General features: G+C 64.8%; 96 protein-coding genes, 7 tRNA genes, 1 other RNA gene, 4 pseudogenes and 1 riboswitch. Of the genes and pseudogenes, 29 read left to right on the top strand and 79 right to left on the bottom strand.

Features of this window, described 5'->3' with window-relative positions; translation table 11 throughout:
• The 6 genes from DAD99_RS17305 to DAD99_RS17280 form a co-directional block, all read right to left on the bottom strand.
• Positions 1–422 (bottom strand): helix-turn-helix domain-containing protein (locus tag DAD99_RS17305; RefSeq protein WP_193341748.1); only part of this gene is annotated, 422 nt, incomplete at its 3' end.
• Between the two features lie 132 nt (positions 423–554).
• The gene (gene nrdF / locus DAD99_RS17300) at positions 555–1529 is read right to left on the bottom strand and encodes a class 1b ribonucleoside-diphosphate reductase subunit beta (RefSeq protein ID WP_024368367.1); all 975 of its coding nucleotides are present in this window, start codon (positions 1527–1529) and stop codon (positions 555–557) included.
• Positions 1530–1620: 91 nt separating this feature from the next.
• Positions 1621–3741, bottom strand: coding sequence for a class 1b ribonucleoside-diphosphate reductase subunit alpha (gene nrdE, locus DAD99_RS17295; protein WP_193342498.1), 2121 nt, complete (start codon positions 3739–3741; stop codon positions 1621–1623).
• A 65-nt stretch (positions 3742–3806) separates the two neighbouring features.
• Positions 3807–4280 carry a class Ib ribonucleoside-diphosphate reductase assembly flavoprotein NrdI gene (gene nrdI / locus DAD99_RS17290; protein ID WP_375372265.1) on the bottom strand — a complete coding sequence of 158 codons (474 nt, stop codon included), beginning with the start codon at positions 4278–4280 and terminating at the stop codon, positions 3807–3809.
• Between the two features lie 56 nt (positions 4281–4336).
• Complete coding sequence (gene nrdH, locus DAD99_RS17285) at positions 4337–4582, bottom strand: glutaredoxin-like protein NrdH (protein ID WP_009356333.1); 246 nt, start codon at positions 4580–4582, stop codon at positions 4337–4339.
• A gap of 359 nt (positions 4583–4941) precedes the next feature.
• Positions 4942–6726, bottom strand: coding sequence for a long-chain-fatty-acid--CoA ligase (locus DAD99_RS17280; protein ID WP_375372266.1), 1785 nt, complete (start codon positions 6724–6726; stop codon positions 4942–4944).
• Positions 6727–6866: 140 nt separating this feature from the next.
• On the opposite strand from DAD99_RS17280, the gene DAD99_RS17275 reads away from it, so the two are divergent.
• Positions 6867–8336, top strand: coding sequence for an HNH endonuclease signature motif containing protein (locus tag DAD99_RS17275; RefSeq protein WP_193342494.1), 1470 nt, complete (start codon positions 6867–6869; stop codon positions 8334–8336).
• A gap of 25 nt (positions 8337–8361) precedes the next feature.
• On the opposite strand, the gene DAD99_RS17270 is transcribed toward DAD99_RS17275, so the two are convergent.
• From DAD99_RS17270 to DAD99_RS17260, 3 genes are read right to left on the bottom strand one after another with little or no spacing between them, the layout of a single operon-like run.
• Positions 8362–9735 (bottom strand): class I SAM-dependent methyltransferase, encoded by a 1374-nt coding sequence (locus DAD99_RS17270; RefSeq protein WP_193342493.1) that lies wholly within the window; start codon positions 9733–9735, stop codon positions 8362–8364.
• On the bottom strand, positions 9732–10463 hold the full coding sequence (locus DAD99_RS17265) for a DUF1365 domain-containing protein (protein WP_193342492.1): 732 nt from the start codon (positions 10461–10463) through the stop codon (positions 9732–9734). The genes DAD99_RS17270 and DAD99_RS17265 overlap by 4 nt, the downstream gene beginning before the upstream one ends.
• Positions 10460–11836 (bottom strand): NAD(P)/FAD-dependent oxidoreductase, encoded by a 1377-nt coding sequence (locus DAD99_RS17260; protein ID WP_193342491.1) that lies wholly within the window; start codon positions 11834–11836, stop codon positions 10460–10462. The genes DAD99_RS17265 and DAD99_RS17260 overlap by 4 nt, the downstream gene beginning before the upstream one ends.
• Positions 11837–12023: 187 nt before the next feature.
• Here DAD99_RS17260 and DAD99_RS17255 point away from each other — a divergent pair, with 187 nt between their 5' ends.
• The 3 genes from DAD99_RS17255 (at position 12024) to DAD99_RS17245 (ending at position 15492) form a co-directional block, all read left to right on the top strand.
• Positions 12024–12938, top strand: coding sequence for a LysR family transcriptional regulator (locus DAD99_RS17255; protein WP_193342490.1), 915 nt, complete (start codon positions 12024–12026; stop codon positions 12936–12938).
• A gap of 89 nt (positions 12939–13027) precedes the next feature.
• Positions 13028–14923, top strand: coding sequence for a BCCT family transporter (locus DAD99_RS17250; RefSeq protein ID WP_193342489.1), 1896 nt, complete (start codon positions 13028–13030; stop codon positions 14921–14923).
• A gap of 62 nt (positions 14924–14985) precedes the next feature.
• The gene (locus DAD99_RS17245) at positions 14986–15492 is read left to right on the top strand and encodes a DUF2004 domain-containing protein (RefSeq protein ID WP_193342488.1); all 507 of its coding nucleotides are present in this window, start codon (positions 14986–14988) and stop codon (positions 15490–15492) included.
• A 131-nt stretch (positions 15493–15623) separates the two neighbouring features.
• On the opposite strand, the gene metE is transcribed toward DAD99_RS17245, so the two are convergent.
• From metE to DAD99_RS17210, 8 genes and pseudogenes are all read right to left on the bottom strand, one after another.
• Positions 15624–17957, bottom strand: a complete 2334-nt coding sequence (metE, locus tag DAD99_RS17240) for a 5-methyltetrahydropteroyltriglutamate--homocysteine S-methyltransferase (protein WP_193342487.1) — start codon at positions 17955–17957, stop codon at positions 15624–15626.
• A gap of 56 nt (positions 17958–18013) precedes the next feature.
• Entirely contained in the window at positions 18014–18979 is a 966-nt protein-coding gene (locus DAD99_RS17235; protein WP_185260742.1) for a methylenetetrahydrofolate reductase, read from the bottom strand.
• Between the two features lie 375 nt (positions 18980–19354).
• The gene (locus DAD99_RS17230; protein WP_227008164.1) at positions 19355–20188 is read right to left on the bottom strand and encodes a tetratricopeptide repeat protein; all 834 of its coding nucleotides are present in this window, start codon (positions 20186–20188) and stop codon (positions 19355–19357) included.
• Positions 20185–20364, bottom strand: a complete 180-nt coding sequence (locus DAD99_RS21840; protein WP_227008163.1) for a hypothetical protein — start codon at positions 20362–20364, stop codon at positions 20185–20187. Before DAD99_RS21840 ends, DAD99_RS17230 begins: the two co-directional genes overlap by 4 nt.
• Positions 20348–21211, bottom strand: a complete 864-nt coding sequence (locus DAD99_RS17225; protein ID WP_227008162.1) for a vWA domain-containing protein — start codon at positions 21209–21211, stop codon at positions 20348–20350. The genes DAD99_RS21840 and DAD99_RS17225 overlap by 17 nt, the downstream gene beginning before the upstream one ends.
• Positions 21208–22221, bottom strand: coding sequence for a VWA domain-containing protein (locus tag DAD99_RS17220; protein WP_193342486.1), 1014 nt, complete (start codon positions 22219–22221; stop codon positions 21208–21210). The genes DAD99_RS17225 and DAD99_RS17220 overlap by 4 nt, the downstream gene beginning before the upstream one ends.
• 27 nt (positions 22222–22248) lie before the next feature.
• Positions 22249–22554: pseudogene (locus tag DAD99_RS17215) on the bottom strand (DUF58 domain-containing protein); the annotation flags it as partial.
• A gap of 7 nt (positions 22555–22561) precedes the next feature.
• Complete coding sequence (locus DAD99_RS17210) at positions 22562–23569, bottom strand: MoxR family ATPase (RefSeq protein WP_193342485.1); 1008 nt, start codon at positions 23567–23569, stop codon at positions 22562–22564.
• A 154-nt stretch (positions 23570–23723) separates the two neighbouring features.
• On the opposite strand from DAD99_RS17210, the gene DAD99_RS17205 reads away from it, so the two are divergent.
• Positions 23724–23927, top strand: coding sequence for a hypothetical protein (locus tag DAD99_RS17205; RefSeq protein WP_193342484.1), 204 nt, complete (start codon positions 23724–23726; stop codon positions 23925–23927).
• A gap of 30 nt (positions 23928–23957) precedes the next feature.
• Here the strand turns inward: DAD99_RS17205 and DAD99_RS17200 are convergent, their stop codons facing one another.
• From DAD99_RS17200 to DAD99_RS17170, 7 genes and pseudogenes are all read right to left on the bottom strand, one after another.
• Entirely contained in the window at positions 23958–24842 is an 885-nt protein-coding gene (locus DAD99_RS17200; RefSeq protein WP_193342483.1) for a carbohydrate ABC transporter permease, read from the bottom strand.
• Positions 24839–25756, bottom strand: a complete 918-nt coding sequence (locus DAD99_RS17195; protein WP_193342482.1) for a carbohydrate ABC transporter permease — start codon at positions 25754–25756, stop codon at positions 24839–24841. The genes DAD99_RS17200 and DAD99_RS17195 overlap by 4 nt, the downstream gene beginning before the upstream one ends.
• A 3-nt stretch (positions 25757–25759) precedes the next feature.
• Complete coding sequence (locus DAD99_RS17190; RefSeq protein ID WP_193342496.1) at positions 25760–27109, bottom strand: extracellular solute-binding protein; 1350 nt, start codon at positions 27107–27109, stop codon at positions 25760–25762.
• Between the two features lie 119 nt (positions 27110–27228).
• Complete coding sequence (locus DAD99_RS17185) at positions 27229–28431, bottom strand: ROK family transcriptional regulator (protein ID WP_193342481.1); 1203 nt, start codon at positions 28429–28431, stop codon at positions 27229–27231.
• 180 nt (positions 28432–28611) lie between these two features.
• Positions 28612–29772 (bottom strand): methyltransferase, encoded by a 1161-nt coding sequence (locus DAD99_RS17180; protein ID WP_309233351.1) that lies wholly within the window; start codon positions 29770–29772, stop codon positions 28612–28614.
• A gap of 17 nt (positions 29773–29789) precedes the next feature.
• A pseudogene (locus DAD99_RS17175) lies at positions 29790–29984 on the bottom strand (pyridine nucleotide-disulfide oxidoreductase); the annotation flags it as partial.
• A 15-nt stretch (positions 29985–29999) separates the two neighbouring features.
• Positions 30000–30353: a zinc ribbon domain-containing protein YjdM gene (locus DAD99_RS17170; RefSeq protein ID WP_193342479.1), complete on the bottom strand. Its 354-nt coding sequence runs from the start codon at positions 30351–30353 to the stop codon at positions 30000–30002.
• An 84-nt stretch (positions 30354–30437) separates the two neighbouring features.
• On the opposite strand from DAD99_RS17170, the gene DAD99_RS17165 reads away from it, so the two are divergent.
• Positions 30438–31754 carry a cyclopropane-fatty-acyl-phospholipid synthase family protein gene (locus tag DAD99_RS17165; RefSeq protein ID WP_193342478.1) on the top strand — a complete coding sequence of 439 codons (1317 nt, stop codon included), beginning with the start codon at positions 30438–30440 and terminating at the stop codon, positions 31752–31754.
• A 98-nt stretch (positions 31755–31852) separates the two neighbouring features.
• On the opposite strand, the gene DAD99_RS17160 is transcribed toward DAD99_RS17165, so the two are convergent.
• The 13 genes from DAD99_RS17160 to DAD99_RS17100 form a co-directional block, all read right to left on the bottom strand.
• Positions 31853–31928 (bottom strand) — tRNA-Ala (locus DAD99_RS17160).
• 144 nt (positions 31929–32072) lie between these two features.
• Positions 32073–32145 (bottom strand) — tRNA-Ala (locus DAD99_RS17155).
• A gap of 100 nt (positions 32146–32245) precedes the next feature.
• Entirely contained in the window at positions 32246–32647 is a 402-nt protein-coding gene (rsfS, locus tag DAD99_RS17150) for a ribosome silencing factor (protein ID WP_193342477.1), read from the bottom strand.
• A gap of 47 nt (positions 32648–32694) precedes the next feature.
• Positions 32695–33993 carry a hypothetical protein gene (locus DAD99_RS17145; RefSeq protein WP_193342476.1) on the bottom strand — a complete coding sequence of 433 codons (1299 nt, stop codon included), beginning with the start codon at positions 33991–33993 and terminating at the stop codon, positions 32695–32697.
• A gap of 7 nt (positions 33994–34000) precedes the next feature.
• Entirely contained in the window at positions 34001–34630 is a 630-nt protein-coding gene (gene nadD, locus DAD99_RS17140) for a nicotinate-nucleotide adenylyltransferase (protein WP_227008177.1), read from the bottom strand.
• A 40-nt stretch (positions 34631–34670) separates the two neighbouring features.
• Positions 34671–34901, bottom strand: coding sequence for a hypothetical protein (locus DAD99_RS17135; RefSeq protein WP_193342474.1), 231 nt, complete (start codon positions 34899–34901; stop codon positions 34671–34673).
• A gap of 75 nt (positions 34902–34976) precedes the next feature.
• Positions 34977–36329, bottom strand: a complete 1353-nt coding sequence (locus tag DAD99_RS17130; protein ID WP_193342473.1) for a glutamate-5-semialdehyde dehydrogenase — start codon at positions 36327–36329, stop codon at positions 34977–34979.
• Positions 36330–36355: 26 nt separating this feature from the next.
• Positions 36356–37504, bottom strand: coding sequence for a glutamate 5-kinase (proB, locus tag DAD99_RS17125; protein ID WP_193342472.1), 1149 nt, complete (start codon positions 37502–37504; stop codon positions 36356–36358).
• A 10-nt stretch (positions 37505–37514) separates the two neighbouring features.
• Entirely contained in the window at positions 37515–39104 is a 1590-nt protein-coding gene (gene obgE, locus DAD99_RS17120; RefSeq protein ID WP_185260762.1) for a GTPase ObgE, read from the bottom strand.
• 115 nt (positions 39105–39219) lie between these two features.
• Positions 39220–39483, bottom strand: a complete 264-nt coding sequence (gene rpmA / locus DAD99_RS17115) for a 50S ribosomal protein L27 (protein WP_056340543.1) — start codon at positions 39481–39483, stop codon at positions 39220–39222.
• A 61-nt stretch (positions 39484–39544) separates the two neighbouring features.
• Complete coding sequence (rplU, locus tag DAD99_RS17110; protein WP_018773353.1) at positions 39545–39853, bottom strand: 50S ribosomal protein L21; 309 nt, start codon at positions 39851–39853, stop codon at positions 39545–39547.
• Between the two features lie 272 nt (positions 39854–40125).
• Positions 40126–41724, bottom strand: a complete 1599-nt coding sequence (gene thiD, locus DAD99_RS17105) for a bifunctional hydroxymethylpyrimidine kinase/phosphomethylpyrimidine kinase (protein ID WP_193342471.1) — start codon at positions 41722–41724, stop codon at positions 40126–40128.
• A riboswitch (TPP riboswitch) is annotated at positions 41707–41804 on the bottom strand. Its footprint overlaps the gene before it by 18 nt.
• Before the next feature lie 101 nt (positions 41805–41905).
• Positions 41906–45220, bottom strand: a complete 3315-nt coding sequence (locus tag DAD99_RS17100) for an Rne/Rng family ribonuclease (RefSeq protein ID WP_193342470.1) — start codon at positions 45218–45220, stop codon at positions 41906–41908.
• 454 nt (positions 45221–45674) lie between these two features.
• On the opposite strand from DAD99_RS17100, the gene DAD99_RS17095 reads away from it, so the two are divergent.
• Positions 45675–46349 carry a vitamin K epoxide reductase family protein gene (locus DAD99_RS17095; RefSeq protein ID WP_193342469.1) on the top strand — a complete coding sequence of 225 codons (675 nt, stop codon included), beginning with the start codon at positions 45675–45677 and terminating at the stop codon, positions 46347–46349.
• Positions 46350–46436: 87 nt separating this feature from the next.
• Here the strand turns inward: DAD99_RS17095 and ndk are convergent, their stop codons facing one another.
• From ndk to ileS, 4 genes are read right to left on the bottom strand one after another with little or no spacing between them, the layout of a single operon-like run.
• Complete coding sequence (gene ndk / locus DAD99_RS17090) at positions 46437–46856, bottom strand: nucleoside-diphosphate kinase (protein WP_193342468.1); 420 nt, start codon at positions 46854–46856, stop codon at positions 46437–46439.
• 39 nt (positions 46857–46895) lie between these two features.
• Complete coding sequence (locus tag DAD99_RS17085; RefSeq protein ID WP_193342467.1) at positions 46896–47342, bottom strand: DUF4233 domain-containing protein; 447 nt, start codon at positions 47340–47342, stop codon at positions 46896–46898.
• Between the two features lie 2 nt (positions 47343–47344).
• Positions 47345–48703, bottom strand: coding sequence for a folylpolyglutamate synthase/dihydrofolate synthase family protein (locus DAD99_RS17080; RefSeq protein WP_185260767.1), 1359 nt, complete (start codon positions 48701–48703; stop codon positions 47345–47347).
• Positions 48704–48706: 3 nt separating this feature from the next.
• Positions 48707–52057 carry an isoleucine--tRNA ligase gene (ileS, locus tag DAD99_RS17075; RefSeq protein ID WP_193342466.1) on the bottom strand — a complete coding sequence of 1117 codons (3351 nt, stop codon included), beginning with the start codon at positions 52055–52057 and terminating at the stop codon, positions 48707–48709.
• A gap of 585 nt (positions 52058–52642) precedes the next feature.
• Here ileS and DAD99_RS17070 point away from each other — a divergent pair.
• On the top strand, positions 52643–53653 hold the full coding sequence (locus DAD99_RS17070) for an endonuclease/exonuclease/phosphatase family protein (RefSeq protein WP_193342465.1): 1011 nt from the start codon (positions 52643–52645) through the stop codon (positions 53651–53653).
• Here DAD99_RS17070 and DAD99_RS17065 read toward each other — a convergent pair.
• The gene (locus DAD99_RS17065) at positions 53650–54462 is read right to left on the bottom strand and encodes an SDR family oxidoreductase (RefSeq protein ID WP_193342464.1); all 813 of its coding nucleotides are present in this window, start codon (positions 54460–54462) and stop codon (positions 53650–53652) included. The two genes, DAD99_RS17070 and DAD99_RS17065, sit on opposite strands and share 4 nt — an antisense overlap.
• Positions 54463–54647: 185 nt before the next feature.
• Here DAD99_RS17065 and valS point away from each other — a divergent pair, with 185 nt between their 5' ends.
• Positions 54648–57266 (top strand): valine--tRNA ligase, encoded by a 2619-nt coding sequence (valS, locus tag DAD99_RS17060; protein ID WP_193342463.1) that lies wholly within the window; start codon positions 54648–54650, stop codon positions 57264–57266.
• Between the two features lie 359 nt (positions 57267–57625).
• On the opposite strand, the gene DAD99_RS17055 is transcribed toward valS, so the two are convergent.
• The 6 genes from DAD99_RS17055 to DAD99_RS17030 all read right to left on the bottom strand — a co-directional run bounded on the left by DAD99_RS17055 (position 57626) and on the right by DAD99_RS17030 (position 62865).
• Positions 57626–58240, bottom strand: coding sequence for a DsbA family protein (locus tag DAD99_RS17055; protein ID WP_193342462.1), 615 nt, complete (start codon positions 58238–58240; stop codon positions 57626–57628).
• A gap of 69 nt (positions 58241–58309) precedes the next feature.
• The gene (clpX, locus tag DAD99_RS17050; protein WP_193342461.1) at positions 58310–59590 is read right to left on the bottom strand and encodes an ATP-dependent Clp protease ATP-binding subunit ClpX; all 1281 of its coding nucleotides are present in this window, start codon (positions 59588–59590) and stop codon (positions 58310–58312) included.
• Positions 59591–59769: 179 nt separating this feature from the next.
• Entirely contained in the window at positions 59770–60429 is a 660-nt protein-coding gene (locus DAD99_RS17045; protein ID WP_185260774.1) for an ATP-dependent Clp protease proteolytic subunit, read from the bottom strand.
• 36 nt (positions 60430–60465) lie between these two features.
• Positions 60466–61089 carry an ATP-dependent Clp protease proteolytic subunit gene (locus DAD99_RS17040; protein ID WP_185260775.1) on the bottom strand — a complete coding sequence of 208 codons (624 nt, stop codon included), beginning with the start codon at positions 61087–61089 and terminating at the stop codon, positions 60466–60468.
• 224 nt (positions 61090–61313) lie between these two features.
• Positions 61314–62705: a trigger factor gene (tig, locus tag DAD99_RS17035; RefSeq protein WP_185260776.1), complete on the bottom strand. Its 1392-nt coding sequence runs from the start codon at positions 62703–62705 to the stop codon at positions 61314–61316.
• An 85-nt stretch (positions 62706–62790) separates the two neighbouring features.
• Positions 62791–62865 (bottom strand) — tRNA-Pro (locus tag DAD99_RS17030).
• A gap of 148 nt (positions 62866–63013) precedes the next feature.
• Between DAD99_RS17030 and DAD99_RS17025 the strand changes: the two genes are divergently transcribed.
• Positions 63014–63084: transfer RNA gene (locus DAD99_RS17025), tRNA-Gly, on the top strand.
• A gap of 80 nt (positions 63085–63164) precedes the next feature.
• Here the strand turns inward: DAD99_RS17025 and DAD99_RS17020 are convergent.
• From DAD99_RS17020 to DAD99_RS17010, 3 genes are all read right to left on the bottom strand, one after another.
• Positions 63165–64100 carry an Fpg/Nei family DNA glycosylase gene (locus tag DAD99_RS17020; protein ID WP_193342460.1) on the bottom strand — a complete coding sequence of 312 codons (936 nt, stop codon included), beginning with the start codon at positions 64098–64100 and terminating at the stop codon, positions 63165–63167.
• Entirely contained in the window at positions 64100–64594 is a 495-nt protein-coding gene (locus DAD99_RS17015; protein WP_193342459.1) for a ribose-5-phosphate isomerase, read from the bottom strand. Before DAD99_RS17015 ends, DAD99_RS17020 begins: the two co-directional genes overlap by 1 nt.
• 90 nt (positions 64595–64684) lie before the next feature.
• Complete coding sequence (locus DAD99_RS17010; protein WP_193342458.1) at positions 64685–65689, bottom strand: hypothetical protein; 1005 nt, start codon at positions 65687–65689, stop codon at positions 64685–64687.
• Positions 65690–65799: 110 nt separating this feature from the next.
• On the opposite strand from DAD99_RS17010, the gene pepN reads away from it, so the two are divergent.
• Together pepN and DAD99_RS17000 are read left to right on the top strand one after the other, a co-directional pair.
• Positions 65800–68367 carry an aminopeptidase N gene (pepN, locus tag DAD99_RS17005; RefSeq protein WP_193342457.1) on the top strand — a complete coding sequence of 856 codons (2568 nt, stop codon included), beginning with the start codon at positions 65800–65802 and terminating at the stop codon, positions 68365–68367.
• 9 nt (positions 68368–68376) lie between these two features.
• Entirely contained in the window at positions 68377–68850 is a 474-nt protein-coding gene (locus DAD99_RS17000; RefSeq protein ID WP_193342456.1) for an OsmC family protein, read from the top strand.
• Between the two features lie 12 nt (positions 68851–68862).
• On the opposite strand, the pseudogene DAD99_RS21835 reads toward DAD99_RS17000, so the two are convergent.
• Positions 68863–69018 (bottom strand): annotated as a pseudogene (locus DAD99_RS21835) (epimerase); the annotation flags it as partial.
• Positions 69019–69141: 123 nt separating this feature from the next.
• Between DAD99_RS21835 and DAD99_RS16995 the strand changes: the two are divergent.
• Positions 69142–69834 (top strand): mechanosensitive ion channel family protein, encoded by a 693-nt coding sequence (locus tag DAD99_RS16995; RefSeq protein WP_185260782.1) that lies wholly within the window; start codon positions 69142–69144, stop codon positions 69832–69834.
• A gap of 4 nt (positions 69835–69838) precedes the next feature.
• Positions 69839–70291, top strand: coding sequence for a globin (locus DAD99_RS16990; protein ID WP_304632550.1), 453 nt, complete (start codon positions 69839–69841; stop codon positions 70289–70291).
• A 60-nt stretch (positions 70292–70351) separates the two neighbouring features.
• On the opposite strand, the gene DAD99_RS16985 is transcribed toward DAD99_RS16990, so the two are convergent.
• A complete protein-coding gene (locus DAD99_RS16985; protein ID WP_185260783.1) occupies positions 70352–71008 on the bottom strand; it encodes a hypothetical protein in 657 nt (218 codons plus the stop codon).
• Positions 71009–71072: 64 nt separating this feature from the next.
• On the opposite strand from DAD99_RS16985, the gene DAD99_RS16980 reads away from it, so the two are divergent.
• A complete protein-coding gene (locus DAD99_RS16980) occupies positions 71073–72053 on the top strand; it encodes an acyl-CoA thioesterase II (RefSeq protein WP_185260784.1) in 981 nt (326 codons plus the stop codon).
• A gap of 122 nt (positions 72054–72175) precedes the next feature.
• Here DAD99_RS16980 and ettA read toward each other — a convergent pair whose 3' ends face one another.
• The 3 genes from ettA to DAD99_RS16965 form a co-directional block, all read right to left on the bottom strand.
• A complete protein-coding gene (gene ettA, locus DAD99_RS16975) occupies positions 72176–73858 on the bottom strand; it encodes an energy-dependent translational throttle protein EttA (RefSeq protein ID WP_185260785.1) in 1683 nt (560 codons plus the stop codon).
• A 46-nt stretch (positions 73859–73904) separates the two neighbouring features.
• Entirely contained in the window at positions 73905–74474 is a 570-nt protein-coding gene (locus tag DAD99_RS21830; RefSeq protein WP_227008161.1) for a DUF6993 domain-containing protein, read from the bottom strand.
• Positions 74475–74582: 108 nt separating this feature from the next.
• Positions 74583–75164: a single-stranded DNA-binding protein gene (locus DAD99_RS16965; RefSeq protein ID WP_193342455.1), complete on the bottom strand. Its 582-nt coding sequence runs from the start codon at positions 75162–75164 to the stop codon at positions 74583–74585.
• Positions 75165–75378: 214 nt separating this feature from the next.
• On the opposite strand from DAD99_RS16965, the gene DAD99_RS16960 reads away from it, so the two are divergent.
• A tRNA-Arg gene (locus DAD99_RS16960) sits at positions 75379–75451 on the top strand.
• Positions 75452–75560: 109 nt separating this feature from the next.
• Here the strand turns inward: DAD99_RS16960 and DAD99_RS16955 are convergent.
• From DAD99_RS16955 to DAD99_RS16945, 3 genes are read right to left on the bottom strand one after another with little or no spacing between them, the layout of a single operon-like run.
• A complete protein-coding gene (locus DAD99_RS16955; RefSeq protein ID WP_185260787.1) occupies positions 75561–76400 on the bottom strand; it encodes a sugar phosphate isomerase/epimerase in 840 nt (279 codons plus the stop codon).
• Positions 76397–77611, bottom strand: a complete 1215-nt coding sequence (locus DAD99_RS16950) for a dihydrodipicolinate synthase family protein (protein ID WP_193342454.1) — start codon at positions 77609–77611, stop codon at positions 76397–76399. Before DAD99_RS16950 ends, DAD99_RS16955 begins: the two co-directional genes overlap by 4 nt.
• Positions 77608–78780 (bottom strand): Gfo/Idh/MocA family protein, encoded by a 1173-nt coding sequence (locus DAD99_RS16945; protein WP_185260789.1) that lies wholly within the window; start codon positions 78778–78780, stop codon positions 77608–77610. Before DAD99_RS16945 ends, DAD99_RS16950 begins: the two co-directional genes overlap by 4 nt.
• 177 nt (positions 78781–78957) lie before the next feature.
• Here DAD99_RS16945 and DAD99_RS16940 point away from each other — a divergent pair, with 177 nt between their 5' ends.
• Positions 78958–80043: a LacI family DNA-binding transcriptional regulator gene (locus tag DAD99_RS16940; protein WP_193342453.1), complete on the top strand. Its 1086-nt coding sequence runs from the start codon at positions 78958–78960 to the stop codon at positions 80041–80043.
• Positions 80044–80060: 17 nt separating this feature from the next.
• The gene (locus tag DAD99_RS16935) at positions 80061–80783 is read left to right on the top strand and encodes an alpha/beta hydrolase (protein ID WP_375372263.1); all 723 of its coding nucleotides are present in this window, start codon (positions 80061–80063) and stop codon (positions 80781–80783) included.
• A gap of 24 nt (positions 80784–80807) precedes the next feature.
• Here DAD99_RS16935 and map read toward each other — a convergent pair whose 3' ends face one another.
• Entirely contained in the window at positions 80808–81575 is a 768-nt protein-coding gene (map, locus tag DAD99_RS16930; protein WP_193342451.1) for a type I methionyl aminopeptidase, read from the bottom strand.
• A gap of 126 nt (positions 81576–81701) precedes the next feature.
• On the opposite strand from map, the gene DAD99_RS16925 reads away from it, so the two are divergent.
• Positions 81702–82343, top strand: a complete 642-nt coding sequence (locus DAD99_RS16925; protein ID WP_309233344.1) for a DNA alkylation repair protein — start codon at positions 81702–81704, stop codon at positions 82341–82343.
• Positions 82344–82358: 15 nt separating this feature from the next.
• Here the strand turns inward: DAD99_RS16925 and mptB are convergent, their stop codons facing one another.
• Positions 82359–83915, bottom strand: a complete 1557-nt coding sequence (gene mptB / locus DAD99_RS16920; RefSeq protein WP_185260793.1) for a polyprenol phosphomannose-dependent alpha 1,6 mannosyltransferase MptB — start codon at positions 83913–83915, stop codon at positions 82359–82361.
• 163 nt (positions 83916–84078) lie between these two features.
• Here mptB and orn point away from each other — a divergent pair, with 163 nt between their 5' ends.
• The 3 genes from orn (at position 84079) to def (ending at position 85597) form a co-directional block, all read left to right on the top strand.
• Complete coding sequence (gene orn / locus DAD99_RS16915) at positions 84079–84708, top strand: oligoribonuclease (protein ID WP_185260794.1); 630 nt, start codon at positions 84079–84081, stop codon at positions 84706–84708.
• Positions 84709–84835: 127 nt separating this feature from the next.
• Positions 84836–84908: transfer RNA gene (locus tag DAD99_RS16910), tRNA-His, on the top strand.
• Positions 84909–85024: 116 nt separating this feature from the next.
• On the top strand, positions 85025–85597 hold the full coding sequence (gene def / locus DAD99_RS16905; protein ID WP_185260795.1) for a peptide deformylase: 573 nt from the start codon (positions 85025–85027) through the stop codon (positions 85595–85597).
• Positions 85598–85606: 9 nt separating this feature from the next.
• On the opposite strand, the gene DAD99_RS16900 is transcribed toward def, so the two are convergent.
• The 4 genes from DAD99_RS16900 to rnpB all read right to left on the bottom strand — a co-directional run bounded on the left by DAD99_RS16900 (position 85607) and on the right by rnpB (position 88945).
• Positions 85607–86404 carry an HNH endonuclease family protein gene (locus DAD99_RS16900; protein WP_193342450.1) on the bottom strand — a complete coding sequence of 266 codons (798 nt, stop codon included), beginning with the start codon at positions 86402–86404 and terminating at the stop codon, positions 85607–85609.
• A 125-nt stretch (positions 86405–86529) separates the two neighbouring features.
• The gene (locus DAD99_RS16895; protein ID WP_193342449.1) at positions 86530–86733 is read right to left on the bottom strand and encodes a hypothetical protein; all 204 of its coding nucleotides are present in this window, start codon (positions 86731–86733) and stop codon (positions 86530–86532) included.
• A gap of 78 nt (positions 86734–86811) precedes the next feature.
• On the bottom strand, positions 86812–88290 hold the full coding sequence (locus DAD99_RS16890) for a glyceraldehyde-3-phosphate dehydrogenase (RefSeq protein ID WP_193342448.1): 1479 nt from the start codon (positions 88288–88290) through the stop codon (positions 86812–86814).
• A 268-nt stretch (positions 88291–88558) separates the two neighbouring features.
• An RNA gene (gene rnpB, locus DAD99_RS16885) (RNase P RNA component class A) lies at positions 88559–88945 on the bottom strand.
• A 57-nt stretch (positions 88946–89002) separates the two neighbouring features.
• Here rnpB and DAD99_RS16880 point away from each other — a divergent pair.
• Positions 89003–89809 carry a YaaA family protein gene (locus DAD99_RS16880; RefSeq protein ID WP_193342447.1) on the top strand — a complete coding sequence of 269 codons (807 nt, stop codon included), beginning with the start codon at positions 89003–89005 and terminating at the stop codon, positions 89807–89809.
• Positions 89810–89827: 18 nt separating this feature from the next.
• On the opposite strand, the gene DAD99_RS16875 is transcribed toward DAD99_RS16880, so the two are convergent.
• Positions 89828–90583, bottom strand: coding sequence for a zinc ribbon domain-containing protein (locus DAD99_RS16875; RefSeq protein WP_185260800.1), 756 nt, complete (start codon positions 90581–90583; stop codon positions 89828–89830).
• A 122-nt stretch (positions 90584–90705) separates the two neighbouring features.
• A complete protein-coding gene (locus DAD99_RS16870; RefSeq protein WP_185260801.1) occupies positions 90706–91629 on the bottom strand; it encodes a Nif3-like dinuclear metal center hexameric protein in 924 nt (307 codons plus the stop codon).
• A 99-nt stretch (positions 91630–91728) separates the two neighbouring features.
• Here DAD99_RS16870 and msrA point away from each other — a divergent pair, with 99 nt between their 5' ends.
• From msrA to epsC, 3 genes are all read left to right on the top strand, one after another.
• The gene (gene msrA, locus DAD99_RS16865) at positions 91729–92253 is read left to right on the top strand and encodes a peptide-methionine (S)-S-oxide reductase MsrA (protein ID WP_185260802.1); all 525 of its coding nucleotides are present in this window, start codon (positions 91729–91731) and stop codon (positions 92251–92253) included.
• 65 nt (positions 92254–92318) lie between these two features.
• A complete protein-coding gene (gene cysK, locus DAD99_RS16860; protein ID WP_185263766.1) occupies positions 92319–93254 on the top strand; it encodes a cysteine synthase A in 936 nt (311 codons plus the stop codon).
• A gap of 39 nt (positions 93255–93293) precedes the next feature.
• Positions 93294–93878, top strand: coding sequence for a serine O-acetyltransferase EpsC (gene epsC, locus DAD99_RS16855; RefSeq protein WP_185260803.1), 585 nt, complete (start codon positions 93294–93296; stop codon positions 93876–93878).
• 15 nt (positions 93879–93893) lie between these two features.
• Here the strand turns inward: epsC and DAD99_RS16850 are convergent, their stop codons facing one another.
• A complete protein-coding gene (locus tag DAD99_RS16850) occupies positions 93894–94727 on the bottom strand; it encodes an oxidoreductase (protein WP_185260804.1) in 834 nt (277 codons plus the stop codon).
• A 121-nt stretch (positions 94728–94848) separates the two neighbouring features.
• A complete protein-coding gene (gndA, locus tag DAD99_RS16845) occupies positions 94849–96285 on the bottom strand; it encodes an NADP-dependent phosphogluconate dehydrogenase (RefSeq protein ID WP_193342446.1) in 1437 nt (478 codons plus the stop codon).
• Positions 96286–96457: 172 nt separating this feature from the next.
• On the opposite strand from gndA, the gene DAD99_RS16840 reads away from it, so the two are divergent.
• Positions 96458–97186, top strand: a complete 729-nt coding sequence (locus DAD99_RS16840; RefSeq protein ID WP_056340687.1) for a FadR/GntR family transcriptional regulator — start codon at positions 96458–96460, stop codon at positions 97184–97186.
• Positions 97187–97230: 44 nt separating this feature from the next.
• Here the strand turns inward: DAD99_RS16840 and DAD99_RS16835 are convergent, their stop codons facing one another.
• Genes DAD99_RS16835 through DAD99_RS16825 form a run of 3 tightly spaced genes read right to left on the bottom strand, consistent with a single transcriptional unit; the run spans position 97231 to position 100030 of the window.
• Positions 97231–98319 (bottom strand): L-idonate 5-dehydrogenase, encoded by a 1089-nt coding sequence (locus DAD99_RS16835; RefSeq protein WP_193342445.1) that lies wholly within the window; start codon positions 98317–98319, stop codon positions 97231–97233.
• Positions 98319–99089, bottom strand: coding sequence for an SDR family oxidoreductase (locus tag DAD99_RS16830; RefSeq protein ID WP_193342444.1), 771 nt, complete (start codon positions 99087–99089; stop codon positions 98319–98321). The genes DAD99_RS16835 and DAD99_RS16830 overlap by 1 nt, the downstream gene beginning before the upstream one ends.
• Entirely contained in the window at positions 99086–100030 is a 945-nt protein-coding gene (locus DAD99_RS16825) for an NAD(P)-dependent oxidoreductase (protein ID WP_193342443.1), read from the bottom strand. Before DAD99_RS16825 ends, DAD99_RS16830 begins: the two co-directional genes overlap by 4 nt.
• Positions 100031–100103: 73 nt before the next feature.
• Here DAD99_RS16825 and DAD99_RS16820 point away from each other — a divergent pair, with 73 nt between their 5' ends.
• Positions 100104–101168, top strand: coding sequence for a D-2-hydroxyacid dehydrogenase (locus DAD99_RS16820; RefSeq protein ID WP_193342442.1), 1065 nt, complete (start codon positions 100104–100106; stop codon positions 101166–101168).
• Between the two features lie 214 nt (positions 101169–101382).
• On the opposite strand, the gene DAD99_RS16815 is transcribed toward DAD99_RS16820, so the two are convergent.
• The 7 genes from DAD99_RS16815 to DAD99_RS16785 all read right to left on the bottom strand — a co-directional run bounded on the left by DAD99_RS16815 (position 101383) and on the right by DAD99_RS16785 (position 106453).
• The gene (locus tag DAD99_RS16815) at positions 101383–102699 is read right to left on the bottom strand and encodes an MFS transporter (RefSeq protein ID WP_193342495.1); all 1317 of its coding nucleotides are present in this window, start codon (positions 102697–102699) and stop codon (positions 101383–101385) included.
• A 212-nt stretch (positions 102700–102911) separates the two neighbouring features.
• Positions 102912–103709 (bottom strand): IclR family transcriptional regulator, encoded by a 798-nt coding sequence (locus DAD99_RS16810; protein ID WP_193342441.1) that lies wholly within the window; start codon positions 103707–103709, stop codon positions 102912–102914.
• A 266-nt stretch (positions 103710–103975) separates the two neighbouring features.
• The gene (locus tag DAD99_RS16805; protein WP_185260812.1) at positions 103976–104266 is read right to left on the bottom strand and encodes a hypothetical protein; all 291 of its coding nucleotides are present in this window, start codon (positions 104264–104266) and stop codon (positions 103976–103978) included.
• 173 nt (positions 104267–104439) lie between these two features.
• Positions 104440–104515: transfer RNA gene (locus DAD99_RS16800), tRNA-Val, on the bottom strand.
• Between the two features lie 94 nt (positions 104516–104609).
• Positions 104610–105536 (bottom strand): NAD-dependent protein deacetylase, encoded by a 927-nt coding sequence (locus DAD99_RS16795; protein ID WP_193342440.1) that lies wholly within the window; start codon positions 105534–105536, stop codon positions 104610–104612.
• Between the two features lie 6 nt (positions 105537–105542).
• On the bottom strand, positions 105543–106037 hold the full coding sequence (locus tag DAD99_RS16790; RefSeq protein ID WP_193342439.1) for a peroxiredoxin: 495 nt from the start codon (positions 106035–106037) through the stop codon (positions 105543–105545).
• Positions 106034–106453: a DUF3052 domain-containing protein gene (locus tag DAD99_RS16785; RefSeq protein ID WP_193342438.1), complete on the bottom strand. Its 420-nt coding sequence runs from the start codon at positions 106451–106453 to the stop codon at positions 106034–106036. The genes DAD99_RS16790 and DAD99_RS16785 overlap by 4 nt, the downstream gene beginning before the upstream one ends.
• Before the next feature lie 398 nt (positions 106454–106851).
• Between DAD99_RS16785 and DAD99_RS16780 the strand changes: the two are divergent.
• Positions 106852–107689 (top strand): annotated as a pseudogene (locus DAD99_RS16780) (pyruvate dehydrogenase (acetyl-transferring), homodimeric type); the annotation flags it as partial.

The raw sequence follows: 107689 nt of genomic DNA, 5'->3' as shown, positions 1-107689 counted from the left end.
GGCTTGAGCTCGAACGCCTTCCAGATCCGCCCGATCGTTGACTTCGACAGTCCCGAGCGCTCGGCCATCTTCGCCCGTGACCAGTGCGTGGCGTTCTTCGGCGTCGATTCCAGCGTCGCAACCACGACATCCTCGACCTGATCACTGGTGATGCTGGCAGGTCGGCCGGGCCTGGGATCATCGACCAGCCCGTCCAGCCGGCGCTCCAGGAAGCGGCGCCGCCACTTCGCCACGGTATGCGCTTCGACTCCGCACCGGGCGCCCACCTCCACGTTGCTCAGGCCTTCGGCGCTGCCCAGCACGATCCTCGAGCGCGTGGCCAGCGACTGGGACGACTTAGCCCTCCGCGCCCACCGGGACAGCGTCTCCCGCTCTTCATCCGACAGTTCCAGAGGGGCCTTCGGCCGTCCAACGTTCGCCATACGCAATTCTACAATTACGAAGCGAATTTCAGGCGCAGGACACTAGCTTCCGATCTCACAGCAGCTCACAAACTCACCGAGGACCAACTAGGTTGTCCAAAGGACCAAATACGTTGTCCATCTACACTACTACTAAAAGTCCCAGTCGTCATCCTCAGTGTTGACGGCCTTGCCGATGACGTACGACGAACCGGACCCAGAGAAGAAGTCGTGGTTTTCGTCAGCATTCGGTGACAGGGCCGAGAGGATGGCCGGGTTCACGTCGGTGACGGAAGCCGGGAACATGGCCTCGTAGCCCAGGTTCATCAGTGCTTTGTTGGCGTTGTAGTGCAGGAACTTCTTGACGTCCTCGGCCAGGCCAACGGAATCGTAGAGGTCGTGGGTGTACTGGACTTCGTTCTCGTACAGCTCGAAGAGGAGCTCGAAAGTGTAGTCCTTGATCTCCTGCTTGCGCTCCTCGGAGAGACCTTCAAGGCCCTTCTGGAACTTGTAGCCGATGTAGTAGCCGTGCACGGCCTCGTCGCGGATGATCAGGCGGATCAGGTCAGCCGTGTTCGTCAGCTTGGCCCGTGAGGACCAGTACATCGGCAGGTAGAAGCCCGAGTAGAACAGGAAGGACTCCAGCAGCGTGGAGGCCACCTTGCGCTTCAGGGGATCGTCGCCCTGGTAGTAGTCCATGACGATCTGGGCCTTCTTCTGAAGGTTCACGTTCTCCGTGGACCAGCGGAATGCCTCGTCGATCTCCTTGGTGGAGGCCAGCGTGGAGAAGATCGAAGAGTAGCTCTTGGCGTGCACGGACTCCATGAACGCAATGTTCGTGTAGACGGCTTCCTCGTGCGGGGTGATCGCGTCCGGAATCAAAGAAACTGCGCCGACGGTGCCCTGGATCGTGTCCAGCAGGGTCAGGCCGGTGAACACGCGCATGGTGAGCTGCTGCTCGTCCGGAGTCAGCGTGGCCCACGACTGCACGTCGTTGGAGAGCGGGATCTTCTCGGGCAGCCAGAAGTTATTGACCAGACGGTTCCAGACGTCTACGTCCTTATCGTCCTGGATGCGGTTCCAGTTGATCGCTTCGACGTGGCTAAGCAGCTTGACCTTCTCGGTCATGTCATCCCCTAAAAGTTGGGTTGTTCTTTGAAGTTAAGCGTACGACGGCGGGCGGGCGCCCGCCGTCGTACAGTCAAGATTTAGTTGAAGATTAAAGCATGCAGCTGACGCAATTGTCCACCTCGGTTCCCTCCAGCGCGAGCTGGCGGAGACGGATGTAGTAGATGGTCTTGATGCCCTTCTTCCAGGCGTAGATCTGGGCCCGGTTGATGTCGCGCGTGGTGGCCGTGTCCTTGAAGAACAGCGTCAGGGACAGACCCTGGTCCACGTGCTGGGTGGCGGCGGCGTAGGTGTCGATGACCTTCTCGTAGCCGAGCTCGTACGCGTCCTGGTAGTACTCCAGGTTGTCGTTCGTCAGGTACGGCGCCGGGTAGTACACGCGGCCCAGCTTGCCTTCCTTGCGGATCTCAATCTTGGACGCCACCGGGTGGATCGAGGAGGTGGAGTTGTTGATGTAGGAGATCGAGCCCGTCGGCGGCACGGCCTGCAGGTTCTGGTTGTAGATGCCGTGCTCCATGACCGAAGCCTTCAGCGCGCGCCAGTCATCCTGGGTGGGGATGTGGATGTTCTTGAACAGCTCCGCAACCTTCTCGGTCTGCGGCACCCATTCCTGGTCCGTGTACTTGTCGAAGAACTCGCCCGAGGCGTACTTGGACTTCTCAAAGCCGCCGAAGGTCTGCCCGGTCTGGATGGACAGCAGGTTCGAGGCGCGGACCGCGTGGTACACCACCGAGTAGAAGTAGATGTTGGTGAAGTCCAGGCCCTCTTCGGAACCGTAGTGGACCCGCTCGCGGGCCAGGTAGCCGTGCAGGTTCATCTGGCCCAGGCCGATGGCGTGGGACTGGTCGTTACCGCGGGCGATGGACGGCACCGAGGTGATGTTGGACATGTCCGAGACTGCCGAGAGGGACCGGATGGCCGTCTCGATGGTCAGGCCGAAGTCCGGGCTGTCCATGGCTTTGGCGATGTTCAGCGAACCCAGGTTGCAGGAGATATCCTTGCCGGTCTGGTCGTAGGACAGGTCATCGTGGTACGTGGTGGGCTGGGAAACCTGGAGGATCTCCGAGCACAGGTTGGACATGATGATCTTGCCGTCGATCGGGTTTTCCCGGTTCACGGTGTCCTCGAACATGATGTACGGGTAGCCGGATTCGAACTGGATCTCGGCGAGGGTCTGGAAAAACTCGCGCGCCTTGATCTTGGTCTTCTTGATCCGGGAATCGTCCACCATCTCGTAGTACTTCTCGGTGACCGAGACGTCGGAGAACGGCATGCCGTAGACCCGTTCGACGTCGTACGGGGAGAACAGGTACATGTCCTCGTCCTTCTTGGCCAGCTCGAACGTGATGTCCGGGATGACAACGCCCAGCGAGAGGGTCTTGATGCGGATCTTCTCGTCCGCGTTCTCGCGCTTGGTGTCCAGGAAGCGGTAGATGTCCGGGTGGTGCGCGTGCAGGTACACGGCGCCGGCACCCTGGCGGGCACCCAGCTGGTTGGCGTAGGAGAAACTGTCCTCGAGGAGCTTCATCACTGGGATAACGCCGGAGGACTGGTTCTCGATCTGCTTGATCGGGGCGCCGACTTCGCGGATGTTGGTCAGCGCGAACGCCACACCGCCGCCGCGCTTGGACAGCTGCAGCGCCGAGTTGATGGACCGGCCGATCGACTCCATGTTGTCTTCGATGCGGAGCAGGAAGCAGGAGACCAGCTCGCCACGCTGGCGCTTGCCGGCGTTCAGGAAGGTGGGGGTAGCCGGCTGGAAGCGGCCTTCGATGATCTCGTCCACCATCTGCAGGGCGAGCTTCTCGTCACCGCGGGCCAGGTGCAGGGCCACCATGCAGACGCGGTCCTCGTAGCGCTCCAGGAATCGATTGCCGTCGAACGTCTTCAGCGTGTAGGACGTGTAGAACTTGAACGCGCCCAGGAAGGTTTCGAAGCGGAACTTCTTCTTGTACGCGCGGTTGTAGAGCTCGCGGATGAAGTTCATCGTGTACTGGTCAAGGGTTTCGCGCTCGTAGTACTGGTTCTTCACCAGGTAGTCGAGCTTCTCTTCCAGGTCATGGAAAAAGACGGTGTTGTTGTTCACGTGCTGGAGGAAGTACTGGTGCGCAGCCTCGCGGTCGGCCTCGAACTGGATCTCTCCGTGGGGGCCGTACAGGTTCAGCATGGCGTTGAGCTCGTGATAGCCCAGCCCCTTATAGGCGGCCGGCATCTCGGGCTTTTCGACGGCGGCACTCCGCTTTTCGGCAGCGGCGGTGCCCTGGCCTTCGGCCCTGGTTACTTCTGTGTCTGCGACAGTCGTGTCCAAAACGTGTCCAATCCATTGTGTACGCGGGCTACGTCTTCTGGCGTGCCCATAAGTTCAAATCTGTAAAGCCGGGGGACGTTGCATTTGGCGGCAATGATGTCCGCGGCCATGCAGTAGTTGTCCCCGAAGTTTGTGTTGCCTGCACCGATAACCCCACGGATCAGTTGCCTGTTCTGCGGGTCATTCAGAAAGCGGATCACCTGCTTGGGCACGGAGCCCTCTCCCCCGGTGCCCCCGTAGGTCGGCACTACCAGCACGTACGGCCGGGTGGCGAGAAGGGGTGCATCCTTTGCATGGAGCGGGATCCGTGCCAGCTCACGTCCGAGCTTCGCGACAAAGCGGCTGGTGTTCTCGGAGGTGGAGGAAAAGTAGATGAGCTGGCTCTGTGTGGTGTCGGGCGGCAACGGGGCCACCTGGGCCCTGGCTACTGCCAGTGCTGACACGGGAGTCACCTCATGTGTGCGAATTTAAGTTGCCGGCTGGCGAAAAGTGCAGGGCCTTAGGCCACGGAGGAAACAGCAGACAGTGCCAGTTCCTCGATCTTGTCCGGGCGGAAGCCTGACCAGTGGTCCTGGTCCGTGACTACGACAGGTGCCTGCATGTAGCCCAGCGCCTTCAGGCGCTCGAGGGCATCGGCGTCCTGGGAGATGTCAACGCTCTGGTAAGTTATGCCCTTTTTGTCCAGCGCGCGGTAGGTTGCGTTGCACTGTACACACGCAGGTTTGGTGTAAACCGTAACGGTCATTGTCCCTGTCCCCTTTATCGAAATCTTCGCTCGTCTTAGTCCTGCCCAAGCTGTACGTCGATACTACATGTAGTGCAGACGGCTCTTCGGAACCCCAAGATGATGTATTACAAGTATGTCATTTAATGCACTTTTAATCCACAGGCAAGCGCTTGCAAAATGTCCGGAATCCCGCCATTTTTGCGGACGAAATCCACACCCTGTGGAGTACTTAGCCACAATTAACCCCCAGCGTGTCGCATACGGGGCGGCGTGTCGCGCCCTGTGGCCGAGGGCGCGGAATGAGTCCCGGACCACTACATGTAGTGGCCCTCCGGCTAGAGAATGAGAGCAACGGCATACGGATGCTGTAGCTCTTTTCAACCCATCGCTGCGAGGCTGTCCCGGATCTCCCGGCGCAGGACTTTGCCGATGAGCGAACGCGGGAGGGAATCGAGCACCACCACCCGGCGGGGCACCTTGTAGGCAGTCAGCTGTTCCCGGGCATAGGCCAGGAGAGCGGCAGGATCGATGGTTGTCCCCGGGGTGGGGACCACTGCGGCTACCACGTCCTCGCCCCCGCCGGGCCGGGGCAACCCCACCACGGAGACTTCCGAAATGCCCGGGAAGGTGGCCATGACGTCCTCCACCTCACTGGGTGAAACGTTGAAGCCGCCGGTGATGATCAGTTCCTTGATCCTGTCCCGGATGGTGACGAAGTAGTCATCATCTACCGAAACGATGTCGCCGGTGCGGAACCAGCCGCCGTCGAGCAGTGAATCTTCGGTCTCCTCCGGCCGGTTCCAGTAGCCGGAAAACACCTGCGGGCCGCGGATCAGGAGTTCGCCCTCCTCCCCCGGGGCCCGGTCCAGGGCCACGTTCTTCGGATCCACCACCCGGATGTCTGTCAGCGGAAACGGCACACCCACGGTGCCGGGCTTCCTGCTCGGTCCGAAGGGGTTCCCAATGGCGATAGGGGAAGTTTCGGTCAGCCCGTAGCCTTCGATAAGGTAGCCACCCGTCGCTTTCTCCCAGGTCTCCACCGTCTCAGTGGGCAGGTTCATGGCTCCGGAGATGGAGAAGCGGATGCTTTCCAGTCCTATGCCGCGTTGCGCCGCCGCGGCCGCAATGCGGTCATAGATCGGCGGTACGGCAGGCAAAAACGTGGCGGGAGACTTCTTCAGCGCCTTCAACACGAGGTCAACGTCGAACTTGGGGAACAGAACCAGCTTCGCGCCGATGCTGAGGGCGAACGTCATGCACAGGGTGAGGCCATAAGCGTGGAACATCGGCAGCACCGCATAGACGGTCTCCTTACCCTCCTTCAGCCCGGGCACCCACGCACGGCCCTGCGCGGCATTGGCCTGCAGATTGGCGTGGGTGAGCATGGCGCCCTTAGGCAAGCCGGTGGTGCCGGACGTGTACTGGAGGACGGCAAAGTCCTGGGCACCGGGACGCGGATGTTTCTTCTTGAGCTCCCCAGCTTCGAGGAGCTGCCTCCATGGCAGCACCGGGCGCGGGCCGGGCGCGGGCCGGCCCTTGGGCTCGTCCTTGCCGACGGTGAGGGCAGCACGGGCCTTGCGGGCGGCAGGTACCGGAAGCCGCAGCGCCAGGCGCTGCGGCAGCGGCATCGCAGAGATGAGCTCCACCGAGACAATAGTGCGGAGCCCGACGTCGGCCGGCAGTTGGCGGACCCGCTCCACAGCCTTGTCCCAAACGATCGCGACGGCGGACTCATGGTCCTCGAACAGGTGCCGCAGTTCGCGGTCCGTGTAGAGCGGGTTGTGTTCGACCACCACGGCTCCGAGGCGCAGCACGGCATGGAAGGCGACCACGTGCTGCGGGCAGTTCGGCATCACGAGGGCCACCCTGTCGCCGGATTTGACACCCAGTTTCTTCAGGCCCGCGGCGGCCCGGTTGATCAGTCTTCCGAGCTCACGGTAGGTAGTGCCGGCGCCGAAAAACTCCAAAGCGGTCTTGGACCCGTAGCGGCGCACGGACGTGTCCATGAGGTCCACCAGCGAACCCTTCGGCAGCACCAGGTCCGCCGGGACACCTGGCCCGTAGGAGCTCGTCCACGGGCGCTCACTCCATGGCCGCCCGGTCCGCGCAGCTGCGCCCTGCCCCGTATCGCCGTCGGGAGCCTGCCGCGTGGTCTTCTTCATCATCAGTCCTTGCCGCCGGAATTTGCCGAGTGTGCGCGCTGACCTGCACGCCGCAAGAATCCTACCGGTGCGCAGACGGATGAGCGGGCCTTTAGTTGCGGTCTCGCTTGAATGTCAGACCCCCTCGTCATGATGGATACATGAGGAACCAGGCAGTGGCAAAGGCATATGCGGACATCACCGCGGCCGTTGCCATGCTCACCGGTGTCGTGAACGAACACGGTTCCGGTGGACTTTCAGCGGAGGGCGATCCGTTGCGTGGATTGTCCGAGGATTGCCTCGATATTCTGATCGGGGCTGCGGCAGTGGATGCACAGATGGCGGGCGTGAAGGCCGGGGCTGCCGTGAAGTACGCAGATATTGCCCGGGCGGTGGCTCCTCCGGATGCTTCGGTCCAGGCGCAGGAAATGGCAGTCACGGCGGAGGTTGGGTGTGCCCTGACTATCGGTGACCGGGCGGCCGGTTCGTTCCTGGGGGTCTCCCACGCCCTGACCAATACATTGCCGTTAACCATGGCCGCCCTGCAGTCCGGAACCATCTCCTGGCAGCACGCCCGGGTCATGGCCGACGAAGCCGCCACCCTTGACCAGGCCGGTGCCGCCGCGCTGGAGGCCCACTTCCTGGACCCGGACGCGCCGGGCTCGGCCAGTGGGTGTCCCGCCGGCGAAATGCCGGCATCCCGGTTCCGACACAAGGCCCGTACCTGGCGCGAACGCCACCACGCCGAGAGCATCGAGAAGCGCCACGCGAAAGGTGTCCTCGACCGTCGCGTCGAGTACGCACCGGACCATGACGGGATGGCCTGGCTCTCGGCTTACCTCCCCGCGGACCAGGCGGCCGCAATCTGGAACCGGACCACCGCCATCGCACGCGGTTTGCAGGGCCCCGACGAGCCCCGCACCCTCACCCAACTCCGCGCCGACGCCCTCGCCACCGCCCTCCTTGGCAACGGAAACCAGGGCAGCAACGGGAGCGCGGAAGGAAGTGACCCCGGGCAGGTTCCGCCGCCGCGGGCCGAAGTCCTGGTGACGGTCCCGGTGTTCTCCCTGCTCGGCGCCACCGATGAGCCAGCGATGCTGGACGGCTACGGCCCCATCCCGGCATCGATGGCCCGGGATCTCGTGGCGAACGGTGCCGGCTCGTTCCACCGGGTCCTGATTGACCCCCGGGACGGGGCTCCGCTGGAGATCGGGCGGTCCAGTTACCGGCTGAGCAAGGCCATGCAGCAGTGGTTGCGACTGCGGGACGGCAAGTGTCCCTTCCCGGGCTGCAGCAACAACTCACTGGACACCGAGGCCGACCATATCCTCGCCTGGGCCAAGGGCGGCACCACCGGGGTCTCCAATCTGGGACAGCCATGCCCCAAACACCACAAACTCGGGCACAACGGAGGCTGGCAACCCACACCAGCCACCAAAACCGAACCACCAGGCTGGATTACCCCCTCGGGCAGGCGCTATGCAAGCGAACATCAAGACTGGGAACCACCTCACTGGCCCAACCAACTCAAACCCCACGAAGCTCTCCCGGACGGCTACCCGGACCTTGTCCACACCGGACTTTCGCTAGGCGAAGAGGGATTGGAGAGGCTCTTCCACGCCCGGGCTTAATACCGGCCGACCGGCGGGACCGTTGCTACAGCTGCGCCTCCCGGCGGTCCAGGACAATCTGCTGCACGTCCAGGTAGCCGGACTGGAAACCTGCCCGTGAGTAGCAGAGGTAGAACAGCCACATCCGCTGGAACACTGCGTCAAAGCCGAGCCCACCGACTTCCGCCGAGCGCGCGAGGAACTGCTCCTCCCAGAGGCGGAGGGTCGCGGCGTAATGATCGCCCAGGCCCATCCGCTCCCGAACCCGCAATGTGGTGTGCTGCTGGGTCACGCTTTCGATGGCCCGCACGGACGGCAGGAAGCCGCCGGGGAAGATGTACTTGTGCACCCAGGTGTAGGCGTTGCGCGTGGCCAGCATGCGGCCGTGCGGCATGGTGATGGCCTGGATGGCCACCTTCCCACCCGGGGCCAGTACGCGGTCGATGGTCTGGAAGTAAATGGGCCAGTACTCATAACCAACGGCCTCGATCATCTCCACTGAGACAATGGCGTCAAACTCGCCTTCCACGGCCCGGTAGTCCTGCAGCGCCACGGTCACCCGGTCTGCGTAGCCGGCGGCGGCAATGCGTTCCTGCGCCAGCGCCCGCTGTTCACTGGAGAGCGTCACACTGTAGACGGTGGCACCGCGGGCTGCTGCCCTGAGGGCCAATTCACCCCAGCCGGTGCCGATCTCCAGCAGCCGCGTGCCCGATCCGACGCCGGCTTTGTCCAGCAGCCTGTCGATCTTGGCCTGTTGGGCCTCCGCCAATGCGTCCCACGGGACCGAATCCAGTGCACCGTCACTCAGCGGGAAAAGCGCCGAGGAGTAGCTCATGGTGGTGTCCAGGAAGTTGGAGAAGAGCTCGTTGGAGAGGTCGTAGTGCCGCGAGATGTTGCTGCGGGTGTTGTGTTCTTCATTGCGTTCCTGCCGCGGCGTCCGCGGCAGGTACAGCGTCCGCAGCGCCTGCAGCGGTGCGGGGATCAGCGTGTCCACGGACGCGGCGAACACCTCCAGCACTCCGGCCAGGTCTGATGCCTCCCAGTCCCCCGCCATAAACGACTCGCCGAGCCCGATCAGGCCGTTGTCCCCGATCCGCAGATTGAATGCTGCCGGCCTGACCATGGTCATCACCGGCGCGTCCGGGCCGCCGGTGCCCAGCACTGAACCGTCCGGGTAGGCAACGCGCAGAGGCAGCCGTCGTACGGCCGCCTTGAACAGCAGGCCGGCGGCTTTGCCCGCCACCAGCGCTTTAGTTCCCGACGGCGCGTGGGCAACACCGGGCCATACGTCAGGATCAATGGTGTCCGGCGACGCCGGTACCCCGCCAGCAGTCTGCCCTGTCACCAGGTGGCGTACGGCTGGCTTCGCGGCGGAAACCTCCGCAGTCGCGGCTGTTCCGTTTTCATCGGTCATGGTCATTGGACTGCCTCCTGTGAGGGGTGATGTGGTTTCTTGATGACTGGCAGGCGTCGCGCCCAGAGTTTGATGCCCTGAATACGGATCAGCGCCGATACCAGCAGCGGCGCGGCCGGGACTGCAACGGCCGCTGCCAGGATGTTCCTGACGGTGGCCGGGCGCCGGTCCCCGTCCATGGTCGCGGCGAACGGCCGCTGCCCCTCCCGCTCCAGGACGATGGAGACGGACAGCCGCTGCTCCGGCGCGGGCAGCTTCATCCTGTACCGCCCGTCAACGTCATTGAACGGTGAAACGTAGAAGGCCTTGGGCACGCTGGCCCGGCCGGAAGGATCCGTTTCCAGGAGGTAGCAGTGGCGTTCGCCGTAGGTGTTGTGGACCTCGGCGATGACGCACTGCAGCTCCCCGGACATCCGATAGCACCAGAAGAGCGTGAGCGGGTTGAAGACGTGCCCGAAGACCCTGGCACTGGTCAGCATCCGGATGGCCCCGCCGTCGGGCTCCATCCCCCGGGTCCGCAGGTATCGTTCCACGTTGCTGCGGATGGTGGCCCCGGGATCGCCCAGGTGGTCGGCGGCCCGGAAGACAGCCAGCGGCCGCATGAACCGGGGCAGAACGGGGAGCCGGTCCACGTCCACAAACCAGCTGTAGCTCCGGTACGTGAACGCGTTCTTCAGCGGACTCTGGCGCACGTGGGAAATGGACGTGCGGTAGATGGCTGCGGTTGAGCTCATGCTCCCTCCGAGGCAGAAAGCAGCTCAGGCTTGTGCGCCTTCATCCTGGGCGTATCCCAGGTGCGCCCCAGGCTCGCTGCGGCACGGACACCGGCCAGGGCGCCATCTTCATGGAAGCCCCAGCCCAAGTAGGCGCCGGCGTAGGCGATGCGGTCATCGCTAAGAGCCGCAATACGCTGCTGTGCCCGTAGTGATTCGGGCGTGTACTGGGGGTGTTCGTAGACCAAATGTTCCAGCACCCGGTCCTCCGCGATGAGCTCGGACTCCCCCAGGCTCACCAGGTACGGCTGGCCATCCGCCGGCCGCAGGCGCTGCAGCCGGGTGAGATCGTAGCTGACCAGCACCTTGTCCGGACGGGCTTCGCAGTCCGGGAGCCGGTAGTTCCAGGACGCCCTGGCATTGTCCGCGGCGGGCAGGACGGCCGGGTCCCGGTGGAAAACGGTGTTGTTGACGGAGTACGGCATCTGCCCGAGGGCCTCCTTTTCGGCCGGCGTGGCGTCCGCGAGGAAGCCCAGGGCCTGGGCCGGGTGCGTGGCAATGACCACTGCCTCGAAATCTTCAAGTCCCTGCTCGGTGGTCAGTTCCACGCCGAGCGCGTGGCGCCGGATGCCGGTGACAGGACTGTTAAGCCGGATATCCGGCAACGTGGCGGCCAGCTTCTCCACGTACTGCCCCGAACCGCCGGTAACCGTCCGCCACTGCGGCGAACCCTTGACGCCCAGCATGCCGTGGTGTCCCAGGAAGGTGAAAAGGTACCGCGCCGGGTAGGACAGCGCTGTGGTGGGATCGCACGACCAGACCGCACTGACCACCGGCGTCATGAAATGCGAGATGAAGTACTTGCTGAAGCGTTCCTTTGCCAGGAATTCACCGAGGGTGGGCTCCGCGCCGCCCGCACCAGGACCGGCGTCGGACGTTGGGGCCGCCTCAATCAGCGCCCGGGCCCTGCGGTAGAAGCGCATGACCTCCAGCAGCATCAGCAGGTAGCGCCCGCGCAGGAGACTGGACGGGCGCGCGATGATCCCGCGGCCGCCCCCACGGGCCCCGGCGTACTCCAGACCGCAGCCGTCACAGCGGACGGACATGCTCATTTCCGAGTCCTGCGTCTCTACGCCCAGCTCCGCGAACAGCCGCAGCAGGGTGGGATAGGTCCGCTCGTTGTGGACGATGAAGCCGGTATCGATGCCGAGGGTGGATCCATCCGGCTGCGGAACGTTATGGGTGTGGGCGTGGCCGCCCAGCCTGCTGTCCGCCTCAAAGAGGGTGACGTTGTCGTGACGGTTCAGGACATACGCGGACGTCAGGCCCGCCACTCCACTGCCCACAACGGCAATGCGCCGTCCCTGCGGCTTGAAGGTCGAGTTCCCTGCCAAAAACACTGTTCTGCTCCCCTGCTCGGACTTCGTGGTGCACTTGCTCGGTGCAAACTCTCTAGGGGCAGTTCGACGCCGTGGGGCCGGTGGATGACTGAGTTTGAAGTTATTCTTTGTGCCAGAATAAAGCGGGCCTTCCAGAACCGGTACCACACGGTGCTCAGGCGGCCCCGACCGAAGGACTGCCTTGGTAAATCCCGTTCATCTGAAGACTCTCCTCGAAGTTACCCGGCTGGGCTCGTTTGCGGCCGCAGCGGCACGCCTGGGATACACGGCGTCTGCGGTGTCGCAACAGATGTCCGCCCTGGAACGCGAGACGGGTGTGGTCCTGTTCCAGCGTTCGGCCCGCAGCGTGGTCCCCACCGAAGCCGCGGTGGTGATGACCCGGCACGCCGCGAAGGTCCTGACGGACATCGAAGCCCTGATGGCGGCAGCCTCGAAGACACACAGCAGCTCCAGCCAGGAGCTGCGGCTGGGAATCTTTCCCAGCCTGGCCACCTACGTCCTCCCCCGCATCTTGAAGAATCCGGCGTGGAAAGACCTGGGCATCGACCTCAAGGTGTCCGTGGCCGAGCCGGCCCAGACCATCCAGGGACTGCGCACCGGCGGGGAGCTGGATGTGGCGTTGGTCTTCCAGGTGGGCCAGTCGGGGCTCGCCTGGCCGCACACTATCAACCGGCAGTGGATCGGCGACGACAACTTCCGCGTGGTGCTGCCCGCGGCCTGGGGGTTCCGCACGGACGCCAAGGTAGCGGCGGACCATTTGTCCGAACTGCCCTGGATCATGCACCACCCCGGGAGCCCCGATGCCGTGGTGATCGAACGGCTCTTTGCCGGCTGCAACCTGTATCCGCGCGTGGCGGCCCACAGCGACGATTTCCATGCCAGCCTCGAAATGGCGGCCGCCGGACTGGGCGCCGCACTGGTGCCCGAGCTCGCATTGCGGCACCGGCCGGCCGGCGTTGTGGTGCTGGACGTTCCCGAAATCCGGCTGGCCCGGAACGTGTTTGCCCTGCTCATCAACGAGAAGAAGACCGCCCGGGTGCAGCTGTTTGTGGACCTGCTCGCCGATACCATGAACCAGGCCCCTGCCCGAGGTTAGTGTCCCGGTTATCGGTTCCAGCCGGCCCGCAGCCAGGCAACTGAAGCTTCAGGTCGGCGCAGGATGACCCCGGGGGTTAGCCTAGAAGGATGTCTGAAACCCCAAAACCACGAATAGTTGAGCGCTGGGTCTTCTGGCCCGCCGCAGTGCTGGTGACCGTTTTCGCGTCATTTGCGCTGTTGGCTCCAAAGGCCGCGGAGGCGATGTTCAGCACCATCCAGTCGAACATCGTTAACTCCTTCAACTGGTACTACGTCCTCATCACCAGCTTCTTCGTTGTCTTCAGCCTGTTCCTGGGCTTCAGCCGCTTTGGTGATATCAAGCTCGGGCACGACGACGACGAACCTGAATTCTCGCTGATGGCGTGGTTCGCATTGCTGTTCGCCGCCGGCATGGGAATCGGCCTGGTGTTCTACGGTGTCACCGAGCCGCTGAGCCACTACGCGAATCCTCGCCCCGGCGTGAGCGGGACGCCGTCGGAGCTTGCGCAGCAGGCCCTCAGCCAGACGTTCCTGCACTGGGGTGTGCATGCCTGGTCCATCTATGTGGTGATCGGCCTCGCCCTGGCCTACGCCATCCACCGGCGTAAGCGCCCGGTCTCGATCCGCTGGGCCCTTGAGCCGCTCCTGGGTAAACGCGTCCAGGGCGCCTGGGGCAACGTCATTGACGTCGTCGCATTGGTCGGCACCCTCTTCGGTGTGGCGACCTCGCTGGGCCTCGGGGTGCTGCAGATCAGTGCCGGGCTGGAAAGCATCAACCTGATACCGGCGACCCGCGGGTCAGAAATCGTTATTATCATCATCATTTCCTTCTTTGTGCTGCTCTCTGTCCTCTCCGGACTGACCAAGGGCATGAAGTGGCTTTCCAGCATCAACCTTGTGCTGGCCGGCCTGCTGGTCGTCTACCTGTTGTTCTTCGGTCCGTCGACGTTCCTGCTGCGCGAATTTGTGCAGTCGATCGGCGCCTACGTCCAGAACTTCGCGGCCCTGTCCTTTAACGTCAACGCCTTCTCCGGCGAAGCCGGTGCCTCCTGGCAGGCCTCCTGGACCTCCTTCTACTGGGGCTGGTGGATCTCGTGGGCCCCCTTCGTTGGAATCTTCATTGCCCGTATTTCGCGGGGCCGGACCGTCCGCCAGTTCGTGGCCGGCGTCATCCTGGTACCAACCGTCATCGGTATGCTCTGGTTCAGCGTCCTCGGCGGCACGGCCCTTGCCGTTGAGTTAAGCGGCAGCGGAACCCTGATCGGCGCCGACGGCAGCGTTAGTGCTTCCAGCGCCCTGTTCAGCATGCTCTCCTACGTTCCGGGTACCCCGGTCCTGACTGTCGGCGTTATCCTGCTGATCGCCATTTTCTTCATCACGTCCTCAGACTCAGGCGCGCTCGTGATGGGCATGATCGCCACTGGCGGGCAGGTGAATCCCAAGAAGCGTATCCGTACCTTTTTTGTCCTCATCACGGCAGTCCTGGCCATCTCGCTGCTGATCTCCGGAGGCCTCGTGGCGCTCCAGACGGCGGCGATCATCATTGCCCTGCCGTTCAGTGTGGTTATGCTGCTGATCTGCTGGTCCACCTACATCGCCTTCAGCCGGGAACGCCGGGCCTACGAGCGTGCACGCCGTGCGCAACTTGTGGACCACATCGGTGACTTCTACGGCCTGGAGGTTGAAGAGCTCGCCGAGCACGGCATCCTTGGCAACAGCCCGCGCTGGATGCAGATGCTGCGCCGCCGCAACGCACCCACCGGGGCCGCAGTGCCTGAGGAGATCCTGCCGAGCCCCGAACCCTCCACCGCAGCGGTGGATACCATCATGGCGGCGGAACCGGAACCGCGGCACGCCTCGGAGCATGCACTGCAGGTCGAGAACGCCGAGCCTGACGGCGTCCTGATCTCGGACGTTGACAACGTAGTGGATCACGATCCGTCGGCGATCCGCGATGTCAAGGACGTCCCGAACCGGGGCGACCAGGAACCTTCCCGCTGGTAGGCCAGGGTTGAAAGACCGGGTCAACGCTGGAATGGACTGCAAGAGAGGACTATGTTGAAGATATGAACAGGGTAGCGAGCCGGCACTTTGGCGAATTCGAACTCAACCACGGCCGGGATCACAACGTCGCCGCCAAGCACGAACTCGGCGGCCATACGCTGGAACTCGACCTCAACATCAACGCGCACGACCATTTTGACGAAGCGGCCATGCACAAAGTGGACTACCGGTTGCGGTTCCTTCCCGAACTTGTGGACGAGGTCCGGCAGATGATCGCCGACGAGCTGGAGCAGGAAGGCACCAGCCCGCAGGAATACCTTCACTTCCACTGCAGCGCGCTGAAGGACGAACACCTGCAGAAAGTCTTTGGCGTTGAAGAGCGCAGCCAGCTCACCAATGATGTGTTCCTCAAGGCCCTCAAGCTCGGCCACGTGGGCATCTTCCCCGGCCAGCCGGAGCGCTACTTTGTCATGGACTTCACCTTGGGCGCCCACTTCACGGACGAGGTGCTGGTGGTAGCCGCTGACGAAGACGGCGTGGTGGACGACGAAATCCTCTGGGAGTCCTGAACACCCTTAACGCACGACGGCGGCCGGTCACTTTTTGCTGACCGGCCGCCCGTTCGCTCGCTTCTCAAGGGCCAGCGCGGCAGGCCGCACTAGCCCTTGAGCCTCTGCGAGCTCTCTTAGTGAGACCGTTGTTACTTGGCGGACTGCAACAGGCTGGCGCGGACCGTCTTGGTGGCCTTGACCAGGTTGCGCAGGGACTCTTCGGTCTCGGCGTAGCCGCGGGTCTTCAGGCCGCAGTCCGGGTTGACCCAGAGCTGGCGGGACGGGACGTGCTTGACGGCGGTCGCCAGGAGCTCGGTGACCTCTGCTTCGCCTGGAACACGCGGCGAGTGGATGTCGTAGACGCCCGGACCAACGCCGCGGCCGAAGCCGTGGGACTCGAGGTCGTGGACAACCTCCATGCGGGACCGTGCCGCTTCGATGGAGGTGACGTCTGCATCGAGGCCGTCGATGGCGTCGATGATCACGCCGAACTCCGAGTAGCAGAGGTGGGTGTGGATCTGCGTGGCGTCAGCGGCACCGGCGGTGGCCAGGCGGAAGGAATCCACTGACCACTTCAGGTAGGCGGCGTGATCGGCCTTGCGCAGCGGCAGGAGTTCGCGAAGAGCGGGCTCATCCACCTGGATGACCTTGATGCCGGCAGCCTCGAGGTCCGCGATTTCGTCGCGCAAGGCCAGGCCAACCTGGTTGGCGGTCTCGCCGAGGGGCTGGTCATCGCGCACGAAAGACCAGGCCAGGATGGTGACCGGACCCGTGAGCATGCCCTTCATGGGCTTGCTGGTCAGCGACTGGGCGTACTCGGCCCAGGCCACCGTGATGGGGGCGCTGCGGGTGACGTCGCCCCAGAGGATGGACGGACGTGTGCAGCGTGAGCCGTAGGACTGGACCCAGCCGTGGACCGTCACATCGAAGCCTTCGAGGTTCTCGGCGAAGTACTGGACCATGTCATTGCGCTCGGGCTCGCCGTGCACCAGGACGTCGTAGCCAAGCTCTTCCTGCAGCTCAACGACGCGCTTGATCTCGTCCTTCATGAGCTGCCCGTACTGCTCGTTGGTGAGGTCGCCCTTGTTGTTACGGGCACGCGCCGAACGGATCTCGGACGTTTGCGGGAAGGAGCCGATGGTGGTGGTGGGCAGCGGCGGGAGGTGCAGGGCCTCTTCCTGGGCGGTTTCGCGGACCGTGTAAGCGGAGCGGCTGAAGTCCGCTGCGGTCAGTGCCTCGATGCGGGCCCGGACCTCGTCGCGGCGGACACCTTCGGCGATGGCGCGGGCCGCGATGACAGCGGACGCCTCGTCGATGGCTGCCTGTGCGGAGGCCGGGTCGGCCAGGTAGGACGCGAGCGTCTTAACCTCTACGGCCTTCTGGTCGGCAAACGCGAGCCAGCTGCGCAGCTCTTCGGAGAGCTGGCCCTCTTCGGCGACGTCGTGCGGGACGTGCTGGGTGGAAGTGGAGGTGCTGACAGTGATACGGCCGGCGGCAGCCGTCAGTTCATCCAGCTTGGCGGCAGCGACTGCGAGGTCGTTGCGCCAGATGTTGTGGCCGTCCACGACGCCGGCAACCAGGGTCTTGTTGCCAACACCGGCCAGCGCAGCTGCGGACGGGACTGCACCCTTGAAGACGTCAATGTGCAGCGCGTCGATGTTCGTGGCCGCAAGTGTGCCCAGCTGGCCGTCGAGGGCACCGTAAGGGGTGGAGACGAGGATCTGGGGGCGCTTGGCTGACGCGGAGAGAACCTCGTAGGTGCGGGCAACGGCTGCTTCGATTTCTGCGGCCGGGGTGTCCTGGTCAACCACCAGTGCGGGCTCGTCCAGCTGAATCCAGCTGGCGCCTGCGGCGGCGAGCTTCCCGAGCAGCTGCACGTAAACCGGCAGGACGTCCTCGAGGCGGGACAGCGGAGCGAAGCCGGCGGGGGCCTCGTCCGAAGCCTTGGAAAGCAGCAGGTACGTGACCGGGCCGACGATGTACGGGCGGGTCTCGATGCCGTTGGCCAAGGCGAACTCGAATTCCTCAACAATGCGGTTGGAGGCCAGGGTGAATTCGGTCTCCGGGCCGATCTCCGGAACGAGGTAGTGATAGTTCGTGTCGAACCACTTGGTCATTTCCAGTGGCTGCTGGTCTTTGGTGCCACGGGCCAGGGTGAAGTAGCCGTCGATGTCGAGCTGGCCTTCGGCGTTGAGGAGCTTGCCGAAGCGGGCCGGGACAGCGCCGAGGTGGGCGGTGGCGTCCAGGACCTGGTCGTAGTAGGAGAAGGTGCCCGGAACGGCGGCGGCTTCGGTGAGGCCCAGTTCCTGCAGGCGCTTGGCGATGGTCAGCTGGATGCCCTTGGCGGCAGCGTCCAGTGCAGCGGCGTCGATTTTGCCGGCCCAGTAGGCTTCGATGGCCTTCTTGAGCTCGCGGCGGCGGCCGATGCGCGGGTAGCCGAGGAGTGACGCGGCCGGAAACGGGGTGGCAGTCTGTTCAGTCATGGGAGATTCCTTGAGTGTCAGTGGAAACTGTGAATGGTCTGGCGGATGTTGGAAGGTCAGCTGGCGAGCTGGCGCCGGAGGGTGGCGCTGCGACGGCCAACTGAACGGGACTGGCGCGGGAGTGCCAGTTTGTCCAGCACCTCCAACGCGCTCTGATGTTCGTTGAACGTGTAGATGTGGATACCGGGCGCGCCGGCCTCGAGGGCCGCGTTGGCCAGGTCCACCGTGGCCCGGACACCGATCCGGAGGCGTTCGGAATCAGTGTCCGCGGCTGCCAGCCGGGCCAGGAGTTCCGGGTCCGGCTCAACACCTGTCAGTTCCCCGAGCCGTGTGACCCGGCGCAGGCTGGTGAACGGCATAACGCCCGGGATGATGGGGATGGTAACCCCTGCCCGCCGTGCGCGGCTGATGAGGTTCGCGTACTGCTCGGTGTGGAAGAAGACCTGGGTGATGGCAAAGTCGGCGCCGGAGCGCTGCTTGGCGAGCAGCACCTCGACGTCGTGGGCTTCACTGGGTGATTCCGGGTGCCGGGTGGGGTAGGCGGCGACGCCCACGGCGATCTTGCCTGCACACAGCAGGGCCGACCGACGCTGTTCAACCCGCCGGATGAGTTCGATCAGGTCCTGCGCATACCGCAGAGAACCTGCGGCAAGCGGCGCACCGTCCTTGGGCTGGTCGCCCCGGAGGGCCAGGATGCCCCGGACCCCTGTGTCCAGGAGGTCGCCGATGATTTCGGCCAGTTCCTCCGGCGTGTTGCCAACGCAGGTGAGGTGGGCCAGCGGTCGGAGCGTGGTTTCCAGCAGGAGCCGGTTGATGAGTTCGACCGCGGTGTCCCGGTTCGAGCCACTGGCACCATACGTGACGGAGACGTAGTCCGGTTCGGTGGTTTCCAGTTCCCGGATGGTGGTCCAGAGCGACTCGGCCGCAGCCGGCGAGCGGGGCGGGAACAGCTCGTACGAGAGCGCCACGGGAGCGGTCTCGGAGAGATTCGGATGCGTTTCGATAAGGCTTGGCGGTGACATTTGCGTCCTTGGCTTTGGGCCATTGCCGGATACCGGTCAGCAATTGTGACGGTGGTGCCGGGAATGAATTTGAGTTTGGGAACACGAAAAACTCCACAGGGACGCAGCCGCGACTGTTACGCCTGTAATGAAGTTGTCCGTGAGCAAATGTCAGGCCCACATGGGGGCACCCACACCCTCCACAATCGGAGGATCGCTGACACGTTACCTCGGTAACTTGTATAGAACTCTAGGAGCCGGCGGGTCTCCCTTCAAGTCGGCCGCCGAATTAAGACGCAGTTTTACGGCGTATTTCGTTCTGGCGCAGAATTTTGTTCGCTGGTTTGGTCAGAGAATTCACCGGGGCATACTGCGGAGCCCGGCTGCTTTGGCCTGCTACCAGGGCCGGCCGACGCCCGGTCCGAAGTCATCGTCCCGGAGGTACTCGTCCCGCTCCTGCCCGGAGTTCCGCTCGCTTTGGGCTTTCTTGGCACTGTCCCGGAGCTGCTCAAGCTGGCTCTGCTGGCCCGGATCCGCGGGAACCTCGTCCTGCCCAGGCTGTTCCGACGGTTGCGGACTGGCCTTATCGGCCGCCGCTGCATCGGCCTTTTGCTGCAGCCGTTCCGCCGCCTGATGCAGCTTCTCCCCTGCGCCGTTCTCCGGGCCGGCTTCCTTGCCCGCTTCTCCGGCAGTTTCGAAGCAACCCTCCGGCGCAGCCTCCACCACGGCAACACCTTCGGCGAAGAGCCGGGCCGCCGCCGTCGGATCTCCCGCTTTGGCCTGGGCGTCACCGAGGCGTTCGATGGTAAGCGCCAGGTTGACCCGGACGACGCACTCGTCGGCCGTGCCCGCCAGGGACAGTGCCTCCTCGAAGCGTTGGCGGGCGGCAGCGAAGTCGCCCGCGAGGAACAGCCCATCACCCTCGGTGAACGGCGCCTTGTGCAGTTCAACGAAGTTGACGATCCGCAGTCCGGCCGCCGCTTCCGCCACGGCGCCGGCGTCTCCGGCCGCGAAAGACCGGGCAGCAGTGTCGGCGAGAATGCCCACACTGATCACTTTGGCCGACAGGCAGAGGACCAGGAGCGCGGGCAGTGCCGACCACCACAACAGCCGACGGCGGCGCTCCAGCCGGTCCCGGGATTTCACCGGAGCTGCCCGTCTTGGCGATGCGGGCTCGCGTGCGAGCGACGTCGGTAAGGGCCGTGCCGGTGTGGGCGCTGGACGCATCATGTTCGGACTCCCTGTACCGGCCGGAGCTGCCGCCACTGGCTCAGCACCAGAAAACTCTCTCGGAGGGCCAGCAGGAACGCGCCGGCGTCCAGGAGCCAGTGCAGCTCAGTCCGGCCGGCAACGTCACCATCCGCCGCTGCCCGTGCGAGGTCCCCGGGATCAGCGGCCTGCATCATCGGCGCCACCGGATCTCCGGCCGAACGGTGGACGTAGGGAATCCCCAGCTGACCGGAGATCCCCTGCAGCCGGATCTCGTCGATGACCGACAACGCATCCCCGCCCATTCCGGACGACCGGTCCTGGATGTAGCCGGCAGCCACGTCCTGCCCCGGACCCTGCCCCGTGTTTTCCTTCATCCGCCCACCCCCCCGCCGTGCCATAGCCGAGCACCGCACCGCCGTCCACCAGGCCGCCGCCGACCTGAAGAGGTTCCGGTGCCTGGGCGCTGGTCTGTTCACCGTCGCCCAGGTAGTAGATCAGCCGTGGCCGTTCGGGATGGCTGTCGCGGGCGGCGCGCAGCCGTTCCGCCAGCAAGGTTCCGGCAGCCGTGACGCTGCTGCCTTTGGAGAATGCGGTGACCTGGGGCTCCAGGACGGACACGCTGGTGTCCAGGGCGGTGGTATCGGTAGTCAGGGGCATCCGGACCACGGCGTTGCTGTCGAAGGTCAGGAGCGAAAAGCGGGCTCCGGCCAGTTCACTTGCGATGGCCATGATGTCCTGCCGCATCCCTTCCAGCCGGGGTGAACCGTCGCCGTAGTCTTCGGCTGCGATGCTGCTGCTGGTGTCCACCACAAAGAAGACGTTGACGTCCGCCGTCGCGGCTTGGGAACTTCCACCGGGAACACCCGGCCGGAGCGCCGCCGAAAGGAGCAGCAGCACCAGGGTGCCCCTGAACAGCCAGTCGCGGCGTGTACCGGCAGAGCGCGCCCGCGAAGCCTGGACCAGTCGCCAGACCAGAAACAGCACGGTCGCGGCGATGAGCGGGGCCATAACCCACCAGGGCAGGATCGGTTGCAGTGTCATGGCCGCAACCTCCACGATGCGCCGGCCAGCACCAGGCCGGACAGGACCGCCAGGGTGAGCGGCAGCTCGGGCCGGTCCGAGACCACTGCCTGGGGTGCGCCTTTCATGGCAGTGGCTTCGGTTTCCTGCACGGACCGGACGATGTCCGCCACGGCTTCCTGGCTGTCCAGCCGGTAGTACGCTCCGCCGCTGGTTTCTGCCACCGCGCGCAGCCTGGCTCCGGGCTGGCCTGGGCCGGGTCCATAGTCGAAGTCGCCGGGGTTCAGGGCATACACGGGCACGACGCGCTTCTTGGCCAGGGCGGCCGCCTGCTCGAGAGTGAAGATGGGATCGCCGGACAGGTAATTGTCCGTTGCCAGGACGATGGACCGCGAGCGCCGCCTGCCTGCATCTGCTTCCCCCGCCTCAGCGGCGTGTGTGTCCGGGAATCCGTTGACGCAGGACGCCAGGCCGTCGCCGATCAGTGACGATCCGCGGCCGTTCCAGGTGCCGTCCAGGAAGCCGGCGCTGCCGGGGTTACCCTCGAAGGCGTCCTTGGCCAGCGTCAGCTGCTCCTGGACATATGCGTAGTCGTCGGTCAGTGGGAAGACCTGGACGGCGCTGCTGTCGAAAACCGTGAGGCCGATCCGTTCACCATCGAACTCCTTCGTCAGGTGGGCAAACACCTGCACCACAGCCGAGTCGGCGCTGCTCATCGAGCCCGACGTGTCCAGGCAGAGCATGATGTCCCGGTTGCGCTGCTCCGGCGCGATGGTGGTCAGCTCCACCGGGCGCGCTGCCGCTGCGACCGCGGAGACCACCAGGGTTATGGCCGCGAGGGTGGCCACCGCCAGCCAGCGGCGGTGCCGGCGGAGGGCGGCCTGGTATTCGGGCAGGGCGGTGAGGCGGTCCGCATTGGCGACTGGCCGCCGTCGTGCGTTGGCTTGGCGGTCCGGGCGGAGGGCGCGCCATCCGGCCAGGCCCGCGATGACCAGTGCCGCCGGGATCAGCCACCAGAACATCAGTTCCATTGCCACACCGCCTGGCGGGCAGTCTCAGCTGATTGAGCCACCGGCGTCGGCGTCGCGGGACTCGGCAGCCATGCCCCGACCGGTGTCGGCAATCAGCAGGACGGTGTGGCGCCGCACGGCCATGTACCGTTTGATCAGCGGCGAGCCGAACCGGGCGGTAGCCTTCCAGTCGATGTCGCGGACGTCGTCGCCGGGGATATAGGCGCGCAGGTCATCAAAGTCGAGGCTGCGGCCGCGGAAGACTGAACCATATTCGCCGTCGAGCATGCCACGGGCTTTCCGGTGGGCGAAGATGGCCATTTTCGCCTTCACGCGCAGCAGGAGGCTGGTCACTGCGGCCTCAGGGAGTCTGGACGGAGGCTACGACTGCGTCGATGATCGTCTCCACCGGCATCTGCTCCGCAACGGCGTCGAATCCCAGGATGAGGCGGTGCCGCAGCACGCGATGGGCGAGGGAGTTCACGTCCTCCGGGATCACATGGTCCCTGCCGTTGAGCAGGGCCACCGCCCGGGCGGCCTGGCTGAAGGCAATGCTGGCGCGCGGGCTCGCGCCGAATTCGATGAAGCCGGCGAGCCTCGGGTCGATGTACTGCCCGGCGTTCCGGGTGACGAACACGAGGCCCACGATGTAGTTGATGATGGCCGGGTCAATGTAGATTCGCTTCACCAGCTCCTGCACGCCGATGACGGCGTCCAGCGAGGCAGCGGCCGCCGGTTTCTGCTCCGGACTGAAGACCCCGGCGTCGATCCGGCGGATGATTTCTGTTTCCTCGGCCGGCGTGGGGTAGTCCAGCACGTCCTTGAGCATAAAACGGTCCATCTGCGCCTCCGGCAGCTGGTACGTGCCTTCCTGCTCGATGGGGTTCTGGGTGGCCAGGACCATAAACGGGGAGGGCAGCCGGTATTCCTGGCCCCCGATGGAGGTCTGCCGCTCCTGCATAGCCTCCAGCATGGCGCTCTGGGTCTTGGCGCTGGACCGGTTGATCTCATCGAGCAGGACGATGTTGGTGTGCACCGGCCCCAACTGGGTGATGAAGGTGCCCTTGGCGGCGTCGTAGATCTGGGTGCCCACGATGTCGCTGGGCAGCAGGTCCGGCGTGCACTGGATCCGGCGGAACTCCGCGCTCACTGCTTCGGCCACGGCCTGCGCGGCGGTGGTCTTCGCCAGCCCCGGAACGCTTTCCAGCAGGATGTGCCCGCCGGTCATCAGGCCCACCAGCAGGGATTCACGCAGCCGCGCCTGGCCCACCACCTTGGCATTGAAACTGCGCGAAATGTTCGCCACCACCTGCTGCGCCCGGGCCAGTTCCGCCGGGTCGATTCGTGCGGGCGCACTGGTCTGAAGCAATGGATTTCCCCCTGAAGGATGGCGGTTTGAGAGCGATGGGCCGCGGTGCTGCCGGGCGGCGGCACTCCGCCCGCCATCCTATCCAAGCCACCTGCAGGTCAGGCCGCAATGGGGACCCCTCCCCATCGCGGCTCTGCAGGTCTATTCTTTTGCCATGAGTGAGCTTCCAGCCAGCTACAAAGAGTTTCTCGCCGACAAGAGCGAGAGGTTCATCCTTGCCGTCAAGCCGGTTCTGCAGCAGTCCGCTGCGGACCGGTCCCATGGTGTCCGGGTCACCTACAACGCGGGTCCCACCGGTCACCAGGCCCACGTCGACAACAGCATCCCGTTCGGAGTGGTGGTCGAAGACATCGACTGAGGTTCCGGCGGCTTCGCGAGCCCCGCGCCGTCAGCCCTTCACTGCCCCGGAGAGCGCGAGGGAGCTGCCGGCACCCTTCGCCACGATGATGTACAGGGCCAGCACCGGGACTGAATACAGGATGGAGAAGGCGGCCAGCTGGCCGTACGCCACTGCGCCGTGCTGCCCGAAGAAACTGAAGATCGACACTGCCGCCGGCTGCCGGGCTTCGGACAGCAGCAGGATGAACGGGACAAAGAAGTTCCCCCAGGCCTGGATGAACACAAAAATGAACACCACGCCCAGCCCCTGCCGCATCAGGGGCAGGACGATGGTCCTCAGCGCCGTCAGCCCTGACGCCCCATCCACCCAGGCCGCTTCCTCCAGCGAAACCGGGACGGCGTCCATAAAATTCTTGGTCATCCAGATGGCCATGGGCAACGTGGTGGTGGCCATAAAAAAGACCGTGGCAGGCATCGAATCCAGCAGGTGAAGCTGCACAAATAACCCGTATACCGGCACCATGATCGCCGTGATGGGAAGGCAGGTTCCAAACAGAATGGTGTACATAAACGACCTGTTGAACCTGGACTGGTAGCGGGACAGCGGGTAGGCGGCGAGCACTGCTGCCACGAGGTTCACGGCGGCCGTGCCGGCGGACAGCACCATGCTGTTCCACAGCGGCTGGAACAGCAGCCCCGGCGTCATGATGGCGGCAAAGTTGTCCAGGGAGACTTGAGCCGGGAGCCGCGTCTCATGCCCGGCGGAGACATCGAGGGACGCAAACACCAGCCACAGCAGCGGCAGGACAAAGCAGGCACCAACCAGGATCAGCGCCACGTCCGCCGGATTCCGGGCACGCCGCTGGGCTCGGGAAACTGCGCCCGACCCGGACCGTAACTGTCCCCGGGCGGAGGCCCCCGCCGTCGTGGTCATGGTTTGGCCTCCCGCAGAAGCCGGACGTAGGCGGCGCCGAACACCACGCCAATGAGGATCAGCACTGACGCCACCGCGGTGCCGTAGCCGATGTCGCCGAACTTGAAGGCCTCCAGGTACGCCAGCACCGGAAGCGTGGTGCTGGTATTGGCGGGGCCGCCCGCTGTCATAACCCAGATGAGGGTGAACACCGCCAGCGTCTGCAGGGTGATGAGCATCAGGTTCGTGGCGATGCTGCCGCGGATCATGGGGATGGTGATGAAGGCGAGCCGCTGCCAGCCGCCGGCACCGTCCATCAGCGCGGCCTCCGTGACCTCACCGGGGATGTCATTGAGCGCGGCGCGGTACACCAGCATGGAGAACGCCGTGCCCCGCCAGATGTTGGCAAGCAGGATGGCAACCATGGGGAACGAATACAGCCAGTCTGCCTGTCCGAACCCCAATCCGCCGAGCAACTGGTTCAGGGTCCCGTCCCGGCTGAAATAGGCGTAGGCGGCGAAGGCTGCCACGATCTCGGGGAGCACCCACGCAGCAACCACCGCGGTACCAACGACGGCGGCCACCGGGCGGCGGGCCCGCCGCATCAGCACCGCGAGGGTGAGCCCCAGCAGGTTCTGGCCCAGGATGGCAGAGCCGCCCACAAACAGGACCGTCAAGCCGAGCGAAAGAGGCAGCATCGGATCGGACAGGAGCCTCGCGTAATTGTCGAACCCGATCCAGCCGGGATTGCGGGCGTTGCGGCCGGTCAGGGCAGCGTTGGTGAATGACGCGTGGAAGGCCCACAGCACGGGGCCGGCCAAAAACACAAGCAACAGAACCACGGCCGGGAGAACCGGGAGCAGCCGTGTCCGGCGCCGGAGTCCGGGGCGACGCCGCCGGTGGCCGGCCTGGTCACGCGTTAGGGAAACCGCCACGGGCTACCTGGCGACGGTCTTGGCCTCACCCACGATGCCCTTCACCGCCGTGTCATAGTCGGCGGCAGCCTGCTCCGGGGATTTCGCCCCGGTGATCACGGTTTCCGTAGCCTCCTGGACGGCCGCGGAGATCCGGGGGTAGTCTGCGGTCGCGGGACGGTAGTGCGTAACGGCCACAAGCTCGGACACGTCCTTCACAAACGGGTTGGCCGCCTGGTAGCCGGCGTCGGCGGCGACGTCTTTACGCACCGCGATCTGGGAGCTGGCGGTGTTGAAAGCCAGGGAGTTCTTCTTGTTCAGCGCCATGGAGAGGAACTCAAACGCGAGGTCCGGGTTTTTGGTCTCCGCCCCTACCGCCAGGGTCCAGCCGCCCGACATACTGACGCCGCCGGGCGCCTGCCCGTTCTGGGTGGGGAACGCTGTCACGCCCATGTCCTGCCCGTACTCGGCCCATTCGTAGCTGCCACCCTTCTGCCAGAACGACGGTGTGTAGGACCCTTCCACAGTGGCGCCCATCCTGCCCTGCGGCAGCCATTCGCCGAAGACCTTCTTCCACACGTTCGCGTCGAGGGCCTCCGCCGGGGAGACAGCCAGTTTTTCGTCGTAGAGGGTCTTGATGAACCGCAGCGAGTCGGTGAACCCCGGCGAACCGACCACCCATTTCCTGGCGTCGGCGTCGTACAGCTGTGATCCGGTTCCGTAGAGCAGCTCGTAAAAGCCTTGCATCACGGTGCCTTCACCGGTGGCCTTTCCAGCGTACATGTTGAACGGCACCACCGTGGGATCGCTGGCCTTGATCTTCCGTGCAGTGTCCAGGATGTCCTGCCAGGTGCGGGGCTCCCACGGAACGCTGACGCCGGCAGCGGTAAGCACCTTTTTGTTGTACCAGATACCGCGGGTGTCGGTGCCGAGGGGAACGGCGTACGTGCCGCCGTCGTCCCCCAGACCGGCCGCCTTGGCGCCGTCATCGAAAGTATCCCAGTCCTCCCAGCCCGCGAGGTGGCTGTCCAGCTTCAGGAGATAACCGGCGTCGACGTCGGAACGCACCTTGAAGGTGTCCTCATAGAACACGTCGGGAGCCGTGGAGGGCGAACGGAGGGCGAGGGCCAGCTTGGTGCCGTAGTCGTCGTCGTTCGCCTGGATGGGCTCCAGGGCAACCGTGACGCCCTGGTTGGCGGCCTCAAACTCCTGCTTCGCCGCCTGGAAGAGCGTATCCAGGGCAAGGAACGAATCGGTCTTTTGGTAGACCACCTTAAGCGTTTTTGTCTCCGCTTCGGGAGCGGCAGGGGAACACGCAGACAGCACACAGCCCGCTGCAGCGAAGAGTGAAATGATTTTGAGGGCACGGCGCATGGCGCTCCATTCAGTCAATGGCTGCCGTCCCCTGTATCTGCGGGCCCCAGCCGCGGCGATATCCACATGCTAGATGGGGCTCCTGCCACTGGCAAGGAGACCCCGGTCAGACGTCCGGTTCAGACCTCCAGGAGAAGCCGCTGCGCCCGGGGCGCCAGGGTATGCTCCAGGACCAGGCAGGCTGCTCCAATGGCGCCCACGTCCTCACCGACTCCCGTGCCGACAACCTCGATGGTGTGGATCAGGCGGGCCGCGCTGTTGGCGTCAACCAGTGCCGGGATCTTGTCCAGGTAATGGTCAGCGATCCGGCTCCAGAACGGCCCGCCGAACACCACCCGTTCCACATCCAGCGTGTTGGTGACCACGGAGACGGCCCGGGCCACCAGCGCGGCTGACCTGTCGATGATCGCCAGGGCCGTGGGGTCGCCGGCATCGGCGAGGTCGCACAGCTGGGCGAAGCCCTGCTGCACTTCGGCGCCGCTGGTGTGCTTTCCGGCGCCGTCCAGGATACCGGCGGCAACGGCCTCGGCGACGAGCACCTGTGGGATGGCCGAGGACTTCACACAGCCGCGGAGGCCGCAGTCGCAGGGCGGGCCATCGGGATCCACCACAATGTGGCCGATCTCGCCCGCATTCCCCGATGTTCCGCGGACCACTTCATCGTTGAGGACGATGCCACAGCCGATCCCGGTGCCCATGTACATAAAGATGAAACTTCCTGAGCCGCTGGGCCCGCCGGCCCATGTTTCGGCGACGGCGGCGCTGGTGACGTCCTTGTCCACGAGGACGGAATAGCCCGTGGCCTTGGCCAGGGCGTCCCGGAGTTCCACGCGGTCCCAGCCCGGCAGCAGCGGCGGATCCACCACGGTGCCATTGTCCAGGTCGATGGGTCCCGGCGCGGCCAGGCCCAGGCCGGCGATCCTGCTGGTGTCCACGCCCGACTCGGCAACCAGCTGGTCGATCTCGGTGGCCATGGTGGACATGACGGCGGCAGGATCATTCCCGCCCGGTGTTTTGATCCGTGAATGCTGTACAACGGCGCCCACGAGATCGAGGACCACGAACGTGGTGACGGCGGGGTCCAGGTGGACGCCGATGGCGTACATGCCGCCCGGGTTGAGGCGTAGCATGGTGCGCGGTTTGCCAGGACCGCTGCCTTCTTTGCCGGCCTCGACGATGAGGTGCTGGTCCAGCAGGCGGCGGGAGATGTTGGAGATAGTCTGCGGCGAGAGGCCCACAATCTGGGCAAGCTCCACGCGGCTCAGACCCCCGGATGACCGGCGGATGGCATCGAGGATGACCGTGAGGTTAAAGTCCCCCATGCGCGGAAGATTAGTCCCGCGCCGTGGCGCCGAGGACTGGCGGATTTCTGGCACGGTCTCCCCTAGGTTTTCGGCCGCGTGTTCATGATGTCTGAATGGTACGTTACCTCCTGTTCAACGCCCAGAGCCGGAGGTCGCGCCGCGTCGCGGCCGGGGCGCCACGTTGTCATGCCGGCACGCCTACGGCCGTCGGGTGCTGACCGCCACCGTGAACTTTGGATTGCCGCCCTTCACAGTGGTGGGACCAACCAGCCGCTCAAGCGCCGGGAGGTACTGCAGGTGCCGGTTGAAGACCGTCCACAGCTCGCCGCCCGGGGCCAGGACCCTGGCGGCTGCCTCAAACAGTTTGATGCCCGCACCGGCATGCACACTGGCGCCCAGGTGGAAGGGCGGATTCAGCAGGACCAGCTCGGCGCTCCCGGCGGGGAAGGTGCTCATCGCGTCATCCTGGAGGGCGGTAATCCGATCCTCGAGGCTGTTGGCCTTCGCAGTGGCCCTGGCGGAGGCGACGGCGGCTGCGGACCGGTCCGTTGCCGTGACCCTGGACGCCGGGTTCTGGCGGGCGTACATGGCGGCGAGGATACCGGTGCCGCAGCCCAGGTCGACGGCGTGCCTGGCCTCTGGCATCTCGGGCAGGAACGTCAGGAGAAACCTGGTCCCGATGTCCAGTTTCGCTCCGGCAAAGACGGCACCGTGCGCAGCAACGTCCAGGTCCAGTTCGGCAAGACGTTCGACGGCGGGACGCCATTCGTGCGCCTCAGCTGGCCGGGCGCCGCTTGCCAAAATGAAGCGCGACTTCTGCCGCGCCAGCTGCGGCTGGACGGTCTCGAAGTGGCGTTCCAGGACTGCGTTCATTCCCAGGGACATGTGCTTGATCCGCCCGCCGGCGAGCAGCACCACGCCACGGGCGGCATAGCGCGCCACGGCGGCTGCGATTTCTTCAAGCTCCGCCAGCGTCCGCGGCATTTGAAGCAGCACCAGCTCCGCGCCGGAGAGCAGCTCCTCCCCCAACGGCAATTGTTCGAACCCCGTGGCGTCAACGGCTCCGGGAGCTGCGGCTTCGAAGCCCAACTCGGCGGCGTTGTTCCGCAGGGCGCGCTCCCCGGTGATGAGATCCTCGTGAACACGCACCCGCCGGACCCCTAGGGCGCCCAGTGCACCGAGGGTGAGGGCACCGTAGCGGTCTCCGATCACTGCCAGCCGTGCACCGGGTTCCGTGCGCGCTGCGGCGGCGTCCAACAGGAGCCGGTCTGTGGCGTCCCAGGCCCGGAGGTTCGGGGCTTCGACGTCCGGGTGGCGCCGGAGCGTGCCGAAAATGTCCTCAAGAGCGTTCTGTGCCACTGGTTCCTGCGATCTGGTCATGTAATGGTGGTTGATGTGGTTGGTGCAAGCGCGGGCAGTTTGAGGACGGCCGTGACGGCCGCCCGGCCCGCCCTGTTTGCTCCGATGGTGGACGACGACGGCCCGTAACCCACCAGGTGGACGCGCGGCTCAATTGCCACCTGGGTCCCTTCCATGGCGATGCCGCCGCCGGGTCCCCTGAGGTGCAGCGGCGTGGCCGGTTTCTGCTAGACCTTCTTCACCACGGAGGATTTGAGCTGCATGGGACCCACACCGTCCACTTTGCAGTCGATGTCGTGATCGCCCACACCGTCCATCAGCCGGATGCCCCGGACCTTGGTGCCTACCTTGATGACACCGGAGCTTCCCTTAATTTTCAGGTCCTTGACCACTGCGACGGTGTCGCCGTCGGCGAGGATGTTGCCCACTGCGTCCTTGATGACCCGCGGCCCGGCCTCTGCCGTGGCCTCCGCTGCCTCGGCGGTCCACTCGTGGCCGCATTCCGGGCAGACCAGGAGCGCACCCATCTCGTAGGTGTAGGCACTGGAACATTCGGGGCATGGCGGCAACGTCTCATTCACTCCCCCATGATAAACGCGCCGCTGCGCTGACAGGCGCGCGCCGCCGTCGTACTGTTGGCCCTAGGCAGACGAAAGGCGAGGACCATGACAACCGATAAAGGGGCAGCGTCGCTGCTGGCCAACGCACTGGGCATCGTCCTGGGCACGGCGGAGATACCCCTGCGCCTGCGGGCGTGGGACGGATCCGAGGCGGGGCCGCCCGACGCCCCGGTCCTCGAGTTCAGGTCACGCCGGGCCCTGCGCCGGATCCTGTGGTCACCCGGGCAGCTCGGGCTCAGCCGCGCTTACGTGGCCGGGGACATCGACGCCCCCGGCGACATCTTTGCGGCCTTCACGGCGCTCAGCTCGGTGGGAAAGTTTTCCGAGCCCGGCCCCTTCAGGCCCCTGACTCCGCGTGAACTCGCCACGCTGCTCGGGGTGGCCGTCCGGCTTGGCGCGGTGGGCGCGAACCCTGCTCCGCCGCCGGAGGAAGCAAAGGTCACGCGGAAGGGCCGGCTCCACACCCGGCAGCGCGACGCCGCGGCCATCTCGCACCATTACGACGTCGGCAACGACTTTTACGCCCTCGTGCTGGGACCGTCGATGGTCTACTCCTGCGCCGTGTGGGCGGACGGACCCGACGGCGGCGTCCCCGCCGGCCGCGGCCTTCCGGCCGGACTGGATGAGGCACAACAGGCCAAACTGGACCTTGTCTGCCGGAAGCTGGGGCTAAGGCCCGGGATGAGGGTGCTGGATGTGGGCTGCGGCTGGGGCAGCTTCGCGTTGCACGCGGCGCAGCACTACGGCGTCACGGTGGTGGGGGTGACGCTCTCCACGGAGCAGGCCGTGCTGGCGCGCAAACGTGCGGCCCACGCCGGCCTGACTGAAAACATCGACATCCGGGTGCAGGATTACCGGGATATCTCCGACGGGCCGTTCGACGCCATCAGCTCCATCGGTATGTCCGAACACGTGGGCCGGGAACAGACACCCCACTACGTCGACGTGCTGCACGGCCTGCTCCGTCCCGGCGGCCGGCTGCTCAACCACGCCATCGCGTGGAACGCCGGCCGCACCAAGCCTGATCCGGATTCTTTCATTCCGCGCTACGTCTTTCCGGACGGCGAGATGATCAGCCTGGGCGAGATGGTCAGCTCGCTGGAGACCGGCGGGTTTGAGGTGCTGGACGTGGAGGCCCTGCGCCAGCACTATGCGCTGACCCTGCGGGCGTGGGTGCGCAGGCTCGAAGCGAACTGGGACGAAGCCGTCCGGCTCACCAGCCAGGGCCAGGCACGCGTGTGGCGGCTCTATATGGCCTCGAGTGCCCTGGGCTTTGAAACCGGGCTCACGGGCGTCAACCAGGTGCTGGTCCAGCGCGCCGGCGTGGACAGGCCGCCGCTGCGTCGGAGTGAGTGGATCTGAGCTGTCACTACCCGGGCGCCTACCGCTCGGGGCTCGCTCAGGAAACAAAAAAGAGCCACCCGGCCGGGTGGCTCCTTTTTGCGGACCAAGGTCCTGTTTGGTGGAGCTGAGGGGACTCGAACCCCTGACCCCCTGCATGCCATGCAGGTGCGCTACCAGCTGCGCCACAGCCCCAAACTTCTGTTCCACTAGCGGTGCCGACCGCCCGAAGCAACCTGATCAGCTTAATAGAAATCTGCGCGGTGCGCCAATCGGGAGGTGCGTTTTCCTGCCACAAAAAAATCCGCCGGAATCTTTCGATTCCGGCGGATTATCCGGTGGAGCTGAGGGGACTCGAACCCCTGACCCCCTGCATGCCATGCAGGTGCGCTACCAGCTGCGCCACAGCCCCGGACCTTCGTTACTCCGCGGTCTCCCCGGAGCAACTCAAATATCTTAGACCAGCTTTTCCGAAAATTCCAAATCGGGCATATTCGGGCCCGCAAGGCCTGCTATTCGGAGTCGGAAGCCGCCGTCGTCTTGGCTGAAGTGTCTTCGCCCAGCTGCAGGTCAACTACAGGGCAGTCCTTCCACAGACGCTCCAGGGCGTAGAAAAGGCGGTCCTCTTCATGCTGGACGTGGATGACGATGTCCGAGTAATCCAGCAGTACCCAGCGCCCCCCGGAGCGGCCTTCGCGGCGTACCGGACGGAGGTCCTGCTTGGAAAGTTCTTCTTCGATGCCGTCAACGATGGCGTTGACCTGGCGCTCGCTCGGCGCGGATGCGATGAGGAAAACGTCTGCCAGTGCCAGGCGTTCGCTGACATCGAGGGCCACGATGTCGTGGGCAATCTTGTCCGCGGCAGCCTTAGCGGCCTGGCGGGCAATGGCGATGGATGAATCTGTTGCAGTCATGGGACTCCTTGTAGTTTTCTAAAGCTTCATAAAAGGGCGTTACCCGGTCAGCTGGAGATGCCGCTGACGATGAGGATGACACCGGAAATTAGGGCCACGATCCCAAAAGCCAGAACGAGGACCTGCATGAGCCGGAGCCGTTTCGCGCGGGCCAGGCCTGCCGTTGCCGCATCCAGCGGCTCCAGCCCGTGTGCTGACCGTGCCGGGATGCGCGGCAGGTCATCGAACAGGTCGTCCGGATCCCCCGCCGGCGTATCAGCCATGACGGACTGGACGGGGAGGATACGCTTCGGTGCCGCGGCCGCTCTGGCAGCAGCTTCCGCACGGGCGATCACCCTGGAACGGCCCGAAGCGGCTGCCGGCACAGAACCCGCGGCCGGCGCCATTGAAGCAGTGGCCGGCCGGCGGCCCTTTCCGCCGGCCCTGACCTTCGGTCCGGGCTGGGTCAACAGTGGCACGTAGGAGGTCGCTGGGGGTTTCATCACAGGACGGTCGATGCCGGGTACCTGCACAAATTCCAGCGGCGTCACCATGGCCAGGTTGTCGGCGGTGGCCGGGCCAGTCTGGGGAACGGATTCGGTGGCCGCGGCCCGCGTGGTGGCAGCCTGCGTGGGCGCTGATGCCGGCTGCACAGGGGCAGCCTGCTCGGCCAGCTTCTGCTTGGCCATCGCCCGGCGGTTGAGCACCGCCGCACGCTCGGCCAAGGCGATCTGCTCCGCAAGGATGTCCGGATCCACTGCTTCGGGGTCCAGCGAGGCGATGTGTTCCATCTTGGCCAGTTGGTTCCTGACCTGCTCGGCGATGAGTGTGCGGGCCGTGAGTGCCTGTTCCACGCTCATGCCAGCCGGAACACCTGAATCCTTGGCCGGCGCGGCGGGCCCGGCCTTTTCTGCGGATACAGCGGCGCCGTGACCCGGCTTCGACGGGCCTGGCTTGGCTTGACCCGGCTGGGCCTGCCCTGGCTTAGGTTGGCTCGGCGCAGGTTGGCTTGGCAGTGGCTGCCCCATGGGAGCGGGAATGATGGGATTGGCCGAGGTGACGGCCTGTTCCTTCAGTTGCTGGAGCCGCAGCTGCCTGCGGGTTGGAGGGCCGCCAGCGGAAAGCTGGCCCTCTTTCTCCTCAAGTTCCTTAATGGCACGAAGGGCCGCGCGGTCGCGGGCCCTGATCTGCGAGGACCGCTGCGCCTGGGTTTGCTCGGGGACGGAGTCCACCGGGGCGTCAGCCGCGCGCCGTTGTTTTGAGGCAGGCGAAACCTGGCCCGGGCCGTTGGACCCGGGAGCCGTGTTCTCATCTCTGGCCTGCCGCAGTTCGCGGCGGCTGCGGACGGGGGGCTTTTCCTGACTCATTGAGGACTCATTCAGTACTGGCTGGCTCATCTGTTTCGGTAGTTCGGACGTCCTCGGGATCTGATCCCTCGGCGTACAGACCATATTTGGCGATGTATTGGACCACTCCGTCCGGCACGAGGTACCAAACGGGGTTGTTACCGGCCACACGGACACGGCAGTCCGTGGACGAGATGGCCATGGCGGGCACCTCGAGAAGGCTCACGTCTTTGCGGCCCATGCCATCAAGCACATGTCCTGGCCGTGTCACGCCGACAAAATGCGCCAGGGACCACAGCTCGTCAATATCCTTCCAGGACAGGATCTGCGCCAGCGCATCCGCGCCGGTAATGAAGAACAGATCCGCATCCGGACGCTGGGTCCGGAGATCCCGCAAGGTATCAATGGTATACGTGGGACCGGGCCGGTCAACATCCACCCTGCTGACGGTGAACCGGGGGTTTGATGCCGTGGCGATCACCGTCATAAGGTAGCGGTGCTCAGGCTCACTGACCTGCTTGTGCGACTTCTGCCACGGCTGCCCCGTGGGGACAAAGACCACTTCATCCAGGCCGAACTTGGCGGCCACCTCGCTGGCTGCAACAAGGTGGCCGTGGTGGATAGGATCAAACGTCCCGCCCATCACGCCCAGCCGCAGCCGCCCCTGCGCACCGTCACGGTGCAGAACACGCGAAATGTCAGTGGCCTTGGCCGTGGTCGTGCTTGTTGGGGTGCTGGCGGTGCGGATCAGCGTGCTCGTCCGTTACCGCATGCCGATTGCCCAGGTTGGAGTACGACAGAGTGATGAACATCAACACCAACAGGATCGCGAAAATGGATACGCCGAAGACCCACGGCTCAGCCCAGATCGGAGCGGGTGCGTGTTCTCCGCCTTCGGCAACGGTCATGGCAATCTGCTGGAGCAGCATTTTCTCCCCTAAGGTTCAAGGATGTGGCAGCGGATTGTCCCGCCGTTCCGGACTTCTGTCTATATTACCGCGTTGCTACGCGCGGACCTGGCCCTCGCCTTGAACGATCCACTTAGTGGTGGTGAGCTCAGTCAGTCCCATGGGGCCGCGCGCGTGCAGCTTCTGCGTGGAGATGCCAACCTCGGCACCCAGGCCCAGCTCGCCGCCGTCGGTAAACCGCGTGGACGCGTTGACGATCACCGCCGCCGAATCAACCTCGGCGATAAACCGTTCGGCGTTGGCGAGGTTGTTGGTAAGGATGGCTTCGGTGTGGCCCGTCGTCCAGGTCCGGATGTGCTTCACGGCGTCATCCAGGCTGTCCACCATGGCCACGGCGAGGTCCAGGTCCATGTACTCGGTTGCCCAGTCCTCATCAGTTGCCGGCTCGGACTCAACAGAGGACGGCAGGGCCGCCCGGATGCGCTCGTCGGCATGGAGCGTGACGCCGGCACCGCGCAGCGCGGCAGCCACAGCGGGCAACACAGTGGACTTCGAATGGACCAGCAGGGTCTCCACGGTGTTGCAGACACTGGGCCGCTGGGTCTTGGAGTTCAGCACGATCTCCACCGCCATGTCCTCGCTGGCGGATTCGTCGATGAAGATATGCACATTGCCCTCACCGGTCTCGATGACCGGCACGGCGGCGTTCAGCACCACGGACTGGATCAGGTCCCGGCCGCCGCGCGGGATCAAGACATCAACGCGGCCGCGGGCACGCATCAGCGCATTCGCACCTTCACGGCCGTACTGGTCCACAGTCTGAACGGCGTCCGCCGGCAGCCCGACGGAGTGCAGGGCTTCGCGGAGGATCTGGACCAGTGCTTCGTTGGTGAAAGCGGCAGCAGTTCCGCCGCGGAGGATGACGGCGTTCCCGCTCTTGAGGCCAAGTCCGGCAATGTCTACCGTGACGTTGGGGCGGGCCTCGTAAATGGCGGCCACCACTCCCATGGGCACGTTGATCTGGCGCAGCCGCAGCCCATTGGGCAGGGTCTGGCCGCGGACGACGTTTCCTACCGGATCCGGCAGGCTGGCCAGGTTCTCCAGGGAAGCGACGAGCCCGTCGATCCGGCTGTCAGTCAGGGTGAGCCGGTCCAGCAGGGCCGCCGACGTGCCGTTGGTTTTGCCGGCCGCAACATCCTTGGCGTTGGCGGACAGGATCAAGTCCTTCCGGTCCAGCAGGCCAGCACCGATGGCCCGGAGGCCACTGTCCTTCAAGGCGCGGTTGGCCCCGGACATCTGGCGGGCAGCCTGCCGCGAGCGGTCAGCGATGATATGGACCGCTGTCTCGACCTCCGCAGGAGTGGGGGTACTCCCCCGTTCCGGCCCGGAAGGAACCGCGTTCGAATCGTTGAAATTGCCAGGGGCTTGGGAAATCAGTGCCTCAGTCATCCTTCAAGTCTAAGCGAGCGGACCGGTCAGACCAGAACCAGGTCGTCGATATGGACAACCTCACGGTCGAATCCGCGGCCCAGGGACTCGCCCAGTTCCACTGTGGAACGGCCCAGCATCTGGGGCAGCTCTTCCGAAGAGTAATTAACCAAACCGCGCGCGATGACGGTACCGTCGCCGGCCACCATCTCGACGGCGTCGCCGGCTTCGAAGTTGCCGTCCACCGATGAAATTCCGGCGGGGAGCAGCGAGTTGCGATTGTCCCGCACAGCATGCACGGCGCCGTCGTCAAGAAAGAGCCGGCCCTGGACATGCGCCAGGTGGGCGAGCCACATCATCCGCACGGACTTCCGGCCGCTGTTGACGGTGAACCAGGTCCCCACGTCCTCACCGGACAGGGCAGCTGCGGCGTTCGCGGTGGAGGTGACCAGCGCCGGGATGCCGGAATCGGCGGCCATGATGGCAGCCTCGACTTTAGTCTGCATTCCGCCGGTGCCTACGCCTGCCTTGCCCGGCTTCCCGATGGTCACTGCCTCAAGATCTTCGGGGCCGTCCACCTGGGAGATGCGCTTGGCACCCTTGGCGGGCGGGCCGTCGTATATCGAGTCGACGTCGGACAGCAGGATCAGGGCGTCAGCACGGACCAGGTGGGCCACGAGCGCTGAGAGCCTGTCGTTGTCACCGAAACGGATCTTGTGCGTGGCAACGGTGTCGTTTTCGTTGACCACCGGCACCACGCCGAGGTTGAGGAGTCGGTTCAGTGCACGGAACGCGTTCGCGTGGTGGCTGCGACGCATGAGGTCATCTGCAGTCAGCAGCACCTGGCTGACTGTGACGCCGTGGGCGCCGAATGCGTGCGTGTAGCGCGCCATGAGCAGGCCCTGACCCACGCTGGCGGCGGCCTGCTGGGTGGCGAGGTCACGCGGGCGCTTCACCAGACCGAGGGGCGCAAGCCCTGCGGAAATGGCTCCCGAGGAAACCAGGATAATTTCCGTGCCGGCGTTATGTTTGGCGGCCAAGACATCTGCGAGGGCGGTCAGGGACTCTTCCGAAATGCCACCCTTGATGCTGGTCAGCGACGAGGACCCTACCTTGACAACAATCCGGCGGGCCCGGGCGAGCACACTGCGGTCGTCTTTGGGTTCCTCGATGATTACTGCGGAATTTTCGCTCATTTCAGTGGCCTCACTCGTCATCTTCAACGCCCAGTCCACTTTCAGTGACCGGCTTCGCAGTGCGGCGGCCGCTGACCGATTCGGTCCAGATCCCGGCCTTGCGCTCTGCCTCGAGTTCGGCGCGGGCGGCGGCCTTGGCCTCACGGCGTTCGACTTGCTCGTCCCGCTTCTGCCCGCGCGTAGGCCTGTCGCCAATGTCGGCGAAGCGGACGTCGGTGCCACGCGGCGCCGCCAGCAGTTCCGCGCCGGCCATCATGGTGGGTTCCCAATCGAAGACAACGCCGTCGTCCTCGCCGATTACCACGGTGTCGCCCGGAGTGGCGCCCTGCTTGAACAGTTCGTTTTCGACGCCGAGCTTGGCCAGGCGGTCGGCGAGGTAACCGATGGCTTCCTCGTTGGTGAAGTCGGTCTGCTTGACCCAGCGGACGGGCTTGTCGCCCAGTACGCGGAAGAGCGGCTCGAGGTTCTTTTCCTCGCGGCGGATCTTGAAACCGGATTCGTTGACGGCCCGGGGCCGCAGAATGGGCGGCTGGACCTTGGGCGGGGCGGCCGCGAGGGCGGCACGGGCGGCCTGGACGATTTCGGCCATGGCGAAGCCCAGCTGGCGGAGACCCTCGTGGCTGGTAGCCGAGATCTCGAAGACCCGGTAGCCGCGTGACTCGAGTTCCGGGCGGACAAATTCAGCCATGTCCTTGCCGTCCGGAAGATCTACCTTGTTCAAGGCGACCAGGCGCGGGCGGTGGTTCAGCGGAACCACTTCGCCGTCGGCACCCGCGAAGCTCATGTCTACGGAGTACTTTTCCAGCTCGGCCTCGATGATGGCCAGGTCTGCCAACGGGTCACGGTCCGATTCAAGCGTTCCGCAGTCCAGTACGTGTACCAGGGCGGCGCAGCGCTCCACATGGCGCAGGAAGTGGTGGCCAAGGCCCTTGCCTTCGCTGGCGCCCTCGATCAGGCCCGGGACGTCGGCAATGGTGAATCGGACATCGCCGGACTGGACAACACCCAGGTTCGGGATCAGCGTGGTGAAGGGGTAATCAGCGATCTTGGGGCGCGCGGCGGACATGGCCGCGATCAGGCTGGATTTGCCGGCAGAGGGGAAACCCACCAGTGCGATATCCGCGATGGACTTCAGTTCCAGCACAATGTCGCGGGCGTCCCCCTCGATGCCCAGCAGGGCGAAGCCCGGTGCACGGCGCTTCTGCGAGGACAGCGATGCATTGCCGAGGCCGCCCAGACCACCGGCAGCCGCCACATATTCGGCGCCTTCGCCGACGAGGTCCGCCAAAACGGTGCCGTCCTTGGCCTTGACTACGGTGCCGTCCGGTACGGGCAGGATGAGGGTCTCCCCGCTCTTGCCGCCGCGCCAGTCACCCATTCCGGGGCCACCGTTGGTCGCGTGGCGGTGCGGGGCGTGGTGGTAGTCCAGCAGCGTGGTGGTCTGGTGATCAACGCGCAGGATGACGTCACCGCCATCGCCGCCGTTGCCGCCGTCGGGACCGCCCAGGGGTTTGAACTTCTCCCGGTGAACAGAGACACAGCCGTGGCCGCCGGTACCGCCGGATACGTGCAGTACTACCCGGTCTACAAAGCTCGCCACGTGGATCTCCTCAGTGCTGTTTCCTGACGCCCAAGGGCGCCAAGACGATTGTAATGCGGTTAAAAGAATAGTGGAGCGGACCAAATGGCCCGCTCCACCGTTTCAGAACTATTTGTTACTCTGCAGCTGCAGCAGCAACGATGTTGACTACGCGGCGACCGCGGCGGGTGCCGAACTGGACGGCTCCCGGGGCCAGTGCGAACAGTGTGTCGTCGCCGCCACGGCCAACGCCGGCGCCCGGGTGGAAGTGGGTGCCACGCTGGCGGACGATGATCTCGCCTGCGGAAACTACCTGACCACCGAAGCGCTTGACGCCGAGGTACTGGGCGTTGGAGTCACGACCGTTGCGAGTGGAACTCGCGCCTTTTTTATGTGCCATTTGAAATGCCTGCCTTTAAATTCTGGGGAATCTGCTGAAGAACCTGAACAGTAACGAAGAGTTACTTGATACCCGTGATCTTGACCTTGGTCAATTCCTGACGGTGACCCTGGCGCTTCTTGTAACCGGTCTTGTTCTTGAACTTCTGGATGACGATCTTCGGACCACGGAGGTCTTCGAGGATCTCAGCCGTAACCGTTACCTTGGCCAGGTCCGCAGCAGCAGAGGTGACTTTGTCACCGTCTACCAGGAGCAGTGCGGGCAACTCAAAAGTGCTGCCGGCTCCACCGGGGACGCGGTTCAGGGTAACGAAGTCTCCAACGGAAACCTTCTCTTGGCGGCCGCCTGCGCGGACAATCGCGTACACCACTTGGGAACTCACTTCTCTCGACGTTTATTACTAAATTTGCGTGCTGAACCCGATTCCATAATCGGCTGGGTTCTCGCTGTGCCTCAACGCCGTGGGGTCGTAACCCAAGTGTTGGCGTAAGCACCGAAGATCTAGAATACGCTAATTTTGCCTTCGGCCGCAAATGAGGCTGGTTACGGTCGGTTGTCTGTGATAGGACCCATAAGCAGGTACTGCACTGACAATCCAAAACCGTGCCTGACTATCGTACAGGCCACGCGGGCCCCGGACTGTCAGGAATGAATTCGCGGCGCGTCGAAGAACTCCACTTCGAACCGGCACGACTGCCTGAACGCCACCAGCATCGCCGCACGTTCATCCGCGGAAGCGCTCCGGCCCGCGTCGTCAGCCAAAGCGATGGCATCGCGGGTGGCCTGCGCGAAGTCCTCGTCAGCGTAGGCCCGCAACCAGTCGGCATAGGGATGCGCCTTCGGTGCACCGGCGGCCAGGAACTCCGCGTGGAGGGTCTGTCCCACCTCGGCGTACAACCAGAAGCACGGCAGCACCGCAGCGACGAGGACCGCGTAGCTGCCGGAGGCCGAGGCTGCCAGCAGGTGGTCCACATAGGACTTGGTGACGGGGCCAAGGGCGGAGTCCACCGTCCTGGTGCTCAGCCACGTGCGGTGCAGCTCGGATTCGACCTCAAGGCATTGCCGGGCAGAGTTTGCCCAGAACGTCTGAGCGGCTTCCGTGGGCGCCAGTGCACTGGCGCGGGCAAGGACCCGCGAATAGCCATTCAGGTAGATGGCGTCCTGCGCCAGGTAGTAGCCGAACTGTTCCTCTGCCAATGTGCCGCCCGCCAGGCCGCGGATGAAATCCAGCCCGTAGATGGCCGCAAGATCCGGCGCCGACGCCCGCTGGAGCGTCTGGGCGAATTCTCCGGCTGCCGGAACCTGTTGCATGTGGTGGAAGTGGTGGATGGGGCCGTGGCCCCCGCCCACCTCCAGCTGATCAGCGGCCTGCAGTGCGCCGACCAGCCAAGGCTTCACTTGCCGTAGTGCGGATTCCCAGTTCCCCAGCCTGGCCCGGGCCGTAGCCATGGCCGACGACAGCGAGCAGCCGGTGCCGTGGCTGTTGCGGGTGGGGATCCTGTCGCCGCTCACTTCCACTACCTTCTGGGCGAGCAGCCCGGCGGCGTTGACCAGGGCATCCGGGCAGGCACCGCCGTCGAGGTGGCCGCCCTTGACCAGGACCGTGGCACCGGTCGCGGCGGACAACCGCTGCCCCTGTCCGAGCGCATCAGGCCAGTCCCGTGCCTGCCGCTCCCCCACCAGGATGGCCAATTCGGCCAGGTTGGGGGTGATCAGGTCAGCGAGCGGGAGCAGCTCCCGCAGGGCTGCCTCGGCAGACTCCTGCAGCAGCCGGTCACCGCTCGTGGCCACCATCACCGGATCGAGAACGACGACGGCGGGACGCACCTTTACCAGCCAGTCCCGGACCACTCCAATCACCGCAGCATCGCCGAGCATGCCGATCTTGACCGCATCGATGGTGATGTCGTCGCTGATGGCATCCAGCTGCTGGCCCAGGAAGGATGCCGGCGGCACGTGAACCGCCTGCACACCCTGGGTGTTCTGGACTGTCAGTGCAGTGATGGCCGCCATGCCGTAGCCGCCAAGAGCCGCAATGCTTTTGAGGTCGGCCTGGACGCCCGCGCCGCCTGACGGGTCCGATCCGGCAATGGACAGCACCCGCGGGACGTCACGAAGCACCTGGACGCTGCCAGACCGGCCTGGCGCCGGCCGGACCGCACCCTGGTTTGCTGAGATATCCGGCAGAACCGCCGCGGGCGTTGCGGGAGGAAGGACAGAAGTTGAAGCCAAAGGAGACATCCCTTCGCCGGTGCTAACCGGACAGGTTCAACGGGTGTGGATCTCAGCCGGCTCTCTGCGCGGCACCCCGTGTCAGTCACCAGCCTAGCGTCCCTCGGGACTTAACGCCTGACGCCCGGACGCAGCCTGTGATTCACAGACACGTCCGGGCGCCGTTGTAGAGGCTTGCCCTGCTGCTTCGTTAGAGTTCCGAGGCCGGAACCCCAACACCCAGGATGATAGGCGAGTTGGTGGCCGCAAGCTTGTCAGCCACCGCAGCCTTGACGGATTCCGGGGCCTTGGCGGCGTGGGTCTGTCCAGCGGCAGCCGCCGGAGCGGCTTCGTGATGCTCCACAGACGTGGCGTTGGCTGCGCCTTGGGCACGGCTGGCGCTCCGGTTCCGCCGGGGACGGCGGGCGCGGGGCTCCTCGGTGTGGTCGGAGTAATCCTTCTCCGCCACTGCCGGCTGCTGCTGACGGGCAGGTTCGCCCGGTTGGCTTGCAGCTGCCTGGACTGCGGACGGCTCGTTTTCAACTACAGGGGCCGGCTCGCCAAGGCGGGCGAAGGCCTCCGCGAGGCGGTCAAGCGTCAGGGCCGGTGCGTGCGGCTGGTCCTCGTGGTGGGCCACGAACGGCAGCACCACCTGCTCGCCGCCGAACGTCAGCACAGCGGCCGGGCGGCCATTGGAGTCCATCTCGGGCCGCGCAGCCGGCACCGGCGCAGCAGGCACTGGCGCAGCCGGAGATTGTCCCGCCGCGGCTGATGCGCGAGCCACTTCGTCGTCGTGCACGTGCGCAGCGTGGGCTGCGGCCGCAATGTTCGCAAGCGCGGCCCGCGTGGCCTCGGCCTTGGCATGGCGCTCGGCGTCACTGGGTTCCGGGTGGACCGTGTGGATCTGCACCGGCGCTGCCGGTGCCGTTTCCAGTGGCTGGCCGCCACGTCCGCGGCGGCGCTTCCGGTCAGTGCGGCCACCCGGCTGGCTGTCCGGGCGCTGACTGTCCGTGCGCATGCTGTCGGCGCGCTGATCGTTGATGCGGGGTTCCTGCCGGCTGTCCACCCGCTGCACGTGGTGCTCAGCGGCTACGGTATTGGCGCGGCGGTGCTCCACGGGGTCGTCGTGGGTGACAATTCCGCGGCCTGCACAGGTTTCACACTGCTCCCCGAAGACTTCCAGGAGTCCGGTACCCATGCGCTTTCGCGTCATCTGCACGAGGCCCAGGGACGTCACTTCTGCAACCTGGTGCTTGGTCCGGTCGCGGCCCAGGCACTCCACCATGCGGCGAAGGACCAGGTCCCGGTTGGATTCGAGGACCATATCGATAAAGTCGATGACGATGATGCCGCCGATGTCGCGGAGCCGGAGCTGCCGGACCACTTCTTCGGCTGCCTCGAGGTTGTTCTTGGTGACGGTTTCTTCGAGGTTGCCACCGCTGCCGGTGAACTTGCCTGTGTTAACGTCTACCACGGTCATGGCTTCGGTGCGGTCAATGACCAGCGAGCCGCCCGAAGGCAGGAAGACCTTACGTTCCAGGGCCTTGTGGATCTGCTCGTCGATCCGCCACGCGGCGAAGATGTCCTGGTCCTTGGTCCACTTTTCCAGGCGGCCCACGAGGTCCGGGGCAACGTACGTGACGTAGGCCTCGATAGTGTCCCAGGCCTCTTCACCCGAGACGATCAGCTTGGAGAAGTCCTCGTTGAAGACGTCACGGACCACCTTGATGGTGAGGTCCGGTTCGCCGTAGAGGAGCTCCGGGGCGAGGATCTTGGTCGACGTGGACTGGCTTTCGATGCCTTCCCACTGCGCGCGCAGCCTGTTGATGTCGTGCGTGAGTTCCTCTTCCGAGGCGCCTTCGGCAGCGGTGCGGACAATGACCCCGGCGTGCTCCGGGAGGCGGTCCTTGAGAATGCGCTTGAGGCGGTTGCGCTCGACGTCGGGCAGTTTGCGGGAGATGCCGGTCATGGAGCCGCCGGGCACGTAGACGAGGTAGCGGCCAGGCAGCGAGATCTGGCTGGTCAGGCGTGCACCCTTGTGGCCCACGGGATCCTTGGTGACCTGAACCAGGACGGTGTCGCCGGACTTGAGCGCGTTTTCGATCCGGCGCTGCTTGCCTTCGAGGTTAACGGCTTCCCAGTTCACTTCACCGGCATACAGGACGGCGTTGCGGCCGCGTCCGATGTCAACAAACGCCGCTTCCATGGACGGCAGCACGTTCTGCACCTTGCCGAGGTAGACGTTGCCGATAAGGGAGTCCTGCTGGGTCTTGGAGACAAAGTGCTCGGCCAGCACACCGTCTTCGAGGACGCCGATCTGGATTCTGTCGTCGCGCTGGCGGACGATCATCTGCCGGTCCACTGATTCGCGGCGGGCCAGGAACTCGGCCTCGGTGATGACGGTGCGGCGGCGGCCGGTATCACGGGATTCGCGGCGGCGCTGTTTCTTGGCTTCGAGGCGGGTGGAACCCTTGACGGATGTGACGCGGTTGTTGACCGGCGCTTCTGTGGCCGCACGCGGCGCGCGGACGCGGGTCACCGTGTTGGGCGGGTCGTCGCCTTCTCCGCCGGTCAGTTCCAGATCCTGGTCGCCACGGCGGCGACGGCGACGGCGACGGGACGTCACGCCTTCGTCGGCCTGCCCGGCGGATTCCTCATCAGTTTCTTCGGCTGCGCCGTCCTCACCTTCGTTTTCGCTGTCAGCATCACTTTCGCCGGTGCGGCTGCGTCCCCGCCGACCACGGCTGCGGCGCCTGCGGCGGCCGTTGGCGTCGTCCGTTTCACCGTCTTCGGCGTCGTCCTCTTCCGGCTCTTCAACCACGGCGGCGGCCGGTGCCGGACGGACCACGGTGCTCAGGTCAGGGGCCTGGAAAAGCACCGACGAGGTGGACGCCGGCTCAAGGAACAGTGAACTGAACGGGCTGGCAGACTCTGCAGCAGCCGGTTCTCCAGCCGGCGCGGCGGCAGCGTTGACCGGGGCAGCGTTGACGGGGGCGACGGCGGCTGCTGCGGGCGCGGCGGCCTCCGCAGCGGCGACTTCCTCTGCTTCCGGGGCCGGCGTTGCTGCAGTTTCAGGGGCTGCCTGTTCCGGAGCCGTTTGGTCGACGGCCCCGGGAGCGACGTCGGGGGCCGAAGTTTTGCGGGTGGCCACGCGGCGGCGGCGGACAGGCTTGGTCTCCGCTGCAGCTTCAGGGGCCGCGGCTTCGGCCGCCGGTTCGACGGCGGCAGCGGTCTCTACGGCGCTCTCGGCATCAACGGCGGCAGGTGCTTCCAAAACCTCGGCAGCGAAGGCAGGCAATGGTTCGGCGGTGACTACCGCTTTACGTGCGCGGGTCCGGCGCACCGGCGCCTTAGGCTCCGGCGCGGCGTCTGCCGCAGGCTCAGCATGGGCGGCGGCGTCAGTCACGGGTGCGGGCTCTGCGGCCTTCGGCGCTGCCTTCCGACGCGTCCGGGTGACCTTCTTGGGCGCTTCCGCAGCCTCGGCGACGGCTTCATCATTAACGGCTGGTGCTTGTTCGTTTTCCATATGTGGCAACACTCCTGCCCCTGACGTACCGCCACATCCGGCACCCATTGGGGCGCATATTGTCAAAACCCGCAGGCGTTGACAGAAGTCAAGTGGATACTCCCAGGTTCGCACCGGCAGAGGGGTGCGGCAGCCCGTGGGAGCCGTCGGCTGTGTCCTGAAACCCGTTGTTCTACACGCCACAACCAGGTGCCGACCAATGGAATTGCGGGAAGCCGGATCAGAGAATCCGAAGCCTGCCCTGCTCATCATTGGCGGTCTTGAAACAAGCCACCGGACCGGAGTCCGAATGTGGGTCGGCCTCCAGCCAAGTTCATTCTCTCACACCCGGGCTGGAAGACGGCGGCACCACGGGCAACGGATCAGGACGTGAGGGCGGTGACTGAACGCTGCTTCCAGTCACCGGCGTTACAATCGGGGCAAGGAGCACCCGAAGCAAAGGACGCCACACACCATGCCCAGCATTTCCTCCCACGGCACTGAAACGCCAGCTGCCTCCCCTGCGGCGGAGCCGTTGCCCGTCACGCCCGGGACTGTGCCGCCGATGGCACGTAACCGGCCCTTCGGTTGGCTGATGGTCATCACCGGCGTCGTCGGCTGGCTGGCCTCGGGGGCGTTGGTCCTGGAAAAGCTCGCCGTCCTCGAGGATCCGAATCACGTAACGGCCTGCGACGTTAATCCGTGGATCTCCTGTGGCCAGGTCATGCAGACGTGGCAGAGCTCGGCGTTCGGGTTCCCCAACATGTTTATCGGCATCGTCGCGTTCGCCGTCATCATCACAGTGGGCATGGCCCTGCTGTCCGGCGCCACCTTCGCCCGCTGGTACTGGACAGGGCTCCAGGCCGGCGTCACGCTCGGCTTCGCGTTTGTGGTGTGGCTCTGGTCCCAGGCACTCTATGACATCCACGTCCTGTGCCCCTTCTGCATGATCGTCTGGGCCGCGATGATCCCGCTCTTCGTCTGGGTAACCATCCGCAACGTCGTCCACGGCATCATCCCCGTCCCTTCAGGTGCGGCCCGAGTGCTGGGCGAATCGGGCTGGATCATCACTGCGTTGTTGTACGTGGCGGTCATCGCCACCATTTTCTTCGCCTTCATCCAGGTGTTTGCCGGAACCTCGGGCTTCTAACGCGAGCCCCCAGACGAGTCGCAGAAACCGCACGCAAAAGGCGCGAACTGGCATGACAGTTCGCGCCTTTATTGGTAGGTGCAGGAGTCAGTCCTGGAACCAGATCTTGATTTCGCGCTCGGCCGAGTCAACGGAGTCGGAGCCGTGCACCAGGTTCTGCTGGACCTTCAGGCCCCAGTCGCGGCCGAAGTCGCCACGGATGGTGCCGGGGGCGGCAGTGGTGGGATCGGTGGTGCCGGCCAGGGACCGGAAGCCTTCAATGACGCGGTGGCCTTCGAAGATCGCGGCCACAACCGGTCCGCTGAGCATAAATTCCACGAGGGGCTCGTAGAACGGCTTGCCCAGGTGCTCTTCGTAGTGCTGCTCCAATAATTCCCGGCTGGCGTCAACCTTCTTCAGTTCAGCCAGGGTGTAGCCCTTGGCCTCAATGCGGCCCAGGATGGCGCCGCTGAGGTTGCGGGCAACGCCGTCGGGCTTGATCAGTACCAGGGTGCGCTCAATGGTCATGGCTGCTCCAATGCGTAAGGGGTGGGTTTCGGGACAATTCTACGAGGCTTCCGGGGCGTTCCCGTGCGACGCGTTCCACTCGGCCTGTTCGCGTTCGCGCTTTGCGGCCTCGGAATCGATCCTGATGCCGGTGCGGATTCCGTACCACCAGGCCAGACCGAAGAGCGCGCCAACCAGGAACATCATGGGCTCAACAATGCCCGTCAGGATCAGCACAATCTGCAGAATCCAGCCCAGGCCCACGCCCCAGGGCTTGGACAGCACCGCGCAGGCCAGGATCATCACTACGCTTAATGCGATGCCGATCCCCAGGATGAGCGCCGGCGGAAACTCGCCGCGCCTGAGTCCAAAGACGGCCAGCGTTGCGAAGAACACCACAAACGCCTCAAGCAGCAGGACGGTGGAAGCAAACATCACCTTGGTGGACCGGCGCTTCCTGGGCATTCCCGGGCGCCATTCACGCTGGGCTTTGGTCAGCTTGGCCATGCCTAGGCCTCCGTCTTTCCGAGCAGGATCCTGGCTTCCGCCACCAGGGTAATGGACCCTGTGACCAGGACGCCGCCGGAGAGGTCGTCGTTGGCTTCGGCGCGTTCCACGGCCCATTCGAGGGCGTCGTCGAGTTTCTCCGCGATGTGGATGTTGTCTTCGCCGAAGCCCATTTCCACCGCCAGTTCGGCCAGCTCGGCTGCGGGCACTGCCCTCGGCGAGTTGGACTGGGTGAAGCAGTATTCCTGGGCGATGTCGCCCAGGGATTCTTTGAGCTGGCGCAGGATCTCTTCGGCGTCCTTCTCCTTCAGGACACCAACCACCGGCACCAGCCGGGTGAAAGTGAAGGCCTCCTGGATGGCCTCGGCCGAGACCCTGATGCCGTCCGGGTTGTGGGCCGCGTCCACGATGATGGTAGGCGCAGTACGGACAACCTCAAGGCGGCCCGGGGATGTGACTGACGCGAAGGCTTCCTGGAGCACCTCGGCGTCGAGTTCCTTTTCGCCCCCGAAGAAGGCCTCGAGGGCCGCCACCGCCACTGCTGCGTTCTGGGCCTGGTGGGCGCCGTGCAGCGGTAGCAGCAATTCCGGGTATCGGCCGGCGATGCCTTGAATGCTCACCACTTGGCCGCCCACGGCAACCGTGCGCGATTCGACGCCGAACTCCACGCCTTCAAACCGGAACGGAACTGCAACTTCCTTGGCTTTCTCGAGCAGCACCTGCGCCGCATCAACGGGCTGCGAGGCACTGATGAGGTAGCCACCTGGCTTAATGATGCCGGCCTTCTCGTAGGCAATGTCCTCGGTGGTATCGCCCAGCAGGTCGGTGTGGTCCAGCGAGATGGGGGTAACCACCGAAACCAGGCCGTCGCCCACATTGGTGGCATCGGTGATGCCGCCCAGGCCCACTTCGATCACGGCCACGTTGACGGGCTGGTCCGCGAAGACCGCGAACCCCAGGATGGTCAGGCACTCGAAGTACGTGAGCCGGGGCTCCTCCGCTGCGGTCAGTTCGTCGTCGACGATCTGCAGGTACGGGCGGATCTCGTCCCAGATCCGGACGAACGTTTCGTCGGAGACGGGGTGGCCGTCGATGCTGATCCGTTCAGTGACCTTGGACAGATGCGGGCTGGTGTAGCGGCCGGTGCTCAGACCGTGCGCGCGCAGCCCGGCCTCAATCATCCGGGCCGTGGAGGTCTTGCCGTTGGTGCCGGTCACGTGGATGATCGGGAACGCCTTGTTGGGCTCCCCCAGTACATCCATCGCCCGGAACAGCGGCGCAAGACGAGGTTCCATCTTGTTTTCCGGTGCACGCCCCAGCAGCTCGGCGTAGACACTTTCCACGGAGAATTCGTCAGTCATGGCTCAGGCCTCTGCTTTTTCGACGGCAATGCGTGATTCGCCTGACTCAGCCGGAACTGTGGCCAGCTCCAGGGTCAGGGTTTCGGTCTTGACCAGCTCGGCGTTGGCCAGGAGGGCCTCCAGCACGGTGGCAACGGCGGTGACGGTGGTCCGAATCCGGTCGCTCACGTTCAGTCCGGCGTCCTTGCGTGCCTGCTGGATGGCGCGGACCATGTCGCGTGCAGTCCCTTCGGCCTCAAGTTCTGGAGTGACTTCGGTGTTCAGGACCACGAAGCCGCCGCCCGGAAGGACAGCTACTGATGCTGAACCGCCGTCGGACTCCGCCACTACTGTCTCCAGCGTGTATTCCTGGGGTTCCAGCTCCAGGCCGCCGGAAACAACGACTCCGTCGACACCGTCAATTGTTTGGACCGACCAGTCACCGGACTTGGCGCCCTTGATGGCCTGCTGAACGTTCTTGCCCAGGCGCGGTCCCGCGGCCCGGGCGTTGACCACGAGCTTCTGCTCGATGCCGAACTCCTCCGGGGAGGCCCTCACGGCGTCCAGCAGGCGCACGGAGCGCAGGTTCAGTTCATCGGCGATGACGGCGGCGAAGCCTTCCAGCGCATCCGCGCCGGGAGCCACAACGGTCAGTTCCTGCAGCGGCAGCCGCACGCGCAGGTTCGCGGCCTTGCGCAGCGAGGATCCGGTGGAGCAGATCTGCTGCACGCGGTCCATCGCTTCCACCAGCGAAGCGTTGGCCGGGAACAGGTCCGCGTCCGGCCAATCGGCCAGATGCACGGAGCGGCCGCCGGTGAGGCCGCGCCAGATCTCCTCGGAGACCAGCGGCAGCAGCGAGGCGGCCACGCGGGACACGGTTTCGAGCGCCGTGTAGAGCGCGTCGAACGCGTCAGCGCTCTCGTCAAAGAAGCGCTGGCGGCTGCGGCGGACGTACCAGTTGGTGAGCATGTCCAGGTAGCTGCGCAGTTCGTCGCAGGCGCCGGAGATGTCGTAGCTGTCCAGCTGGGCGGTCATGTTCCGGACCAGGTCGCCGGTGTTGGCCAGCAGGTACTGGTCCAGGGTGTCGGCGTACCCGTCGTAGCGGAGCTTCGCGTCGTAGCCCTGCGCTGTTCCACCGGCTGCGCCCGCGGCGTTCGTGTATAGCGTGAAGAAGCTGTAGACGTTCCACAGCGGCAGGATGACCTGGCGGACGCCGTCGCGGATTCCCTGTTCGGTGACCACCAGGTTGCCGCCACGCAGGATGGGGCTTGACATCAGGAACCAACGCATGGCGTCGGAGCCGTCGCGGTCCAGGACCTCGGAGACGTCCGGGTAGTTGCGCAGGCTCTTGGACATCTTCTGCCCGTCCGAGCCGAGCACGATGCCGTGGCTGATGACGTTCCGGAAAGCCGGCCGGTCAAACAGCGCGGTGGACAGGATGTGCAGCATGTAAAACCAGCCGCGGGTCTGCCCGATGTACTCCACGATGAAGTCCGCCGGGTTGTGCGTGTCGAACCAGGCTTCGTTCTGGAATGGGTAGTGCACCTGTCCGTAGGGCATGGAGCCGGAGTCGAACCAGACGTCCAGGACGTCCTCGACGCGGCGCATCACGGACTGTCCTTCTTCGGGGGTCCGGGGGTCGTCCGGGTTGGGGCGGGTCAGTTCGTCGATGAACGGCCGGTGCAGGTCAACCTGGCCGGCCTTGTTCAGCGGCAGGCGGCCGAAGTCGGCCTCGATTTCGGCCAGGGAGCCGTAGACATCGGTGCGCGGGAATTCGGAGTCGGTGGACTGCCACACCGGAATGGGGCTGCCCCAGTAGCGGTTGCGGCTAATGGACCAGTCGCGGGCGTTGGCCAGCCACTTGCCGAACTGGCCGTCCTTGACGTTCCCGGGGATCCAGTTGATGTCCTGGTTCAGTTCGGACATCCGGTCCTTGAACTTGGTGACTTCCACGTACCAGGAGGACACGGCGCGGTAGATCAGGGGGTTGCGGCAGCGCCAGCAGTGCGGGTAGCTGTGCTCATAGCTGGCCTGGCGGACCAGCCGGCCCTGGGCGCGGAGCACCTGGGTGATGGGCTTGTTGGCCTCGAAGACCTGAAGGCCCACGATGTCGTGCAGGTCGCCGTGGCTGAACAGCGGCAGGAACTTGGCGCCTTCATCCACGGACAGGACCACCGGGATGCCGGCCTCTTCACAGACTTTCTGGTCGTCCTCACCGTAGGCGGGCGCCTGGTGGACAATGCCGGTGCCGTCGGTGGTAGTAACGTAGTCGGCCACGAGGAAGCGCCATGCGTTCTGCGTCCCATACTTTTCGTCGTCGCGGAAGTCGTTCCACAGCGGCTCGTAGGACAAGCCGGCAAGTTCAGCGCCGGTGTGGGTTGACGTCACGGCGGCCTCGGCGGAATCCACATCCTCATAGCCCAGGTCCTTGGCGTAGGCCGCCAGCAGGTCTGCGGCCAGGAGGAAGCTTCCGGTAACCGGCGCGTCCGGCGAGGCGGCCTTGACTCCGTTGGGCCCGACGGGCAGCACGGCGTAGGTGATGGAGGGCCCGACGGCGAGCGCCAGGTTGGTGGGCAGCGTCCAGGGCGTCGTGGTCCAGGCGAGCGCCTGCACGCCGGCGAGCTGCTTCGACAGCTCCGTCTCCCCTGCTGAGATGGGGAACGTCACCGTGACTGTCTGGTCCTGGCGGTTCTTGTAAACGTCGTCGTCCATGCGCAGTTCATGGTTGGAGAGCGGCGTTTCGTCCTTCCAGCAGTACGGCAGTACGCGGTAGCCGTTGTATGTCAGGCCTTTTTCGTGCAGCTGCTTGAAGGCCCACAGGACTGATTCCATGTATTCGACGTTGAGCGTTTTGTAGTCGTTGTCGAAGTCCACCCAGCGGGCCTGGCGGGTGACGTAGCTCTTCCACTCATCGGCGTACTTCATCACGGAGGCACGGCAGGCGTCGTTGAACTTGTCGATGCCCATCGTCTCGATCTGGGTTTTGTCCGTCATGCCCAGCTGCTTCATGGCCTCCAGCTCAGCCGGCAGGCCGTGCGTGTCCCAGCCAAAGCGGCGTTCCACGCGGCGGCCGCGCTGGGTCTGGTAGCGGCCCACAAGATCCTTCGCGTACCCGGTCAGGAGGTGGCCGTAGTGCGGCAGGCCGTTGGCGAAGGGGGGACCGTCGTAGAAGACGAATTCGTTGCTGCCGGGCTTCCCGCCGGGGGCGTCGGCGCTGCGCTGGTCGATGCTGGCCTGGAAGGTGCCGTCCTGGTCCCAGTACTTCAGGATGCGCTCTTCAATCTCCGGGAACTTCACGGAGTGGGAGACACCGGCGGCAGCGCCGCTCGAAACGTCAGCCGAAGGGGGGGCGGAGGCTTTGGGGTAATACGTCATTCTCGACATCCTGGGTTGTGCTGGTGAACCATTCAGCCGCTGCTGACTGGTTCCGTTCAGGATGCGAGGACGGCTCGTGTGCTGTCCTGGGACTGCACGCTGACCGCGGTACCACCTCACTTACCGGCACTCAACCACGCTCCCTGGAGAGCTGTTGTTGCGCCGGCCGCTCATTACTGCTGTGACGGGCTTACCCGTCCGGTTCTAGTAACACCGGCGCCAGATCCCTGGTGGTCAGTGCGTTCTTCCGGAAGCTCACCGGTGATCGCCGGGTCGTAGCCATGCTCGAGTCTACTATCGCCTGCCCGTCTACCGCCATTCTCCGGCGCACGTGGACCCGCGCCGAGACGCATGTCGCCTTTGGCCGAACGGTAACGGTGATGGTCCTCAACGTGGGCTCACTGATCCAGCATCCCGCCGTTCGTTGCATTGGACCATGTCCTGGTCACCCCGGACATCGAGGTCTGGGCCTCCGCGACCATCACGGTTCCCGGCCCCGACCACGCCGCCGTCGTGGCCGACCCACGCTTCCTGGATAGCCGTTTGGCTCCCGCCGACGGCACGACTGTGCCTAGACTCAGAGCCATGACTTCCGCCCACGGCTTGCCCGGCATGGCCTGCCGCTGGCTGGCGCTCTTGGCTGCCCTGCCTGTCCTGGTACTGTCCGTGTTCCGTGCGATTCCGGCGGACTGGCCGGTGCTGGCGGTGCAACTGCTGTCCTTCACCCCGTGGCTTGCCGTGCCCGCTGCACTAGCCACGATCCTGGCCGTTGCGGGCCGGAGCAGGTGGCTTCAGGTGTGCGCCGGAGCGCTCATGCTGTGCCAGATCTTCTGGCTCTTCCCCTTCGATACGGCGCGCCCTGCCGCCGCTGCTGGTGCTGTTGTCAGTGCTGGAGCAACGGTGGAACTACACGCGATGAACATCAACTCGGAGATCGGCCAGGCGGATGCGTCCCGCATCGTGCAGCTGGTCAAGGACAACCGTGTAGGTCTGCTGACAGTGCAGGAGCATTCGCAGGCCTTGGAGGACCGGTTGAGCGCCGAAGGCCTGGATAGGCTCCTGCCCCATCGGATCAGCGATCCCACGGACGACGGCGCCGGCAGTGCTGTGTACTCCGCGTACCCCCTCGAACAGGTGGGCATCCTCCCGGACACACCGTTCCGGATGCCAACGGTCCGGCTGACGGTCAGGGACGGCGGATCTGCAGCTGTCCTGGAGGTGACCAATGTCCATACGCTGCCGCCCGTGGATGTCAGGGTTGACCAGTGGCGCAGCGATCTTGCCGCCGTGGGTCGGCTGGCGGAGCTTCCCGGCAACAGGCTGTTGATCGGTGACTTCAATGCCACCTACGACCACACCGAGTTCCGCGCACTCCTTGGCGCGGCCCCGGACGGTCCGGGCCTGGTTGATGTGGGGACGGCGTCAGGATCCCGGCTCACACCCACGTGGCCCATGCGAGGTCCGCGGCTGCCCGGTATCGCCATCGACCACCTGGTGACCACGCCGCATGTGGGGAGCAGCGGATACCAGGTCCAGCGGGTGCCGGGCACGGACCACGCGGCTGTCCTGGCCACGCTCGCCGTCCCGGCTGCCTAGTCGCCCGTAACGTTGCGGATCAGCTTGTGGTTGGCCGCCTGGGCAACGGGCCGGATCACAATCTGGTCCAGATTGACGTGATGCGGCGCACTGACGGCGTAGCGCACCACGTCGGCCACGTCGGCCGCAGTCAGGGGCTTCTCCACGCCCTGGTAAACCTTTGCCGCGGCGCCCTCGTCACCCAAGCGGTTGAGCGCGAACTCTTCGGTGTGGACAAGGCCGGGGGCTACCTCGATGACGCGGACGTTGTGCTCCGCCTCTTCCAGACGGAGGGCGCCTGTAAGTGCGTGCTGGGCAAACTTGGCGGCGTTATAGCCGCCACCACCCTCGTAGGCCACCAGTCCCGCAGTCGATGTCAGGTTCAGGACAGTTCCCTCGCCGTTCGCGCGGAGCATCGGCAGGAACGCCCGGGTGAGCTTCATGGTGCCCATGACGTTGACCCGGAACATCCATTCCCAGTCCTCGGTGTTGGCAGTGCCCACCAGGTCAGCGCCGCGGGCCCCGCCGGCGATGTTGATAAGTGTCCCCACACCCCCCGCCCCGGTGACGCGGGCAAGCAGCCGGGCTACGTCGTCGTCCTCGGCGATGTCAGCGGGAATTCCGACGGCGCCTGTTTCAGCTTCCAGCACGGCCAGCCGTTCGGCGCGGCGCGCCACAGCAAACACGGTCCAGCCTTCCGCCCGCAATGCCCGCACGGTCGCCTCGCCGATGCCGGTGCTGGCGCCGGTAACGACGGCCGCCTTGTTCTCGAGTGATTCGTTTGGTGATGCGTGGCCAGGTGCTGTCGCGTTGCGTGAATCCTCAGTCATGGCACCACCCTAACGGCAGCGCAGCTACCGGTGCTTGAGTATGAACTCGAGTATCACCAGGGCGTGGTTCGCCGGTGCATCATAGATGCGCTTGGTCCCAAAAATGTCCGCGTTTGTGCCTATCTCCCGCAGGCTACGGCAGGCTCCCGTGCCGCGGGAGGAACAGACCATGAAACAATTGCCAGATGGCTGAAGACACTCAGGGTACAGACACGCCCTCCACCGCCCCTATCAACGTTCCGGACAAGCCCGCCCTCGAGGGGCTCGAAGCTGCCCTCACCCAGCGCTGGCTTGCCGAAGGGACCTACAAGTTCAACCCGGACACCACCCGGGAGCAGGTCTACTCGATCGACACTCCCCCGCCCACAGCGTCCGGTTCCCTGCACGTGGGACACATGTTCTCCTTTACGCAGACGGACGTGCTGGCCCGCTACCAGCGCATGATCGGCAAGAACGTGTTCTACCCGATGGGTTGGGATGACAACGGCCTGCCCACGGAGCGCCGCGTGCAGAACTACTACGGCGTGCGCTGCGATCCGGCCATCCCGTACCATGCCGGCTACCGCGCTCCGGCCGAGCCCGCCAAGAACCAGCGCGATTTCGACGTCGTCTCGCGCCGGAACTTCATCGAGCTGTGCGAGGAACTGGCCGTGGAGGACGAGAAGGTGTTCGAAAGCCTGTTCCAGCGGCTCGGGCTTTCCGTGGACTGGCAGTTGACGTACCGGACCATTGACGACGCTTCCCGCGAAGTCTCCCAGCGCGCCTTCCTGGCCAACCTGGCAGCCGGCGACGCCTACATGGCCGAGGCGCCAACCCTGTGGGACATCACCTTCCGCACGGCCGTGGCCCAGGCAGAACTCGAAGACCGCGAAGTTGCCGGCGCGTACTACCGGTACCCGTTCTTCACCGAAGACGGCGAAAAGATCTACGTCGAGACCACCCGTCCCGAACTGCTGGCAGCCTGCGCCGCCCTGGTGGCAAACCCCGACGACGAGCGCTACCAGCCGCTGTTCGGCAAGAAGGTCACGTCCCCGGTCTTTGGTGTTGAGGTTGAGGTCAAGGCCCATGCGCTGGCCAAGGCGGACAAGGGCTCCGGCATCGCCATGGTGTGCACCTTCGGTGACCTCACCGACGTCACCTGGTGGCGGGAACTGCAGCTGCCCACCCGCGCCATCGTTGGCCGGGACGGACGGATCATCGGCGAAACACCGGACTGGATCACCACCGACGCCGGCCGCACCGCCTACGAAGCCATCGCGGGCAAGACCGTCTTCAGTGCCAAGGAAGCAGTGGTGGAGCTCCTGGCCGCCGAAGACCTGATCGACGGCGAACCGAAGAAGATCATGCACCCCGTGAACTTCTACGAAAAGGGAGACAAGCCCCTTGAAGTTGTTACCTCACGCCAGTGGTACTACCGCAACGGCGGCCGCGACGAAGAGCGCCGCGCACGCCTGATCGCGCGCGGCCACGAGATAGACTTCCACCCGGCCTTTATGCGGTCCCGGTACGAGAACTGGATCTCCGGGCTGAACGGAGACTGGCTTGTCTCCCGGCAGCGCTTCTTCGGTGTGCCCATCCCCGTCTGGTACCCGCTGGATGCCGAGGGCAACCCGCAGTACGACGCCCCGATCGTGCCCCTGGATGAGCAGCTGCCCGTTGACCCCGCGGCCGATGCCGCACCGGGTTACAACGAAGCCCAGCGCGGTGTTCCCGGTGGCTTCGCCGGCGACGCCGACATCCTGGATACGTGGGCCACGTCTTCGCTGACGCCGCAGATTGTGGGCGGCTGGAGCCGGGACAAGGACCTCTTTGCAAAGGTGTTCCCGTTTGACCTGCGCCCCCAGGGACACGACATCATCCGTACCTGGCTGTTCTCCTCGGTGGTCCAGGCTGATGCACTGCAGCAAGCAGCGCCGTGGAAGCATGCCGCCATCTCCGGCTGGATCCTGGACCCGGACCGGAAGAAAATGTCCAAGTCCAAGGGCAACGTGGTGGTTCCAACCGATGTGCTGGAAGAATTCGGCTCCGACGCAGTCCGGTACTGGGCCACGTCCGCCAAGCTCGGCGCGGACACGGCCTACGAGATCGCGCAGATGAAGATCGGCCGCCGCCTGGCCATCAAGCTGCTGAACGCCTCAAAGTTCGTCCTCAACCTGGGTGCGACGGAGAATTCCGTGGTGTCCACTGACCTCTCGGTCCTGACCAACCCCTTGGACCGTGCGGTGCTGGCCCAGCTGGCCGAGGTGGTACGCCAGTCCACCAAGGCGTTCGAGAACTACGACTATGCCCGGGCCCTGCAGATCACCGAGAGCTTCTTCTGGCAGTTCACGGACGATTACGTGGAGCTCATCAAGGACCGCGCCTACGGTGCCGCCGGCGACGCTGAGCAGGCCTCCGTGCTGGCCGCACTTGCCACCAGCCTGGACACACTGCTCCGCCTTTTCGCCCCGTTCCTGCCCTTCGCCACCGAAGAGGTCTGGGGCTGGTGGCGCAACGGCTCCGTGCACCGCGCCCAGTGGCCCACCGCAGTGGACGTGGACGGCGACACCACCCTGCTTGCCACCGTTGGCACGGCCCTGAGCGGTGTCCGCAAGGCGAAATCCGAAGCCAAGGTCAAGCAGCGGACCGAGGTCCTCTCCGCCACCATCACGGCGTCGGAATCCCTAACCACGCAGCTGAAGGCAGGACTTGGCGACCTGAAGGCTGCCTCGAACGCCCGCGAGCTGACCCTCGTGGCCGGCGACGGCGAACTGACCGTCAGCGACGTCGTGTTGGCCGCTCCGGAGGAACAGCCCAAGGCCTGACCGGATATAGGCCTGTTTCGGAGCAGCAGCCCTGTTTCTGAGCCGGCCTGTTTTTGGGCAAAGGGGAAGCCCCATCAGCGTTTTGCCGTTGGTGGGGCTTCGACTTTTCGGCCATCCTGGTGACGTCTTTGATGGTCTGGCAGGATCCTTGGATCTTCAGGTCTTCCTACCTCGTCACTGGTAGCTTGTATCTGACTTTGCCGATGGCTGCGTCGGATACATATCACTGAATCTTTGGTTCCTGCGTCTCACTTCTTTCGAAGTGGGTAAGAACCATTGTTGTCCCGACGCTTTGGATGCGCAAGAGCCCCGGACGAACTACATCAGAGTAATTCGTCCGGGGCTCTTGGCTGCCTGCGTCAGTTGAATTCTGGGCGTTCGCTGCGGCTGCGCTTGATCTCGAAGAAATGCGGGTAGGAGGCAAGCGTGATGGTGGCATCCCACAGCTCGCCCGCCTGTTCGCCGCGCGGGATGCGGGTCAGCACGGGGCCGAAGAAAGCCGTTCCGTTGAAGGCAACAACGGGCGTGCCCACGTCCTGGCCCACCAGCGAGATGCCCTCCTCGTGGCTGGCCCGCAGCTGGGTATCAAAGGCGTCCGTGGTGGCGATGTCTGCCAGTCCGGCCGGCAGTCCGCACTCGGCCAATGCCTTGCCGATGACAATGCCGTAGTCCTTCTCCCCGCCGACGTGGATCAGTGTGCCCATGGCGTCGTAGAGCGGCTTTACCACGTGGTGGCCGTGCTGCTCCTGGGCCGCAATGATGACCCGGACAGGGCCCCATGCCTTGTCCATGAGCTCCAGATAGCCGGCGTCGAGTTCGCGCCCCTCGTTGAGGACGGCCAGGCTCATCACATGCCACACGGTCTCGATGTCGCGGACGGCCTCAACCTCGTCGATCCAGCGAGACGTGATCCAGGCGAACGGGCACAGCGGATCGAACCAGAAGTCGGCCTGGTTGATGGTTGTTTCAGTCATGCGTGAGTCCTCTGGTTCCTGGGCGTGCGGGGATGGCTGGGGTAAAGGTCAGACAGGGTGGCGGACGCGTCAGGCGGACTTCCGCCGCTTGGTCACGTGCGGAATGAGGGTGGGCTCGGCCTTGCTGAGGACAACGTCAGCGGTGATGACCACGCTGGCTACGTCTTCGCGGCTGGGGAGGTCGAACATAACCGGGAGCAGCACTTCCTCCATGATGGCGCGGAGGCCGCGGGCCCCGGTGCCACGCTCAAGTGCCTGGTCGGCGATGGCGTTGAGGGCGTCCTCATCAAAGACGAGTTCCACACCGTCGATCTGGAACATCTTCTGGTACTGCTTGACCAGAGCGTTCTTCGGCGTGGAGAGGATTTGGATGAGGGCATCGCGGTCCAGGCTGGAGACCGTGGTGATCACGGGCAGGCGGCCGATGAATTCCGGGATGAGGCCGAATTTCAGCAGGTCCTCGGGCATCACTTCGCCGTAGGAGTCCACCTTGTTGCTGGCGTCGTTGAGCGGGGCGCCGAATCCGATGCCCTTGCGTCCGGAACGCGAACCGATGATCTCTTCCAGCCCGGCAAAGGCGCCTGCCACGATAAAGAGCACGTTGGTGGTGTCGATCTGGATGAATTCCTGGTGGGGGTGCTTGCGTCCGCCCTGGGGAGGGACGGAGGCCACCGTTCCTTCGAGGATCTTCAGGAGGGCCTGCTGCACGCCCTCACCGGAGACGTCCCGGGTGATGGACGGGTTCTCGCTCTTGCGCGAAATCTTGTCGATTTCGTCAATGTAAATGATGCCCTGTTCGGCCTTCTTGACATCGTAATCCGCTGACTGGATGAGCTTGAGGAGGATGTTCTCCACGTCCTCACCCACATAGCCGGCTTCGGTGAGCGCGGTGGCGTCGGCAACCGCAAACGGAACATTCAGCCGCCGCGCCAGTGTCTGGGCCAGGTAGGTTTTACCGCAGCCCGTCGGGCCGATCAGGAGGATGTTTGACTTGGCAATTTCAACATCGTCGTGGTGGCCGCCCTCGGCGAGGCTGCCGCTCTTGGGGGTGTGGCCGGCCTGGATCCGCTTGTAGTGGTTGTAGACGGCGACGGCAAGGGAACGCTTGGCAGGTTCCTGGCCGATGACGTATTCCTGCAGGAAGTCGAAGATCTCGCGGGGCTTGGGCAGTTCGAAGCTGCCCAGATCGGCGACTTCCGCGAGTTCTTCCTCAATGATCTCGTTGCAGAGTTCAATGCATTCATCGCAGATGTAGACACCGGGCCCGGCAATGAGCTTGCGTACCTGCTTCTGGCTCTTTCCGCAGAAAGAACACTTCAGCAGATCCGTGCTCTCGCCAATCCGAGCCATATGTGAACCCCTTTAGTATCTTGCTGCCAGGCAGCTATGCACCGTTGCTGGAATCGTGGCGGGCCTGGGAGGACCGGCCGTGACATCTTCCACTCTAGGTCACAATTGCGTCCAAGGGTGGAAAGCGAAGGCCGGTGCGGCCCAAATAGCTGGACCGCACCGGCCTTCGAAGATTCGTACTACCTGGTAATTGCCTGTGGCTTGATCTTGCGGGAATCAAGGACCTGGTCGATAAGACCGTACTCCAGGGCGTCGGCCGCGGTCAGGATCTTGTCGCGCTCGATGTCGTTGTTGACCTGCTCGGACGTGCGGCCTGAGTGGTGTGCGAGGGTGTCCTCGAGCCAAGACCGCATCCGCATGACCTCCGCGGCCTGGATCTCAAGGTCCGAAGCCTGGCCGCCCTGGCCGCCGGACAGTGCCGGCTGGTGGATGAGGACACGCGCGTTGGGCAGCGCCAAACGCTTGCCGGGGGTGCCTGCGGCGAGCAGAACCGCGGCGGCGCTGGCCGCCTGGCCAAGGCAGACGGTCTGGATTTCAGGCCGGATGTACTGCATGGTGTCGTAAATCGCCGTCATGGCGGTGAACGAGCCACCCGGGGAGTTGATGTACAGGGTGATGTCACGGTCCGGGTCGGTGGACTCGAGGACCAGCAGCTGGGCCATGACGTCATCGGCCGAGGCGTCATCCACCTGGACGCCGAGGAAGATGATGCGGTCCTCGAACAGCTTGGTGTAGGGGTCCTGGCGCTTAAAGCCATAAGGCGTGCGCTCTTCGAACTGGGGAAGGACGTAGCGGCTGGTCGGAAGGTTACCGGCAGTCGATCCGAAGTTGTAAGTCATTGTTATTGCTCCTGATCTAAAGGTTCTATTGCCGGGTTACTTCTCGGATGCCGACTCGCCGGAGGGCCCGTTGGCGGTTCCGCCGCCGCCGGCCACGGTGCCGGCGTGGGCAGCGATCTTGTCGAAGAAGCCGTATTCGAGGGCTTCTGAGGCGGTGAACCATTTGTCGCGGTCGTTGTCCTTGAGGATGGTTTCCACCGACTGGCCGGTCTGATCCGCGGTCAGCTCAGCCATGACCTTCTTCATGTGCAGGATGAGCTCGGCCTGGATTTTGATGTCCGAGGCCGTGCCGCCGATACCGCCGGAGGGCTGGTGCATCAGGACGCGGGCGTTGGGGGTGGCGTAGCGCTTGCCCTTGGTGCCGGAGGAGAGCAGGAACTGGCCCATGGAGGCTGCCAGTCCGGTGGCGACGGTGACGACGTCGTTCGGGATGAACTGCATGGTGTCATAGATGGCCATGCCCGCGGTCACGGAGCCACCGGGAGAGTTGATGTAGAGGTAGATGTCCTTTTCCGGGTTCTCGGCGGACAGGAGCAGCAACTGCGAGCAGATGGCGTTGGCGTTGTCGTCACGCACCTCGGAGCCCAGCCAGATGATGCGCTCTTTCAGGAGGCGGTTGTAGATGTAGTTGTCCTGGCCGGCCGGATCTACAGTCGCCATCCGGGGGGCCTCTGCGTGCTGTGACATATGTACTTACCTCTCGCTGGTGACGGTGACATCACTGAACTTCACTACTTGGACACTAACCGGTTTGGTGGCCGATTTGTTCGCCGGAATCGCGCTGTTCGCTGACGGCGCACGATCCCTGCAACTGCCCGTAAACCACGGCAGCCCCCGGACCAGTAGGTCCGGGGGCTGCCTTCAGTCGCACTGCCAGGGGCGTGCTAGAACTTCACTGCTGCCGGGTCGTCACTCGGGGTGGCGTCGGTCTCGGCGTTGGTGTCTTCAGTGGCCTCAGCCTCAACGGCGGGAGCCTCGTCTTCGCCGCCGGGGCGGACGAAGTCACTGAGGTCAACAGACTTGCCGTCGGTGTCGGTTACGGCGGCCTGGCCCAGGACTACGGCCAGTGCCTTCCGGCGACGGACCTCTGAAACCATCATGGGAACCTGGCCGCTCTGATCGATGATCTGGGCGAACTGGTTCGGGTCCATGCCGTACTGGCTGGCGGCGCTGACGATGTAGTCGATCAGCTCAGCCTGGCTGACGTTGACTTCTTCCTTTTCGGCAATGGCGTCGAGGATGACTTCGTTCTGGAAGGCGCGGGCGGTGTTGGCCTTGACCTCTTCGCGGTGCTCCTCGGTGTCGTGCTCGCCTTCACCGTGGCCGTTGCCCTCCTTGAAGTGGGCGTCGACCTGCTCTTCGACCACGGAGTCCGGAACCGGAACCTGGACGAGTTCAACGAGCTTGTCCAGGACCTTGTCGCGGGCCTCTACGCCCTGCTCAACAACCTTGGACTCGGCAGCCTGCTTGGCCAGGTCCTCGCGGAGTTCAGCCAGGGTGTCGAACTCGGAGGCCAGCTGGGCGAAGTCGTCGTTGGCTTCCGGAAGCTCGCGCTCCTTGACGGCCTTGACAACAACCTTCACCTGGGCCGACTCGCCGGCGTGGTCACCGCCGACAAGGGTGGTTTCGAAGATGGCGTCTTCGTCAACGCTGAGGCCGGTGACGGCCTCGTCCAGGCCCTCGAGCATGGTTTCGGCGCCCACCTGGTAAGACAGACCGGACGCGGAATCAACGTCCGCACCGTCAATGGTGGCGGTGATGTCGATGGTCAGGAAATCGCCATCGGCGGCCGGGCGGTCCACGGACTTCAGCGTGCCGAAGCGGCCCCGCAGTTCATCCAGGGCCTTGTCAACGTCTTCGTCGGAGGATTCCGCTGCGGCTACCTCGACCTTGATGCCGGCGTAGTCCGGGAGTTCGATCTCCGGGCGGATATCAACCTCGGCGTGGAACTTCAGTTCCCCGTCCGTGGAGCTTGGGTCCGGAACCTCGGTGATTTCAACCTCGGGACGGCTCAGGGGGCGGATGCCTGATTCCTGGACAGCAGCCTGGTACCAGCCATTGAGGCCTTCGTTGATGGCCGTCTCCAGCACGTAGCCGCGGCCAACGCGCTGATCGATCAGCTTGGACGGGACCTTGCCCTTACGGAAGCCAGGGACCTGGATCTGCGAAGCAACAGTCTTGTATGCCTCGTCGATGCTGGGCTTCAATTCCTCAAAAGGGACCTCAACATTGAGCTTGACCCGCGTGGGGGTGAGGTTCTCGACAGCGCTCTTCACGGTCTAAGTACTCCTGGGTTTGTGGGATGGGTTTCTGCAAACGCAGTTTTCTGCTCGGGCCGTTTGCACGGCCCGAGCCGCAGAGTCGGGGTGACAGGATTTGAACCTGCGACTTCCTGCTCCCAAAGCAGGTGCTCTAGCCAAGCTGAGCTACACCCCGTAAGTGCACAGGCAAGTCTACGTTCATCCGGGCGTTCTTTGCACATTTGACACGTGGGGCATGAATTAGGTTTAGTTGTATCCGGCTTGAACAGCCAGCCCGAAGAAACGCAGTGCAGCCTGATGCAACAGCTCAGGTGTATTTTTCCGGGGACGTAGCTTAGTGGTAAAGCCTCAGTCTTCCAAACTGATGATGCGGGTTCGATTCCCGTCGTCCCCTCCGCATAGAGCAGGGCCCCTCACTGAGGGGCCCTGCTCTTTTGTTGTTTGCGTGCCTTATGAGTCAGCTGACTATGTTGGCTATTGCTGGCAGCCGGGGCACCAGTACAGCTTGCGGCCCACCATTTCGGTGAAGTCCACCGGCACCTCACAGACCCGGCAGGGCTGCCCCTCCCGCTTGTACACAAAGTGGGCGTCGCCGCCCGCGGGCAGGCCCGCCCCTGGCTCCCGGTGATCTGGTTCCCGGCGATCCGGTTCCCAATACACCGGCGGCGTGGTGATGATCCGCCCGTCGCGGACGCCGTCGGCCATTATTGTGGCCGTGTCGTCCCACAACAGACCGGCAGCGCTGGTGGAAAGGGCCGTGCCTGGCAGCCAGGGATCCAGGCGTTGCCGGAACAGCACTTCGGCCCTGTAGACATTCCCGACGCCGGCAATCACCTTTTGGTCCATCAGCAGCGCTGCGATGGGCGTCTTGCGGGACAAGATACCCGTCACAAATCGGGCCCTGTCCGCGGGACGGCCGTGCAGCGGATCCGGCCCCAGCCGTGCCAGGACGGCGCGCGCTTCGGCCTCGGTGATGGCCGCGCAGGTGGTGGCCCCGCGCAGGTCTGCCCAGCCATGGCGGCTGGCCAGCCGGACGCGCACGGCGCCGCGGGGCTCGGGCGGACCTGCATACTCAACTGTCCCGGCGTCGTCGGAAATTTCGGGTTCGCCGAAAACCTCGCGCTCCCCGATCTTCCGCGGCGCGCCGATGCTGGAGGCACCGCTGAACGTGGCGTCTCCGCCGAAGTCCCAGGCACCATAAAGTCCCAGGTGGACGTGCAGCACCACGGCGTGGTCAAAGTGCAGGAAGAGGTGCTTGCCGTGGGCGTGCGAAGCCGTGAGGACCTGGCCATCCAGCAGCGCTGCGCCGGCGGCGAACCTGCCCTGCGGGCTGCTGACGGACAGTGACTCCCCGGTAAAGACGTCCCCGAACTGTTGCGCCAGCCGGCGGACTGAATGCCCTTCGGGCACTACTCGATGACCTCGCCAGTGGTTTCGTAAGCCGCAATCTTGGCGATGCGGCGGACATGCCGTTCGTCGTTGCTGAACGGCTCAGCCAGGAAAGCCTCGATCAGTTCGGTTGCTTCTTCGACAGTGTGCTGGCGGCCGCCCACGGCCACCACGTTGGCGTCGTTGTGTTCACGCGCCAGGGTGGCGGTGGAGTGGTTCCAGGCGAGGGCCGCGCGAACCCCTTTGACCTTGTTGGCCGCAATCTGTTCGCCGTTCCCCGAGCCGCCCAGGACGATGCCGAGGGCGTGGATTCCTGCCTGCCCGTCAGCGACGACGGCGAGCGCTGCATTGATGCAGAAGGACGGGTAGTCGTCCAGGGCGTCATATTCCTCAGGGCCGTGGTCCACCACGTCGTAGCCCTTGGCCGTGAGGTGGCTGACCAGGTGGGCGCTGAGTTCCATGCCTGCGTGGTCGGTGGCGATGTGTACCCGCGGGAAGGCAGGGGAAGAAGTCACAGCAGTATCCGTTCGTTTCGGCGCCGGGGGCCAGCAGCGCTGGTTCAGGCCAGGGTCAGATCATCAGGGACAAGGTTACTCGGACTCAGACTACGGGGCACGCTCGGCGGACGGACCCCCGTGCGCCCTGGCAGCCACCCGGGTCAGGACCTCTGCCAGCCGGGCCGCGGATGCCGGGCTGCCGCCGCTGACCGCAAGGTTACGCCCGTCTGTTTGATGAACGACGACGGCGGGGCCGCTGCTGACCAGCATCGCGGCGGTGCCGCTGTGGTTGCGGTAGCCCCACCCGCCGTAGTCGGCGGCGCGGACGTCCGCGGCACTCGCGGTGGAAATCGCGGCTGCCGGCACATCCATGACCGGCAGCACGCCGGCCACCAGGACACGCAGGCCACGGCGGTCGGCCTTGACACGGGCACAGAGGAAAGCCGCCGCCACCACGGCGAGGCCAGCCACCAGGGCCCCGAGCCAAGGCAGCGCCACGGCGATCAGCGCGGCCGGGAACAGGCTTGCCACAGCGATCATCACAAACACGGAACTGCGGGCGTGCACCCACATCCGGAAGGTGTCTCCGGCGAGCTCCGGGTCAAGCTCGCCGGCGAGGGCCAGCTCCAGGGCCCGGTCGTCGTCAAGCGACCACTGCCGGTCAGCCTTGAACACGAAACCCATCATGACGCCCAGCGACAACGCCGCTCCGCTGCCCAATGCGAGGACCGTGAGATCCACCCGGGACTCCCGGGCGTCGGCGAGGCCGGCCTGTCCCACCAGCCCGGCCGCCAGGACACTGGTGATGAACAGGCTCAGGAACAGTCCGGTCCCCATCATGATCCGACGCATAACAGCCGGCCGGGACAGCGGTGCCGCCTGGAACAGAACCAGCCAGCCTAAGGCGATGATGAGCACCGCGCCGCCGCCCGCATAGGCGCCGAACGGGGCAAAGGAGGCGCCGCCGTCGGCCGTCCAGCTGATCGCCACGGGGTCCGGAAGATCGGGCTGCAGCAAAAAGGCGCAGAACACAAAAGCCGCCGCCAGGACCACGGGAAAGCCCACTGCAAAGCGCAATGCCTTGGTATCCACCGAATCCCGGAACTTTCCCATGCATTAACGCTACCCCCGCCGGAGGCCGTGACAGAATGACTTCACTGTGCCGGTGCAGGCCACCGCCCGCCGGCAACCGCAACCCCTTCTGGAGGCCCCACTTGCCAGGTATGAACCTGACCCGCGCCGAAGCCCGCGAGCGTGCCGAACTCATCACCGTTGACTCCTACGATGTCATCCTGGACCTGACCAGGGGCGAGAAGGTCTTCGGGACCACCACCACGGTGAGGTTCACGGCAGTGCCGGGTTCCGCCACATTTATCGATGCCGTCACCCACGCCGTGCACAGCATTACGCTCAATGGGCGGGTCCTCGACCCTGCGGCACTGTCCGACGGCGTCCGGATCCAGCTCCCGGAACTGGCTGGCTCCAATGAGCTCACGGTGGTGGCAGAGGCGCCGTACATGAACACCGGCGAAGGCCTGCACCGCTTTGTGGATCCGGTGGACCAGGAGGCGTACCTGTATACGCAGTTCGAGGTTCCTGATTCGCGCCGCATGTTCGCGGTGTTTGAACAGCCCGACCTCAAGGGGACCTTCAGGTTCACTGTCACGGCGCCCTCGCACTGGGATGTCATCTCCAACTCCCCCACCCCTGCCCCCGTGGAGGCCACGCCAGGGGCGGACGGCGGCGCCAGCTCGGTCTGGGCGTTCACCGCCACACCGCGACTGTCTTCCTATGTCACCGCCCTGATCGCCGGCCCGTACCAGGCTGTCCGGTCCGAGGTCACCAGTTCCGACGGCCGCGTGATCCCGCTGGGTGTTTTTGCCCGGAAATCCCTGATGCAGTACCTCGACGCGGACAACATCTTTGACCTGACCCGCCAAGGCTTCGAATTCTTCGAGGCGCAATTCGGCTTCCCGTACCCGTTCGAGAAGTACGATCAGCTGTTCGTGCCGGAGTTCAACGCAGGCGCCATGGAGAATGCCGGCGCGGTGACAATCCTCGAAGGTTACGTTTTCCGGAGCAAGGTGACCGGGGCGCAGATCGAGCGCCGGGCCATCACCGTGCTGCACGAACTCGCGCACATGTGGTTCGGGGACCTGGTGACCATGCGCTGGTGGAACGACCTCTGGCTCAACGAATCCTTCGCCGAATACATGTCCCACCTCGCCGCCGTGGAAAACACGTCGTTCACAAGCGCCTGGACCACGTTCGCCTCGGTGGAGAAGTCCTGGGCCTACCGCCAGGACCAGCTGCCCACGACGCACCCGATCTTCGCCGACATCAGCGACCTGCAGGACGTGGAGGTCAACTTCGATGGCATCACCTACGCCAAGGGCGCCTCAGTCCTGCGCCAGCTGGTGGCGTGGGTGGGGCCGGAGCAGTTCATGGCCGGGGTCCGGGAGTACTTCGCCAAGCACGCGTGGCAGAACACCGAGCTCAGCGACCTGATGGTGGAGCTGGAGAAGGCCAGCGGCCGCGACCTGGACCAGTGGGGCCGCCTCTGGCTGGAGACTGCCGGCGTCAATACGCTCAAGCCGGAGCTCGCTGTGGACGGCTCCGGGACCCTGACGTCCTTCACCATCGTGCAGTCAGCCGTCGAGGACTGGCCCACCATCCGTCCGCACCGGCTTGCCGTCGGGTTCTACAACCTGAACAGCGCGGGCAAACTGGAGCGCGTGCACCGCGAGGAGCTCGACGTCGACGGCGAGCGGACCGAGGTGCCGGCGCTGGCGGGCCTGGCGCAACCTGACCTGATCCTGGTCAACGACGACGATCTCGCCTACGCGAAGGTCCGGCTGGACGAGAAGTCCCTCGCCACCGCGACGGCGCACCTGAAGGACTTCAGCGAGAGCCTGCCGCGCACCCTGGTGTGGAACGCGGCCTGGGACGCTGCCCGCGATGGCGAGTCCCCCGCGCGCCGGTACGTGGAGCTGATCCTGGCCAACGTGGCCGCGGAATCGGATTCCTCGGTGATCCTGGTCCAGCTGCGCCAGCTGGCCACCACGCTGAACTTCTATGTGGCCGAGGAACACCGCGAGGCCACCGCGGTCGCCGCCGTGGACACCCTGTGGGACCTTGCCAGCGCAGCACTTGGCGGGTCTGACGCCCAGCTGCAGTTTGTGAAGTCGATTGCCCTGCTGGCCCGCAGCTCAGGCCAGCTGGACACCGTGGCCGGGCTGCTGGACGGCACCGCGACCCTGGAGGGGCTGACCGTGGACCAGGACCTCCGCTGGGAGCTGCTGACGTCGCTGGTGGCCGGTGGCCGGCTGGGCCAGGCAGAGATCGCCGCCGAACTGGAACGCGACAACACCGCGAGTGGACAGAACGCCGCGGCCCTGGCCACGGCGGCCATCCCCACCGCCGAAGCCAAGGCCGCCGCCTGGGACTCGATAGTGGTCACGGGAGAACTCTCCAATGCGCTCCAGGGTTCAGCGGTTAATGGCTTTATGCGCGTGCTGGACCGTTCGCTGCTGGAACCGTACGCGGAAAAGTACTTCGAGGCTGTTCCCTCGATCGTGGCAAACCGCACACACGCACTCGCCCAGCAGATCGTCGTCGGGCTTTACCCTGCGCTGCTGACTACGCAGGCAACGGTGGACCGGACGGATGCTTTCCTGGCAGGCCTTCAGGCCGACAGCGCCGCACTGCGGCGCATGATGCTGGAAAACCGCGACGGCGTGGCCCGGGCTCTGCGGGCACGCTCGGCCGACGTGCTGCCGGGCGAGCTGTAGGCCTGCGCCATGGGCCTGGGCGAGCACCACTATTCCCTGACGGTGCAGTGGACCGGCAACCTGGGAGTCGGCACGTCGTCGTACCGTGGCTACTCACGGGACCACGACGTCCGGATCCCCGGGCTGCCGGTCCTGCCAGGCTCGGCCGATCCTACGTTCCATGGCGACCGTGACCGCTACAACCCGGAGCAGCTGCTCCTTGCGGCGCTGGCACAGTGCCACATGCTGTCCTTCCTGCACGTGGCGGTGAAGCACGGTGTGGTGGTGACCGACTATCAGGACGACGCCACCGGTGTGATGCGCCTGAACCGCGACGGCAGCGGACAGTTTGAGTCCGTCACGCTGAACCCGCGGGTCACCGTAGTGGACGCGGCCCATGTGGATCTGGCCGAACAGCTGCACCGCGAAGCCAACGCGGTCTGTTTCATCGCCCGGAGCGTCAACTTCCCCGTCCATCATTCACCCATGACTGTGGTGGCCTGACAGGAGTTCACCGGCCGCGCCGAGTGAACGGGCCGCGTTGACCCACCGGACACCGTTTGGCGGTTCCGTCGCGGATTCGCCGGCCAGGCACGTAACTGCGTGACCTGCGGAAACGGCCTGCCGGGCGATTTCAGTCGAGCGAAAGGCGGTTCCACCCAGAATGAGGATGCGTCCGGGGCCGCGCTACGGCGCTAGGGTTGAAAGGGAATAGAGCCTATGCCGCGGGCGAACCCGTGCATCGGCCGACGTCATCCCCCGGCCATCGCCGGTGACCCCAGGAGTTTTGCCGTTATGTTCAGCACGATGTCGATTACACCCCCACCCCTCACCGCGCAGCCCAACGGCGTCAGCATCACGGGCATCGCGATCAGCCTTGGCGTCGGAATCGCCGTGTGGCTGGTGGCGACGTTCGTGATTTCGCGGATCAGCAAGCGCGTGGCCGCGGGCAGCAATTTCTTCAAAAAACCGCATTTCAAGTGGGTTGCCCCCGCGCTGCGGGCACTGGACCATGAACGCCGGGTGCAGCGGGCGGAGACCATTGGTTCCCTGCTCAACAGCATCGTGGGCGTGCTGGTGGCCGTGATCACCATCATGTATGTGCTCCAGAACCTGGACATCAACATCACACCACTGTTGACCAGCGTCGGGATCCTGGGTATCGCCATCGGGTTTGGCGCACAACAGCTGATCCGTGACTTCCTCTCGGGGATCTTCATCACCATCGAAGACCAATTCGGGATCGGCGACGTCATCGAAACCAGCGAAGTGGTGGGAGTGGTCGAATCCATGGGGCTACGCATCACCCGGGTCCGCGCGGAGGACGGCGCCATCTGGTACCTCCGCAATGGCGAGATCCTTAGAGTCGGCAACCGTTCGCAGGGCAAATACGTGCCGGTGCCGGACCTGCCGGTCGCCGGGCAGGAGACTGCCCTGAGCGCGCCCGCCACCGAGGCGGAAAAAACAAAGCAACAGGCCGGAGCATAGAGACATGACCATACCCGCCGAGCCGCAGAAGCCCCGACAGCTCATGCAGAACGACCCCTTCAGCCAACCCGGCTACACGGAGAACTTCTACGATGCCGTGGGCGGACACACCACGTTCGTCAAGCTGGTCGATGTATTTTACGACGGCGTCGCCACGGACCCGCTGTTGCGCCCGATGTACCCGGAGGAGGACCTTGAGCCGGCCAAGCGGCGGTTCCTGATGTTCCTGGAGCAGTACTGGGGCGGCCCCACCACGTACGGCGAAGAACGCGGACACCCGCGCCTGAGGATGCGCCACATGCCGTTCCGGGTCACCCCCGAGGCCAAGGACCGCTGGCTGTTCCACATGCGGACGGCCGTGGACGCCCTGGAACTGCCGCCCTTGTACGAGGGAACGCTCTGGGACTACATGGACCGTGCCGCGTTGTCCATGGTGAACAGCCCCTCGGACGCCTGACGCCCACGGCCCTCCTGCGGGGCTGGAGCCTTAACGCGTACGACGACGGCTGGCGGGGTACTAAAGACCGCTGCCGGTCCGAGCCAGGACGTGGCCGCGCGGACCACTGAGGCGGAACCAGCGGCCCGCCCGGTACAGCTTCTGGTCCGCATCTGCGAGGAATCCCAACGTGAGGGCCGCGAATGCGGCTCCTGCCGGGAGGCCGGAGTCATCAAGGGCCCGGCCCCACACAGCGGCGCGCGCGTTGTTGACGATCAGTGCCCCCGGCTGGGCGGGCATGATGCCCGCCACTTCGGTGATGCCGGCCTCAGCCGCGCGCCGGAGTTCGGCATCCGACAACACACCCACCAGCTCCCAGCCGGTGCGCGGAGCGCCGACCCCCGTCCACGATTCGGTGATCGTGGACGGCGGAATCGGCAGTTCGACGTCGTCCTCTCCTGCCCTGGCAAGCCGGTCCAGGACGGCTGAGAGCGGCACCGTCACGTCAATCGCTGAGGGTTCCGCTAGCGCCATGGTGCGCAGGCCCAGGATGGTGGGGGTGGATTCGCCCAGCAGGCGGGGCCGCAGAACGCACACGTAGGCTGCCAGAACGGAACCAGCAGCCTGAAGCCGGATGGCGCCGTCGTCCACGGCCTTGGCACGGGTGGTGAAGGTGCGCAGATCCGCGAGATCACGCGGGTCGGCGAACCGGAAGGACTTCGTTAGTAGGTCAGACACACTAAGAACACTACCGGCTGAAGCTTGGTTGAGCAGCGGCAGGGGCGGCGTCTAGAGTCAATTCATGACTGAAGCCGAAACCGGACTGCTGGCGCCACCCAGCGGCGACCCCACCGAAACGCTCATCCAACTCCTTGACCTTGGTGAGCTTGAAGGCGCCCGGACCGATGAGGACATCTTCCTTGGCCCATCGCAGCAGCAACCCCGGCAGCGCGTGTTCGGCGGCCAGGTGCTGGCCCAGTCGCTGGTCGCTTCCATGAGGACGGTGGACCCGGAACGGTTTGTCCATTCCATGCACGGCTATTTCCTCCGGCCCGGGGACGCCAACAAGCCCATCACGTTTGGTGTCCAGCGACTGCGTGACGGCCGGTCCTTTTCGGCCAGGCGTGTCCATGCCTATCAGGAAGGTGTGCCCATCCTATCGATGATCGCCTCCTTCCAGGATCTGGACGGAGGGCTCGACCACGAATCCAAGATGCCCGCCAACATCCCCGATCCTGAGTCGCTGCCGAGCACGGCCGATCTGCTGGGTAAGTTCGACCACCCGATCGCCCAGCACTGGGCCTATGAGCGGCCCTTTGATATCAGACACGTTGACCCGCCGCTGTACGTCTCGGCCAAGGGCAAGAAGGAGGCCAGGAACGCTGTCTGGATGAAGACGTTCGGGCCCATGCCCGATGATTCAAACCTGCACCGGGCTGCCCTGGCCTACGCCAGCGACTACACGCTGCTGGAATCCATCCTGCGCCGCCACGGGCTGAGCTGGATCACGCCCGGTATGAGTGTCGCCAGCCTGGACCATGCCATGTGGTGGCATCGCCCCGCCCGGGTGGACGAATGGCTGCTCTACGTCCAGGAATCGCCCAGCGCCCAGGGAGCCCGCGGCCTCGCCACGGGCAAGATCTTCAACCGGGCCGGGCAGCACGTTGCCTCGGTGGCACAGGAGGGCATGGTCCGGGTGCCCACGGACCTGAAGAACAAAGTAGTTGGCGCCCTACAATCCAAAGTCCTGGAGCACCAGATCCGCAAGGCCGGGCGAGGCTGAGGCCGGGGCTGGGCTGGCTGAGCGGGCTGACTGAGGAGGGCTGGCTGGCTTTCGGCAGGCCGACGTCTGGCGGGCAGCAGGAAGGCCGGCACCCTTGATGGGGTGCCGGCCTTCCTTTGAGATCAGTCGCGGGTGAGGCGGCGGTGCGTAACGCGGTGCGGCTTGGCCGCATCAGGTCCGAGCCGCTCTACCTTGTTCTCCTCGTAGGATTCGAAGTTTCCCTCGAACCAGTACCACTTGGCGGGGTTTTCCTCGTCACCTTCGTAGGCCAGGATGTGCGTGGCCACCCGGTCCAGGAACCAGCGGTCGTGCGATACCACTACGGCGCAGCCGGGGAACTCCAGCAGCGCGTTTTCAAGGCTGCTGAGGGTCTCGACGTCGAGGTCGTTAGTGGGTTCGTCAAGGAGCAGCAGGTTACCGCCCTGCTTGAGGGTCAGGGCCAGGTTGAGGCGGTTGCGCTCACCACCGGAGAGCACCCCGGCCTTCTTCTGCTGGTCCGGGCCTTTGAAGCCGAAAGCGGCAACGTAGGCGCGGGACGGCATTTCGACCTGACCCACCTGGATGTAATCCAGTCCGTCGGAAACAACTTCCCACAGGGTCTTATTCGGGTCGATGCCGCCGCGGCTCTGGTCCGCGTAGGAGATCTTGACCGAATCGCCGATCTTGAGCTCGCCGCCGTCGAGCGGCTCCAGGCCAATGATGGTTTTGAACAGCGTGGACTTGCCCACACCGTTGGGGCCGATGACGCCGACGATGCCGTTGCGCGGAAGCGTGAAGGACAGACCGTCGATCAGGGTGCGGTCGTCGAAGCCCTTCTGCAGGTTCCTGGCTTCCAGGACCAGCCCGCCCAGGCGCGGGCCCGGCGGAATCTGGATCTCTTCGAAGTCAAGCTTGCGGGTACGGTCAGCCTCGGCTGCCATTTCCTCGTAGCGGGCCAGACGGGCCTTGGACTTGGTCTGGCGGCCCTTGGCGTTGGAGCGAACCCATTCAAGTTCCTCGGTGAGGCGCTTAGCCTGCTTGGCGTCCTTCTTGCCCTGGACTTCCAGGCGGGCACGCTTCTTCTCCAGGTACGTGGAGTAGTTGCCTTCGTAGGGGTACAGGTGGCCGCGGTCAATCTCTGCGATCCATTCCGCGACGTGGTCGAGGAAATAGCGGTCGTGGGTGACGGCCAGGACTGCGCCGGCGTAGCTGGAGAGGTGCTGTTCCAGCCACAGCACGCTCTCAGCGTCCAGGTGGTTGGTGGGCTCGTCCAGGAGCAGGAGGTCGGGCTTCTGCAGCAGGAGCTTACAGAGGGCCACGCGGCGGCGCTCACCGCCGGAGAGCAGTGTCACGTCGGCGTCCGCGGGCGGGCAGCGGAGGGCGTCCATGGCCTGCTCAAGCTGGGAGTCGAGATCCCAAGCCTCCGCGGCGTCGATGGCCTCCTGCAACTGACCCATTTCTTCGAGCAGCACGTCGAAGTCAGCGTCGGGGCTGGCCATTTCCTCGGAGATCTCGTTGAAGCGCTGGATCTTGCCGTAGATCTCGCCAACACCTTCCTGGACGTTGCCCAGGACAGTCTTTTCCTCGTTCAGTGGCGGTTCCTGCAACAGGATCCCCACGGTGTAGCCGGGGCTGAGCCTGGCCTCACCGTTGGAGGGGATGTCCAGTCCGGCCATGATCTTCAGGATGGTGGACTTACCGGCACCGTTCGGGCCAACAACACCGATTTTGGCGCCCGGGAAGAACGACATGCTTACGTTGTCAAGAATGAGTTTTTCGCCAACTGCCTTGCGGGCGTTGGTCATTGTGTAGATAAATTCCGCCATGGTTCCAAATCTAGTGGGTTGGCAGGCTTAACTCACATTCGAGGCGTCAGGCAGCCGTACCCACGAAGCACTTGCCGCTGGCCAGGACCGGCAGAACGATGACGGTGACGCTGCCGTCACGGACCTGACCCACCACGCATTTGGTGCCCTGTAACACTGCGGCTTCAATGGCGTCCGCTTCCAGCCCGGTGGGCGTCCGGCTGGCCGACACTTCAAGGGACGCGAAAGCAATCCCGGCGCCGGTGAGGGCATCGGTCATTTGGGCTGTGGCTGGCTTTGGTGTCCCCGCCGCCAGCCTCTCCAGCGCATCCGTTACTGTCTGTTTCATGACCGCGATGGCCGGATCCTCCGCCGGGGACGTAGCGGCCTGCCGGGTTCCGGTGGTGGCCGGGTCCGAAGGGGTGGTGACTTCGCTGGGAGCAGCAATGCCCTGACCGGCCCCCGTTGGACCGGACCCTGCTGGGGAGCCGCCAGAGCAGGCTGCGAGCGCGAGAATCATCAGGAGGCTTCCGGCGAGCGCCACGGGCGCCCGTCCGGCACGTGGCGCACGCCGCAGGGAACGGGTGATCCGGCTGGTGATTGGGGTTGCCTGCCGGTTGTCCGTCGCGCGATTCATGCCGCCATTCTGTCACGCGGCCAAGCATGGGACGGAACCTTCGAGGCGCGGGCGGACTGCCGGAACCGGATCCGCCCGTGTCCCGTGCAGTATCCAACGCCAGCACTTTCAGACGACGGCTCCGGCGAGCTCGCCTGTTTCAGCGTCCACCGGAATGTAGTTGCCGTCTGCGTCCTCGTGGAAGACTCCCAAGGCCGCCGCGTCGTCGTCCGCGTGCTCCCCTTCCTCCGGGTCTCCTCCGTCGTCCTCAGGATCAGCGGGGCCGATGGCGCCGCCCTCCGCTGCGGTCTCCTGGCCTGCCGCGCCGTTGTCTGAGACGAGCTGCACTCCGGTGTCGCTGGTACGGATGTAGTTGGCCGAACCACGCTTGAGGTCGTGCCCCACGGAATCGGCATCTATTTCGGCCGAATGGTAGACCCGGCCGTCTTTCTCCCAGCTGCGCAGCTTGAGCCGGCCAACGACGATGACGCACTGTCCCTTTTTGATGCTGCAGGCCATGTTCCCGGCGAGCTGACGGTATCCCTGGACGTTGAACCAGTTGGTGTGGCTGTCCACCCAGGTACTGGTGGCGCGATCAAAACGCCGCGCGGTTGAACCGAGGCGGAACGAGGCTGTGCCCACCCCGCCCGGAGTTGTGGAGGTCTTGACATCCGTGGCAACGAAGCCCCGGAACGTTTGGTAGTCAGTCATCATGTTGTCCTGTCTCGAAAGGTGGTGCCTTACCGGCAGAACCAGCTTCGCGCGGACTGCACCGGGCCGCGAGGGACAACTTCGCGTATGTGCACAACCCTTCCCGAAACTTCCTTGTTGAGGACAAGTACCGGCAGCGCGCCGAGGTGAAGCGGCCGCACCGTGGGGCCATGTAAACTTTTGATGCGCCGGATCTCTGGTCATGGCGCCACGTGCCCCAGTAGCTCAGGGGATAGAGCAGCGGCCTTCTAATCCGCCGGTCGGGGGTTCGATTCCCTCCTGGGGCACAAAAAGATGAGTTGGCATGTCCTGACGGATGCGCCGGTCAGCAAAAAACACCCCGGTCAGCAGACCGGGGTGTTTTTCATTATGTGGCTGGCGTCAAATTGCCGTTACTCAGGCGTAGGGCAGGACAAGTTCCGCGTAGCGCTCCTTGACCGTGGAAAGGACGATATTGCCATCCGTGTCCCAGATCTCCTGATTGAAGATTTCAACTTCGATGTCGCCGGTGTACCCGGCATCGCGGACCCAGGTGCCGATGGTGGCGAAGTCAATAACGCCGTCGCCCATGTATCCGCGCGACAGCAGCGGATCCGCGGCGATGGGCATGTTGAAGTCGCACACCTGGTAGGAGGCGATGCGTCCTTCCCCGCCGGCGCGTTCAATCTGGGCTTTCAGTTCCGGATCCCACCAGACGTGGAAGGTGTCGACGGCGACGCCAACATCCTTCGCGTCGAACGGGGCCGCGAGGTCCAAAGCCTGTCCCAGGGTGGAGATCAGGGCACGGTCAGCGGCGTACATCGGGTGCAGGGGTTCGAGCACCAGCCGGATCCCGTTTTCGGCGGCGAACGGAACAAGGTCGGCGAGGCGGTCGACGACCCGCTGGCGGGCAGCCACCAGATCCTTCTCCCCCGGCGCCAGTCCGCCGACAACCAGGAAGAGTTCCCGGGTGTCCAGCGCCGCGGCTTCGAGGATCGCCGCGCGGTTGTCCGCCAGCGCGGCGGCCTGGCCTTTGGCGTCGGCCGCTGTCAGGAAACCGCCGCGGCAGAGCGAGGAGACGCGGAGGCCGGCGTCCTTGATCAGCTTGGCGGCCTTGTCCAGCCCTGCCTCTTCAACGCGGTCACGCCATGGGCCGATCGACGGGATGCCGGCGTTCACGCAGCCGTCGACGACCTGTGCGAGAGTCCACTTCTTGGTGGTGACGCTGTTGATCGCAAGGCGCGAAAAATCGCTCATACTCCCACTCCGTTGATGCGCAGGTAGTCGGACATCCGGAACGCGGCGAGCGCCGGATCCTTCAGCAACCCAGCTTTGTCGGCCAGTTCAAAGGTCTTGGCCAGGTGGCAGACGGAGCGGCCCGCGTGCAGGCCGCCCACCATCTGGAAGCCGGGCTGCTTGCCGTTAAGCCAGGACATAAAGGCGATCCCGGTCTTGTAGTAGAACGTCGGGGCGCTGAAGATGTGATTGCCGAGCTCCCGCGTGGAATCGAGGATGGCTCGCGCTTCCGCAGCCTTGCCGGCGTCGTAGTTCTGCAGCGCAACCGAAGCCGCCGGGTAGATCGCTGCAAAGATGCCCAGCAGCGCATCCGAGTGGTGGCTGCCGTCGCCGTCGATCAGTTCCGGGTAGTTGAAGTCGTCGCCGGTGTAGAGGCGGACGCCTTCCGGAAGGGCTGACCGCAGGGCAATCTCGTGCGAAGCGTCCAGCAGCGAGACCTTCACGCCATCCACCTTGTCCGCGTGCTCGCGGACAAGGGACAGGAACGTCTCGGTCGCGGCAGCGACGTCGGCCGAACCCCAGTATCCTGCCAGCGCGGGATCGAACATGGTCCCGAGCCAGTGCAGGATGACGGGCTGGTCCACTTCCTGCAGCAACGTGGAGTAAACGTGCAAGTAGTCATCCGGACCGGCAGCCACTCGGGCCAGCGCCCGGGAAGCCATCAGAATGATCTTGGGTCCGGCTTCACTGACGACGGCGATCTGCTCGCGGTATGCATCCAGGACGGCGGCAAGTCCGGCCTCGCCTGTGGGCAGGGTGGCGATATCCAGCTGGTCCGTTCCGGCGCCGCAGGAGACAAGGTCGCGGACAGTTTTGCCGGCGGTGGCGGCATTTCCGGCGGAGACCACCGAAGCCGCCTCCACACCCGTGCGTTTGATGAGCTGCTGGGTTGCGGCCCAGTCAAGTCCCATTCCGCGCTGGGCAGTGTCCATGGCGTCCGCAACGCCCAGGCCATAGGACCAGAGTTCATGCCGGTATGCCATGGTGGCGTCCCAGTCGAGGCTGGTAGGGGCGCCGGGGGTGTTGTCCGCCAGGACGTCGGGAATGACGTGGGCTGCGGCGTACGCGCGACGTGACGTGAGCGGCGCGGTGGGGCGGGCCCACGACACGCCGCCCTGCAGGCGGTACTCGCGGGTGCCGCCGTCGTGCGTGGGAAGGATCAGGGAAGTCATTGGAGCGTGATCTCCGGGATGTCGATGGTGCGGCGTTCGTCGTTGGACTGCAGGCCAAGCTCGGCGAGCTGGACGCCGCGGGCGGCGGACAGCAGGCCGAAGCGGTGCTCGCGGCCGGCCACAACATCGCGCAGGAACTCTTCCCACTGCAGCTTGAAGCCGTTGTCCAGCTCGGCGTTGGCAGGGACTTCCTGCCACTGGCTGCGGAAGGACTCGGTGACAGGCAGGTCCGGGTTCCAGACTGGCTTGGGGGTGTGGGCACGCTGCTGGGCAACGCACTTGTTGAGGCCGGCAACGGCCGAACCGTGCGTGCCGTCGATCTGGAATTCCACGAGTTCGTCGCGGTAGACGCGGACGGCCCAGGAGGAGTTGATCTGCCCGATGACCGGCTCACCGCCCGGAGTTTCGAGTTCAAAGATGCCGTAGGAAGCGTCGTCGGCGGTGGCCTTGTACTCCTTGCCTGCCTCGTCCCAGCGGGCCGGAATGTGGGTGGCGGTCTTGGCGCTGACGCTCTTGACCTTGCCGATGATGCCTTCGAGGACGTAGTTCCAGTGGCAGAACATGTCCGTGGTCATGCCGCCGCCGTCTTCCTTGCGGTAGTTCCAGGACGGCCGCTGGGCTGCCTGCACGTCGCCTTCGAAGACCCAGTAGCCGAATTCGCCGCGGATGGACAGGATGCGGCCGAAGAAGCCTTCGTCCACGAGGCGGCGGAGCTTGACCAGGCCCGGGAGATACAGCTTGTCGTGCACAACACCGGCAGTGACGCCGGCTTCCTTGCCGATGCGGGCCAGTTCGATGGCTTCTTCCAGGGATTCCGCCGTGGGCTTTTCGGTGAAGATGTGTTTGCCGGCCAGCATGGCCTTCTTCAGGGTGGCGGCACGCAGGCTCGTCATCGAGGCATCGAAGATGATATCCACCGAGGGATCGTTGATCACGGAATCCAGGTCCGTGGTCCACTCGGCCACCTTGTGCAGCTCGGCCAGCTCGCGGATCTTGGCTTCATTGCGGCCTACCAGGATCGGCTCCACCTGGACCTTGGTGCCGTCCTCCAGCGTGAATCCCCCGGCGTCGCGGATGGGGAGGATGGAACGCAGCAGGTGCTGGCGGTAACCCATCCGGCCCGTAATACCGTTCATGGCGATACGGATCGTCTTTGTTTCGAAGCCCATGTGTCCTCCACTGTGAGTGAGCAGTGTTACTCAAGATGTCTCGGGAAAGCGCATTCCCACTGCATCCATCATGCACCGGTCACCGCGTATTGGCAAGCGCTTTCCCTGACTATCTCCAAACTGCCATACTGAAGTCGGCGCCTATAGCGCTGACAGTCCGTACGAACAGGAGAAGCTGTGGCTGCTAGTACCCTCACCGAGGTGGCCCGCTTGGCGGGCGTTTCGCCTGCCACGGCCTCCCGCGTGCTGAACGGCTCCGCCCGGATACCCGGCAAGGATATTGCCGACCGCGTGCGCCAGGCCGCCGAATCCCTCGGCTACATTCCCAATGCGCAGGCCCAGGGGCTGGCGAAGTCCAGCTCCGGACTGATCGGGCTGATCGTGCACGACATCGCCGATCCCTACTTTGCCGCCATAGCCCGCGGCGTCCAGGAAGCCGCGAGGGAACAGCACAAGATGGTGCTGCTGGCCACCACCGAAGGCGCACCGGAAAGCGAGAAGGAAGCCGTGGGTGCCTTCGCGGCCCGCCGCGCCGATTCCATCGTGATCGCAGGATCGCGGACTTCCCGCGTCGAGGACCGGGACGGCAACGCGGAACTGGCCGCGGAACTGGACCGTTACTGCCGCAATGGCGGCCATGTGGGCGTGATCGGCCACGGGATTGTGGGCGCCACGGCAGCAGACGGCTACCACGTGGTGAGTGTGCCCAATGAGGAGTTGGCCGCGCAGCTCGCCACCGAACTGGCGGCGTCGCGGGCAGACTTCGTCATCATCGGGGGCCCGGAAGGGCTGTTGACGTCCGACGACCGGATCCGAGGGTTCCAGCGTGGCCTTGCCGTCGCAGGCCTGCCAGCCGCGGACGTCATCCGCACGGACTTCAACCGTGCCGGCGGTTTCGATGCCGGCCTGGCCCTGGCTGCCCGGATCACAGCATCCCGGTCCGGGGGCAATGCACCAGGGCTCTGCATCTTTGCCGTCAACGATGTTATGGCTATCGGGACCGCCGCTGCGCTGCGTTCCCGGGGACTGCGGATCCCGCTGGACGCCGCCGTCGCCGGTTTCGACGATATTGAGACCCTGCGAGATTTCCGCCCTGCCCTCTCCACAGTGCACCTTCCCCTGGAGGAAATTGGCCGGCAGGCCGCCAGCAGCGCCGCGGGAATGGGCGACGGCGAGGCCGGATCTTCGCCGATAACCGGCCAGGTCACTCTGCGGCGCAGCACCGAAGTGGTCCAACCCAGCAGCGCAGAGTCAGTGGCCTGAGGATGCCCCCGGTCTCAATGACTGCCGTGCCTGCCCGCGGCAGCGCAGGTCCGCGTCCAGCGGTTCTGGTCCTTCCCGGTGGCGGGTATGCAGGACAGGCCGACCACGAGTCAGAGCCGGTTGCCGAGTGGCTCTCCGCGCTGGGGATCCATACCTACGTGCTGCGCTACAGGGTTGCCCCGCACCGCCATCCGGCGCCGCTGGAGGACGGCAAGGAGGCCCTTCTGGCGATCCGCGAAGGCGCCCTTGGACTGGCGGTGGACAGGACGCGGGTGGGCGTCCTGGGCTTCTCGGCCGGCGGCCACCTTGCGGCAACGCTGTCCACGGCGGTCTCCACCGGAAACGCCTCGCTGGACGTCGGGGCTGCCGTTCCGGACCTTTCGGTTCTGTGCTATCCGGTCGTATCCTTCACGGAAGCGGTCCATCAGGGGTCAGCGGACAACTTAGCGGGCGGGTCGCCGTCGGACGATCTGCTCCGGGCACTGTCTCCAGATCTCCAGGTCTCGGCCACCACCCCGCCGGCGTTTGTGTGGCACACCGCCGATGATGCGGCGGTACCCGTCCGCCACAGCCTCTCTTACGCCGGGGCGTTGATCCGCGCCGGCGTGCCGGCGGAACTCCACGTTTTTCCGCAGGGCCGCCATGGCCTCGGGCTGGCCCGGGAGCTGCCGGGACCGGATCAATGGACATCGCTGTGTGCGGCCTGGCTGGACAGGATGGGATGGACCGCTGCCGGCTGAACTGTCTGCCTAAGCCATCGGCAGTCACGGAAGCGTGAGGATCACCGGGCCATCAGCAGTGATGGCCACCGTGTGCTCGCTGTGTGCAGCCCGGCGGCCATTTGCTGACCGCAGCGTCCATTCGTCGTCGTCGTGGTAGTAGTCGTCCTTGCGGCCCAGGATCAGCATGGGCTCGATGGCGATGACCAGCCCCTCGGTGAGCTTGATCCCCCGCCCCGGCCTGCCGTCGTTGGGCACAGGCGGTTCGGCGTGCATGGTGCGGCCGATGCCATGGCCGCCGTGATCAGCCAGCAGACCGTAGCCCGCCCGCCGCGCGGCGCCGCCGATCGCGTAGGCAAGATCGCCCATTTTGTTGCCGATCCGGGCGGCCTCAATCCCGCGCGCCAGGGCGGCGTCCGTGGCATCGATGAGGGCCTGGTCCGCGGGGTCGGGTGTTCCCACGATGAAGCTGATGGCCGCATCGCCGCACCAGCCCTGCAGGAATGCCCCGCAATCCACGCTGAGCAAATCACCGTCCTGGAGTGTGTACCCGCCGGGGATCCCGTGAACCACGGCGTCATTCACGCTGGTACAGATCACTCCGGGAAACGGGACTGAGGCCCAGCGCGGGTGGTAGTTCAGGAAGGCCGGCGTGGCTCCCGCCGTGGCTATGGTGTCTGCGGCCAGGGTATCGAGCTCGCGCAGGGTGACACCCACTCCGGCTGCCTCACGGACGGCCGCGAGAGTGTTTGCCACCACGCGTCCGGCGTCGCGCATCAGGGCAATCTGCTCGGGAGTCTTGATCATGGACATGCAGGGAACCTCCGACGTCGGGTGGCACGGCCCAAGGGAACGTGCATATGTCTGGTCCCACTCTAAAGCCGTCCCACAGCGGATGGACCGGCCGGCATGTCACTGGCGCCTCGCTACAGTTGCACCATGGACGGATCATCGCCGCATGAGGAAACGCTGGGCAAGGATCCTTCGGACATGGAGGCTCGGGCCACGGAGACTCCGAACCGCGCGTTGCTGGACACCGTACGTGCGGCGCTGCGGGAGCTGACCGACCCGGAGCGGGCCGCCGGAGCGCAGGCTTACACCGTCATTGGGCGTCAGGGTCCCGGAGGTCAGGCGCCTGGTGAAGGCCGCTGCCGCCGCCCATCCCTTTACCTCGGCGGGCGAGCTGAGGGCAACGGTGCTGGAGCTGTGGCGCGGCTCCACGGTGCGCGGGGGCGCTATGCGGCCATTGACCTGACCGGCCTGCGGTTGGTGGCTCGTGACCAGCTGATGCTCCCTGTCTACGAGGAGATCATCCGCACCGGTAAGTGGTGGGACTTCGTGGACGGGGTATCGGATCGTATCGGCGGGCTTCTTCAGGCACACCGGCCAATGATGACCGAATTGCTGCTGGCCTGGAGCACCGACCAGGACTTCTGGATCAGGCGGTCGGCCATCACCTCGCAGTTGTGGGTATGCAATTTCGTCATGATAAAGGGAACCCAATTGAGTCCGCTGTCCCGGCAGGAAGCAATGCGGCACCTGGAAGAGGGCACGACGCCGGGAGTCACCGGCTCCGGATAACGGTGCCTGCGGAGACTAAATGACGGGGCGTTCGGTCACCGGCTCGGCCGACTTCCGGAAAAGCCGTTTGGTGTCCGGATCCATGAAGATCAGGTACATGGCAAAGAGCAGGCCCGTTATCGCGGCCGCGAAGCGGGCCAGGACGAGGGCCAGTCCCAGATCCTCCGTCTGGAGGTAGGGAAATACCTCCAGCTGGTCGGAAATGGCGTAGATCATGAAGAACGACACGATGAAGTACAAGGCTTTGACCTGCCAGTCATTGCGGATGCCTGTCACCGCAAACAGCGGGATGAGCCACACCACGTACCAGGCCTGGATCATCGGGGCCAGCACCACAATGGCCGCAAAGCCCAAAGTGAGGCGGCGGATCAGGCGGTTATGCTCACCCTTGAAGATCTGGAAGGCGACGACGCCTACGGCAAGTAGTTTGCCGGCGTCGAACACCCAGTCTGCGAGCGTCCACCCGTCGAGGCCGAAGGCATTCGAAACCGAAGCGACCATGAGCCCCACCAAGCCCACCGGCGCGTACCAGATAAAGAGGCTGCCTGGGGCCGACAGCCCGTTGATCCAGCCGAAACCGAACCCATTGACCAGGCTCAGGCCATACAGAATGGCAAGGCTGAGCCCTCCTGTCAGTCCCCAGAACATGAATTTCCGCGGCCAGCCGGCGTTCTTGCCTGCCCAGATCAGGCCGATGAACGGCAGGAAAACGATGGTGATGGGCTTGACGGCGATGGAAAGGGTGACCAGGACTATACCCAGCACCACGCGCCTGGTGGCCGCGTAATACAGTCCGGCGAGGGCCAACCCGATCATGAGGGCATCGTTGTGGACGCTGGCGATGAAGTTGGTGAGGAACAGCGGGTTGGCGGCGGTGAGCCACACTGCGCGGTGTGGGTTGACGCCGTGAAGCTCGGCCAGCTTGGGCACATAGATAACGCAGAGGACCACGCCGAACAGCGCAACGAGCCTGAAAAGCATCACGCTGGCCTCGGGCTGGACGTTGGTGGACCAGACCACAAACTGCTCAATCCACAGAAACAGCTGGCCGTACGGCACGGGAGCTTCAGTCCACTGTTTGTCGGCGCCAAGCTGGAAATAGTTGGACAGCGCCGAGATGCCGTTTTCGTAGGGGTTGAATCCCTCCACCATCAGCCTGCCCTGACCAATGTAGGCATACACGTCGCGGCTGAAAAGCGGGACGGTGAACATCAACGGCAGGCCCCATGCTGCGATGGCCTGCAGCGTTGCCTTTCGCGCGGCCGGCCCCCACACGCGGATCCGTTGGCCGAGCCTTAGCCAGGAGCGGACCAGGAGCATGCCGCCCACCGCGACCAGCACGATCGCCAGGGCAACACCGATGGCCTCCGTGCGCATCCAGATAAAGATCGGTACCCGGCGGAGTTCGGAAACGGGAGCCAGCCAGCCGACGCCGAGGGATCCGAGCACCATCAGGACCGAGCCGACAAGACCGGCAAGAATGGGGGACCTTGCGTTATCCACTTCTGCCTCTGCAGGCTCCAGGATCACGCTGGCGGCCATCTCCCCCGTTGCAGGCACAGGCGCCGTCATCTCAGGATCGTCCAATCTCTTTACACTCGGCGCTCCAACCCCGCGGGGCGGCAGTGGCAGCCCGGGTCGCGCAGGCACATCACAGCGGCAAAATCCTCGCCCCCATGTACCCGAAATCCTAGCATCGGACGGTTGCGCCGGAGCTAAACGGTAGGCTGGTCCGGTGCCTATATCTAACGAACGCATCGTCTGGATCGACTGCGAAATGACCGGCCTGGACATCAAGAACGACGCCCTGATCGAGGTGGCGGCGCTGGTGACGGACTCAGAGCTCAACATTCTCGGGGACGGTGTGGACGTGGTGATCAAGCCCGAGGACGCTGCCCTCGCCCAGATGAACGACTTCGTCAGGGATATGCACACCCGGTCCGGGCTGCTCAAGGAACTGCCGCACGGCAAGACCATGGCCGAGGCCGAAGCCGCCGTGATGGAGTACATCGAAAAGTGGGTGCCGGACCCGCGCAAGGCACCGCTGGGCGGCAACTCCGTGGGGACAGACCGCGTCTTCCTCTCCCGCGACATGCCGGCCGTTGTGGAGCACCTCCACTACCGCGTGATCGATGTGAGCACCATCAAGGAACTCTCCCGCCGCTGGTTCGCCCGGGCTTACTTCCAGTCCCCCGCCAAGAGGGGCGGGCACCGCGCCCTGGGGGACATCCAGGATTCCATCGACGAGCTCCGCTACTACCGCGAGTCGGTTTTTGTTCCGGCTCCCGGACCTGACAGCGCCACTGCCCGCAAAGTCGCCCAGCGCATCACTGCCACGCCTGGCACAGGTACCCCAGAAGAGTAATCTGCACCACATTTGGTGGAATTTTTCGCAAAAACCCTAAAAGTGGCACAAGCAGCCTTCGCCAGCAGGTAAGCTATTTGAGTTGCCTTTCCAGAGCACCGGATGTCCGGGAATCTGTGGGCACATGGTGGGCTTAGCTCAGTTGGCAGAGCGCCTGGTTGTGGTCCAGGAGGTCGCGGGTTCAACCCCCGTAGCTCACCCTCATAGGGCGGCAGTAAATGCTGTTCAGTTGGAGGCCGTACCGGATATCCGGTACGGCCTCCATTTTTTTGCATAAACGCCGGCGTCACGCCGCACGCACGAAGGGCCGCCTGAGATGACAGTTCTGCCAATCACCGTCTGGGGAGAACCGGTGCTGCACCGCCGCGCCGCTGAGGTGGAGGTGTTCGACGACGGGCTGCGCACCCTGATCGCGGACATGCTTGAAACCAACGATGCTGCCAACGGCGTCGGCCTGGCCGCGCCGCAGGTTGGAGTTGGCAAGAGAATTTTCGTTTACAAGTACGCCAATGACGACGGCGCCCCGCCCATCGGAGTCCTGGTTAACCCGGTGCTGACCCTGTCCAAGATCTCTGGCGCACTGCCGGACCCCGAAGAAGAGGAAGAGGGCTGCCTCTCCTTCCCCGGCGGCGCCTACCCGCTCAAGCGTGCAGAGTGGGCGAGGGTGGAAGGCTTTGACGGCTACGGGCAGCCCGTTGAGTTCGAAGCGACGGGATGGTTCGCCCGGGTGATCCAGCACGAGTACGACCACCTGGACGGAAAGCTTTACGTCAACCGGCTGATGGACCGCTATGCACGGAAGGCCATGAAACTGGCCAGGAAGAGCGGCTGGGGCGTGCCCGGGCTGACCTGGATGCCCGGCGTGGATCCGGACCCGTTCGGCCACTGAGCCGACGCATTAACGGGCGCTGATGGTTGGCTGGTCCGGGCAGGAGTCCAGGACGCGCTTCATCGCGTCCTTCTCCGGCTGCGTGACCCACAGTTCATAGGACGCCTTCACCGAGATCTGGCGGGCAACATAGTGGCAGCGGAAGTTCTTGTTCTTTGGCAGCCAGGTAGCAGCGTCGCTTGCGCTCTTCTGCTGGTTGGCGGGACCGTCCGCGGCGATGAGGTTCAGCGGATCGTTGGCCAGGCTCTGGCGCTGCTGCGAATTCAGCCCCTGTGCGCCTTTCTGCCACGCGTCTCCGAGCGCCACAACGTGGTCGATCTGGATTTCCTTGCTGCTTTCCGCACCGCGCCGGAACTCCACGGCTTTCCCCGTGTACGGCTCCTGGATGGCACCCGACGCTACCCTGCATTTGGACCCCTCCGTGAAGCCCACGGCGGTCAAATCCCTGCGAAGGATGTCGTTGCGGGTGTCGCAGCCGTTCCGGTCCACGTCCAGCCAGGCCTGCCCGAAGGCCTCCCGCTGGTAGTTGTCCCTGGGAGCCCTGCCCTTGACGGGCAGCCCCTCAAGGGCGTCCAGGGCACTCCCCTGCGGCACAGCGTGGACCGGCACCACGGGCTTCATCCAGGTCCCGTCGAAAACGGGCGCCTCACTGGGCCCTGCGATGGCTGGTTCCGCCGCTGCGAACTGGCCCGCAGTGAAAAACCATCCCGCGGAGCCGGCTGCAGCCAGGGTCAGCACGGCCAGCAGGACCCAGGCCTGCCTCGAGCGGCGGCGGGCGCTGCGGTAGGCACGCCAGCTGACGGTCATGGGTAATCAGCTCTACCGGAAATGTAACGCACCAAAAGAGCCTAGGTCACCCCACCGACACCCAAGCGGTTATCCACAACGGGGAGGACAAGTGGACCGGGCATCCCGCCCACTGCTGAGGCCGGCTATTGCTCCCGGGCTACACGGCGCAGGTCTTCTTCGGCAACCTGGAGGAGCCCTTCGAGCTGCCGCACCCGGTCGTCACCGACATCGCCGGAAGCCCGGGACCTGCGCGCCTGGTCCAGGAGCCGGATCGCTTCTTTGTGGTTGGCCTTGGCGACGTCGAGGGCGTGTTCAAGGGTGGTCTCGTGGAGAGTTTCGTTATCCATGCCACCAGTGTGATCCCGATTCCCGGCTGATTCCAGCAAATCAGCCGGGAATGTCGGGCGGCCAGCCCGGCAACCGGCCTAGACGGCGATTGCTGCCAACGCCGCAGCGGCTTCCTTGGCGGGGAACGCCGGCGGGTTGACTCCGGCCATCTCTTCCATAACCCGGACTACCTGGCAGCTGTAACCGAATTCATTGTCGTACCAGACGTAAAGAATCAGGTTCTTGCCGTTGGAGATGGTGGCGAGGCCGTCCACGATGCCGGCACGGCGTGAGCCAACAAAGTCCGTGGAAACAACCTCGGGCGAATCGATGTAGTCAATCTGCTTGCGGAGGTCCGAATGCAGGGACATCTGGCGCAGATAGTCGTTCACCTCATCCTTGGTGGTTCCGCTCTCCAGGCTCAGGTTCAGAATGGCCAGCGAAACGTCCGGTGTGGGGACGCGGATTGAGCTGCCGGTGAGCTTGCCCAGCAGCTCGGGCAGCGCCTTCGCCACAGCAGTGGCCGCTCCGGTTTCGGTGATAACCATGTTCAGCGCGGCGGAGCGGCCGCGGCGGTCGCCCTTGTGGAAGTTGTCGATCAGGTTCTGGTCGTTGGTGAAGGAGTGGACGGTTTCAACGTGCCCGTGGATCACGCCGAACTTGTCGTTGATGGCCTTCAGGACCGGGGTGATGGCGTTCGTGGTGCAGGACGCTGCGGACACGATCTGGTCCGTGTCCTCGATGCTGCGGTGGTTAATACCGTGCACGATGTTCTTCAGGTCGCCCTTGCCCGGCGCCGTCAGGAGAACCCGCGCAACGCCCTTGCTCTGCAGGTGCTGGGACAGGCCTTCGGCGTCGCGCCAGCGGCCCGTGTTGTCCACCACCAGGGCGTTGTGGATGCCGTAGGCGGTGTAGTCGATCGTGGCAGGATTGTCCGAGTAGATGACCTGGACCTGTACACCGTTCGCCGTAATGGTGTTGGCAGCCTCATCCACCCGGATGGTTCCCTCGAAGGAACCGTGGACCGAGTCGCGGCGCAGGAGGCTGGCGCGCTTGGTGAGGTCCTTGTCCGAGCCGCGGCGCACCACGATGGCGCGCAGGCGCAGGCCGTGGCCGCCACCGGCCTTTTCGATCAGGAGGCGCGCCAGCAGGCGGCCGATCCGGCCAAAACCGTACAGCACAACGTCGGTGCTGGTGCGGTCATCGCCACCACGCTTGCCAACTACCTCGGCAAGCTCGGCGCGGAGGAACTCTTCCAGGGTGGCGCCGTCGCCTTCCGCCTTGAACTTCTCCGCCAGTCGGGCGACGTCGATGGCCGCCGCACCCAGCTCCAGCTGAGCCAGGATGTTCAGCAGCGGTGCGGTCTCTTCGAGCAGGAGCTCGGTGTTGCTCATGCGGCGGGCGAACCGGTGCGCCTTGAGGATGTTCATGGTGGATTTGTTGATCAGGCTCCGGCCATGAATGCTGGTCACCACGTTGTTTTCGCGGTACAGCCGGCCAATCACCGGAATCATGGCCTCGGCGAGAGCCTCCCGGCCCATCCACGTATCAAGACAAGAATCTGACGTCTGGCTCACAGAACTACCTTCCTCGGTTCAGCCGCATACGTCGTCGTACGCGGTTGGCGGCCACCTGATGATGTCCAGGGGCTCTGGCACCGGCAGGATGCGGTCCATCCCGGGTGCCGTGGAGAAGCGCAAAGAAAAGCCACCGGCTGCGAACGCAGACCCGGCGGCAGAACTCCTACGTTCGCTCTCCATTCTAGGCTGGAGCAGACCGGCGGACCGCCGCCACCAGCGTGAAATCACTCACATACGGGGCGGGTCCGTGCCCGGCGGGAGGTGTTGGATGGGTTGACCGATACGCCGGGTTCTGTGCTCCCGTGCCGTTACCAGCGCGGGAGTAGCGGCCATCCATCTACGGACGCCGTTGCCGACGCCCTCCAGCGGCCTACCCGGACACTCGGGCGGGCAGCCCTCAAACGTGTCCTGTCTGGCCTTGCTCCGGGTGGGGTTTACCTAGCCTTCCCGGTCACCCGGGAAGCTGGTGGTCTCTTACACCACCGTTTCACCCTTACCTGTTGAGCTTCCGTTGCCGGAAGACGCAGGCGGTCTGTTCTCTGTGGCACTGGCCTGCGGGTTACCCCGAGTGGGCGTTACCCACCACCCTGCCCTGCGGAGCCCGGACGTTCCTCGAGCCACTTGCGTGACGCGCGGCCGCCTGGTCAACCCATCCGCAGCCCAGTCTACCGCCGGCAGGAGGCCACGCCGTCGCCGGTAAGATCGTACGGTGCTGATTCTGCTTCCCCCCTCCGAAGGCAAGACCCCCGCAGTCCGCGGATCCGCCGTCGACTGGCCGTCACTGAGCTTTCCCGAACTCAACACCTATCGGGCCAAAGTCCTGGAGGCGCTGGGGACGGTCAGCGCACATGAGGATGCCCTCGCGCTGCTGGGCGTCGGCGCATCGCTGCAGGACGACGTCGAACGCAACACCCGGCTCCACGCCGAACCGGCCGCCCCGGCACACCAGATCTATTCCGGCGTTCTGTACGACGCCCTCGGCTACAAAACCCTGACGCCGACGCAGCGGCGGAAGGCCGATGTATCCGTGCTGGTGATCTCGGCGCTATGGGGCGCCATCCGCTTCGCGGACAGTGTGCCCGCCTACCGGCTGTCGATGGGAACGGCACTGCCCGACGTCGGCCGCCTCGCCTCGTTCTGGAAGCCTCAGATTTCGGCGGCCCTCGCGGAGTCGGCGTCCGGGCATCTGCTCGTGGACTGCCGCTCCAGCACCTATGCCGCCGCCTGGACACCGCCGCCGGCTCAGACGGTGGCCGTCAATGTTTTTACTGAGGTCAATGGCGTGCGCAAGGTGGTCAGCCACTTCGCCAAGCACACCCGCGGCGAGCTGGCGCGGCACCTGCTGGCCCGGCGCGGCAATGCCCCGCTGACTCCGGGGCAGCTACTGAAGGCCACGCGCGAAAAATGGGACGCCGAGCTGGTGGATGGTTCAGTGCGGAAACCGCATGCCCTGAACATCATCCTGCCCAACCCGGTAGCACAAACAGTCGCTCTGAGCGTTCACAACGGCAGTTAGAGCGCCCCATATGGGCTGTTAGTTAGCTGGGGCGGGAGTGTTCCACTCAGCGGAGCGCACCAGGATGGCACCCGAATCCGGGCAGAACACAATGTCGTCTTCGGAGGCGGCCTTGATCTCGGCGAGGTCCCCGGGACTCAGCTTCATTCCGGAGGCCTCAGAGGTGCCGTGGAACAACCGGGCGGCGCCCACGCCCCGCTTTGCCAGCGTCTTTTCGTAGATAGCCAGCATCCCGGCATCGAGTCCTTCAGCGAACGCGGCGCGCTTGCCGCGGACAATGGTCGCTTCAGCAGCCACTTCGGCCAGGGCTTCATCGAGTTCGGCGCGGATGCCGCCGAAGGAGCCCTGGACGTTATCCACGATGAGCTGCTGGGCAGCCTGACGCTCGCGCAGCGAATCCAGGCGTTCCAGGACTTCCAGCTCCACGTCTTCAAGGTCGGAGCGGCGCTTGTTGAGGGACGCGATGTCCTTCTGCAGGGCCACCAGGTCCTTTGACAGCCCCGTCCCGCTGTTGAGCCGCGCTTCGTCGCGTTCGATGCGGGAGGCGACCTGCTCGACGTCGGCCTCGGCGCGCTTCAGCTCGGCTTCGGCGTCGTGGACGGCCATCTTGGCAGCGCCGAGTTCGCCGTTGGCGACGGACAGGGCCGATTGCAGGTCCTCGATCCGGGGATCGGTTTCCAGGGCGCGGCGGCGGTTGGACAGGGACCTGAGCTTTGCGTCCAGCCCCTGCAGTTCGAGCAACTTCAACTGTTCCGCCGGTGCTGCCTTGGCCACTATTTACCTCCGCTAAATCCAATCCGGCCGAAGCCGGGCACCGTATCGGCGCTTTATAGACTCTAGCGCCTGGCGTGCTCCCCTGCCTCGCTAGCTCGCCTGGGGCCCCTCGCCCGCACGGCTTAGCCCGGAGTCAGAATGAAGTCCCACGGATCGCTGTTGGTGGTGCTTACCTGGATCTCGACGTCGTGGCCCTGATCGGCTAGCACATTGCCCAGCGCCGACGCCGCAGCAGGCAGCCACAGCCATTCGCTGGCAAAGTGCGAAACGTCAATCAGGTAGGGCCGGCCGTTCACTGCCGCTTCACGGGCTTCGGACGCCGGATGATGGCGGAGGTCGGCGGTGACATAGACGTCGGCGTTGTTGGCCCGCACCTCATTGAACAGCGAATCCCCCGCGCCCCCGCACACCGCAATGCGCCGCACCAGCCCGTCCTTGTCCCCGGACACACGGACTCCGCCGGCCACCGACGGCAGGATGCCGAACACCCGGGCAGCGAAATCGCCCAGGCTCATCACGTCCGCCAGATCACCCACACGTCCGATGCCTTCCTCGGGCAGTCCGTTCGCGGCCACCGTCAGCGGGACAACGCCCTCAAGTCCCAGCGCATCGGCCAGGACGTCGGAAACGCCCCCGACGGCGGAATCACCGTTGGTATGGACGGTCAGCAGTGCGGTTCCGGACTCGATAAGGCGGTGGATAGCCTGCCCTTTGGCAGTGGTGGCCGCCACGGACGTGACGCCTTTGAGGAGCAACGGGTGATGGGTAATCAGGAGCTCGGCACCCCATTCCACGGCTTCCTCGATCACCGTAAGCGTCGGATCAACGGCGAACATCACCCTTGTCACGGGCGCTGACGGGTGCCCGGCCACCAGCCCCACTTCGTCCCAGTTTTCGGCCAGCGACTCGGGCCAGAGTTCCTCAACCGCCAGCAGCACCTGCCCCAGCGTGGGAGCAGCCGGACCAGCCGCTGCAGCGTCCGCCCCGGTAAGGGTGCCGTCGTCGTGCTTGTCCGCATCTCTGACGCCGATGTCTGCAGGTTCCATAGTCTCAGTTTTACCCCATCGGTCCGTTTGCCCCGCATATTTCAAACTCTCGTAGGGTGGTCAGGGAATCATCTGGCGCGCTCAACCATTGAAGAGGTCATGAAAACTTTTGTTCTTGGCGGGGGCTGCTTCTGGTGCCTCGACGCCGTCTACCAAATAACCAAAGGGGTCACGTCGGTGATTTCCGGGTACACGGGCGGCCATGACCCTCAGCCGGACTACTACTCCGTCTGTGGCGGAACCACTGGCCACGCTGAAGTCGTGGCGGTCACTTTCGACGAATCCGTCATCCCGGCTGAGGTCATCCTGGACATGTTCTTCGCGCTGCACGATCCCACAACGCTCAATCGCCAGGGGTACGACGTGGGCACGCAGTACCGGTCGTCAATGTTCTATGAGACCACCGAAGAGAAGATCCTGTTCGAGGAGGCGATCGACCGGAACCAGGCTCTCTGGTCCCATCCGATCGTTACGGAGGTCAGCCGGCTCCCCCGCTTCCATGTCGCGGAGGACTTTCACCAGGACTACTACGCCAAGTATCCCGAGCAGGGATACTGCCAGGTGATCATCAATCCCAAGCTCGCCAAGGCCAGGAAATATTACTCTGCGTGGCTTAATGCTTAGCAGCGCCCGCTCAGCCATCGTTAGGCTGACCTCAGCATTCACACTTGAGAGATAGGCATATCTACATGGCACGGATCTATGACGATGTAACGCAGTTGGTCGGCGGCACTCCGCTGGTCCGCCTGAACCGGTTAACCGAGGGCCTGGGCGCGACTGTGGCGGTCAAGCTTGAGTTCTACAACCCGGCCAACAGCGTCAAGGACCGCATCGGAGTGGCCATCGTTGACGCCGCCGAGAAGTCGGGCGCCCTCAAGCCCGGCGGCACCATCGTTGAAGGCACCTCCGGCAACACCGGCATCGCCCTTGCCATGGTGGGTGCGGCCCGCGGTTACAAGGTCATCCTGACCATGCCCGAGACCATGTCCACCGAACGCCGCGTTATGCTGCGGGCGTTCGGCGCCGAGATTGTCCTGACCCCGGGTTCCGAGGGCATGCGCGGCGCCGTGGAAAAGGCCCAGGAAATCGTGGCCAACACGGAAAACTCCATCTGGGCCCAGCAGTTCGCCAACGAGGCCAACCCTGAGATCCACCGCACCACCACCGCCGAGGAAATCTGGTCCGACACCGACGGCAAGGTGGACATCTTCGTCGCCGGAATCGGCACCGGCGGAACCGTCACCGGCGTCGGCCAGGTTCTGAAGGAGCGCAATCCTGAGGTCCAGATTGTCGCCATCGAACCGAAGGACTCCGCCATCCTGAACGGCGGCGCTCCCGGGCCGCACAAGATCCAGGGCATCGGCGCGAACTTCATCCCGGAAATCCTGGACACCAACGTCTACGACGAAGTCCTGGATGCCACCCTGGAGGACTCCGTCCGGGTCGCCCGTGAACTCGGCGTCAAAGAAGGCATCCTCGGCGGCATCTCCTCCGGTGCCATCGTCTGGGGGGCCCTGGAACTGGCCAAGCGTCCGGAGAATGCCGGCAAGCTGATCGTCGCGGTTGTCTGCGACTTCGGTGAGCGTTACATCTCCACCGTGCTCTATGACGACATCCGCGGCTGATCAGCCCGTTGTCGCCCCGTTTCCTGTAGAAAGAACTTTGTGGGCTTTTTCGCAAGACTGAAGGAAGATCTCGACGCCGCCCGGTCACACGACCCGGCGGCTCGAGGTTCTTTTGAGAACTTTTTCGCCTATTCCGGGCTGCATGCCATCTGGATCCACCGGCTGACGCACCATATGTGGCAAACCCCGGGACTGCGGTTCCCGGCGCGGCTGGTGTCGCAGCTGGGCCGCTTCCTGACCGGAATCGAGATCCATCCCGGCGCCACGATCGGCCGGCGTTTCTTCATCGACCACGGCATGGGTGTGGTCATCGGCGAAACCGCCGAGATCGGCGAAGACGTGATGATTTATCACGGCGTCACGCTGGGCGGCCGCTCGCTGGCCAAGGTCAAGCGCCATCCCACCATCGAGGACCGGGTCACCATCGGCGCCGGAGCCAAGGTCCTGGGACCTATCACCATCGGCCGGGACAGCGCCGTGGGCGCCAACGCCGTGGTGGTCAAGGACGCGCCGCCGGAATCGATTGTGACCGGCGTGCCGGCCAAGTGGCGCCACCGTGATGCCCAGCGCGAAACCAAGCCCGCCGTGGATCCGGCCGAGTACGACATCGAATACCGGATCTGATCCGTCACTGCAGCCTTACCCGGCGACACGCTTCAGGACTGCCGTGACCACTGCATCATAGAGCCGGTCCGGCAGGACGCGCCGAAGGCCAAGAATGGCCGCCGCTCCCCTGCCCACCGGGTACCGGGTGCGGGGACGGGCGGCCGTGGCCGCGTGCAGGACAGCCGCCGCAATCACCGCCGGCTGCGTGGACGTTTCAGGCCTGTCCGTGGAGGCCAGGACGTGCGCCATGTGCCGTGCCTGTGCGGCATACGGCCCCTCGCCGCTGCTGGCCAGCAGCCCGTCAGCGGAAATCCGGCCCCACTCGCTGAGCGTACTTGCCGGTTCGATGATGGCTACCTCGACGCCGTGCGGCTTGAGTTCCAGCCGCAGTGCATCGCTCATGCCCTCAACGGCGAACTTCGTGGCGTGGTACCAAGCGCCGAGGGGTTCGTAGAATTTTCCGCCGATGGACGAGATGTTGATGATCCTGCCCCGTCCCGCACTCCGCATGGCCGGCAGGACCAGCTGCGTCATCCTGGCGAGGCCAAAGACGTTCACCTCGAATTGGCGCCGGCCCTCGGCCAGGTCCACCTGTTCCAGCGCCCCGTAAGACCCGTATCCGGCGTTGTTGACCAGGACATCAATCCGCCCGCGCTCTTCCAGGACACGGCCGACGGCGGCACGCATCGAATCGTCGTCCGTCACGTCCAGTGCCAGGACCTGGACGCCCAGCACCTTCAGCGGCTCCATCCTGTCCACCCGGCGGGCGCCGGCATAGACGATGAAACCGTGGCTGCTGAGCTTTTTCGCCGCCTCGAAGCCGATACCCGTGGATGCTCCCGTAACTAATGCGACTGGCTTGGGCATTCTGACTCCTTGGATGGACGGACACCACAACTGCCGGAAACGCCAACGGCCGGCAGCACCCAGAATATCCGGGAACTGCCGGCCGCAGGGTTTGCAGCTTGATGCAATCAGAGCGTGGTGACTAGTGCGTGTCCACTGCTTCGATTTCGGACTTGTCCTCGCCCCACAGGGTGTGGAACGTGCCCTCGGCGTCGACACGGCCGTAGGTGTGCGCGCCGAAAAGGTCGCGCTGGCCCTGGATCACTGCGGCCGGCAGGCGCTTGCGGCGCAGGCCGTCGTAGTAGGCCAGTGACGAGGAGAAGACCGGCACGGGGATGCCGAGCTGGACGGCGGTGGAGACAACACGGCGCCATGCCGGCAGGACATCGGCGATGGCCTTGGTGAACGCCGGGGCGAACAGCAGATTGGCCGGCTTGTCTTCTGCGGCGTAGGCCTTGGTGATTTCCTTGAGCAGTTCTGCACGGATGATGCAGCCGCCGCGCCACAGCGAAGCGATCTCGTCCAGCTTGAGGTCCCAGCCGTATTCCTTTGCTGCTGAGGTCAGCATGTCCAGGCCCTGGGCGTAGGAAACCAGCTTGGACGCGTAGAGCGCCTGGCGTACGTCCTCAACAAAGGTGTCCGGAACGTCGACGGCGATTTCCTCGCCGGCGAGGAGTTCCTGGGCGATCTTGCGCTGCTCGGTCTGCGATGACAGGGCACGGGCGAAGACCGACTCGGCGATGCCCGACGTCGGGGAGCCCAGCTCCAGCGCGGAGATGACCGTCCAGCGTCCGGTGCCCTTCTGGCCGGCGGCATCCACCACAACGTCCACAAACGGCTTGCCGGTGCGGGTGTCAACGTGGCCCAGGACCTCGGCGGAGATTTCGATCAGGAAGGAGGCGAGTTCGCCCTTGTTCCATTCTTCGAAGATCTTGGCCTGGTCGGCGGGCTCGATGCCGGCGCCGGAGCGGAGGAGGTCGAAGGCTTCGCCGATGACCTGCATGTCGGCGTATTCGATGCCGTTGTGGACCATCTTGACGAAGTGGCCGGCGCCGTCGGTGCCGATCCATGCGCAGCAGGGCTTGCCGTCCACGTGCGCGGCGATCTTTTCGAGCAGCGGACCGAGGGCGTCGTAGGACTCCTTGGAACCACCGGGCATGATGGACGGGCCGTTCAGGGCTCCTTCCTCACCGCCGGAGACGCCGATGCCGACGAAGTGCAGGTCCTTCTTCGCCAGCGCGGCTTCGCGGCGGCGGGTGTCCTCGTAGTGGGAGTTTCCGGCGTCGATGATGATGTCGCCAGCTTCCAGGAGAGGTTCAAGCTGCTCGATGACCGAGTCAACCGGCTTGCCGGCCTTGACCATGATCAGGACGCGGCGGGGCTTCTCCAGGGAGTCAACAAGCTCCTGCAACGTTTCGGTGCGGACGAAGTCGCCGTCCGTGCCGTGCTTTGCGAGCAAAGCGTCAGTCTTTTCGACCGACCTGTTGTGCAGGGCAACAGTGAAGCCGTTGCGGGCCAGGTTGCGGGCCAGGTTGGCGCCCATCACCGCAAGGCCGGTGACACCGATGTGTGCAGACATCAAAACTCCAATTTCGTTGTGCAATGGATGTGCAGATGGCTCCGCGTTCGCTGCGAAGCACGCTGTCACGAACCGATGGATCCTAATAAAGCATATATATTCAATCGGCTTGAGGGAAGCGGTGCCCACTTTGTGGAACGTGGCCAGTCAATCCCAGTTTAGGCTTGAGTCCATGTCGACCAGCCTGCACCACCGTGCCATTGAGAACCTTGGCACCCGGATCATCACGGGCGAGCTGCCTACCGGACACATCATGCTGGCCGAGCACCTTGAGGAAGAGCTGAAGGTTTCGCGGTCCGTGGTCCGCGAGGCCGTGCGGGTTCTGCAGTCCCTGGGCCTCGTGGAAACCACCAAGCGGGTAGGTATCCGCGTGCTGCCGCCGAGCCGCTGGAACCCCTTCGACTCCCAGGTCATCCGCTGGCGGCTGTCCAGCGACGCCCGCGGCGCCCAGCTGCGGTCACTGATCGAACTGCGTTCCGCCGTCGAGCCCGCCGCGGCCGAGCTGGCAGCGAACAATGCCCCGGCGCAGCTGCGGCGGGAGCTGGTGGATATCGCCCACGCGCTGCGCGACGCCGGCCACTCCGGGGACGCGCAGAAGTTCCTGGAGCTGGACATCGCTTTTCATTCGGTCCTGCTTTCCGGCTCGGGCAACGAAATGTTTGCCAACCTGATGGGGCAGGTGGCAGAGACCCTGACGGGACGCACGGTCCATGGACTGATGCCGGACCACCCCCACGAGGGGGCGCTCCAGTGGCACGTCGATCTGGCCGAAGCGGTCGCCGCCGGGGACGCCGCCACGGCCCGGGACGCGTCCGAACAGATCATGCGCCGCACCACCTCCCGGCTGTCCGGAACCTGGACGGACCAGCCCCGGGTGTTTATCCCGGTGCGCCGGAACTGACCTCACCCGGAACCGGCCCCGAGACCAGCACTTCCTATATCGCGTTATTCGGGTTGGAAGTTGAGGAGGACTTTTCCTGATTCGGCGGAGTTCCTGGCGGTTTCGAAGGCTTCGAGTCCGTGGTTGAGGGGGTATTCGTGGGTGATGACGGGGTTGATGTGGAGGGTGCCGTCGGCGAGGGCGGTGATGACGTCGTCGATCTCGTTGGTGAAGCGGAAGGATCCGCGCAGGTCCAGTTCCCGGGTGATGGCCAGGGAAATCAGCACCGGCTGGGGTCCGGTGGGCAGCAGCCCGACCATGACCACGGTCCCGCCGCGCCCCGCGCCCTGGATGGCTGAGGCCAGGCCGTGGTGGCTGCCCGAGGACTCAATCACCACATCGGCCTGTACCGCGGCGATCGCGTCCGTGTCCCCGGCCTGCAGGGTCTGATCCGCGCCGACCACGGCGGCGATCTCCAACGGTTTGGTATGAACGTCGACGGCGGTGATCCGTCCCGCGCCGGCACGTTTCAGGACCGCGACGGCCAGCGTCCCGATCGGGCCGCACCCGATCACCAGCACACTCTTGCCCGCGACGTCCCCGGCCCTCGCGACGGCGTGCCAGGCCACGGCGGCCGGCTCGATCAGGGCCGCGGTCCGCAGGTCCACGCCCGCCGGGAGCGCCCGCAGCATCCGGGACGGCAGGTTCACATACCGGGCGAACGCACCGTCGGTGTGCGGAAACCGCGCCGCACTGCCCAAATACGTACACCCCGGGGACAGGTTGGGCCGGTCCGCCGGCCACCGCACATCCCCCGCACCGGGTCCCGGGGTGGCCGGGTGGACCGCGACCGCGGTCCCCACACCCGGGCCGGTCCCGTCCGCCGCGGCCGCTACCACGGTCCCGGAAATCTCATGCCCGAGCACCATCGGCGCCTTCAGGACCGACTCCCCCGCCGCGCCATGGAGCCAGTAATGCAGGTCCGACCCGCAGATCCCGCCATACGCAACCTCCACCACGGCCTCGCCCGGGCCGGGCACACCCACCGGGACCTCCTCGACCCGCAGGTCCCCGGCTGCGTACGCCACCACCGCCGGACCCGACACCGGCAGCACTGTTGCTTCGGTCCCCTGAGCCACTATTCCAGTGCCCATCAGACCACCACCGTCATTCCGCCGTCGATGAAGATCGTCTGCCCGTTCACAAAGTCCGACCCGTCCGAGGCCAGCCACACCGCAGGGCCCGCCAGGTCCTGGACCGTGCCCCACCGATGCGCCGGGGTCCGGCCCAGGATCCAGGCATTGAACTGCTCATCGTCCACCAGGTTCTGCGTCATCTCGGTATGGATGTAACCCGGGGCGATCCCGTTGATCTGCAGCCCCGAGCCCGCCCACTCCGCCGTCATCGCCCGGGTCAGGTTCCGCAACCCGCCCTTCGCCGCCACATACGGGGCGATCGTGGGCCGTGCCAGGTCCGTCTGCACCGAACAGATATTGATGATCTTGCCCCTCCCGCGCGGGATCATGTGCCGCGCGGCCTCACGCCCCACCAGGAACGCGCTCGTCAGATCCGTCCTGATCACCCGCTCCCAATCCGCGACATCAAGCTCCAGCATCGGCACCCGATGCTGGATCCCGGCATTATTCACCAGGATCTGCAACGGCCCCACATGCTCCTCCACCCACAAAATACCCCGCGCAGCCTCGGCATCACTCGTAACATCAAACGCGACACTATGCACCCGCCCCGGGGCAAAATCCGCGGCCATCACCACCTCCGCCGCCTTCAACCGCTCCGCATTAATCCCGTTCAGCACCACCGTCGCCCCGGCCCCAGCCAACGCCCGCGCCAACGCATTACCAATCCCCCGACTCGAACCCGTCACCAAGGCAACCCGCCCCGTCAAATCAAAAAGAGTACTCATGGTGCAGCTGTCCCTTTCGTTGCGGTCTCCGCAGGTTCCGCGATATTGGTGTTGTCGCTCAGATTCGAAATGGCCTGGCGGACCACGGCAAGATCCTGATCGCCAAGGCCCTGGCGCTTGAGTTCGGCGTAAAGTTCGACGCCGGCAGTCGCCATCGGCACGGCAGCGCCGGACGCCCAGGCTGATTCGAGCACAAAGGACAGGTCCTTATGCATGAACTTCGCCGGACCTGTGGGTGTGTAGCCCTTCCGAACCAAACGCGGTCCCACGTTCTCCAGCACGCGGCTGCCCGCAAGGCCACCGGACAGGACATCGAAAAGCGCTGCCGGATCCATCCCGGAGCGCTCGGCGAGCTCGGCCGCTTCGGCTAGTGCCGCCGTCGTGGTTCCTACAATGAGCTGGTTGCAGGCCTTGGCGAGCGACCCTGCGCCCAGCGGGCCCATGCGCCTGACGGTGGTTCCCATCGCGTTGAAGAAGGGCTCGAGCTGCCGGAACTCGTCCGCGGCACAGCCGGCCATGATCGCCAGTGTCCCGTCGGTCGCGCCCTTGGTGCCGCCGCTGACCGGGGCGTCCACCACGGTGGCGCGTCCCTGGCTTGCCTCGCGTACGCGGCGCCCGAAGGCCTGGACCTTTGCCGGTGAGACTGAGCTTGTGACCACCACGGCAGTGCGGGGCTGCGGCGGATTTTCGTCCCAGCTCGTCAGCAGCCCCGCCGATGCCTCTTCTATGAAGGAAAGGTCCGGGAGCATAAAGGCGATGATTGGCAGGTCCCGCAGGGATGCAACGTCCGGCGCGGAGCAGCCACCCTGCGCCACAAACTCCTGCAGGGGTCCCTCGGACCGGTTCCAGGCGGTAACCGCCCAGCCGGCGCGGACCAGATTGGTCGCCATCGGCAGGCCCATCAGCCCCAGGCCTACAAAGCCCGCTGTTCTGTCTTCCATAAATAGGCCTCGACTCACATCGTTGTGTGGTTAATGAAGGGAAATCTGTCCAATATCCTAGCCTCTATTCAGTATGATGAACACTATGACGACTCTAACCACCGTCGCGATCGCCGTCCCGCTCGAAGCAGAGCTGGTGGAGCGCATCCGCGCCGTAGACCCCTCCGTAACCGTCCTCTATGAGCCGGAGCTGCTTCCGCCCGAGCGTTTTCCGGCCGACCACTCCGGGGATCCGGACTTCAAACGCACGCCTGCGCAGGAGGAGCAGTACTGGGCCATGCTCAACAAGGCGCAGGTTCTGTACGGCTTGCCCAACGAAAGCCCCGCGGGCCTGGCCCGCATCGCGCTCGAGAATCCTCGGCTCCAGTGGGTCCAGGCCATGGCCGCCGGCGCCGGCGGTGCCCTTAAGGCCTCCGGGCTGGACCAGGAAACCCTCCTCAAATTCAAGGTGACAACCTCAGCCGGCGTCCACGCCCTGCCGCTGGCAGAATTCGCTGCCCTGGGGATCCTCAACGGCTTCAAGCGCAGCGCCGAGCTGGCCCAGGACCAGGCCGCCAAGGTGTGGCCCGAGCTTCGGACCCCTACCCGCCTGGTCAGCGGTTCCACACTGGTAGTGACCGGCCTGGGCGAAATCGGCCTGGAGACAGCCCGGATCGCACGCGCCCTGGGCATGACGGTCAGCGGCACCAAGCGAAACGTTGAGCCGATCGAAGGAATCGAGCAGGTCGCCGGCAACAACGGTCTGCCCGGGCTGCTCGCCACGGCAGACGCCGTCGTCAACACCCTGCCCGGCACGCCGTACACGGAAAAGCTGTTCAACCGTGAGGTGTTTGCCGCCATGAAGCCGGGAACGGTGTTTGTGAACGTGGGCCGCGGCACCGTGGTGGACGAGGACGCCCTGTTGGAGGCCCTGGACAACGGCCAGGTCTCCTACGCCTGCCTCGACGTCTTCGCTGTGGAACCGCTCCCCCGGGACAGCCCGCTCTGGAACCACCCCAAAGTCATGGTGTCGCCGCATACCTCGGCGCTCAGCGCCGCGGAGAACCGGCTGATCGCGGACCGCTTCTGCAGCAACCTGCGAACGTTCCTCAATGGCGGCGACCTGCCTCACCTCGTAGACCCGGTCCACTTCTACTGAGGGACAGCCGCCGGCCTGAACCACAGAGCCCCTTGCCGTGGATCCTCGAAAAGGGAATCCACGGCAGGGGCTCTTTTGTGTCGGCGGTTATCTGGGCAACCAGCAGGGGAACAACCAGCCGGGCGGCACCGGGAAGGCGTACCCGGAGTGCGCTTTAAAGCAGGAAGGCGGCCTCCCCACGCATGGGAGGCCGCCTTTTGCGTCAGTGGAGTGCCTAGCCGGCATCCTCCACCAGGAGCAGGTCCCGGCCGTTGGTTTCGGGGGCGAAGAAGGTGGTGCCGAAGGAGATCAGCGCCAGGACCAGGGAGTAGATCGCGGGAACGAGCCAGGAGTGGCCGGTCGCAGCCAGCAGCGCCACACCGATCATGGGCGCGAATCCGCCTGCCAGGACGGCAGAGAGTTCACGGCTCAGCGCTACACCCGTGAAGCGGTGCTGGGAGCCGAAGAGTTCCGGGAGCATGGCACACTGAGGGCCCAGCATTGACTGCACGCCGAGAGAAATGCCCAGCACCATGACCACCCAGACGAGGGTGACATTGCCGAGCGTGACCAGGTAGAAGGCCGGCAGGGCGATGACGGCCTGGAAGAGGGCGCCGTAGCGGTACACCGGTACGCGGCCGAAGCGGTCGGACAGGGCGCCGAAGGTGACCACCATGACCGCTGCGAATCCGGCGGCGATGAGGAGGCCGGTGGGGCCGATGAACTTGTCGCCGGCGAAGACTCCGGCGGGCAGGCTGATGAAGGACACCAGGAGGGCGGAGTAGATGGAGGAGTTTCCGTTTTCTCCCATGCGCAGGCCGATGCCGATGAGCACGTTCTTCTTTGAGTGCTTCCAGATCTGCACCACAGGGTTCTTTACCACGGCCTTGTGCTTTTCCAGTTCCTGGAAGACCGGCGTTTCCTTAAGCCGGAGCCGAATAAAGACCGCGATGGCGATCAGGATGACGCTGGCCAGGAACGGAACGCGCCACAGCCAGCCCTGCAGCACCTCTTTGTCAGCCAGTGCCATCAATGCGAAGGTGCCTGCGCCGAGCAGGGTGCCCAGCTGGATGCCAACGAATGGCAGTGCGGCAAAGAAACCACGACGCCGGCGCGGGGCCACTTCTGAAATCAGGGTGGTGGCGCCTGCCTGCTCGGCACCGGCACCCAGGCCCTGGAGGATTCGAAGGGCCACCAGGAGCACCGCGCCGACCATGCCGGCCTGTTCGAAGGTGGGCAGGAGCCCGATGGCGAAACTGGCCATGCCCATCAGGCCGATGGTCAGGACCAGGACCATCTTCCGGCCGAACCGGTCGCCGATGTAGCCGAAGACGACGCCGCCGAACGGCCGGGCGGCGAAGCCCACACCGTAGGTGGCGAACGAGGCGATCACGGCGCCGCTTTCCCCCAGCGGTGAGAAGAAGAGCGGTCCAAAGATCAATGCCGAGGCAAGGCCGTAGATGTAGAAGTCGTAGTACTCCAGTGCGGAGCCTACAGAACTGGCAAGAGTTGCCCTTCGCAGCTGGTCCGGATCGACGGCGGCGCCGTCCATGTCAGTCTGCGGTGATTTAGTACGAGTTGTCACAAGAACTCCCTCAAAAACACTCCAGGCCCCCGTTGGCCTGGTGGGATAGCGAGGACACCCCATGGCGTCGATCACTATATTGAACAGAGTACAGCAAGCTGAACACGGAGCAAATGGTTGACAGTTTTTGTTCACAACCGGTGCTATGAACGTTAAGTAGCCCCGTCAGGGCAGAGTACTTAGCCCATGGGGTTGCCCAGCGACCGCGCCAGCTCGTTCAGTTCCTTGATCATCTGGGCACCCTGCTCCGCGGAATATGTGGCTTTAAGGGCCGTGACTGACAATCCAAGGCTCGGGCCGTGGGCGCCGCGCGTGGGCACCGATACAGCCAGGCAGACCACTCCCGTAGTAGATTCCTCGTCCTCGAACGCGTAGCCCTGTTCCCGGATGGTGGTCAGCTGGGCCTTCAGTTCAGCTCCGGTGCGGAGGGACTTCGGGGTCAGGACCGGAAGTTCGGCGTCATCGGAAAACATGGCGTCGACGTCATGGTCGTGAAGGCGGGCAATCAGGGCCTTGCCAACAGCACATAGTGACACCGGCATCTTGTCGCCGATGTTGGACGTCAGGCGGACCGCCGGATGGCCCTCGTAGCGGGCCAGATAGATGACGTTGGTTCCGTCCAGCATGGCGATGCGTACCGTCTCCCCGGAAAGGGTCGGCGCCTGTTCGCAGAACCGGTAGAACTCCTGCACTTCGTCAAGCCGGCTCAGATATGCCGCGCCGAGTTCCACGAGCTTGCGGCCCAGCGTGAATTCGGCGCCCTGGCGGCTGATAAGCCTGGCTTCTTCCAACGCCAGCAACAGGTTTGAGGTGGACGACTTGGGGATTCCCAGCTCGCGGGCCAGGTCGCTCAGCGTCAGCCTTCCGGTAGCAGAGGCTGCCAACGCGTCCATGACGGCGGCGGCACGCGTGACCGCCGGCGCGGGCGACGTGCTCCCCAAACCCTCGGAGGAGCGGGGGGTGCGGGAATCGGCCATGATTCTCCTTCGATCGGCACGCCAGGGCGCGTCGCATAGATACGTTCATTCTGCTGAACAGTAACCATCATAATGGCTTGGCGGCGCTTCAGGGCCCGGACAAAAGGCTACGTCCGCCGCGCCAGGAACCACGTTTCGCGTGGCATTTGTTTGTTTCAGGAAGTTCACGGTATATTCATTCCAGACCCTCCACCGCGGCATCCCCCAATAGTCGCGGTGGAGGGTTTTCCAATGCCCAAATGTTCTCTCGGCATCTGCCGCCGGATTCAGGCGACGTCCACCACGGCTTCCCTGAGCCTCCAGCCGCCACCGAGTCCGTCGCGCTCCAGCACCATGGTGGTCAGCGCGGAATGCGGATTGTGACCCAGCCGCACTTGGACCTGCAACACCTCAACATCCACACGGCCCAGCCCCTTGGGCATACGGCGCTGCGCCTCCCACCAGCTCACACGCTCAAACCATCTCACTGCATCGGCGCCGACGGCCCATTCCCTGCCGTTGCTGACTACCGCCGTCGGGCTGCCGTCCTGGGCCGTCTTCACCACCACGTATTCCATAGCAGGAACACTAGGGACAGCCACCGACAATTAAGGCGCCCTGGCCGAACTGAGCCAGCAGGGCACGGACTGTTAACCTCTTGGCTGCCTGCGGAGCCCAGTACGGAAGACGGCGCAGGGCAACAAAAACCCCGCCGTTCCCAGCCAATCTGGCCAGGAACAACGGGGTTTGATGGTGGGTCCTACCGGGATCGAACCGATGACATCCACGGTGTAAACGTGGCGCTCTACCAGCTGAGCTAAAGACCCGAACGGCCGGTTTTTCTCGCCTCAGCGCGTCAACCAACGAACATGAACTCTACCTGACGGGCGGGAAGAAAAGCCAATCGACGCCTCGTCCCCGTCATGGGTCAAGATCGGGGAGTTCGGCGGCGAGCCAGGTCAGCGCCTCGCTGACGCCTGCGTGGAGCTTGATGGTGGCGTATTGGTCGCCCCGTGTATCGCCCCTGTTGATGATCACTACCGGCTTGCCGTCCTTCGCCGCGTGGCGGACGAACCGCAGTCCGCTCATCACGGTCAGCGATGATCCGGCAACAAGTAATGCCCCTGCGGCGTCCACCATCGCGTACGCGGCTTCCGCGCGGTCCTTGGGCACGTTCTCGCCGAAGTAGACAAAGTCAGGCTTGAGCATTCCGCCACAGGCGGGGCAGGCAGCGACCACAAAACTGCTGATCAGCGCCGAGTCCTCAACTGTGGCGTCGGCGTCGGGCGCCATTTCCACCAGGCCGGACGTGGTGGCGCGTGCCAGGAAGCCGGGATTCAGTTCTTCGAGGACCCCCGCCAGCAGGTGGCGCGTGTATGTGTGCTGGCAAGCCAGACAAACCACCCGGTCATAACGTCCGTGGAGGTCAATGACATTCCGGCTGCCGGCATCTTCATGGAGCCGGTCCACGTTCTGCGTGATCAATCCGGTGAGCAGGCCCCGCCGCTCCAGTTCTGCGGCCGCACGATGCCCGGGGTTTGGATCCGCGTGCCGCAACTTGGACCAGCCGATGTGGTTCCGTGCCCAGTAGCGCTGGCGGTTGGCGCCCTCGCGTACAAATTCCTGGTATGTCATGGGCGAACGTGGTACGGCGTTCGGCCCCCGGTAATCCGGGATGCCCGAATCGGTGCTCAGCCCGGCGCCCGTGAGCAGCGCCAGCCGTTTGCGGGACACCAGCTCCCGGACGCGCTCCAGTCCTTGAAGATCCGCACTGGCCAGCGCAGCAGGGTCAGCGGCCGGCAGGCTGGCGAAGCCCGTCAGGCCGATGCCGTGCCGCTGCTGGTCCATGCGGCGTCAGCTCTGTTCCAGGCCTGCCAGAGCATCCTGGTAGTCTGCGAGCTCGCGGGCCTGGCCGCGCGGATTCACTACAACGTAGCGGATTGTTCCGGCTGCATCGATGATGAACGTCCCGCGCCCCGCCATGCCGCTCTCCGGGTCGAAGACACCATAGGCGGAGGCGACGGCGCCGTGCGGCCAGAAGTCAGCCAGAAGATCAAAGCCGTAGCTTTCCTTCTCGGCATAGGCCCGCAGGCTGAACTTGCTGTCCACGGACACTGCCAGGACCGTGGCCCTGGCATCCTCGAACGCTGTCAGGTTGTCACGGATTTCACAGAGTTCACCGGTGCAGACACCCGAAAATGCAAACGGATAAAACACCAGCACAACGTTCTGCCCGCGAAAAGAGGACAACCGGACAGGTTCTCCGAACTGGTTCACCAGCTCAAAGTCCGGGGCAAGTTCCCCCACCGCCGGAACAGTCTGGCCGACTACGGCAAGAGCTGAGGTCACTTGTTCTTCCTGCTGACCAGGCGGGTGGCGCTCCAGTCCTTCGACACACCTGCGGAGGTGGTGAGGTGCAGGCCCGCGGTGGGTGCCGCTTCCTGGATCTCCGCCGGCGACACGTACCCGGTGCGCCCGGACTTTGGCGTCAACACCCAGACAACCCCGTTTTCACTCAGGGTGGTCAGGGAATCCATGAGGGTATCGATCAGATCCCCGTCGCCGTCCCGCCACCAAAAAATGACGGCGTCAACAACGTCGTGGTCGTCCTCGTCCAGGAGTTCGGACCCTGTCAGGTCCTCAATATCGTCACGTAAGTCGAAATCGACGTCGTCGTCGTAACCGAACTCCTGAATCAGATCCCCATTTTTGAAACCCAATTTTTCCGCCACACTTACCGAAGTGGCGGCGTCGGCCTCGCTCACGTGTTCCTCCAATGCCTAATACATGCAATGCGCATAGTGATTTCCATTACTCCCAGCCAACACCCTTTGTGCCCGCGCTTCAAGCTGCCACCACCGAGATCCGCCATATTCTGCATCACATCCGGCGCAGTCAGCCTGCGTTGCAGCGGCTTTCGTCACACAACCAGTATGACGGCGAAATACAACGGGGACGCCACAGACGCGGCTACGCATCGCGCTGGAGTCACAGCTAGAGTGGCTGGTGACAACTATGCCTGCGGGGCGACCGCCTGGAACTCAATGGCAGACATAGGCGTGCTAGGACCCTGCCCGGCGCACATGACCGGGCTGTTGTAACCGATACGTCGCACACGTCGCATTCATGCCGGACAGTCACCCTGCCCGGCATGTGGGCGGCGATGCATGCGCGCAAAGAGAGGTTGGACGTGGCTGCAGGAGAAGAGACCTCCCATATCCTCAGCGGGTTGACAAACCAGCTGCCTGATCGTGATCCGGAAGAGACCGCCGAATGGGTTGAGTCCCTGGATGCGCTGATCAGGGAACAGGGCACGGAACGTGCCCAATACATCATGCGCAGCCTGCTGCAGCGCGCCGGCGCCCAGAGCGTGGGCGTGCCGATGGTGACCACCACGGACTACGTGAACACCATCCCGGCGGACCAGGAAACGGCGTTCCCCGGCAACGAGGAATTCGAGCGCCGGTACCGGGCGTACATGCGCTGGAATGCCGCCATCATGGTGCACCGGGCGCAGCGGCCGAACATCGGGGTAGGCGGACACATCTCCACCTACGCCGGCGCCGCCACCCTGTACGAAGTAGGGTTCAACCATTTCTTCCGCGGCAAGGACCACCCCGGCGGCGGCGACCAGGTCTTCTTCCAGGGCCACGCCTCCCCCGGCATGTACGCCCGTGCCTTTATGGAAGGCCGGCTCTCCGAAGAGGACATGGACGGATTCCGGCAGGAAAAGTCCAAGGAAGGCCACGCGCTCTCCTCCTACCCGCACCCGCGCCTCATGCCGGACTTCTGGGAATTCCCCACCGTGTCCATGGGCATCGGCCCGATGAACGCGATCTACCAGGCCCAGTCCAACCGGTACCTGCACAACCGCGGCCTCAAAGACACCTCGGACCAGCAGGTCTGGGCATTCCTGGGCGACGGCGAAATGGACGAGCCCGAGTCCCGCGGCCTGCTCCAGCTCGCCGCGAACGAGAACCTCGACAACCTGAACTTTGTGA

The organism is Pseudarthrobacter sp. AB1 (genome assembly GCF_014926485.1).
GTDB lineage: Bacteria > Actinomycetota > Actinomycetes > Actinomycetales > Micrococcaceae > Arthrobacter.
The sequence above is the reverse complement of the archived record's forward strand: the minus strand, read 5'-3'. Positions and strand labels throughout refer to the sequence as shown.

What these genes read in the sequence shown, in the direction of transcription:
- DAD99_RS17275 (WP_193342494.1), top strand. Translation starts at nt 6,867, where the DNA reads ATGAGGAACCAGGCAGTGGCAAAGGCATATGCGGACATCACCGCGGCC.
- DAD99_RS16935 (WP_375372263.1), top strand. Translation starts at nt 80,061, where the DNA reads ATGACTGCCGTGCCTGCCCGCGGCAGCGCAGGTCCGCGTCCAGCGGTT.
- DAD99_RS17220 (WP_193342486.1), bottom strand. Translation starts at nt 22,221, where the DNA reads ATGGAACTGATGTTCTGGTGGCTGATCCCGGCGGCACTGGTCATCGCG.
- DAD99_RS17250 (WP_193342489.1), top strand. Translation starts at nt 13,028, where the DNA reads ATGTCTGAAACCCCAAAACCACGAATAGTTGAGCGCTGGGTCTTCTGG.
- ettA (WP_185260785.1), bottom strand. Translation starts at nt 73,858, where the DNA reads ATGGCGGAATTTATCTACACAATGACCAACGCCCGCAAGGCAGTTGGC.
- nrdE (WP_193342498.1), bottom strand. Translation starts at nt 3,741, where the DNA reads ATGCCGGCCGCCTATAAGGGGCTGGGCTATCACGAGCTCAACGCCATG.
- DAD99_RS17225 (WP_227008162.1), bottom strand. Translation starts at nt 21,211, where the DNA reads ATGACACTGCAACCGATCCTGCCCTGGTGGGTTATGGCCCCGCTCATC.
- DAD99_RS17100 (WP_193342470.1), bottom strand. Translation starts at nt 45,220, where the DNA reads ATGGAAAACGAACAAGCACCAGCCGTTAATGATGAAGCCGTCGCCGAG.
- DAD99_RS16840 (WP_056340687.1), top strand. Translation starts at nt 96,458, where the DNA reads ATGTCGACCAGCCTGCACCACCGTGCCATTGAGAACCTTGGCACCCGG.
- DAD99_RS17280 (WP_375372266.1), bottom strand. Translation starts at nt 6,726, where the DNA reads ATGAAGAAGACCACGCGGCAGGCTCCCGACGGCGATACGGGGCAGGGC.
- DAD99_RS17000 (WP_193342456.1), top strand. Translation starts at nt 68,377, where the DNA reads ATGGGCCTGGGCGAGCACCACTATTCCCTGACGGTGCAGTGGACCGGC.
- mptB (WP_185260793.1), bottom strand. Translation starts at nt 83,915, where the DNA reads ATGACGGCGCCTGTGCCTGCAACGGGGGAGATGGCCGCCAGCGTGATC.
- rsfS (WP_193342477.1), bottom strand. Translation starts at nt 32,647, where the DNA reads ATGACTGCAACAGATTCATCCATCGCCATTGCCCGCCAGGCCGCTAAG.
- DAD99_RS16870 (WP_185260801.1), bottom strand. Translation starts at nt 91,629, where the DNA reads ATGGAACCTGCAGACATCGGCGTCAGAGATGCGGACAAGCACGACGAC.
- DAD99_RS17230 (WP_227008164.1), bottom strand. Translation starts at nt 20,188, where the DNA reads ATGATGCGTCCAGCGCCCACACCGGCACGGCCCTTACCGACGTCGCTC.
- DAD99_RS16945 (WP_185260789.1), bottom strand. Translation starts at nt 78,780, where the DNA reads ATGGGCTTCGAAACAAAGACGATCCGTATCGCCATGAACGGTATTACG.
- DAD99_RS16990 (WP_304632550.1), top strand. Translation starts at nt 69,839, where the DNA reads ATGACCATACCCGCCGAGCCGCAGAAGCCCCGACAGCTCATGCAGAAC.
- pepN (WP_193342457.1), top strand. Translation starts at nt 65,800, where the DNA reads ATGAACCTGACCCGCGCCGAAGCCCGCGAGCGTGCCGAACTCATCACC.
- DAD99_RS16830 (WP_193342444.1), bottom strand. Translation starts at nt 99,089, where the DNA reads ATGAGTACTCTTTTTGATTTGACGGGGCGGGTTGCCTTGGTGACGGGT.
- ileS (WP_193342466.1), bottom strand. Translation starts at nt 52,057, where the DNA reads ATGACGTATTACCCCAAAGCCTCCGCCCCCCCTTCGGCTGACGTTTCG.
- DAD99_RS17145 (WP_193342476.1), bottom strand. Translation starts at nt 33,993, where the DNA reads ATGAGTCAGGAAAAGCCCCCCGTCCGCAGCCGCCGCGAACTGCGGCAG.
- ndk (WP_193342468.1), bottom strand. Translation starts at nt 46,856, where the DNA reads ATGACCATTGAGCGCACCCTGGTACTGATCAAGCCCGACGGCGTTGCC.
- rpmA (WP_056340543.1), bottom strand. Translation starts at nt 39,483, where the DNA reads ATGGCACATAAAAAAGGCGCGAGTTCCACTCGCAACGGTCGTGACTCC.
- DAD99_RS16825 (WP_193342443.1), bottom strand. Translation starts at nt 100,030, where the DNA reads ATGGAAGACAGAACAGCGGGCTTTGTAGGCCTGGGGCTGATGGGCCTG.
- DAD99_RS17245 (WP_193342488.1), top strand. Translation starts at nt 14,986, where the DNA reads ATGAACAGGGTAGCGAGCCGGCACTTTGGCGAATTCGAACTCAACCAC.
- DAD99_RS16965 (WP_193342455.1), bottom strand. Translation starts at nt 75,164, where the DNA reads ATGACTGACTACCAAACGTTCCGGGGCTTCGTTGCCACGGATGTCAAG.
- DAD99_RS16820 (WP_193342442.1), top strand. Translation starts at nt 100,104, where the DNA reads ATGATGAACACTATGACGACTCTAACCACCGTCGCGATCGCCGTCCCG.
- DAD99_RS17200 (WP_193342483.1), bottom strand. Translation starts at nt 24,842, where the DNA reads ATGACCACGACGGCGGGGGCCTCCGCCCGGGGACAGTTACGGTCCGGG.
- DAD99_RS17010 (WP_193342458.1), bottom strand. Translation starts at nt 65,689, where the DNA reads ATGGGAAAGTTCCGGGATTCGGTGGATACCAAGGCATTGCGCTTTGCA.
- DAD99_RS16980 (WP_185260784.1), top strand. Translation starts at nt 71,073, where the DNA reads ATGACTGAAGCCGAAACCGGACTGCTGGCGCCACCCAGCGGCGACCCC.
- DAD99_RS16850 (WP_185260804.1), bottom strand. Translation starts at nt 94,727, where the DNA reads ATGCCCAAGCCAGTCGCATTAGTTACGGGAGCATCCACGGGTATCGGC.
- cysK (WP_185263766.1), top strand. Translation starts at nt 92,319, where the DNA reads ATGGCACGGATCTATGACGATGTAACGCAGTTGGTCGGCGGCACTCCG.
- DAD99_RS16900 (WP_193342450.1), bottom strand. Translation starts at nt 86,404, where the DNA reads ATGACCGTCAGCTGGCGTGCCTACCGCAGCGCCCGCCGCCGCTCGAGG.
- def (WP_185260795.1), top strand. Translation starts at nt 85,025, where the DNA reads ATGACAGTTCTGCCAATCACCGTCTGGGGAGAACCGGTGCTGCACCGC.
- DAD99_RS17065 (WP_193342464.1), bottom strand. Translation starts at nt 54,462, where the DNA reads ATGACTGAGGATTCACGCAACGCGACAGCACCTGGCCACGCATCACCA.
- DAD99_RS16795 (WP_193342440.1), bottom strand. Translation starts at nt 105,536, where the DNA reads ATGGACCAGCAGCGGCACGGCATCGGCCTGACGGGCTTCGCCAGCCTG.
- map (WP_193342451.1), bottom strand. Translation starts at nt 81,575, where the DNA reads ATGTCCATGATCAAGACTCCCGAGCAGATTGCCCTGATGCGCGACGCC.
- DAD99_RS17040 (WP_185260775.1), bottom strand. Translation starts at nt 61,089, where the DNA reads ATGGCGACTGTAGATCCGGCCGGCCAGGACAACTACATCTACAACCGC.
- DAD99_RS16835 (WP_193342445.1), bottom strand. Translation starts at nt 98,319, where the DNA reads ATGGGCACTGGAATAGTGGCTCAGGGGACCGAAGCAACAGTGCTGCCG.
- metE (WP_193342487.1), bottom strand. Translation starts at nt 17,957, where the DNA reads ATGACTGAACAGACTGCCACCCCGTTTCCGGCCGCGTCACTCCTCGGC.
- DAD99_RS21830 (WP_227008161.1), bottom strand. Translation starts at nt 74,474, where the DNA reads ATGAATCGCGCGACGGACAACCGGCAGGCAACCCCAATCACCAGCCGG.
- DAD99_RS16895 (WP_193342449.1), bottom strand. Translation starts at nt 86,733, where the DNA reads ATGGATAACGAAACTCTCCACGAGACCACCCTTGAACACGCCCTCGAC.
- DAD99_RS16805 (WP_185260812.1), bottom strand. Translation starts at nt 104,266, where the DNA reads ATGGAATACGTGGTGGTGAAGACGGCCCAGGACGGCAGCCCGACGGCG.
- DAD99_RS17235 (WP_185260742.1), bottom strand. Translation starts at nt 18,979, where the DNA reads ATGTCACCGCCAAGCCTTATCGAAACGCATCCGAATCTCTCCGAGACC.
- thiD (WP_193342471.1), bottom strand. Translation starts at nt 41,724, where the DNA reads ATGTCTCCTTTGGCTTCAACTTCTGTCCTTCCTCCCGCAACGCCCGCG.
- DAD99_RS17080 (WP_185260767.1), bottom strand. Translation starts at nt 48,703, where the DNA reads ATGACTGACGAATTCTCCGTGGAAAGTGTCTACGCCGAGCTGCTGGGG.
- DAD99_RS16815 (WP_193342495.1), bottom strand. Translation starts at nt 102,699, where the DNA reads ATGGACGGCGCCGCCGTCGATCCGGACCAGCTGCGAAGGGCAACTCTT.
- DAD99_RS16995 (WP_185260782.1), top strand. Translation starts at nt 69,142, where the DNA reads ATGTTCAGCACGATGTCGATTACACCCCCACCCCTCACCGCGCAGCCC.
- DAD99_RS17085 (WP_193342467.1), bottom strand. Translation starts at nt 47,342, where the DNA reads ATGGCCAAGCTGACCAAAGCCCAGCGTGAATGGCGCCCGGGAATGCCC.
- DAD99_RS21840 (WP_227008163.1), bottom strand. Translation starts at nt 20,364, where the DNA reads ATGATGCAGGCCGCTGATCCCGGGGACCTCGCACGGGCAGCGGCGGAT.
- DAD99_RS17190 (WP_193342496.1), bottom strand. Translation starts at nt 27,109, where the DNA reads ATGCGCCGTGCCCTCAAAATCATTTCACTCTTCGCTGCAGCGGGCTGT.
- DAD99_RS16955 (WP_185260787.1), bottom strand. Translation starts at nt 76,400, where the DNA reads ATGAGCGATTTTTCGCGCCTTGCGATCAACAGCGTCACCACCAAGAAG.
- proB (WP_193342472.1), bottom strand. Translation starts at nt 37,504, where the DNA reads ATGAGCGAAAATTCCGCAGTAATCATCGAGGAACCCAAAGACGACCGC.
- DAD99_RS17265 (WP_193342492.1), bottom strand. Translation starts at nt 10,463, where the DNA reads ATGAGCTCAACCGCAGCCATCTACCGCACGTCCATTTCCCACGTGCGC.
- DAD99_RS17135 (WP_193342474.1), bottom strand. Translation starts at nt 34,901, where the DNA reads ATGCTGCTCCAGCAGATTGCCATGACCGTTGCCGAAGGCGGAGAACAC.
- DAD99_RS17095 (WP_193342469.1), top strand. Translation starts at nt 45,675, where the DNA reads ATGCCCAGCATTTCCTCCCACGGCACTGAAACGCCAGCTGCCTCCCCT.
- DAD99_RS17185 (WP_193342481.1), bottom strand. Translation starts at nt 28,431, where the DNA reads ATGGGGGACTTTAACCTCACGGTCATCCTCGATGCCATCCGCCGGTCA.
- nrdH (WP_009356333.1), bottom strand. Translation starts at nt 4,582, where the DNA reads ATGACCGTTACGGTTTACACCAAACCTGCGTGTGTACAGTGCAACGCA.
- clpX (WP_193342461.1), bottom strand. Translation starts at nt 59,590, where the DNA reads ATGGCTCGGATTGGCGAGAGCACGGATCTGCTGAAGTGTTCTTTCTGC.
- msrA (WP_185260802.1), top strand. Translation starts at nt 91,729, where the DNA reads ATGAAAACTTTTGTTCTTGGCGGGGGCTGCTTCTGGTGCCTCGACGCC.
- valS (WP_193342463.1), top strand. Translation starts at nt 54,648, where the DNA reads ATGGCTGAAGACACTCAGGGTACAGACACGCCCTCCACCGCCCCTATC.
- DAD99_RS16950 (WP_193342454.1), bottom strand. Translation starts at nt 77,611, where the DNA reads ATGACTTCCCTGATCCTTCCCACGCACGACGGCGGCACCCGCGAGTAC.
- DAD99_RS17070 (WP_193342465.1), top strand. Translation starts at nt 52,643, where the DNA reads ATGACTTCCGCCCACGGCTTGCCCGGCATGGCCTGCCGCTGGCTGGCG.
- DAD99_RS17165 (WP_193342478.1), top strand. Translation starts at nt 30,438, where the DNA reads ATGACAACCGATAAAGGGGCAGCGTCGCTGCTGGCCAACGCACTGGGC.
- DAD99_RS17055 (WP_193342462.1), bottom strand. Translation starts at nt 58,240, where the DNA reads ATGACTGAAACAACCATCAACCAGGCCGACTTCTGGTTCGATCCGCTG.
- DAD99_RS16925 (WP_309233344.1), top strand. Translation starts at nt 81,702, where the DNA reads ATGGACGGATCATCGCCGCATGAGGAAACGCTGGGCAAGGATCCTTCG.
- gndA (WP_193342446.1), bottom strand. Translation starts at nt 96,285, where the DNA reads ATGTCTGCACACATCGGTGTCACCGGCCTTGCGGTGATGGGCGCCAAC.
- DAD99_RS17205 (WP_193342484.1), top strand. Translation starts at nt 23,724, where the DNA reads ATGAGTGAGCTTCCAGCCAGCTACAAAGAGTTTCTCGCCGACAAGAGC.
- nrdF (WP_024368367.1), bottom strand. Translation starts at nt 1,529, where the DNA reads ATGACCGAGAAGGTCAAGCTGCTTAGCCACGTCGAAGCGATCAACTGG.
- DAD99_RS17270 (WP_193342493.1), bottom strand. Translation starts at nt 9,735, where the DNA reads ATGACCATGACCGATGAAAACGGAACAGCCGCGACTGCGGAGGTTTCC.
- DAD99_RS17130 (WP_193342473.1), bottom strand. Translation starts at nt 36,329, where the DNA reads ATGACTGAGGCACTGATTTCCCAAGCCCCTGGCAATTTCAACGATTCG.
- DAD99_RS16810 (WP_193342441.1), bottom strand. Translation starts at nt 103,709, where the DNA reads ATGGCCGATTCCCGCACCCCCCGCTCCTCCGAGGGTTTGGGGAGCACG.
- DAD99_RS17045 (WP_185260774.1), bottom strand. Translation starts at nt 60,429, where the DNA reads ATGACTTACAACTTCGGATCGACTGCCGGTAACCTTCCGACCAGCCGC.